Raw genomic sequence first — 89,122 nt, 5'->3', positions numbered from 1 at the left:
CAATCAGTTCCTAAATACTTGCTTGCCGGCGTTGCTGGCAGCCGAGGTGTCTCAGGCGGGCGCTGGTCCGGGCGTTAATCCACAGAGTTATGCACAGCGGGTGGACAATGGGCTACTGAGCCACTCTAGGGGATGAAATCGCCAGAAGATAGCTGGGAAGTTGCCTGTGGATAATTACACTGTTGTGGTTCTGCAAAACGCTCTGTGAGCCACTTCATCCACAGGCTTGAAGCCGCTGTTGAACACAACTGTGGATAGATGCGCGGCAGGCTCCCGGTTTGACTGTGGGTGCCTTTTTGCCCTAACGTTGTGAAGTCCTTTGTGTCCGCTTTTGAGATCAGTTGTAACCCCGTACGTTCATCGTTCGGAAGGCAACGGCGGCAGGCACATACAAAACTTAGCGTCGGCCAGTTCTTCCCCTTTTTTGATCGGGTGGGCGCACCTTTGATCCACTGGAGTAACTAACGTGAGCAAGCGGACTTTTCAGCCGAATAACCGCCGTCGGGCCAAGAAGCACGGCTTCCGCCTTCGTATGCGCACCCGTGCCGGCCGCGCCATCCTGGCTGCCCGTCGCGGCAAGGGCCGCGTCGAACTGTCGGCGTAAATAACTGACTTGTCGGTCAGGGTCTATTTGCGGGTTCGACGGTGCTAGCCACCCCTAACCGTCTGCGGACGTCTACCGACTTTTCAACAACTGTACGTTCCGGCGTCCGCAATGGACGCCGGAACTTAGTGTTATATACGGCTCCTATCGGAGCCGGGGAGCCGAGTCGAATCGGCTTCATTGTCTCCAAAGCCGTCGGGAACGCCGTGACCAGGAACCTCGTTAAGAGGAGACTGAGAGAAGCAGGCGCACTTTCCTTGCATACGCATGGAACGGGCCTGGCGGTCGTGGTCCGGGCACTGCCCGCAGCTGCAAATGCGAGCTGGGAGCAGTTGCTTTCGGACTACAACGCCGCACTGGCAGTGACGACGAAGCGATTGAGTGGCTCAGTTCCACGCAATGCTTCGACCGAACACAACGGCACCACAACGGAAGGGACACCGCGTGCATGACATAAGCACCGCCGTCGTTCCTTCCTCAAGCGACCCCTCCGGGAAGGTTCCCCGGCGGAGCCTCTCGGCGGCGGTGGGCACATTCCTCTGGGAGCTGCCCCGCAACATCCTGATCATCCTGCTGAAGACATACCGCAAGGTGATCTCACCCCTGTACGGCCAGGTTTGCCGCTTCTTTCCCTCCTGCTCGGCATATGCCTTGGAAGCAGTGACGGTGCATGGCGCCGTGAAGGGCAGCTGGCTGGCAGCCAGGAGGCTCGCCAAATGCCACCCCTGGAACGCCGGTGGAGTGGACCATGTCCCCGCCGGCCATCGTCATTGGCCCGAAGGCCGGACGCCCACAATTGTTGTACTGAACAATCCGGACCAGTTCCTGGCTGCTCAGGCTGATGAAGAAGGCCGCACTGCGGCCTAACGAATAGGGATATCGTATGGACTTCTTTGGAACGATCATGTTTCCGTTCAAGTGGCTGGTGTCAATCATCATGGTTGCCTTCCACGACGGACTGAGCTTCATCGGCTTGCCCGCCGCCAACGGCTGGACGTGGACCTTGTCGATTATCGGCCTTGTGCTGGTGATCCGTGCTGCCCTGATTCCTGTGTTCGTGAAGCAGATCAAGGCGCAGCGCGGCATGCAGCTGCTGCAGCCGGACTTGAAGAAGCTGCAGACCAAGTACAAGGGCAAGACTGATCAGCTCTCCCGCCAGGCCATGGCCCAGGAGCAGATGGCGCTGTACAAGAAGCACGGCACCAACCCGTTCTCGGCCTGTCTGCCGATGCTGATCCAGATGCCGTTCTTCTTCGCGTTGTTCCAGGTGTTGTCGGGTATCTCCACCAACGCCAAGGAGGGCCAAGGCGTCGGTGCCATGAGCCACGAACAAGTGGTGCAGTTCGATCAGTCCAGCATCTTCGGCGCGCCTCTGTCAGCATCCTTGCTGCACGGCGGGGCTGGCGGCAATGACGTTACGGTCTGGGTACTTTCGATCGTGATGATCGTCGCCATGACCGCTTCGCAGTTCATCACCCAGAAGCAGATCATGGCCAAGAACATGTCCGAAGAAGCTATGGCCAGCCCGTTCATGCGCCAGCAGAAGATGATGCTCTACATCCTGCCGCTCGTCTTCGGTATCGGTGGCATCAACTTCCCGATCGGTGTCCTCATCTACTGGACCACCACTAACCTCTGGACCATGGGACAGCAGTTCTTCGTCATTCGCCGTATGCCTACCCCGGGCTCACCGGCCGCGAAGGCACTTGAAGAGCGCCGCGCTGCCAAGGGCCTGCCCCCGCTGCTGGGTGGCAAGAAAGCCGCGGACGCCGCTGCCGAAGCCGAAGCTGCTGCAGCCGCCGCTGCCGAAGCCCGTGCCCAGCGCGTCCAGCCACAACGTAAGAACAGGAAGAAGAAGTAATGTCTGCCGAGAGCACTGAAGAAGTTATCGCCGCCGTGACTGAAGAGCAGGATGACTCCCAGGAAGAGACGCAATCCAAGACGGCAAGCCGCTTGGAAGAGGAAGGCGACATCGCCGCCGACTACCTCGAAGAACTTCTTGATATAGCCGACATCGACGGCGACATCGACATTGAGGTCCGGAACGGACGTACTTACATCTCCATCGGTACGGACGAAGAGTCTGAGGCCCTGGACAGCCTGGTGGGGCGCGACGGTGAGGTCCTCGAGGCCCTGCAGGAACTCGCCCGCCTCTCCGTTCTCTCCGCTACCGAGACCCGCTCACGCCTGGTGCTGGACATCAACGGCTACCGCAAGGAGCGCGCAGGCGTTCTCCAGCAGATCGCCGAAGACGCAGTGGCCAAGGTTAAGGCAGACGGCGGGACTGTGGCCCTCGAACCGATGAGCGCTTACGAGCGCAAGATTGTCCATGATGCCGTGGCTGATCTTGGATTCGTCTCCGAGTCCGAAGGCGAAGGCGCTGGCCGTCACATCGTCGTTTCGGCTGACTAGAGCCCATGGTCGAAATCACCGCAGCAGAACTGGCAGCTGCAGAGAAGATCTTTGGGGAGCGCCTGGATCTTGCCAAGCGCTACGTTGAGCACCTGGCCACGTCAGGAACAGAACGTGGGCTGATTGGCCCGCGCGAGGTTCCCCGTTTGTGGAGCAGGCATGTTCTCAACTGTGCAGTGATCGAGTCCGCCATCGCAAGGAACAGCCACGTTGCCGACGTCGGTTCCGGCGCCGGGCTACCTGGTCTCTGCCTTGCCATAGCCCGCCCGGATCTCGAGTTGACCTTGATTGAACCCTTGGAACGTCGAGTCATCTGGCTTCAGGAAGTGGTGGATGACCTGGGACTGGACAACGTCACCATCATGCGGACACGTGCCGAGTTGGCCGTAGGCATGGTGGACGCTGACGTCGTCACAGCCAGGGCTGTATCAGCGCTGACCAATCTGGCCGGGCTGACCATCCCGTTGCTTAACGGCAGCGGAGAGGTAGTGGCCATCAAGGGTCGCAGTGCTTCTGAAGAGATAGAGAAGGCCGGCAAAGTCATCCGCAAGCTCGGGGGCGTGGAAACGTCTGTCGTGGTTTGCGGGCAGGAGCTGCTGGAAGAACCCACCACTGTGGTGAGGATTATCGTCAAGAAGCACGGAAAGACGGCGTAGATACCGCTTGGTTTCCCGCGTGTCGGCGGCTGAGCGGTTAGGCTAGAGAACGGCAGCAAGCGCCGAATGAGAGTGAGAGTGTGACCAGTGGGCAGTAGTGAAACTTCCACGCAACGGATACCCCCCTTTATGTCCTTGGGGTCCGCGCGGGCCATGGCTACACCCTCTTCGTCTCTCCAGTCCGCGATTGTGCGCACTGATTCAGTTGCAAACGCTGCAGTTTCACGTGAAACCGTCTCAGATGGAGTGCAGAACGTCATGGATTCCATCGATGATTCCAGCCCAATAGCGCGGCAGCTCGCGAATGAAACGCGGCGCCGAGAGCGCTTGATCGGCCGTGAACTTCCCAAGCCGGAAGGGACACGTATCTTTACGGTTTCCAACCAAAAAGGCGGGGTGGGTAAGACCACTACCACTGTGAACATTGCAGCAGCCCTGGCCTCGGCAGGCCTCAACGTGCTCGTGATCGATATCGATCCGCAGGGAAACGCATCTACGGCCCTGGGTATTGAGCACCATGCAGATGTAGACAGCATCTACGACGTCCTCATCAACGATCTTCCGTTGAAGGAGGTCGTGGCCCCATGCCCCGACATTCCCAACCTCATCTGCGCGCCGGCGACCATTCACTTGGCTGGCGCTGAGATTGAACTCGTTTCGCTGGTGGCCCGTGAGCAGAGGCTCCGGCGTGCCATTGATGTCTATGCCAAGGAACGAGAGAAGAACGGTGAGGGCCGTCTGGACTTCATCTTCATCGATTGCCCTCCCAGCCTGGGTCTGCTCACTGTTAACGCTTTCTGCGCAGCCAGTGAGGTTCTCATTCCCATTCAGTGTGAGTACTACGCCCTTGAGGGACTGAGTCAGCTACTCAAGAACATTGAGATGATCCAGAAACACCTCAATGCTGACTTGGTGGTCTCGACCATCCTGCTCACGATGTATGACGGCAGGACGAACCTTGCCGCACAGGTCGCATCAGAGGTACGCCAGCACTTCCCCCAACAGGTCCTGAGTGCGGTGGTTCCGCGCTCGGTGCGTATCTCTGAGGCGCCGAGCTACCAGCAGACCGTCATGACTTACGACCCTTCATCGAGCGGCGCGCTGTCCTATATGGAAGCCGCAGCCGAAATCGCTGAACGTTAGAATTCTTGAAACACAGCAACAGCCAGGGCAGGTCCGTGCTCGGCTATTCCATCGGAGGGATGAATCAATGAGCGAAAAGCGAAGGGGCCTCGGCAGGGGTCTTGGGGCTCTCATTCCTAGCTCGGCCGCGGCCCAGGGAAATGGCTCAGCGCCGTCCCGCCCCGTGGACCTGTTCTTCCCGGAAGCACGTAGGGCCTCGGAACCGACAGTTGAATCTCCGCGTGAGGAGTCGGTGCCTGCCGATTCAGCGCCGGCAGCTGCGAAGTCATCACCCGCGACGTCAAAAACCAAGGCCCCTGCGGCGAAGTCACCGGCCAAGAGCGCGTCAGCCAAGACGCCTGCTGCCAAGTCCAGCGCGAAACGTTCTGCCGACGCTGCGTCCACTGCCGTCGAACAGCCCGTGCCTTCTTCGGATGCAGATGTCCAGGTTCCCTCAGCTCGTGCAAAGGCTCCCTCGGCACCCCAAAGCAACGACGTCGAGTTGGTGGAGGTTCCCGGGGCTCGGTTCGCTGAGATCCCGGTCGGTGATATCCATCCGAACCGTAAACAGCCCCGCTCCGTCTTCGATGAGGACGACATGGCTGAACTGGTTCACTCCGTTCGGGAAATAGGGGTTCTCCAGCCAATTGTTGTACGAACCTCAACCGAAAAGGGTGGAGAACCGTACGAGCTCGTTATGGGCGAGCGTCGGTGGCGGGCAGTACAGGCCGCAGGGCTGGAAACCATTCCTGCGATTGTCCGGGATACCACGGACGACGACCTTCTCCGAGATGCTCTTCTGGAGAACCTGCACCGTAGCCAGCTGAACCCCTTGGAAGAAGCTGCAGCGTATCAGCAGCTCTTGGAGGACTTTGGTACTACGCACGAGCAGCTGGCAGATCGCATCGGCCGCTCACGCCCGCAGGTCTCCAATACACTGCGCCTCCTCAAGCTTCCGCCGTTGGTGCAGCGTCGTGTGGCCGCTGGTGTCCTATCCGCAGGCCATGCACGGGCTTTGCTTGCCCTTCCGGATGCGGCCGCAATGGAACGCCTGGCGCAGCGTATTGTCGCCGAGGGTATGTCTGTGCGTGCCACCGAAGAGGCAGTGACGCTTTACCAGGATCCCACCACGCCCGCGAAGAGCAGCATTCCCAAGCCAAATGCTCGGCATGAGCGGCTCGATTACCTCGCTTCCTCACTTTCGGACCGTTTGGACACGAATGTGAAGATCACTTTGGGCGCCCGTAAGGGACGAGTAAGCATCGAGTTCGCCAGCGTTGAGGACCTCAACCGCATTATGGATGTTCTGGGTCCGGGTTCTGAAGACTAAGCTAACGCGCAATTACTGAAGGGCTCCACTCATTGAGTGGGGCCCTTCCTCTCTTTCCAGATCGATGTGCCCTTTTTGGGGGTTTCTGGCCTTGCACCGTGAGGCACCGTTTCATTCCCGGCGGGCGCGCGGAACGGTTCTCTCGATCCGCGCCGGCGCTGGGTGTTGGTGCATCGCAGAGTGGGGCTGACTAACTGATTTGACTAGGACTGGCGTGTTTCACGTGAAACACGCAGTGCCGGGGTCTAGAAATCTCCGGCAATCTACTCATACAGATGCCGTCTCAGTAGCGTCTCGCGCTGTGGTTAGGCCCTCTCTTTGGGTGTCTGAGCTGTCAGCTCTCTTAGCAGTTGGTCGAAATCATGATTTAGTGCCGGGACGTCTACCTAAGATCTTGATATTGGAATAACTCGGGATTCCATGTGCTGGGAGCACAGGTTTGTTCCGCCGGTATCTGAAACCACGCCAGATGTTCACGGTGTTTCACGTGAAACCTGCGGCCGCCCTATTCTCCGTGTCGAAATCAGCGCAATGCGCCGTGCAGCGCCAAAAGCACTCTTCCGGCCATAGGCGATCCCCTTCAAGTCGCCCTGGACACAACTGAGGAACGAACCTTACAGCAGCCAGCGGCGACAGAGAATGCCCGAGAGGTCCATGCGTACCTGTTTACGGAGATGCGGTGCCTGCAGTGATACATCTTGTACTTTGACATTGCTGGTTTCACGTGAAACACCCAGACTGACCGTAGGGCTATGGTCCGCTGGTTTGCCTCCTTGGCTGAGTCGTATCACTGCCTTTGGACTAGGCATAGGATCCTTCTGATTCGGGTCAGGATCAGTCTCCTCCCACGCTTCTACATTCGATATCCCAAGCCGTGGGGGCTCAGTTTCCCGTCTGTTTCACGTGAAACATTGCCATACAAATCTACTAAAACGGAATAGGGTTCACATTGTCCTCTAAGGAGGTTGCTCCGCATACTCTGGGCCAGAGGAATGTTGCTGGCGTCTGGGCCTAGCGGTCTGCATAGACCGTCTTAGCTGCAACCGGACTTTGCCTGAGGGTGCCTGCAGAGCTGGCGACTGCGGACCCGGACTTCGCTGGCCTCGTTGTCTTGGAGTCATGAGACACTGCTGCAGGGTGCAGGATGATAAGAAGCACGGATGGCCGACCCGTCGCACATAGTCCGGCAGGTCCGGAGAACCAGATAGGTCGCGTCGCACCAAGTGCGAAGCAGCCGCCGTAACTGGTTGGGCTGGATGCTCGCATAGTTCCCTGGCTCGCAGCCAACCAGAGTGTCCTCGGAAGGGCCATTGGCATATGCCGGTGCCATCGTCGGAACAGCAGCAACGCGGCTAAGGTGTGGCAGTGAACGTTCGATTGCCCAAATGGCTAGGCGTAGTCCTCAATTGAATGGTTGTCACAGCGCTGTTCGAGCTGTGGAGTCGAGCATCTGGGTAGTTACGGTGTACAGCACCGTGGGTGTGTGGAGTCCTATAGTGATCCAGCGTCTCGGTGATGGCTCAGCCGCGGCCACTCATCTAGCGATGTTGACTACTCCCCCAAAGCTTGGGCTAGCGAGGTCTCGGAGCGTCCATGGGTGTCGGGAGTGTCGAAGGCCCTATGAGCCATGAGCCAGCCCAGGTTGGCACCTTCAGAGGTGAATAACGGGCCTAGGTGGTCTTGGACAACCTATACTTCGTTCCGTCCGTAGGCGTTCTGCTCTGTGCAATCTCATCGTCTCCGCCGTGGGGATTCTGGCTAGGCCGGCAGTATCCGGCATCCGTCCCTACACTCCCCCGTACTACGCACCCTGGATCGCGTACGCTGAGTACGGGGTCGAGGCTTGAATTGGTCGGATGTTGATGACGAATATTGAGCCCGCATGCACACACTATTGTTCTGGCGATTCGACGACTGGCTTTTTAGGAGGCTGAGTAGACGGCTGCCCTACTACGACGCCATCAGCCGGCGCACCTGCAGTCGCTGCATAGGAGCCGTCGTCCCCGACTTGTTTCACGTGAACGAAGAGAGGACCATTACCTCGTAGTGGTTTAAACCGTCCGTTACAACTGTGCATATCGCAGTGGATAAGCCTGTGGATATCTTTGGGGATAACGTTCGGCCGATGCGGGTCGAGTGAGTGAGCGAATATGACTCGGCGGCCTCCTCAGAGCCCGCCCGCCGGATGGTCTGAAGTGATGCGGCAAGGCCTGTTCTCGGGGTGATCCCGACTGGAGGAAATTGACCTTCAACAGGGGTTTATGACACGTAAAAGCGCTGTATTCTTGCGCAATTTCGGAACTTTCGAGCCCAATCAGTTTGGGCCCTGTGCATTGGAAGCAACTTCACGAAAAGATGCCACAGATGTCCCACTGTCTTGGCTATCCTAGTGGGATGGTGAGATTGAACACCCGCAGTGGATAAGCCTGTGGATAACTATGTGCATAAGAAGAGGGCTCTCCTGCGGATAACTTGGGAATGACGGCTAGGATCGATCCTGATCCATCCGAGAGCACGACAGAGTTGAGGCCTTCGCCTAGGCCGGCGATTGGCGCGGACGGTAGGGTGATCCCCTCCCGGTCTCAGCTTGGGATGACAGAACTGGAATGACGGCCGACACCTGTGGCTGCTGACGGAGCATTGCGCCGAACGTGCCTAAGATGCCGAGCACCTAGGTGCGTGAATCATCGGATGTTCTGTCACGGATAGCCATAGCGACTGAGATACGAGCTGCCTCATGTTGACGCACATGCATTCTCCTAGCTCCGCATAAACAGTGCGCCACCTGGAGACACTGAACCGTGGCCGCAGTCAGTGTGGTGTAGGGGCCGAGTAGCTGACAGAGTTCCCCTGCCTCAGCAACCAGAAGCCGGGTTCAGCATGGGCAAGTATCTCGTGATCCTATTCGGCCGTCGTAGTAGGCATCGTCGCAGTACGCCTCACACCACGGGTTCAGTGAGGAGCCGCTCAGAGTCTACTGAGAGAATAGGTGCCCTCCGTAGTCGCTGGCTAGAGAGCGTTCTGTGGTTCGGTTTCACGTGAAACGACCCAAAGGCGGGCATGCCGTTGACGTTCCCTCGCGAAGAGTTGTCGCCTTTAGCCCACAGGGCAATGTGCGGAATCTGGACACGCTGACGGCGTACCCGCCAATCCGACAGCTGAATACCTGAAATCACAAGGCGTCTTGTAGACCTGCTGCGATCGTCGACATGGGCTTGGGCCGTCAGGCTGAACACTCTTGCGGTCGGGTGACACGATCATCCTCAGAGAAGAGGCAATCCCGCCCTTGAGCTACTTCTCGGTGGCTTCGATTCAAAAGGCAAAGCAGCAAGCCCCATGGGCGTTCCGGTCACGCGCCGTGCTCCTCACGAGATGCCCGCTCCACAGCAGCAAGCAGCAAGAGTCCTAACGGCGGCAGTCATGGGATGTCTTGCTTGTGATCAGATTCGAGTGTGCTTCCCGGGACACTGGTCGTCGTGAAATTAAGGATACGTTTCACGTGAAACAGACAATCCGTGTCTCTGTGGGGTTACCGCGGAGAGGTCTCCTCGGAACGAGTCTGCTTGGAGGTGGAACGTTCTGATGCTTTCGCGAATGGGCCTGGTTCAGAGTCTTGAACCTTCAGTTCGCGGAAGTCGTCTAAAGGGATACTCCGGGTCATACGAGCGCTTCTACACTAGCCTAGAGGCTGTTGGTCGCAACTCTGCCACTTCATGCCACTTCAGGGCTCTGGCAGCCATGGAAGCACGCCTAGAGCGGACAGCATGCCGCTGCTTCGGAATCTGGTTCGGGAAAGGCCGCGATCGCCTTACAAGGCCCGCTGAGCATCCGGAGAGGCCTCCCTGAGGGCATACGTCCCGGTAGGGACCGTTGAAAGGACTTCCGAGGCCGCCGATAGCGCTGAAGGCGCATACGCGTTTGCTGTGCAGCCGGTGGTACGGCTGCTCGCCGACCGCAGCGCATACTTCATCGTTGGAACCTGAGACATCCATTCCGTTGCATTTCCGGATGAGACCGTGAATGAATCCAATTGTCGGGATCGGATTCAGTCGCCGTTGGCCTACCCCGTAGTGCTGCCGTAGTGCTATCACCGTGGTGTCGAACGGATCCGATTGGTCCTGTTTCACGTGAAACTCCGAGCAGAGGGTGCCGGCCATTTCAGTGCCTGGAGGTCGTTTCACGTGAAACAGGAGGCCCCTCCTACCGAATTCCGAATAGGAACTTCGATCGCCCTCTTGCTCTGTTAGAAACGCTAGATGTCATTGTGACGCAGGAAGTGGGCTGATCCACTCGTCACTACATCTGAACTTGGGCTTTGAAGGCCGCGCTCTTGCCGCGAAAGCTCTGATTCTCGACTCCATCAGCGTCGTCTCCGTAATGGTGCGGCGAGGTACACATCCCAAATGGGAACACCGGCCTCTACCAAAGACGAAGCTGTCACTCTTCTTAGCTGAGCCCAGGTGCTGGGTCATCCCATAGCCCTCCCAGGCCGCAACTTGCCCCTCTTCGGCCAGAACGTGAGAATACTTGCGGCCCCTTGATCTATGGAGGAGCCATGACCACACCATTCGGGTTGTCTCAGGACTTAGCTCGCGGTCGAATCGGCATCAACTCTGAGCTTCGCGTGCATCACGTTACGCGCACTGTCGGGCGGCGGGGCTATTCGCGCTTACAGACAGAAGAAGTGATGTGGAGGAGGGTCGGGTGGGAAGGGGCCGGTTTGTGGAGGAGGGTCGGGTGGGAAGGGGCTGGGGTGTGGAGGAGGGTCGGATATGAGGGAGGTTTGTGCGATTTCCCCCTACCCCAGGTAGGGAAAGGCGCTAATTCGCCGTCGCATGCAACAGAACGCTTCCAGCCGATGCACTGGCAGGTATGAGACTGGTAGAGGCTGATCTTTACTAACAACAAAAAACCGGCGGTCCCGCGCCCCTTGGGGAGCGGAACCGCCGGCTGCAGACTATCCGGTTGCGGCGTAAGCCTTAGGACAGGACGTCCGCGAATTCCTTTTCGAAGAACTGCTTCGGCTTGGCGCCGATCACGGTGCTCTTCACTTCTCCCCCGCTGAACAGGTACACAGCAGGGATGGAAGTGATGCCGTACTCGGCAGCGATTGCCGGGTTGTCATCGACGTTCAGCTTTACGACGTCAACCTTCTCGCTGTACTCAACGGAGATCTCGTCGAGGATGGGACCGAGTTTGCGGCAGGGGCCGCACCACTCTGCCCAGAAGTCCACGATGACCGGCTTCTCAGAAGCCAGGACATCCGTGCTGAAGCTTGCGTCAGTTACGTCTTTTGCGTTGCTCATAACTTTTCCCTTCGTATGGTTGCTTGGATGCAGCTTAGGAGTGCAGGTCTGCGAGGTAGTGTTCGACGTCGAGGGCTGCGACACAACCGGAACCGGAAGCCGTGATGGCCTGGCGGTAAGTCGGATCGATGACGTCGCCCGCAGCAAACACACCCTTGATGTTGGTCCGCGAACTACGACCCTCAACGGCGATGGTTCCCTCGGGAGTCAGTTCGACTTTGCCCTTGACCAGATCCGTACGTGGATCGTTGCCGATAGCCACGAAAACACCCGTAACTGCGAGCTCGGACTCGGTTCCGTCCACCAGGTTCTTCAGCTTCAGGCCAGTGACCTTATCCTCACCGAGGACGTCTTCAACAGCCGTGTTCCAGACGAACTTGATCTTCTCGTGAGCCTGGGCGCGGTCACCCATGATCTTGGAAGCCTTCAGGGTGTCGCGGCGGTGGACAACGGTGACCGACTTGGCGAACTTGGTGAGGAAGAGTGCTTCTTCCATCGCGGAGTCGCCACCACCGATCACTGCGATGTCCTGATCCTTGAAGAAGAAACCGTCGCAGGTTGCACACCAGCTAACGCCGTGGCCTGAGAGTCGCTTCTCGTTGGGCAGACCGAGTTCGCGGTACGCCGAACCGGTGGACAGGATAATGGCCTTCGCCTGGAAGGTCTCCCCCGTGCCGATGGTGACGGTCTTGATGTCGCCGTCGAGATCCAGCTCGGTGACGTCCTCGAACTGAATTTCAGTGCCGAATCGGGCAGCCTGCTTCTCGAAGTTCTCCATAAGGTCCGGGCCCATGATGCCATCAGGGAATCCCGGGTAGTTCTCAACGTCCGTGGTGTTCATCAGTTCGCCACCGGCAGTGACGGAACCGGCAATGAGCAGAGGCTTCATGTTGGCACGGGCGGTGTAAACAGCGGCTGTGTAGCCGGCGGGGCCTGAACCTACGATGATGACGTCACGCACCTGCGATGCGCTGTTTTCTGCAATGCTCACGTGGCGTGAACCTCTTCCTTAGTCGATGCTGCGGCTTTCGGGGCAGCCACCTGACTCAACCCCTTATGTGTTCCAAATATTCCGTTGGAGTTGGGGACCCTAAAAGCCACCAACATTCAGGGTACCGTCTGGACACCTGCCTTATCGAAGCGGTGACGCTGGCACAGACAGCAGTAAGGGCCGCCCCGACGAATCGAAACGGCCCCTCTGATAACTCCCCGGATGTGACTACTGAACGGAAACTTCAGCGAGCCGGAGCCCGAAGTTGTACTGCGTCTTGGGTGCGGCCAGCTTGGGCAGCGCCTTGATGACAACAATGACGTACTGGGCCTTTGTGGGGCTTGCCAGCGGAATGGTCAGTTCCGGGGATGTGAAGCTGTTGGTGCCTACGAGCTTGGCGCCATCCATGGCCGGCCGATCGTTGGTGAACACGCTGATGTTTCCACCGGAACCGCCCAGCTGGTTGAGGACCACGGACTTGATATCCGCCGGTTCCTTCAGCTTGATCATGAGCGGCACCTCTTCTGACAGGCCGCCCCAGTTGGCCGAGGCAAACTCCATGTCAGACCAGTAGCTGGCTGCGTTGCCATCGAAAGCCTTGCCGAGGTCCTTATCGAACGTCGCTGCGAACGGGAAGTTGCCGAGGCGGGTGATCTCCTCGATGGCCGGCGGAGCCGCAGGCGGAGCAGTCTCCGTGGGCGGGGGCTCCTCGCTGGTGGACTCCGAGGGCTGCGGCGTGGAGCTGCTCTGCGTGGCAGCAGGCTGGCCGCTGGGCAGGAGACTTCCCAAATTGGTGACCGCGAGGACAAGACCCACGATCAAGACGGCGGCAAGGAGGCCGCCCACGAGCCAGCGCAGCGACCGAGGCTCCTTTTCGGGAGCCTCTTCCTCATAAACGTCGTCTTCGTCTGAGTAATCCTCTGTGACAGCCGACGACGCCGGGAAGCTGCTTGCCGCCCGGTCGTAGCCTGATTCGCCGCTTCGGTTGGAAGCCGCGGTGCCCGCAGCAGACGCGCCACCGGCCGCGGCGCCACTCTCCGCGTAGCCGTAGTCTTCCTCTGACCAGAGGGACACCTTGGGTTCGCGGGCCTGTTCGCGGCCGGGAGCTGCCTGCGACGAAACAGCCTCCGACGAAACAGCCTGCGTGGGCGTCTCAGCGGCCGGACCGGGTGTGGCAGCTGCCGACGAGCCGGCGGCAGCACCGGCGTCGTTGTTGTTCTTTGAACCGGCGTTCTTCTTCAGCGCGGACGCGGCGGCAACACCTGCTGCACCGGCCCCGGCGGCGGCAGCTGCGAGCTTTCCCGCGATGCCGCTCTTGGCGGACGACGGATTGGACGCCGGCATGGGCGGCACGTGGGGTGCGCTGCGTGTGGGTGCGGCAGGCTCAGGTTCATCATCCGACTCGGGGGTGATGGCATAGCCGTTTTCGTCGTACTGGATGTACTCGGCCTCGTGCTCGTCGTCCTCGTAAAGGCCGTCGTAGGTTTCCGGCTCATAGGTGCGCGCCTGGCCGAAGATCTCACTGCCCAGGGTCTCTGTGAAGAACGGTTCGATGTAGGGCGGGTTGGTAGCCACCACCAGGTCCAGCAGATCCGGTGCGGTGCTGTGGTTGGTGATCAGGTACGTGGTGTTTTCGCTGATGCCGAGGTCCAGGATCTGGACGTGCCCGGGGCGCTCCCCTGTGGCCACTTCGCGGGCGCTCTGCGCAACCTGTTCGGCGTTTCCGGGACCGGCAACAAGGATGCTCACGGGACGGTTGAGGACCTGGTCCACGCCGTCGAGCACCTGATCTTGGTCATGCGAGGTCAACACATTGGCCGTGACCTTGTAGCGGCCGCCAAGTACTGATCCGACGTCGATCGGGTGGGACACGTGTTCCTCCTAGGCTGTCCGGGAGCTGCGGGTCCTGCATACGGCCGGCCCGGCTAGCCGGTTCCACCGCTTTTGCAACTACCTATATTCGTTTCTAGCCTAGCGGATTCAGTGCCGCCGCCCATGTTGGCGGCACCGGCTCACTTCCTGCGGTTTCGCGGAACAGGGAAGTACGGATTGCGTCCGGCCTCGCCTTGGTATGTCCGGCGGCCCGGAAGCGGTACCGATGGGCGGAACCTGCCACCCTGCGCTGTGCTCGGTTCGTCTTCCTCCGGAAGATACACCTTGGGTGCATCCGGCTGGTCCGGTGCAGGTTCGGCGGCGCGCTGGGGAGCCACTGCGGGTCCGGCGCGGAAGGACGCGGCGTCGAACTCGCCGGAGATACGCGGGATCAAGCCGGTATCATCCGAGACCGTGGCGCGCGCCGCCGTCGTGGGTTCTGCGGGGGCGCCAGCAGGCGCGGGCGTGCCGCGTCCCAACCGGCTCATCAGCGGACGCAGGAGGTCACGAAGTTCGGTGACGTGGAAGACGCGAAGCAGGACAAGATAGGCCAGCAGCATGACGGGTCCGACGACGGCCACCGTCACCAAGGCGGCCGGGCGGCTGCTCCACGCGAAACCGTCAGAACGGTAACTGCCAAGCAGCCACAGTGCGAGGGCGCCGGCCAGGGCGGAGCCCAGCCCCGCGTAGCCCATGCGGATGTATGAATTGGCGATCCGGGGACCGTCCAGGTGCCCCAGCAGGCGGCGCAGGAACACCACGCTGATCACGACGGACAGGATGTTGCCCAGCATGTACAGGATGGCGATCGCGTAGATGATCTGGCCGACGGGGAGGAACTGGATGAAGAAGGCACCCACAACGTAGATGACGGCCAGCCACAACTGGACATACAGGGGCGTACGGGCGTCCTCGTTGGCGTAGAACACGCGGGACATCATGAAGTTTGCGCTCAGGAACGGGGTGCTCAGGGCAAGGATGGTGAGTGTCTGCGCCAGCATCACGCCGTCTTGCCTTTCACCACCGGAGAAGAACATGCCCAGCGGCCCCGCCAATGCGAACAGCGCCAGGGCGCCGAAGACCGTGGCAACAGCCATGGTGCGGAGACCATGCGAGAGGGCGTCGCGAAGCTCGGCTTTGTTGCCGTCCTGCGAAGCGCGTGTCATGCGGTTGAAGAGGACCGTGGCCAAGGACAAAGCGATGATCGAGTGCGGCAGCAGGTACAGCTGGCTGGCCACCTCCAGGACGGCGTTGCCTGGCAGGACAGCGGCAGCCGCCCGGTCTCCGGCGTTGTCCAGGCGGAGGCGCTCGGCGCCGGGGATCGTGGCGATCCTCATGACGTACAGGAACGCCAGCTGCCCGACGGCGGCAGTCGCCAGTGTCCAAACGCTCAGCTTGGCTGCCTGGCCGAGTCCAACGCCGCGCCATCCAAAGCGGGGACGCAGGCCAAGGCGCAGCTTGAAGACGGGGATCAGCAGGATGGCGGTTTGGGCCACCACGCCGAAGGTGGAGAAGCCGGCGAGGAGGAACGTTTGGGTTGGCCCCCAGTTGTCCAGAGTGTGGGGGTTATCGATGTTGGCGCCGAGGATCCAAATGAACAGTCCCAGGCCGGCGATGGCCACGAGGTTGTTGAGGATGGGGGCCCACATGGCGGGCCCAAAAGCCCCGTGGGCGTTGAGGACCTGCGTGAGTAGGGCATACAGCCCGTAGAAGAAGATCTGGGGCAGGCACCAGAGGGCGAAGGTGACCGCCAGGGCCTTCTGCTGCTCGGAGTATCCCTGGGTGGTGAGGTCAATGACGAGCGGCGCCGCGAGGGTCACCAAGGCCGTGAGTGCCAGTAGCACCAGCACAGCCAGCGTCAGGAGCCTGCTGATGTAATCCGCGCCCCTGTCCGGAGCCTTGCTGGCCTTGATGATCTGCGGAACCAGGACGGCGTTGAACACGCCGCCTGCCACCAGCAGGAAGATCAGGTTTGGCAGGTTGTTCGCGTTAATGAACGTGTCATTGACCGTGGAACCCAGGCCGAGGGCGGCACCGAGCATCCAGGTTTTGGCGAAACCAAGGAACCGGGAAACGAGCGTCCCTGCGGCCATGATGGCGCTGGAACGTGCTTCTCCGGATTGAACGGACTGGGTTGTTTTGGCTTCAGACATCGCCCTTATCGTCCCATGTACCCGGGTCAGAGGTGTTCGGGCAGCACTTCCCGTGCCAGGTCGGCGATGCGGCGTTCGTTCGGGAAGGACAACTTTCGGGCCAATTCCTGGATGGGAACCCACGCAGCATCCACGGCTTCCTGGTCCGGATCATTCTCGATGGTCAGCTCGCCACCGGTTGCCCTGAGCAGGAAGTGGTGCACCGTTTTGTGGACGCGGTGGCCGCTCACAGTGAACCAGTAGTCGATGCTGCCAAGCGGTGCCAGGATGCTGCCTTCGATCCCGGTTTCCTCGGCGATCTCGCGTACAGCAGCTTCCTCGTTGTTCTCCCGGCCTTCCGGATGGCCCTTCGGCAGGCACCACTCGAGACGGCCACCCCTATTAAGGCGGGCGATGATCGCAACCCGGAGTTCGCCGTCGGACGTGTCAACTACGACACCACCGGCGGACACTTCCTCAACCGTCGGAAGCGAGGCCTGCACCGGGTGCTGCGGGGCAGGCGCGACGTGGGCACCGATTGCCGACGGCAACGGTGCGTTTGTCCTCCTGCCAGGAGCGCTCGGAATCGGGTTGGCCATGTGGTCCACTCTAACGACTCTTGCCCCGGAGTGATGACCGGGACATGGCCACAAGATGGACTGCAGGAGATGCCCGGCGGACGCATGCCTGATTTCGCATGGAACAGTGGCCCAATGCAGCGCAAAAATCTGCCAAGCTTAAGGAACTATGGCGCACGTATTGGACAGCTCTTCTGTTAACTTCACCATCGATCCGGTGGTGCTCGACCTCGGGCAGCGCTTTGTCGACGCCGGATTCGAGCTGTCCTTGGTGGGTGGCCCCGTGCGTGACCTCTTTCTGGGCCGGACCTCTCCGGACCTCGATTTCACCACCGACGCCACGCCGGACCAGACCATCACCGTCATCAAGAAGTGGGCGGACAACTTCTGGGAAATCGGGCGCGCCTTCGGCACCATCGGGATGCGGAAGAGCGGCTTCCAGATTGAAATCACCACCTACCGGGCCGAGGCGTACGATCCCGATTCCCGCAAGCCGGTGGTCGCGTTCGGCAACTCCCTGACCGACGACCTGCTGCGCCGGGACTTCACCATCAACGCCATGGCACTGCGCCTGCCGAGCCTGGAGCTGGTAGACCCCTTCGGCGGCGTCCGCGATCTGCACGCTTCCGAGCTCGCCACACCCGGCGCACCTGAGTCGTCCTTCTCGGACGACCCCCTGCGCATGATGCGCGCTGCCCGTTTCGCATCCCAGCTGGGCGTGTCGGTCCATGACGACGTGCGCCTGGCCATGTCCAACATGGCCGATCGCATCAAGATCATCTCGGCAGAGCGCGTCCGCGAAGAGCTGGTCAAGCTGATTAACGGTGCGCACCCGCGCGTAGGCATCGACCTGCTGGTGGACACTGGGCTCGCCGAATTCGTACTGCCCGAGGTCTCCGCCCTGCGCCTGGAATCCGACGAGCACCACCGGCACAAGGATGTGTACCAGCACTCGCTGCAGGTCCTGGAACAGGCTGCTGCGCTGGAAACCGGTCCTGACGGTCCGGTTCCCGGCCCCGACTTCGTGTTGAGGTTCGCTGCGTTGATGCACGACGTCGGCAAGCCGGCGACGCGCCGATTCGAACCGGGCGGTGCGGTGAGCTTCCGCCACCACGACGTCGTGGGCGCCAAACTGACGGCCAAGCGGATGAAGGCACTGCGGTTCGACAACGAGTCCATCAAAGCTGTTTCCCGCCTGGTTGAACTGCACATGCGGTTCTACGGCTACGGTGACGCCGGCTGGAGCGACTCCGCGGTCCGCCGTTACGTGACCGACGCCGGCCCCCTGCTGGAACGCCTGCACCGGCTCACACGTTCAGATGTCACCACGCGTAACCAGCGCAAGGCCGACCGTTTGTCCTTCGCTTACGATGACCTTGAGCACCGCATCACGGCGCTCTTGGAGCAGGAGTCGCTGGCAGCTGTCCGGCCCGACCTGGACGGAGCGCAGATCATGGCACTGCTGGGACTGAAGCCCGGACCCGTGGTGGGACGCGCCTACAAGTTCCTCCTCGAAGAGCGGATGGAACACGGGCCGCTCTCACCGGAGGAAGCTGAGCAGAAGCTCCTGGCATGGTGGGAAGAACAACCCGAGTCCGCCGCCGTCGTCGAGCCTTCGACCGAAACTGAGGAGCCCTCATGAACGCTGTGACTTCCCCGCGTCCGCAACTTTGGATCCTTCGCCACGGTGAAACGGAGTGGTCCAAGAGCGGTCAATACACGGGACTGACGGATCTCCCCCTCACTGTCGAAGGCGAGCAGCAGGCCGTGGAGGCGCGGAAGGTGCTGGAAGGCATCGACTTCGACCTCGTCCTGACCTCGCCGCTGCGACGTGCCCGGAGGACAGCGGAACTCGCCGGCTATCCGGACGCCGTTCACGAGCCACTCGCCGTGGAATGGAACTACGGCGACTACGAAGGCATCAGCTCCGATCTCATCCGCAAGGACAACCCGGAGTACCTCATCTGGACCGACGGAGTGCCCAACGGAGAGACGCTGGATGAAGTAGCTGCCCGGGCCGACAAGATCATTGGGCGTGTCCTGGAATCGGGCATGGACAATGTCCTGGTTGTGGCACACGGACATTTCTCCCGGATCCTCACAGCGCGTTGGCTCGAAATGGACGCCCGCGAAGGCCGGCACTTCATTCTCGGAACCGCGAAGGTGTGCACGCTTGGTTGGGATAAGCGGACGCCCGCAATTGTCCGCTGGGGCCTCTAAACCATTAAATTTGAAAACTTTTGGCAAATTAGCCAATTGTGCTGGTCAAACTCCGTGTTCATGGGGTACGTTATATCTTGTTCCCAGAGCGACCCGCCGGGAACCAGGCGCGCATTCACCGGTTAGTCAGCCGCGACAATGCCACAGCAGGCTGTTACGGCCAGAAAAGGAGGTTGGGAAAATGATTACTTTGACTAGCGGACGGAAGTTGACCGTCACTGCTACCCCGGCCTCTGCTGATGACGCGCGCCGTTTTTGCTCTCTGACCCACTCCTGATTCACCGGACCGGCCTGACGCCGGCGGTGTTCATGGCCACCACTCTCCGTGGTTGGCGTTCTGAGTAGTCAGTTGTAGGCGCGGACCCACGCAGCATGCCGCGGGTGCGCAGTTTCCCCAAAGTTCGGAACCAGCTTCTTGTTGGGTCGACTGCAGGAAGCACGCGCTTTTATGCACGACGATTCGGGTTCTCCTGATTCGGTCCGCAAAATCCCCTTATTGGCTTCGGCTATTTATGTCCTTTTGGCTGTTATTTTCTTCGAAATAAATAGCTCTAGTTGTTGTGCCTAAATGCCGGGTAATTCTTTGTGAAAGGAGGTGAACCATGCAAAAACACCCCGAAGAGATGCGTTTCTACAAGAGCAGCGATGCTCCCAAGGACCGCACACTGTTTAACGGCCAGCTGCTCGACCAGCGCCGTGAAGACGTTTTCGTTGTCCTGCACCAGATGGGACTCATCCGTTGATTCCCCTGAGCCGGCCACGAAGGAGTTCAGATGCCGGATATCCATGCTGAACCTCAAGGAGCCCACGCGGCTACGCGTGGGCTCCCCCCTTTTAACTGGGTCTGGTCCGGCTTAACTGGGTCGGGTTAGGCCATGACTGTAAGCTCGATTCATGCAGGAGACGAAGCCGCACCGGCAACGAAAACGTGCCCGCTTTGTTGTTCCCAGCCGCAGTGACTCCCTGCTTCGAAACTTCACGGAGCTGGTGGGCGGTCCATTGGGCAAACGCTCGTCTCCCGGAGAGGTTTCAGCGCGCCCGTTCACTGTTGAACGGGTACTCATCGTCCTCACTGTGATCGCGGCTCTTTTGGCCGTGCTCGCAAAGGACTACTGCCGGGTCAATGGCTGGGAAACGCCCGGCCAGTTCTACGCCACCTGCTACTCAGACTTCCCCGAGCTCTTCAAAAACCGCGGCCTGGGCGATGGCGTTTTTCCGTTCTTCACCCAGGGCAGCCTGTTTGAGTACCCGGTGCTCATGGGGATCATTGCCGGGGTCACCGCGCTCATGGTTCCCGGCCAGGGGGTGGGAAGTGAGCGGATCCTGGGGTATTTCGACGTCAATGCGACGCTGATTGTGGCGGTCTGGATGGTCACAGTCATCCTCACTGCCCGGATCAACAAGCGTCGCCCGTGGGATGCCGCCATGGTAGCCGTTGCACCCGGGATCATTCTTGCCGGCTTTATTAACTGGGACATGTGGGCCGTAGGGTTGCTGGCCTTGGGCATGTACTTCTTCGCCCGGGACAAGTTGATCCTTGCCGGCGTGTTCATAGGCCTTGGCACAGCCACCAAGCTCTATCCATTGTTGATCCTCGGTGCCGTTCTGGTCCTTTCGCTGCGCAGTGGAAAGTTCCGGGCCTTCTTCGTCACTGCCGGAGCCGCCTTGGCGTCCTGGCTCGCTGTGAACCTGCCCCTCGCGGCACTGAATCCAGCCGGATGGCGCTACTTCTTCGAGTTCACGCAATCCCGGCCAGCCGGCTACAGCTCGCCCTGGTTCGCTTACAACCTGGTGGCGGACCGCCTGCAATGGATGCAGATGAACGCTGCAACCATCAACACGCTGGCCCTCTACCTGTTTATTGCGGCGTGTGCCCTGATTGGAATCCTGGCTTTGTGCGCGCCACAGCGTCCGCGCATCGCCCAGCTGGCCTTCCTGATCGTGGCCGCCTTCATCCTCACCAACAAGGTCTACTCCCCGCAATTCGTCATCTGGCTTATCCCCCTGCTGGCCCTGGCACGGCCGCGTTGGCGCGACTTCCTCATCTGGCAGGCAGCAGAGGGGCTCCACTGGGCGGCGATCTGGATGTACCTTGGACAGGCCACCAGCGGAGGGTCCGTCCAGCACAACCTGGACATGTCCTATTACGTCCTGGCGGTGGGCCTGCACATGGTGGTTACCGCATACCTGATGGCGCGGATCATCATGGATATCTGGGATCCTGCCCAGGATCCCCTGCGGATCGACGGCGAAGACGATCCCCATGGCGGGCCCTTCGACGGAGCCCGGGATTGGTTGCGCGTCGACCTCTTCCGGCCGTCGCGATCTGTGTTCCCGTGGAGTCCTCGGCGCGACAGCAGTTCCACAGCAGCCCAGCAATCGGAGGTAAGCAGCGATGGTTGATGTCGCCGTCGTCGGGGCCGGTCCGAATGGTCTGGCCGCTGCCGTGGTCATGGCCCGCGCGGGACTGGACGTGACGTTGTACGAGGCCGCCGATGACATTGGAGGTGGCTCGCGCACCACCGAGCTGATCGAACCCGGCTTCCTGCATGACGTCTGTTCGGCGGTGCATCCGATGGCCTTGGCCTCGCCGTTCTTCCGGGAGTTCGAATTATCCCGTCGCGTGGATCTGCGCATTCCCGAGGTCCAGCACGGTACACCGCTGGACACAGGCGGGGCGGCGGTGGCGTACCAGTCCCTGGAACGGACCGTCGCAGAGTTGGGCGTGGATGGTCCGGCCTACGGGCGACTTCTCGGTCCCCTGCTGGCACGGGTTGATGGCGTCGTGGAATTCACGTCGAACCAGTTGCTCCGCCTGCCGAAAGACCCCCTTGCGGCGCTGCTGTTCGGACTGGCAACCCTCGACCAAGGCACCCCGCTGTGGGGCCGGCGTTTCCGGGAGGAAGCAGCTCCGGCGCTCCTGACGGGGGTCATGTCGCATGCCCTCGGATCCCAGCCGGCACTCAGTTCCACGGGCGCTGGATTGTTGCTAAGTGTCCTGGCCCATGCCGGCGGCTGGGCGGTGCCGGTTGGTGGTTCCATGTCCATCGCCAGGGCCATGGCAGATGACCTGACCTCCCATGGCGGAACCATCCGCGTGGGTGAGCGCGTGGATTCCCTGGACCAAGTGCGGCCCGCGAAAGCCATCCTGCTGGACGTTGCGCCACCGACGCTGGCGCGCCTAGGTGGATCTGAAGTGCCCGACCGCTACCGACGCGCCCTGGAAGCATTCCGCTTTGGGAATGCTGCCTGCAAGGTGGACTTCATCCTTTCGGGTCCCGTTCCCTGGCGCTCTCCGGAATTGGCCAAGGCCGGAACAGTGCATGTGGGCGGTTCGCGGCGGGCCATGGCCGAATCCGAAAACCTCGTGGACATGGGCAAACACCCCGCTGAGCCCTATGTGCTGGTCTCCCAACCGTCACTGGTGGATGCTTCGCGTGCCCCTAAAGGGCGTCAGATTCTGTGGACTTACTGCCATGTCCCCAAGAACTCCACGGTGGACATGGCAGAAGCCGTTATCGCCCGCATAGAGCGGTACGCGCCCGGGTTCCGTGACGTGGTGGTGGCATCGAAAACCACGACGGCGGCGGAACTGTCCGCGTACAACGAGAACTATGTGGGTGGGGACTTCAGCGCCGGAATGCTGGACTTGCGTGGCTTGGTGCAGAGGCCCGTGGTCTCTCCTGTGCCCTGGAGAACCCCCATGCCCGGTGTGTACCTGTGTTCGTCCTCCACGCCTCCCGGCCCCGGAGTTACAGGTATGCCCGGGTACCACGCCGCAAAACATGCCCTCAAGGACATATTCAATGCACGGGTACCCGGGCTGGGCCTGGGGCTCTAGGCGGGTTAGTTGGCGGCCGTGAAACGGGCGCGGCGGTGTGCCGGGCTTTCGATCTCGTCCAGCATGGCCACGGCGTAGTCCTGGGTGGAGATGGTGTTGCCGGCCGGGGAGTCCTTGGCCACGGTGTATTCGCCCGTACGCTCGCCCGGCTGGATAACTGGTGCCGGTGCCAGAACGGTCCAGTCGAGGGATTCAGGGGACTGCTTCACGGCTTCGAGGGCCTTGGCTGCGGTGGTGGCTTCAGCCTTGTAGGCTTCCGGGAAATCCGGGGAGTCGAGGAGGCGGACGCCATCGACTTCCAGGGTGCCGGCGCCGCCCACGATCATCAAACGGGTGCCTTCGGCATTGCTGTAAGCAGTAGCCATGGCGTCCAACCATTCTGCATGGTCGCCGCCGGTGCGGCTGGGGCCCGTCGCCAGCACAACGACGTCGTGGTCCTTCGCGATGGACGCGAACGTCTGGCCGTCGGCCTGGTCTGCGGCCCGGGCGGAAGCGCCGGGAACCTCTGAGCCCTTGCGGGAGATAGCGGTGACCTCGTGGCCACGGGTGATGGATTCGTTGACGATCTGGCTGCCGACCATGCCCGTTGCGCCGTAGACTGCGATTTTCATAGCTCTCCTTGAGGTTGGTATCCTTGCAATAAGACAAAGGTATCTATTGGATACCGATAGCTTCAAAGGAACTCAGTTACCTCATGGATACCAAAGACCTCCCCGCGAACATCCTGGATCCCAATTGCCCGTCGCGCGTGATCTTTCAGCGCATCGGAGACAAATGGGCCTCACTGGTGATTCAGGTGCTCGGCGACGGTCCCGTGCGTTTTTCGGAACTGCGCAAGATGGTGAATGTGGTGACGCCCAAGGTACTGACCCAAACGCTGCGCGCCTTGGAACGCGACGGCCTCATCACGAGGACGGTTTACGCTCAGGTGCCGCCGCGCGTGGACTACCAGCTCACGCCCATGGGTGAGTCCCTCCTGCAGCCGTTGTCGCTCCTGCGTGAGTGGGCCGAGAGCCATGTCCCCACCATCATGGAAGCCCGGGAGGCATACGACGACGCACAGGACCAGGCCCTCCTCGGCTCCCCCAACTAGGGGACGGCACTTGATCCAATGAGGCCCTGTTGGGACGTTTGTTGTCCCTAGTTGGGTTGGGTCGACGGAACCGATGCGCGGCTGATCCGGCCGTCCCGCATGGTGGCAACTGCGTCGGTCAGGGGCAGGAACTCGGTGTCGTGAGTGACCATGACCGTCGCCGTCCGGAAATCGTCAGTGACACGGCGCAGGAGCCGGACGATTGACTCGCTCCGTTCGTGGTCAAGCGCAGCCGTGGGCTCATCTACCAGCAGCACCGTGGGACTCCCCATCAGCGCCCGTGCGATATTCACCCGTTGACGCTGGCCGCCGGACAACTGGTGCGGCCTCTTATGCATCGCTGCAGACAGGCCCACCACATCCAGCAGCTCCTCCGCCGCGCGGCGGGCCTCCTTCACGGCGTTGCCGCGCAGATGCTCGCGGATGAGCAACTGCTCGACGGCGGTCAGCGCCGGCAGCAGGTTGGGTTGCTGGAAGATGATGCCCACTTTGTCCCGGCGGAGTTCTGTGCGCTCCGAATCCTTCAAGCCGGAGACATCCTGCCCATCGATGACCACCAGGCCGGCGGTGGGCTTGACCAATGTTGCGGCAACAGCCAGGAGTGAGGACTTGCCCGAGCCGGACGGCCCCACCAGGGACAGGAATTCGCCCCTGCCGACGCCCAAATCCACGCTATCCAGCGCTTTGAGGGTGGAGCCGCCGTCCGGGTATTCGAGCGAAACGTTCACGAGGGTCAGTGCGGAATTCATGATGTATGCCTTTCGAAGAATGTGTTAGTTGCCGCCGAGGGCCAGCAAAGGGTCCACGGTGGTGACTTTGCGGACAGCCAGGACGGCACCGGCGAGCCCAAGGACGACTATCCCTGCCACCGGCAGCAACGTGGTGAGCGGGGTGACAAGGAAAGGTGCTGCTTGGGCGGCCAGGATTCCACCGGCCAGGCCAACTGAGCCTCCGACAGCTGCCCCTGCCAGCAACACGAGCGCTGCCTGCGCCAGGGCATCCCTCAGGACGTATCCGGAGGATGCACCCAAGGCCTTGAGCACGGCAATGTCCCTGGTGCGCTGCACTGTCCACACCGTCAGAAAGGCCACGATCACGAGGGCGGAAATGCCGTAGAGGAACGCCTGCATGAGGAGCAGCGAGCCGTTTTCGCTCTTGTAGGATGCCAAGGCCTGGAAGGAAGCCGTGGGGTCGGAGCTGACCGTACCGGCGGCCGCATTGGCGGCATCGACGCTGACGGAAGCGTCGTCGTCGTACGTCACGGTGAGGACAGTTGCCGTCCCAGGTGCGGCGTGGGCGACAGCGCGCCAGGTATCGAGCGTGGTCCAGACGACGCCGGTGTGTGAGTACCACTGGTCCTCCACAATGTCGGAGACCGTCAGGTCGGTGCCTCCCACACGGAGCCGGCTGCCCTTCGTCAGGTTGAGCTCCTTCGCCAATGTCTTGCCCACGACTACGGTCCCGTCCTCCACAGCGGATGGAGCTTCCGAACCACCGAAGACGGCCACGTTCGCAGTGCCACTGGGGCTGCCGCCGTTGGCCAGGGATTGGACCCGCGACTGGCTGATGCCCAGCGCCTGTGCGGATTTCACGCCCTGCTGGTCACGCCAGGTCTGAAGCTGGGCGGTGGAAACTTCCGATTCCGTGTAAGACGCTTTCGGTTCGCCGCCTGCCGGTGCGCCGAAAACGATCTGCTGTGCGGGTAAGGCCGCTATGGCTGACGTGGACTGGTTGCCCAATCCCGCGGTCAGACCGGACAGCATGACGAGCAGCAGCGTGATGAGGGCAACCACGCTGCCCATGAGGGCGAACCGGCCTTTGGCGAAACGAATGTCGCGGATGGCGAGAAACATCGGATTCCTTCTGTTGTTGCGGGCTTGTTCCGTTGCCTTCAACTCTTCCGGCGATGGGCCCCGCGGACATCGTGAGCCGGATGGATTGGCTGGCGCCGGGAGGTTGAAACGGGAGTCAACCGAAAGGTTGATTTGTATGTCCTGGACGGAATATCGGGCTGGCCGGGCGAGGGGCGGGGATACGCTGGAAGGCATGCAGTCCCCCACCGGCGCCACCACGATCCTCCGGGTCCTGCGCGTGTGCCTTCACGTTGGTTTCGCCGTGCTCTTGCTCGTGGCAATCGTCCGGCTGCTGGGCGGCCTGGGCTCTACCGGTGCGCCATCACCCCTCGCAGTGACCGCCGGTTTGGGGCTTTCGGCTTTGCTGGCCGTGGTGTACCTCGCGGGGACAGTGCTGGAGAAACGGCACGCCAGTGACCCCTCCAGGTTCAACCCAACGCCCTACGCTCTCTGGTGGCTGGCCGCCGTCATGATGCTGTGGCTGCTCTTGCTGCTGGTCAGTGCGGACTTCGCCTGGGTGGCCTTCCCGCTGTTCTTCCTGCAGCTCCACCTGCTTCCGCGGCGCCTGGCACTGCCCGCGATCGGGCTGAGCACCGCGCTGTTGGTGGGTGCTTTGTGGTTCCACGGCAGGGGCTCCGCGGACGGCGGCCTGCAGCTGGCCATGGTGCTGGGTCCCGTGTTCGGTGCGGCTTTCGCCGTCGTGACCGGCCTGGCGTACCGGGCATTGTTCCTGGAGGCGGAAAACCAGCGTCTAGTCGCCGAGGAACTGCGCCGGACCCGCGACGCACTGGCACAAACACAGCACGACGCCGGCATGCTGGCCGAGCGCGAACGACTGGCCCGCGAAATCCACGACACCCTGGCGCAGGGCTTCTCCAGCATCGTCCTCATGGGGCGGTCCGCCGAGAAGGCCCTGGACGGCGGAAATACCGAGACGGCGAAGGAACAGTTGAGGATTGTCCAGGAGACAGCTTCGGCCAACCTGGCGGAGGCGCGCAGTTTCGTGCGGGGGCTGCGGTCGCCGGACCTGGAGCACTCAGGCTTGGTGGACACCCTGCGCCGCCTCTGCGAAAAGACCGAAACCGAGGCGGCGGCAAGGGGAACAGCCTTGCGCTGCCGCTTCGAACTGGTGGGCACGCCCGTCGAGCTTCCCAACACCTACCAGACCACCCTGCTTCGGGCCGCCCAGGCCTCCCTCGCGAACGTCTGGGCGCATGCGAAGGCGCGTGCCGCCGTCGTCACTCTCTCCTTCCCGGGTTCCGAAGTGACGCTGGACATCTTCGACGACGGCGTCGGTTTCGAACCCACGACGGCGACCGGCACCGCGCGCGGCGACGGTACCGGCGTCGGGTTTCTGAGCCTGCGCGAACGGCTGGCGGCGCTCGATGGCAGGCTGGACCTGGAGTCGGCCCCGGGTGAAGGCACGGTGGTGGCCATCCGCGTACCTTTGCCAACCGGGGAGGGGGCGGCGTGACCGGAATCCGGGTGTTGTTGGTAGATGACCACCCAGTGGTCAGGGCCGGACTTCGGGCCATGCTGAGCGACTTCCCAGGGGTGAGCGTGGTGGCGGAGGCCGCTGACGGTGACGCCGCACTGGCGGAGTTGAGCAAGCTCCACACCCTCGGCGAGCCGGTGGACCTGGTGCTCATGGACCTGCAAATGGGCAGTGGCATGGACGGCGTGACGGCCACGGAAAAGATCAAAGCCGGTGAAGCCGGGACTCCCCCGCCACCCGTGCTGATTTTGACCACTTACGACACCGACGCCGACATCCTCGCCGCTGTGGAGGCAGGCGCCAGTGGTTACATGTTGAAGGATGCGCCGCCGGAACAGATCCGGCAGGCCGTGCTTTCGGCCGCTGCCGGCCAGACCGCACTGGCACCGGAAGTGGCGGCGCGATTGATGGGGCGGATCAGGAATCCCTCACCCGTGCTGAGCGGCAGGGAAGTCCAACTGTTGGAATTGCTCGCCACCGGCATGAGCAACAGGGCCATCGCCAAGCAACTCTTTATTTCCGAGGCCACTGTGAAGACACACTTGGTCCACATCTATTCCAAGTTGGGTGTGGACAACCGGACGGCGGCCATCGCGACGGCAACGCAGCGCCGGATCATCCGCGGGCACTGACTTCCGGCGCCAGGCACGCGCCCCGCAGTCCCCTGGTGAGGTAAGCAGTTTTGGTGAAACGGTTGACCTTTCGCCTTTCAACAGTGACGATTAGTGCACGTTTCGCTATGAGTTAGATCACAAACTGTCACTCGTCGAAAGTTGGCTCACATGTCCGCACCCTCCTTGGGTCTGTCCGGAGCTGCCCCCAACAGCTCTGGACGCATCAGAAAAGGCTCATTCGCCAGGAAGGCCGCGTCCCTCGGTCTCGCCTCACTCCTCCTCGCAGGAACCATCCCGGCCCTCACCTTCGCCGCCGCTGCCAATGCCGCTCCCGGCGACCCCGCGGTCATCAAGACCGTCACCCCGGAAGTACCCGTCGACGCAGCTGGAGTACCCCTCGGGGCGGTGACCGGCTTTACCCAGTCCGGTAACGTCGTCGACCTTTCCACCGAAAAGGGCGCCATCCGCGTCACCTTCCTGGACGACGGCAACTTCCGCCTGGAAGCCGATCCCAGCGGAAAGTTCACCGACCCTGCGAACACCGACCAGGGCGACCCGGCCAGGTCAGCCAACATCGTGGTGGGCAAGGATAAGTTCCCCGGCACCACGCCCACGGTCATCGACGGCGACTGGCTGGTCCTGAAAACTGCCAAAATCAGCGTCGAGATCAACAAAGCGACCACCCTGCTCCGTGTTGCCAGCGCCGACGGCTCGCTGGTCCTGGAAGAGTCCGCACCCATCACGTTCGGTGCGAATTCGGCCACCCAGCACCTCGCCCAGCACGACGGTGAGCAATTCATCGGCGGCGGCATGCAGAACGGCCGCTCAGTCCACACCGGCGCACTGATCAACATCGCCAAGAACTTCGACTGGGACGACGACGGCTACCCCAACGCCGTCCCGTACTACATGTCCTCCATGGGCTACGGCGTCCTGCGTGACACGTTCGCCCGCGGCTCCTACAATTTCGCGGGCGAACCGACCACTACGCATGAGGAAAAGCGTTTTGATGCCTACTACTTCGTGGGCGATTACAAGCAGTCGCTGGGCGCGTACACCACGCTGACCGGCAAGCCGATGATGCCCCCGGTGTACGCCCTGGAATACGGCGACGCTGACTGCTACAACCGCTCAAACCCGGGCTATTCGTCCTCCGGATACGGCGATCCCGACGGCGCCAAGCAGAAAACTCCCGACGCCATCAAGACCGCACGGAAGTTCGTTGAGAACGACATGCCCGCCGGCTGGATGCTGGTCAACGACGGCTACGGCTGCGAGTACCAGCAACTCCCGGAAACCGTGAGCAACATCGAGGACGAAACCGACCTCAAGGTCGGCCTCTGGACGCAACGCTCCCTCACCAACCAGGAATACGAAGTAGGCGAGGCCGGCGTCCGGCTCCGCAAGCTGGACGTCGCATGGGTTGGCCAAGGCTACCGCCAGGCCCTGACGGGCTGCGAAGCTGCCCACGGCGGCATCGAGCAGTACTCGAATGCCCGCGGCACCTCGCTGATGGTGGAAGGCTGGGCCGGCTCCCAGCGCTGCGGCATGCAGTGGACGGGTGACCATTCAGGAAACCTCGACGCCGTCCGCTGGCAGGTCTCGGCCCTCACCGGCGCCGGCAACTCTGGCCTGGCATTCACCACCGGCGACGTTGACGGCATCTTTGGCGGGTCCGCCGAGTCCTACGTCCGCGACCTCCAGTGGAAAGCCTTCGCTCCGGCGCTGTACTCCATGTCCGGCTGGGCCGCGACGGATAAGCGTCCGTGGCTCTACGGCGACGAGGCAACAGCCATCAACCGCCAATACCTGCAGCTCCGCCAGCAGCTCATGCCCTTCATCTACTCGCTCGCGCAGGAATCCTCCACCACCGGCGTCTCCATGATGCGCTCCATGGCCCTCGAATTCCCTGACCAGCAGTGGTCCTACGGTGCCGAAGCGAACAACCAGTTCCTGCTGGGCTCCGACTTCCTGGTAGCACCCGTCTTTACGCAGACCGACGTCCGCAACGGCATCTTCCTCCCGGCCGGCCAGCAGTGGGTGGACTACTGGACCGGCAAGCTCTACCAGGGTGGCCAGATCCTCAACGGCTACAACGCACCCCTGGATAAGCTGCCGGTGTTCGTTCGTGCCGGAGCGGTGATCCCGCAAGGCATCGTGGCCCGCAACGCGTCCTTGGTCCCGGAAGACTCCATGATCACCCTGGATGTCTATGCCAAGGGCCAGGACACCTTCACGCTCTATGAGGATGACAAGGTCACCCGCGAATTCAAGAACGGCAAGTCCTCCAGCCAGCTCTTCTCCGTGGATGCTCCCGGTACCGGCAACAGCAGCGTCAAGGTGTCCATCGGTGAACGCCAGGGCGAATACACCGGCAAGGCCGCAGCCCGCCCCTACGAGCTCAAAGTCCATGCAGGCGCGGCACCCAAAGACGTCAAAATCGGTGGAACCAAACTCACCCAACACACCACCCAGGCTGCTTACGCAGCTGCGGCAACCGGCTGGTACTTCGATGAAGCCAACAACGGCACCATCTGGGTAAAGACCGGGTCCATCGCTTCCAACCAGTCCGCAACGGTTCAACTCCAGCAGGCCGGCCCGCTGGGCGGCAAGAGCCAGGAAGACACCGCAGCGGAAGTCCGCGTGACCACCGGCCAGCAGGTCTTCCAGGACCAGGAAACCACTGTCACCGCGGCATTCGTGAACACCGGAACCAAGGCCAAGACCAATGTGGTCCTCACCCCGGTTCTTCCCGAGGGTTGGACTGTTGTCTCGTCCTCCGGCGCGACGGCGGCCAAGGTTGAAGGCGGCGCTACAAGCACGGCCACTTTCGTCATCAAACCCGGCCCCAGCGCGAAGGCGGGGCAACAGACTGTGCGGGTAACGGCGTCGTACGCTGCTTCCGGCTCAACCCAATCGGTGACCGGCGGCAACCAGATCTACGTCGCCTACGGGTCCTTGGCCGCGGCCTACAACACCGTCTCCGTCACCACGGTGGCCGGCAAGGCACTCGGAAACTTCGACGGCGGAGGGGCCACCTTCGCTGCCGAGCAGCTGGCTGCCGCTACGGTTCCGGCAGGCGGAGTCCGGCCGGGCAGCACCGTGACGGTGGATGCCGGGAAGCCGACCCAGGTGGACTACACCTGGCCGGCCGTGGGACCCGATGTTCCCAACTCGGTGGCGCTGTCCGCGCAGACCATCGCCCTGAAGGGCAAGGGAACGCACTTGGCTGTCCTCGGATCGGCTGCGGTGGGCAATGGCACCAGCCCCACGTTGACCTTGACGTACGCTGACGGATCCACGGAGAAACAGTCCATCTTCTTCCCGAACTGGCTGCAGCCCTCAGTACTGAACGGCGCCCTGCTCGCGGTATCCGAACAAGGCCGCAACAACGCCAACGGTCCGTCGCCGGAGTACACGCAATACAAGTACCAGGCATTCTCCAACACGGTCCGGCTCAACCCCACCAAGGAACTGGCCTCCGTCACCCTGCCCACCGACACCCGGGTGAAGTTCTTCGACTGGAAAGTCACCTCGCAGCCGTTGCCGGACGTACCGCATGGAGCGGTGTACGCCTCGGAAACGCCGTGGGTCCAGGCACTCAACGGCTACGGGGTGATCGGCAAGAACGTGGCCAACAAGGACTCCGCGTCGTCCCCGGACAAGCCGTTGGCCATCAACTACACCGATCCCGCCACCGGTCAGCAACCCGTTTTCTCCAAGGGACTGGGCGTCCACGCTGCCTCCAGGATCACCTATTACCTGGGTGGCAAGTGCACTTCATTTACGTCCCAAGTGGGCCTTGAAAGCGGCTTCGGCGGCAACATCATCTTCAAGGTCAACGCCGACGGGGTGAACAAGTACCAGTCGCGCACCTATACGCCGGGATTCGCTCCGGAATCGGTGTCCGTTGACCTGACGGGGGCGGCTTACGTGGAGCTGGTCGTTGACCCGTCCGGTTCCATCAATGGAGCACATGGTGTCTGGGGTGATGCAAAGTTCACCTGCGCTCCCTAGCCTGACGTTGCAAACAGACGGCCGTCGCTTGCCGCACCTCCCCGGGGTGGCAGGCGGCGGCCGTCCGGCTGCCGGCCATGACAAGAAAGTGTCGGGGGAACCGGGCATAATGTGGCAAATGGGGAAAACACGTACTTTGATTCTTGGTCTGGCCACGATTGTGCTGGCAGGCTCGCTGACCGCTTGCGACGACGGCCGTTCGGGCGCTGAGGGAGCCGCCAAGCAGCTCGCCTCCTCGCTGTCGGCGCTCGACGTCGGCCAGCTCGCCGTTGAGGGCAAGGATGCCGCCGCGGCCAACGACCAGCTCAAGGCAGTTTTCGAAGGACTCGACGCCACGCCGTCGGTGCAGTCCGGTGACGTCAAGCTCGACGGCGACACCGCCACTTTCCCTCTTAAATACAGCTGGAACATCGGCTCGGCCAAGTGGGAGTACAGTTCCGATGCCACCTTGAAGAAGTCCGGTGACAAGTGGGCGGTTCAATGGAGCCCCGCCCTGCTGGCACCGGAGCTTTCCGATGGCGAAACTCTTTCCGTCAAGACCGTTCCTGCCCAGCGCGGCCAGATCCTGGGCGCCGGGGATGCCCCTATTGTGGAGGACCGGCCCGTCTTCCGGGTCGGCATCGACAAGACCAAGATTCCAGCGGAACAAGCGGATGCTTCAGCGCGTGCGATGGCTGCCCTGCTGGGCTTGGACGTTGAGGAATACGCCAAGCAGGTTGCTGCGTCCGGCCCGCAGGCATTTGTGGAAGGACTGGTTCTCAGGGCTTACACGACGGATATCACGGAGGCCAAGATCAAGGCCATTCCCGGTGGTGCCAGCATCCTGGATTCGATGGCCCTCGCACCAACGCGGACCTTTGCACGTGCACTGCTCGGAAGCGTTGGCCAGGCCAGTGCGGAACAAATTGAAAAGTCCAACGGCGCCTTGCGTGCCGGTGACACCACGGGAACCGGCGGCCTGCAGCAGAAGTACGACACCCTGCTCCGCGGCAAGGACGGTGTTGAGGTCATTGCGAGCACCGAGGCCAAAGCTGAAGGGGAAACGCCCGGCACCAAGGTGTTCTTTTCCTCCCTCCCCGCTCCCGGCACCACCCTCAAGACAACCCTTGACCTGAAACTGCAGCAACTGGCCGAGGAAACCCTTGCGGGCGTTGGCCCGGCGTCGGCCATAGTTGCCCTCCGACCCTCCACGGGCGCCGTGCTCGCCGCCGCCTCCGGGCCGGGGAGCAACGGCTACAACACTGCAATGCTGGGCCAGTACGCGCCAGGATCCACCTTCAAGATTGTTGACTCCCTGGCGATGTTCCGGAACGGCGCAACCCCCGATTCCAAGGTCGAGTGCCCGCCGACGCTGACTGTTGACGGTCGGACCTTCAAGAACGCGGAGGGGTACCCCGAAAGCTCGCTGGGTTCAGTTGCTTTGCGGGATGCGTTTGCCCACTCCTGCAACACTGCCTTCATCAACGCCCGTGACACCGTCAGCCAGGACCAGTTGGAATCCGCGGCCCAGGCTCTTGGTGTGGCTGTTGAAGCCCCCAAACTCGGTGCTGACGCGTTCCTGGGTTCCGTTCCCGGTGCTGCTGAGGGTACGGAGCACGCCGCTTCCATGATTGGCCAGGGCAAGGTGCTCTTCTCGCCCCTCTCGGCCGCTGTCATGGCAGCTTCGGTGGCCAACGGTGCCCCCGTCTCACCGCAACTGGTGCTCAATGCCGACGCCGTGCCGGCCACCACCTCCACGGCCGCTCCCACGGAAAGCAGCTCCGCCACGCCGTCGCCGGACTCCGCGACGGCCAGCGCGCTGCCTGCCTCGCCGGCATCCACCAAGCCGATCACCAAGGAGGAATCGGCTGCCCTGTCCGACATGATGCGGGCGGTAGTAACCTCGGGCCACGCCGGTTTCCTTGCCGCAGTGCCGGGTGCACCGGTCGGGGCAAAGACGGGCACCGCCGAATTCGGTAATGACAACCCGCCCAAGACCCACGCGTGGATTGTTGCCACCCACGGGGACCTGGCGGTTGCCGTGTTTGTTGAAGACGGCGGACTGGGTGCCACCACCAGTGGGCCGTTGCTGAAAACGTTCCTGACCGCGGCGGGCTGATCCGGAGGAGAACCCATGACAGGCAGTACCCAGTGTGTGGTGGTCGGCGGAGGTCCGGCCGGGATAATGCTGGGGCTGCTGCTTGCCCGGGCCGGTGTGCAGGTCACTGTCTTGGAAAAACACGCCGACTTCCTCCGGGATTTCAGGGGCGACACGGTCCATGCGTCCACCGTCCGGCTCCTGGACGAGTTGGGTTTGGGAGAAGGCTTCAGGGCCCTGCCGCAGAGCCGGCTGGAGAACTTCCGGTTGCCTGTTGCCGGGGGTCGCTCGGTGGTGCTGGCCGATTTCGGACTCCTTAAAGAGCCCTACAACTATGTGGCGATGGTTCCCCAGTGGGACCTGCTTAATTTCCTGGTGGCAGCTGCCGGGCAGGAACCCACCTTTACGCTGCGGATGAATACCGAGGTCACGGACCTGCTGCGGGACTCTTCGGGGGCAGTGACGGGTGTGGCGTACCGGACCAGGGACCCGCTGACCGGCTCCCCGCTGGACAGCGGCGAACTGATGGCCACCCTGACTGTGGCGTGCGATGGCCGGGGTTCGGTGCTGCGGCAGCGGGCCGGACTGGCTCCCCACGAATACCCGGTGCCGTTCGACACCTGGTGGTTCCGGCTCCCCCGCACGGCCGACGAGGATGAGCCAGTGGCATCCATAGCGCCGCGTTTCGGCAGCTCCGACGTCCTGCTGAGCCTCACCCGCAAGGACTACCACCAGATCGCCTATCTGGCTGCGAAGGGCTTGGATCCCCAGCTCCGGGCTGAGGGCGTGGAAGCCTTCCGGGCCAGGGTTGCGCGGCTGCGGCCGGATCTAGCCGACCGCGTAGACACCATCAGGTCTGTCGACGAGCTTCACTTGCTGGATGTGAAGCTCAACCGCTTGGCCCGCTGGCATCAGCCGGGCCTGCTCTTGATTGGCGACGCCGCGCATGCCATGTCCCCGGCCGGAGGCGTGGGAATCAACCTCGCGGTGCAGGACGCCGTGGCGGCAGCGCGCTTTATTGCCTCACCGCTGCTCAGTGGAACACTCGACGACGGCCACCTCGCCGCCGTCCAGAAGCGGCGTTGGCTGCCCACCGTGATTGTCCAGACGTTCCAGCGGGTGCTGCATCGCGCCATCTTTGCCCGGGTGATGGCCGGCAAACAGCCCAAGCCACCCAGGATCCTGGTCCTGATGGCCCGGCACCTGCGCGGTTTTCCCAAGCTTCCCGCCCGCATGATCGCCTTTGGACCGCGCCCCGAGCATGCTCCGGACTTTGCCAGGCGAAAGCCGTAGCGCTGCGTCGACGCCTAAGCCAATTGCCGCCGTCGGGCGTTAATACCCCGGCGTGGGAGGATTGAAACGTGGCCCATATTGACGTTTCCGGCATCGACTACTTCCTCTCCGACGGCACCCAGCTGCTCAACGGTGTGACCTTCAAGGTTCCCGACGGCACCAAAACGGCGCTGATCGGACCCAACGGAACAGGCAAGACCACACTGTTCAAGATCATCGCCGGAGACCTCACTCCTGATGAAGGTGCCGTGGGCCGCTCGGGCAACATGGGCATCATGCGGCAGTTCGTGGGCCAGGTCCGCGACGAATCCACCGTCCGCGACCTCCTGGTTTCCACTGCGCAGGCCGGGCTCGCAGCAGCAGCCAAGGCGGTGGAAGAAGCCGAATTGGCCATGATGGAGCACGACGACGAACCCACGCAGATGAAGTACGCGCAGGCGATCGTGGACTGGGGCGATGCCGGCGGATACGACGTCGAGACAGTCTGGGACGAAGTGTGCATGGCCGCTTTGGGGATTTCCTTCGACAAAGCCCAGTTCCGCCGTGCTTCCACGCTGTCGGGCGGCGAGCAAAAGCGCCTGGTGTTGGAAGCGCTCTTCGCCGGGCCGGACGAGCTCCTGCTCCTGGACGAACCGGACAACTACCTTGACGTGCCTGGGAAGCGATGGCTGGAAGGCAAGCTCAACGAGTCCAAGAAGACCGTGCTCTTCATCAGCCACGACCGCGAGCTTCTCAACAACGCCGCCGGCCGTATCGTGACACTGGAGCCGGGCATCAACGGTGCCGGCGCTTGGATCCACGGTGGAGGTTTCGGCTCCTACGTCGAAGCACGCGCAGACCGTAACGCCCGGTTCGAGGAACTCCGCAAACGCTGGGACGAGGAGCACATCAAGCTCAAGGAACTCGTCAACATGTACAAGAACAAGGCGGCATTCCGCTCCGACATGGCCAACAGGTACCAGGCAGCGCAGACCCGCCTTGCGAAGTTCCTGGAGGCCGGGCCGCCGGAGGCCCTGCCCATCGAGCAGAACGTGAAGATGCGGCTCAAGGGTGGCCGCACCGCCAAGCGGGCCGTCGTTGCAGAGAAGCTGGAACTGACCGGGCTCATGAAGCCGTTCTCCACGGAGATCTGGTTCGGGGACCGGGTGGGCGTCCTGGGATCCAACGGTTCGGGCAAGAGCCACTTCCTGCGTCTTCTCGCGACCGGCGGTACCGACCCGGAGCGCGAGCACCTGCCGGTGTCCGACGTCGTCATCGCGGAAGTCCCGCACGAAGGGTCGGTGAAACTGGGGGCACGCATCCGGCCCGGGTTCTTCGCCCAGACGCATGTCCGTCCGGATCTGCTGGGCCGGACGTTGCTGGAAATTCTGCACCGCGGCGACGAACACCGTTCGGGCCTTCCGCGTGAGGCTGCAGCGGGAGCCTTGGATTCCTATGGCCTGGCGGGTCAGTCGGAGCAGAAATACGAGTCCTTGTCCGGTGGCCAGCAGGCACGTTTCCAGATCCTGCTGCTCCAGCTGTCCGGTGCCACGCTCCTCCTGCTGGATGAGCCCACGGACAACCTGGACCTCCACTCAGGCGAAGCCCTGGAGCGTGCCATCGACGCGTTCGAGGGAACCGTCCTGGCCGTCACGCACGACCGTTGGTTCGCCAAGTCCTTCGACCGCTTCCTGATCTTCGGGTCCGACGGCAAGGTGTACGAATCCGAAGAGCCCGTGTGGGACGAAAAGCGGGTAGAGCGCGCCCGCTGACACCGGACGCTTCCTCACGTTCCGCGCCTTTCGGGTGGATGCTTGCTCACGTAACAGGCCTTTCGGGCGGACGCTTGCTCACGTAACAGGCCTTTCGGGCGGACGCTTGTTCACGTTCCGCGCCTTTCGGGTGGATGCTTGCTCACGTTCCGCGCCTTTCGGGCGGATGCTTGCTCACGTTCCGCGCCTTTCGGGTGGACGCTTGCTCACGTAACGAGCCCTTCGGGTGGACGCTTGCTCACGTCCCGGCGCGAGAGCTTGAGCTGGCTTCCTAGTTGGCCGCTACCCGATCACCAACGGGTGGTCACTGAGCGAGGGTTGGGTTGAAGGCAGTGGGGTGTGGGTGAGGGTTGGGTTGAAGGGTGTGGGATGTGAGGGAGGATTGGGTTGAAGGGCGTGGGATGTGAGCGAGGGTTTGTGCTCAAATGATCACATCACATGATTAAGTGAGCACACCCCTGCTACCGTGGAGGCATGGGAACCACTGACCGCCACAGGCTCATCGCCGAACTGCTGCGCGGACAAGAAGAAGTAACCGTCGACGAACTGGTCTCAACCACCGGAGCTTCCGGGGCGACCATCCGCCGCGACCTCGAGATCCTGGCAGCCAACGGTGTGCTCAAGCGAGTGCACGGGGGTGCCCGCAGCCTCCTGGCCCGTGGAGAGAACCCCGGCTACGGGCAGCGCGAACTCGAGGACCACGAGGCCAAAGCCCGCATAGCCAAAGCCGTGGATGGACTCATCAGGGATCGCGAACACGTGTGGCTGGACAGCGGATCCACTGCCACGGAAATCGCACGCCGGCTCAGCACACGAGAGCTCACGGTCATGCCGATGTCCTTGCACGGCGTCCAAGCCCTCACGCAATCCTCGGAGGGCCGGGCTCCTGAACTCATCCTCCCAGGTGGCCGGTTCACCCCGGGTGAGCAGTCTTTCAGGGGACCCATGGCGGAAGCCAACGTCCGCTCGCTTAGGTTCGACACCGCCGTCGTAACCCCTTGCGCGCTCAACCTCAAAGACGGCCTGCTGGCTCACGACCTCGATGACGCCGCCGTGAAGCGTGCCGGTCTGGAGTCGGCGTCGCGCGTGATCGTCGCGGCCGCGGGAAGCAAATGGAATGCCGGCGCCAGGGCCCTGGTTGCCGCGATGGACAGCGTGGACGTCATCGTGACGGACCTGGAACCATCCCCCGAAGACCTTGCCCAGCTCAACAAACTCTCCGTGGAAGTTGTGATTGCATGACCACCAACACCAGAAGCACCACCAACGTCAGGGCCGCGGCAGTGGCGACGTTCCTGATCTTCGGCATGAACGGTCTGGTCTTCGCCAGTTGGGCAGCCCGCATTCCGGCTGTGACCGAAGCGCTCAACCTCACGTCCGGCCAGATGGGCACGCTCTTGCTCTGCACCGCGGTTGGCTCGTTGCTGGCGCTGCCGTCTGCGGGTTGGGTGGTGGGCCGGATCGGCACGGCGAACACGGTTCGGTTGGCCGGCATCGTGGCAGGAGCCGCGGGTGCGGCAATTGCGTTCTCCCTGATGGCCGCGTCCGTGCCGGCCACAGCCGTAGCGCTCTTCTTCTTCGGCATCGGCATTGGCCTGTGGGACGTAGCCCAGAACATTGAAGGCGCCGACGTCGAACACCGGCTAGAGCGGACCATCATGCCGCAGTTCCACGCGGCATTCAGCGGCGGGGCCTTCCTCGGCGCGCTGATCGGTGCGGGGTTGTCCCAACTGGGAGTCGGCCTGCCCGAGCACTTGCTGGTCATCGCCGCCGTCGCTGTCGCGTTGGCCCTGACCGTCCCCAAGTACTTTTTGCCGCATGAAGCGGTGGAAATTCACGACGGCGGCGGGCCGGCCGCCAAGGGTCCCACGGCTTGGCGGGATGGCAGGACGCTGCTGATCGGCGTCGTGGTCCTGGGTGCCACGCTCACCGAGGGTGCGGGCAATGACTGGATCGCCAAGGCAGCGGTGGACGGGCTGGGTGCTTCAGAGTCCACCGGCGCTTTGCTGTTCGCCCTGTTTGTCCTGGCCATGACCATCATGCGGTTCCTTGGCGGTAAGGCGATCGACAAGTTTGGCCGGGTAGCCGTTCTCCGCGCCAGCATGGCCGCAGCCGCCTTGGGCCTGGCCCTGTTCGTATTCGCGGGCAACGTGGTTTTGGCCGGAGTCGGCGCGGCTCTCTGGGGCATTGGGGCGGCGCTGGCCTTCCCCATGGGTATGTCTGCGGCTGCCGATGATCCCAAACACGCCGCTGCCAGGGTCTCCGTAGTTTCCACCATCGGCTACATTGCCTTCCTGGCAGGACCGCCGCTGCTGGGCTACTTGGGAGACCAAACAGGAATCCACCTGGCCTTGCTGGCCATTGGGGCGCCTATTCTGCTGGCTCTCCTGCTTGCCGGCGTCGCGAAGCCCTTGCCGCCCAAATAGTCCTGCCATCCAACGAAGCATTCTCCCGAATGCATACGTCCTGGAATCGCCACCAAGCCAAGAGCACCAAGCCGGCGGCCAGGCAGGCACCGCCCAGGACATCGCTCAGCCAGTGCGCGGAGAGGTACGTCCGGCTGATCATCATGGCGATGATGCCCAATGCGGCCAATGTCGTCATCCACCAGCGGCCGGCGAGGACAGCCAGAACCACCAGGAAGGCGGTGGTGGCGGATACATGCCCGGAAGGGTATGAACCGGTATCGGTGAGGACCTTGGCCCCCACAGGCCTTTCCCGGCCTACTACGACTTTGGCCAGCTGGGTGAGCGCCAGTGTGGCTATTCCGGAGCCCGCAACGAATAACGCCGTCACCGGACGTTTCCAAGCCACCAAGGCGAGGGCCAGCACTCCCTGGGCCGACAGCATCCCCACGTAGCCCACCCAGTTGAGGATCCCGTTGACGCCATCCCAGAAGGGAGAGTGCAACGTAAAGGAGAAGGCCTGCCACCAGGTGTCTACGCTGTTGAAGGCAGGTTGGCCCTGTCCTGCCAGGATCATGACTCCCGGAACCACAAACGCACACAGCAGCAATATTCCAGGGGCAAGCAGCTTCCAGTCCGGTTGCCTTCGGGGAGTCAGGACGCGAATCATCAACTCATCGTAGCCATGGCGGCCCTGCAGTACCGGCAGGCGATACTGTGAAGGGATGCGAGGCTTCGTGGGCAAAGGTCCCAAACGTGTTGTCAAACTCGACCACTTCCTGGTGCGGGCTGTTTCCCGGCAACCGCAGGGCGACCATGACGTCTTCTTCCGGCGGCTTTCGTCCGCGGCGACGAAAGGCAAGCTGTGGTTCGGCATTGCCGGGATCATGGCGACGGTTCCAGGGAAACCCCGCAGGGCGGCGCTCCATGGCTTGCTCGCACTGGGTGTTGCTTCCGGCGTTACCAACGTCATTTTCAAGCGGGCTTTGCCCCGCAGGCGGCCGCTTCCTGAACATCTGCCGTTGTTCCGGTTCGTGAATCCGCAGCCCACAAGCTCTTCGATGCCATCCGGCCACTCTGCGTCCGCTGTGGCCTTCGCGGTGGGCGCAGGAATCGTCTCGCCTGCGATAGGGGTTGCATTGGCGCCCATCGCCGTGGGGGTGGCCTACTCGCGGGTGCACACGGGTGCCCACTGGCCATCCGACGTCGTCTTTGGCTCGGCTTTGGGTGCCGGCGCCGCATTTCTCACGCGTAAGTGGTGGCCTGCCCGCCCGGCGGAGCCGACTCCCCGCCGCACCCCCGCTGAGGTTCCGGCAATTCACGACGGCGAGGGGCTGAGTATCGCGGTCAACGTCCTGGGCGGGTCCTACTCCCCCGAAACCGGAGAACTGCTGCGACGAGTATTCCCCAAGGCTTATATACGAGAGATTTCCGAAGGGGAGGATGTCGCCGAAGAGGTCAAGGCCGCAGCAACCCGGCCCGGAACCGTAGCGCTGGGCGTATGGGGCGGCGACGGAACGGTGGGAGCGGCGGCTGCTGCCGCCGTCGAACATTCACTGCCTCTGGCGGTTCTGCCGGGAGGGACGCTGAATCACTTCGCGCGCGATCTCGGCGCCCGCTCGATCGAGGACGTCCTGGACGCCTTGGCCAATGGTTTCGCAGCGTCCGTGGACCTGGGCCATGTTGTTGTCCAGCGCGGCCTCGTTGAGAAGCCGGAGACCTCGGAGCTGGCCATGCTGAATACGGCGAGTGTGGGCGTGTACCCCAATCTGGTCAGGCGGCGTGAGCGCCTGCAGCCGGCCATGGGCAAGCCGCTCGCAAGTGTGGTGGCATCGCTCCGGACCTTCGGCGTGAATTCCCCCACCACGCTCACGGTGAACGGACAAAAGCACAAGCTCTGGATTCTCTACATGGGCAGGGGAAGGTTCTATCCCAGCGACCATGCGCCCATCCGCCGTCCTGTGCTGGATGATGGTGTGTTCGACCTCCGCATGATCACGGCGGACGAACCATTCGCACGTGCGCGTTTGCTGTGGGCCGTCGTTACCGGCACCGTGTCGGCCTCGAAGGTCACCCACCTTGCCGAGGCTACAGAGATTACCGTCGAAGCCATTGGGCAGCCGTTGGTGCTGGCCGTCGACGGTGAACCTACGCCTGGAGTCCGCTCGGCTACCTTCACGGTGAAGCCTCGCGTCCTGCGCGTGTACTCGTCGCTTCCGGTGGCTGACTGAAGCGGACTGACCGGGGTCATCCGGTAGGACTACCCTGACTGAACCCTGAATCATCCCTGAGACAGGCGATTTGGGCGGCCTCCCTGAGTAGCGTGGTGAGTACATTCAAAACTCACCTGCACATTTATGTGCTCCGAGGAGGGGAACGCTTCCATGATCGAAGCAAAGGGCCTGACTAAGGTCTACGGCCAGAAAACTGCCGTCGGCGGTGTCAGTTTCACTGTCCAGGCTGGACGGGTGACGGGCTTCCTGGGCCCGAACGGTGCCGGCAAGTCCACCACGATGCGCATGATCATGGGGCTTGACTCTCCCACATCGGGCGACGTCACGGTCAACGGCCTGCACTATGCGCAGCACAAGGCTCCCCTGCACCAGGTAGGTGCCTTGCTGGATGCCAAGGCTGTCCACACCAGCCGCAGTGCCTACAACCACCTGCTGGCCATGGCTGCAACGCACAGCATTCCTACCGCCCGCGTTCACGAGGTCATTGAGATGACCGGGCTCGGCGCCGTGGCGAAGAAGAAGGCTGGGGGATTCTCGCTGGGTATGGGCCAGCGCCTTGGCATTGCAGCCGCACTCCTCGGTGACCCTCAGACCCTCATCCTCGACGAGCCCGTCAACGGACTCGATCCTGAAGGCGTGCTGTGGGTGCGCAATCTGGTCAAGTACCTGGCCAGCCAGGGCAAGACCGTTTTCCTTTCGTCGCACTTGATGAGCGAAATGGCGCAGACCGCCGACCACCTGATTGTGATCGGCCGGGGCAGGATCATCGCGGATGCTCCTGTGCAGGACATCATCGCCGGAGCCCAGCAGGCCAAAACGTTGGTCCGTACCTCAGCTGCCAGCCAGCTGTCGGCCTTGCTGGTGGGAGACGGTGTCCGGGTGGACCAGAGCCAGACGGAGACCCTGGAAGTGGTGGGTCTGCAACCGCGTGAGATCGCCCAGGTTGCCTTGGACAACAACGTACTGGTCTACGAACTGACGCCGCAGGTTTCCTCGCTGGAAGATGCCTACTTCAATCTCACCAAGGACGAAGTGGAGTACCAATCCCATATGTCCGGTGAGCCTGTCTCTGCCGCCCCGGAAGGAAAGTAAGGACAATGAGCACCATGACTGAAAACCGCACCAAAGCACCGGCCCACGCATCGGCCGGGGTCCGCGGCGTTACTTTTGGGGGAGTAGTCAAGTCGGAGTGGATCAAGCTCCGCTCACTGACGTCCACCGTGATCCTGCTCGCTGTGACTCTTATTGCCACAGTGGGCGTGGGTGCCCTTGCCGTTTTGATCCGCTTCACCTTCCTTGATCAGATGATCAAGCAGGCCAAGGATGCCGGCCAGCCCGTCACCGGCGAGATGCTGACGAAATCCTTCCCGCCGGGGTCCGGATTCGACCTCTACAACCTGCCCAATGCCGGCATCCAGATCGGCACCTTGGTCCTTGGCTCGCTGGCCGTGCTCTTCATTTCGTCCGAGTACGCCACCGGCATGATCCGTTCAACCATGAACGCAGTTCCCAAGCGCATTCCGGCCTTCGCGGCCAAGGCGCTGCTTCTGGTGGTCCTCTCCTACGTCATCACCACCATTGCCGCCGTATTGACATTCCTCATCGCCATGCCCGTCTTCCAGGGCCTGGATATTGATCTGACGTGGTCCACTGACGGTGTCCTGTACAGCATCTTCACCGGTGGCCTGTATGTTGCCGGCGTAGCTTTGATCGGTCTTTCGTTGGGAACCCTCCTGCGCAACTCGGCCGGTGGCGTGACCGTACTTGTCGCACTGTTCTTCGTACTGTCGATCGCATCCGGCTTCCTCTCACTGGTGCCGGGCGACTTCTGGAAGTACGTGCCGCAGTACATTCCCAGCGAGGCTGGTGGCAGGTTCCTTTCCATCGGTCACACCGACGGCGTCATCGACCCGTGGCAGGGTGGGTTGATCTTCCTGGGCTACGTGCTGGTCTTCCTGATTCCGGCCATCATCGTGATCAAGAAGCGCGACGTCTAGGCCGACGTGCCCTCTAGGCTCAATTCATGACTGAAGCTCCACAGATGAAGGACGCGCCGGCCGCCGTGGCCGACGCGTCCTTCGCTGAAATTGCCCAACGCCGCCGGGGCAGGATCCGGCGGTACTTCTTCACGCGTCCCCGTGCCATGGACGCCGTGGTGGTGCTTTGCTACGTGTTGTTGGCGTTGCCCACCATCGTCGCCTCGATCGGTGAGGGCAAATGGCTCGTGGTGGCCATACTGCTCCTTATTGCCTTGGCATTGGTCTTCAGGAGGCAGTTCCCGCTCCAGGTGGTCCTGGCCGTGGCCCTGCTGGAAATCTCGGCGACCATCCTGAACCCCTGGGGCTCCAACGTTTCGGCAGGCCTGTGGTTCGCCCTTTATGCGGTGGCTTCCCTCCGGAAGCGCGGGATCACGTTTGCGGTCTTTATCGCCGCAAGCCTGCCCCTGAGCCTGCTTTACCTGTTCATGTGGACTAGCCCGGCCCAGATGGACACGCTTCAGGACGTTCCGGAGAATTTCCACCTCATCAACAACATCGCCACGGCGGTCACCATCATGTTGTCGAACCTGCTGGCCACGGGCATTGGCATTTCGGTTCGCCAGCGACGGGAACACGAAGCGGAGATCGCTGCCTGGGCCGCCCGGACCACGCGGCTGGGCAAGGTCACCGAACGCAACCGCATCGCCCGCGAAATGCACGACGTCGTCGCCCACTCTTTGACGGTCATGATCAGTCTTTCGGATGGTGCGGCAGTTGTGGTCAAGAAGGATCCGGAACGTGCCGGCGAGGTGCTTGGCGAACTCTCGCGGACCGGACGCACCGCCCTGGCGGATATGCGGCGTGTTCTGGGGGTTCTACGTGATGATTCAGGCCGGCCGGCCCCGCTCACGCCGCTTGAGTCCGGGTACAACCTGGCCAAGCTCCTGGAGGGCTTCCGCACGGCCGGCCTGCCATTGCATTATGCGCACACCGGGCCGGCGTTGCCGGCCGACCCGGCGTTCGAGCTCACCGTCTACAGGATCGTGCAGGAATCCCTGACCAACGTGTTGCGTTACGGACGCTCGTTGAGCCGGGTGGACGTCCAGGTGGCCCGCGACGGCGATGTGGTCACCATTGATGTCCTCGACGACGGACGCGGAACCAGGGACGGTGGCAGCGAATCGATTGGCAGCCTGGGCACAGGGCTGGGCATTGCCGGAATGAATGAACGCGCTGGAATCTATGCTGGAATCGTTACTGCCGGTCCAGGCAAAAGAGGCGGTTGGGCGGTCCACGCCGACCTCCACTGGAACGGCGACAAGGGGGAATCATGACCAATGACATCAAAGTGCTGCTCGTGGACGACCAGCCGCTGCTCAGGATGGGCTTCCGACTCATTCTGGAAGGCGAAGAAGACTTCCATGTAGTGGGCGAGGCGTCCGATGGCGCTGAAGCCGTCCGCCAGGTCGAAGCCTTGCAACCTGACGTGGTGCTGATGGACGTCCGAATGCCCACCATGGACGGGATCGAGGCAACGCGGCGTATCTCCGATTCAGGTTCGGAAGCGCGGGTCATCATCCTGACCACGTTCGACCTCGATGAGTACGCCTTCACCGGTTTGCAGGCCGGAGCCTCTGCCTTCCTCCTCAAGGACGTTGCCCCGGTAGAGCTCGTCCATGCGGTGCGGCTCGTGGCGAGCGGTGACGCCGTCGTCGCCCCGCGTGTAACGCAGCGGCTCCTAGAGACGTATGTCCGGGGCGGTGCAGTGCCGGGCCATTCGCCCGCACCCCACCGGGATCCCTTGCTTGGCGAACTCACGCCGCGCGAAACCGAAATCCTCACGACCATCGCCGAGGGTCTGTCCAATGCGGAGATCGCCCATAAGTTCTTCCTCTCCGAGGCCACTGTGAAGACGCACGTCCGCCGGATCCTGAGCAAGCTGCAGCTGCGGGATCGCGTGCAGGTGGTTGTCTACGCCTACGAGACCGGACTGGTGGTGCCGAGCAACCCGGACTACTGATGCAGCGGGCCCGGTCCGGGCCCACTTTCCTCACAAGATGTGCGTTATAGACATTCATAAATGTTTTTAATGACTATTTGAGCTGATTCTGTGTTACCTTCGTCACTACAAGCGCGCCTCCGGCTCCCCCGCGCAGGAAGTCCCAGGCGTCCCGATCGCATCTTTCACTTATCGGAGACGAGTCATGGAATCATCAACCCCCCTGAAACTGGACCACCCGGCTGACGCCCCTCCGGCGCCTTTGGAAACAGGCCTTCGCCGTTCCATGGGTCCGCGTCACCTGATCATGATCGCCATGGGAGGTGTCATCGGCTCAGGCTTGTTCCTCAGCTCGGGCTACACCATCTCCCAGGCAGGCCCCTTGGGCGCAGTCATCGCCTACCTGGTGGGGGCCTTCGTGGTCTACCTGGTGATGGCCTGCCTTGGCGAGCTCGCCATTGCCTACCCGGTCTCGGGTGCCTTCCACATCTACGCTTCCCGTTCAATTGGTCCGGCTACCGGCTTCACCACCGCCTGGCTCTACTGGCTGTGCTGGGCGGTGGCGATCGGTTCGGAGTTCACGGCCTCGGGCCTGCTCATGCAGCGGTGGTTCCCGGGTGTCGAGGTATGGGTGTGGTGCCTGGTGTTCGCTGCCATGCTCTTCGGCTTCAATGCGCTCTCGTCCAAGTTCTTTGGCGAATCTGAATTCTGGTTCTCCATCATCAAAGTCGGAGCGATCATCGCACTGATCGTGTTCGGCGGGGCGGCACTGTTCGGATTCCATCCACTCTCGGACAACGACCACCACCCGTTCCTGTTCGAGAACTTCAATACCTCAGGCGGCCTGTTTCCCAACGGCTTCTCCGGCGTCCTGGTGACAGCCCTGGCCGTCTTCTACGCTTTCTCCGGCTCGGAATTGATTGGCGTGGCGGCAGGCGAAACCAAGGATCCGGCACGGAACATCCCCAAGGCCATGCGCAGCACGGTCATCCGCCTCCTGATCTTCTTCGTGGGGGCAATCGCCGTCATCGCCGCAACCGTTCCTTATGACCAGGTGGGACTGGATGAGAGCCCGTTCGTCACTGTTTTCTCGTCCGTAGGCCTTCCCTTCGCGGCGGACATCATGAACTTCGTCATCATCACCGCCCTCCTGTCCGCCGGAAACAGCGGCCTGTTCTCCTGTGCCCGCATGCTCTACTCCCTTGCAGACGAAGGGCACGCTCCCAAGGCGCTCAAGCGCCTCACCCGCCGGGGCATCCCACTCCTTGCCCTGTCCGTCAGCATGGTGGGAGGGCTGGCGTCCCTGATCAGCAGCGTGGCTGCTCCGGAGACCGTGTACCTGGCCCTCGTCTCCGTAGCCGGCTTCGCCGTCGTCGGGGTATGGATGTCCATCACCGCCTCGCATTTCTTCCATCGCCGGGCCTTTGTCCGCAACGGGGGACGGGTGGCTGACCTTGCCTACAAGGCACCGTTCTTCCCTGTAGTTCCGATCCTGGCCTTCGGACTGTGCCTGCTCTCACTGGTGGGCATTGCGTCCGATCCCGCGCAGGTCGCTGCCCTCTACTTCGGTATCCCCTTTGTGGCTGCCTGCTACCTGTATTTCCACTTCCGATACGGCCGGACTGTGAAAGTAAAGCAGTCGGTCTGATCCAGGTTGCCACGTCAGGCGGCAGGGCAATATTGCCCCGCCGCCTGACTGTCTTGAAAGGGGGAGGGCAGGATGGCCCAAACAACCCAGTCCACGGAACCGGCCGGGAAGTTTTCCAGTTGGTTGGAAGTTGACGGTGACGCCTTTGATGGCAACGTCCGATCCATGAGGCAACTCCTGGAAGGCCGGGCCTTGCTGTGTGCCGTGATCAAATCCGACGCCTACGGCCACGGGGCTGACATGTTGCTGCCGTTCCTGGTTCGTCAGGACGTTCCCTACATAGGGGTGGGGTCGAATCACGAAGCAGAGCTGGCGCGGGGACATGGTTTTCAGGGAAAACTGCTCCGCGTTCGAGCAGCGGCCCCGCAGGAAGTCTGGGCGGGCATGGACTTCTCCATCGAAGAACTCGTCTCTGATCCGCAGAGTGCCTTGGCCATGAGCGGGATCGCCGAGGAAACGGGCCGGAAATTGCGGGTGCACCTGGACATTAACTCGTCGGGTATCAGCCGCCACAGCCTTGACGTGTCTTCTTCCCGCGGCAGGGCCTGCGCAGTTGGGATACTGAGCCAGCCCTGGCTTCAACCCGCCGGCATCATGACGCATTTTCCCTGCGATGACGTGAAGAATATAGAAGAATCGCTGCGGCGTTTCAGGGCCGAGTCCGAAGCTATCCTCCAAGCCGCGCAAGTGCCCCGCAGTGAAGTGCTCCTCCACGCGGCGAACTCATTTTCAACCCTGAACGTCCGGGCGTCGTGGATGGACATGGTACGGACCGGGGCCGTCCTCTACGGTGACACGGAACCCGCGCAGCCCGGATTCAGCCGCTGCCTGACCTTCAAGGCACGCATCGGCTCGGTGAACACCTATCCCGCCGGAAGCAAGGTGGGCTATGGGCTGACCCATACTCTGGCGACAGAGTCCCGTTTGGCAACAGTCACTGTGGGCTATGGCGATGGGTATCGACGCGCACTCGGCCGTCGAAGCGCCGACCATCGCGGCGATGTCCTGGTCCGCGGGCGACGCGTGCCCATCGTCGACGTGATTTCCATGAACTCCATGGTGGTTGATGTGACATCCGTTCCGGAGGTCCTGCCCGGGGATGAAGTGGTCCTGTTCGGGCGCCAGGACCGGTCCGAAATCACTTCGGGAGAGCTTGAAGCAGCCAACGCCGGAATTCTCGCAGATTTGTACACGGTGTGGGCCAAGGACGCCAGGATCCTCAGGGTCTGCGCCAACGTGTGAGAATGGCGTGAGCGCTTGGTGGAAGGAGCCTGATTCGTGGATGTGTCAACAGAGGCTTCGTCGTTGGCGCAGGGCCTTCGCCTGATCCGGCTGGTCACGGACCGCGAAAAGCAGGGACGCCAACTTTTGGGAGTCTCGCAGTTGGCTGCGGAGCTGGACATGGAACAAAGCCGGGTCTCACGGTTGGCGCAGGAACTGTGCGATCTTGGGCTGCTGGAACGCGTGGATCGGGGTCCCTTCCGCACAGGGCCGCGGTTCTTCACCCTGGCAGCCTCCCTGAACGGAGGCTGGGTCCAGCAATCCGGACCCGAGCTTGAGGAGCTGGTGTCCTCTTATGGATTGCGCTCCAGGCTCTCAGTGCGCGACGGGGTCCGGGTGCTCCTGCTGCGTTCTTCCGCCAACAACTCTGTCCTTGGCGGCTTCGCCAAGCCCGGCATGGTGACCCCTGTGTGGTGCACGGGCGCCGGCCGGGCCTTGCTGTGGGACCATTCGGCAAAGGAGCTTGAGGGTCTGCTCCGCGAGGCCAACTTCATTGGCGTTGGCGGCCCCGCCGCGGCGCATTCCGCAGCGGAGGTGGCCACCCTCATGGACAAGGACAAGCCACAGGGGTATGTCTTGGCTGCGGAGGAATTCGAGCACGGCGTCTGGGAGCTGGCAGTACCGGTCCGGGCAGGCGGAGCCCGCATTGTTGCCGCACTCAGTGTCCTGGGAAGCCGCGCCGATCTGGAGAAAGCGGCTCCACACATTGCCGCGGCGCTTCAGTCCGCTTCCAACCGGCTCGGCAGCGCGGCCCAACCTCAGGATTGACCCGTCAGCCTGACTGTCCTCCAACTGAAGACTCAAGCCAGTCCCGCCACGAACCAAGAGCCATGGCGAAGGCTTCGCGCTGGGGTTCCAGACGTGATTTCGGGCCGACAATCTGCAATGCAGCAGCGACTTCGCCTTTGAAGTCCCGGACGGGCGCGGACAGGGAGTAGAGGCCCGGTTCGGCTTCCTCGTCCACGATCGAGTAGCCGCGTTCCCTTGCCTTGGCCAACCGCTCCAGGAAATCGTCAACGGACACAGGCGTATTGGGCCCGTGCTTCACGAACTCGACTCCGTCAAAGATCTTCCGGACGTCTGAGTCCGGCGCATCCCACAAGAGCGCCTGGCCGGCGTCGCTGCAGTAGGCGGGGTAGGGCCGGCCAAGCCAGGAACCCACCAGATTGGCGCTTTCAGGCACCTGCTCGCCAATGGTGACAGTACTGTTTCCGCTCAGTACACCCAGGAAGCAGGCTTCGTTGGTTTCGGATGCCAGACCCTCCAATGCGGTCAAGCCGTCAGTCTTCAGCCGCTGTTCGGTGACCAGCTGCGCGTCCGTCAGGAAGGACCAGTCCAGGCAATACTCACGCTGTTCGGTCCTTGTGAGGAAACCTTCCAGCTGTGCACCTTTGAGGCTGCGTGAGACCTGGCTGCGGTCCTTGTCCAGGCGGGCTGCAATGTCAGCCACCGTACCGCCGTCGAATCCTTCCGCGTGACGCGCCCCAACGGTGAGTAAGGCCATCATGCCGCGGCCCATGCTGGAGGTCTTTGACATGGATTGATTCTAGTCAGCCCCGGGGGCCGGATCGGTACGGCGTCAGTGAATGGCGAACACCCGTGCCGGAAAACCGCTGCCCTCCAAGGGCTTTGCCCACGTGGCGATCAGCATGGCGCCGGATTCCGGTAGTTCATCCAGGTTGGCCAGCAGCTCGATCTGCCAGCGGTCCTGGGCCAGGACGTATGTTTCCAGGCTGAAGTCCTGCCGTGAGGTAGCCATGCCGGGATCCGTGTCGGTCTGCTCGTGGCCTACGGCAGCAACGGAGCGCTCCTCGACCAGATACCGAAGCACCTCCTGGGACCACCCGGGTGTGTGGCTGATGCCGTCGTCATCCCTGTTGGCCATTGCCGATGCGTCCGGCCAGTGTTTGCTCCAGCCGGTCCGAAGGGCAACGAACGCCCCGTTTGGGACGGCCCCGTTGCGTGCTTCCCATTGCCGGACATCGTCAAGGGTGGGGGTTGCGTCCGCATCGTTTCTGACACGGTGGCTGATGTCCAGGACAACCAGGGGAAGCATCATGTCCTCCACAGGTATCTGGTCCAGCGTCCGGCCTCCCCGGACAAAATGCGACGGCGGATCCACGTGCGTGCCCCACTGGCCCACAATCGAATACCTGTGGGCGGTGAATCCGTCGCCCTTTTCCATATCGAAAAGGGCTTCCCGTGTCTCGTCGGGAAAGGCCGAAAAGTGCGGTTGGCCGGGGTGGAAGGCGTGGGTGAGATCCGTGAAGGTCCTGTTGCGGAGGAGTGGTGCAACCTCTTCCCAGACTGAGGCGCTCATGATGCCACCCGCATTTCGGTGCGGGAGTCCATAACACTGCTTGAGACGCTGAGGGGTCCCGAAACCTCGATCACGGGAACCTCCCATGGGTGAATGTCGACGATCGTCTGGACGAGCTGTTGGACGGCGGTGTCGTCCAGGGAGTCGTCAAAGTACGTCGTGAAGACAAAAGTGGGTGAGATGGTCCGCTGGCCTACCCTGCCCAGGGTGGGATTGGCTCCTTCTGCCACTGTGAATCCCTCAAAGCCGGCCGAGGATTCGAAGACATGGTGGTAGTTCCCGAACCCGCCCAGCTCCGGGGTTGATGTCAGCGCGTCCAGCAACGAGGCGATACCGGCGTCGGACTCAAGGGCCTGAAGCTGACCGTCGGCGAGCTGGGTCATCGTCTCTACCGAAATGGGCCAGTGGATGCGAAGCTTCCGCACCGGTTTCAGTTCGATGTTCATGGCAGTGGACCTTCCGTCAGTTGCTGTTGCAAGCCATCGTGCCATGACGTGACGAGCATTACAAGCATATCGAAATGCTTATTATGCACGCCGGTCACAATTCCGGAGTCTTCACCGGTCACAGTCCTGCCACAGATTCCCCATGTACAACTCACAGTGACTGCAGCTTTGATGGAGGCATGACATCTCCTCAACAGCCGCACCCGAACCACGACAAGGGACTGGAGTTCGACCTCTCCACGCTCCTGAGCCGGCGGCGGACCTTGGGCGTTCTTCTCGGGACGGGAACCGTTGCCGCCCTCGCCGCCTGCACGCCGGGGACGCAAGGCGGCGGTGCGACGCCGTCGGGAACCTCCGCCGGTACCGTCACCCCATTGCAAGGCACGACGGCGGCCACCTCACCGTCGGCGGAGGCCACCAGTACGGTGACCCGTGCCTTGGCCGAATGCGGAGCGGAAATCCCGGAGGAAACGCTGGGGCCCTACCCGGGCGACGGCTCAAACGGACCCAACGTCCTGGAGGCTTCGGGAGTTGTGCGACGCGACATCAGATCCAGTTTCGGAGCGTCCAATACGAAGGCCGCAGGAGTGCCGCTCACTGTCACCTTGACGCTGTTGGATAACGCCAACGGGTGTTCTCCCCTGGCGGGCGCGGCTGTGTATGTTTGGCATTGCGACCAAAACGGCAAGTATTCGCTCTACGATTCCGGCCTGGAAGACGAGAACTACCTGCGCGGCGTCCAGGAATCGGATGAAAATGGCCAACTCACTTTCAGCACGATCTTTCCCGGCGCCTACATGGGCCGCTGGCCTCATATTCACTTTGAGGTATTTGAGTCGATGAGCAACGCCACCAACGCGGGCCAGGTGCTGGCGGTGTCGCAGATAGCCTTGACTGAGAGCGCCTGCAAGACCGTGTATGCAACCACCGGTTACGAAAACAGTGCCCGAAGCTTCCCGAAAACCACCCTGTCCTCTGACAACGTCTTTGGTGACGATGGGGGCATATACCAGTTGGCGACTATTTCCGGCTCGGTTGCCGGCGGCTATGCGGCCGCCCTGAACGTCACCATCTGACCCCGTAGCTGTCCGGGGCAGGGTGCAAGGCGGTCCGGACAGGCGGTTGAATCCATGCGGCTAGACTCGGGAGCATGCCTTCAAACGCTTCCGCAGCAGTTGACCATATCCAGGATCTCGGCGCGTACGTCTCGGCGTCGCCGTCGAGTTTCCACGCAGTGCACGAGGCCGCGCGCCGCCTTGACGAGGCCGGTTTCACTGGATTGGACGAGCGGCAGCCGTGGGACGGTGGAGCGGGAAAGTTCTATGTCATTCGTGACGGCGCGTTGATCGCCTGGGTTACCCCCACCAATGCCGGACCCACCACCGGCTTCAACATCCTGGGTGCCCACACAGATTCACCGTCCTTCAAATTGAAGCCCAAACCCACCACCGGCAAGTTCGGCTGGCTCCAGGCGGGAGTCGAGGTCTACGGTGGCCCGCTCCTCAACTCGTGGCTGGACCGCGAACTGCAGCTCGCCGGCCGGCTGGTCATGCGCGACGGCACCGAGCACCTCACCTCAACAGGGCCGCTGCTGCGTTTTCCCCAGTTGGCCATCCACCTTGACCGGGGCGTCAATGACAACGGTCTGCACCTGTCAAAGCAGCAGCACATGAACCCGATCTTTGGCCAGGGCGATCCCGTGGGCGAGGACCTTCTGGGACTGCTGGCCGCCGGCGTCGAGGGCGCCTCGGTGGATGCCTCCGAAATCGGCGGATACGACGTCGTGGTGGCGGACACGCAGGCTCCTGCGGTTTTCGGGGCGAAGGGCGAGTTCTTCGCCTCCGGGCGCATGGACAACCTTTCCTCCACTCACGCGGGGTTGGTGGCCTTGATTGCCCATGCTTCCTCGTCCCCGGAGGACGGCCCGATCGCTGTTCTTGCAGCGTTCGATCACGAGGAGATCGGCTCCAATTCGCGCTCGGGCGCTTGCGGTCCCATCCTTGAGGACATGCTGGTGCGCATCTCTGACGGATTGGGAGCCTCGGTGACCCAGCGGCGGCAGGCCGTAGCGGCGTCGTTCTGTGTTTCCGCGGACGCCGGCCACGCTGTCCATCCGAACTACGCCGAGAAGCATGACCCGGCGAACAAGCCGGTTCTCAACGGTGGTCCCCTCCTGAAGATCAATGCCAACCAGCGCTACGCCACCGATGCCGCGGGAGCTGCGCTGTGGGCCAGGATGTGCGCCGAGGCGAACGTGCCCTACCAGGAGTACGTCTCCAACAACGATCTTCCCTGCGGATCGACCATCGGCCCGTTGACTGCCACGCGCCTGGGGATCCGCACCGTGGACGTCGGCATCCCGCTGCTGTCGATGCACTCGGCGCGTGAGCTGTGCGGTGTGCAGGATCCGCATCATCTTGCGGCGGTGACGGAACTGTTCTTCCGGACGTCGGTCTAGACGAAAGCCTCAAACACTCGTTTCGCGCATATTTCGAATGTTTTCATAAGGAAACTTGTGTTGACTGTGACAATACATTTTGTGCAGTCTCCCTTTTTTGGAGGTGTCAAAATGTCCAATTGCACAGCAATCCGCCCTCTGGTGCTGGCTAGTGTGGGAAAGTCGTGTGGCCCGTGGCACACCACTCATGGCCCAACTCAAACCCAAAGGACGGCGCCGATCCATGCACGCTGACCAACAGCTTTCAAAGTCACTGAAACCCCGCCACCTCTCCATGATCGCCATTGCGGGCGTCATCGGAGCAGGTCTGTTTGTTGGCTCCGGTGCTGCTATCCAGCAGGCCGGACCCGGCATCCTGGTGGCCTATCTGGCCGCCGGCCTGGTTGTCATCCTCGTCATGCGCATGCTTGGTGAGATGGCGGCCGCCAACCCGGAGACGGGTTCGTTTTCCACATACGCAGACAAGGCCCTTGGCCGCTGGGCAGGGTTCAGTATTGGCTGGCTTTATGCCTGGTTTTGGATCATCGTCCTCGGCATCGAGGCAACGGCGGGTGCCGCCATCATGCACCGCTGGGTTCCCGGCGTCGATCAGTGGATCTGGGCGTTGGTTCTCATGGTTCTCCTGACGCTGACCAACCTCGGATCAGTCAAGTCCTACGGCGAGTTCGAATTCTGGTTCGCTTCGATCAAGGTTGCGGCGATCGTGATCTTCCTCCTTGCAGGCATCGCAGCAATTCTCGGTCTCATGCCCGGTGTATCCGCCCCGGGTGTCGCCAACCTGCTGGACCAGGGCGGCTTCATGCCCAACGGTCCCGGCGCAGTGCTGGCGGGCATCCTCGTCGTGGTCTTCTCCTTCTTCGGTGCCGAAATCGCGACCATCGCTGCGGGTGAATCCGAGAACCCCGTAGACGCCGTCAAGAAGGCCGTGAAGTCCACAGTGTGGCGCATCCTGATCTTCTACATCGGCTCCATCGCCATTGTTGTCACGCTCCTGCCGTGGAACGACGCGTCCGTCGCCAAGAGCCCCTACGTCGCCGTCATCGAGCTCTACGGCATCCCGGGCGCCGGCACCATCATGGACATCGTGGTCCTCACCTCGGTGCTGTCCTGCCTGAATTCAGGGCTCTACACCGCCAGCCGCATGCTCTTCTCGCTCTCCCGGCGCGGCGATGCTCCCAAGTCGTGGATGAAGATTTCCAAGCGCGGTGTCCCCGCAGCAGCCGTCCTTGCTTCCACGGTGGTTGGTTTCATCACGGTTGGCTTGAACTACATCGCGCCGGACACGGTGTTCCTGTTCCTGGTGAACACCTCGGGCGCGATCGCCCTGTTCGTGTGGCTGGTCATTGCGACTTCCCAGCTCATCCTGCGCAGGCGCATGGGTGCTGCAGCGCAGCAGCTCGAGCTCAAAATGTGGTTCTTCCCGTACCTCACCTGGATCGCCATCGGCAGCATCGTGGCGCTCATCATCGGCATGGTCATCCTCGAGTCCACCCGCGAGTCGCTGTTCCTGTCGCTGGGCCTCGCCGCTGTGGTGGTGGGCATCGGAGTGTTCCGCTACCGCAGGAACGGTGGCAGCCCGCACCAGGATGCCGCTTCAGCCGAACCTTCCGCGGTCGGTTCCGGCCCGGCGTCGTAAGTTTCTTTCTGATGCGGGGCAGTTGCCGTCGGTGTTCGACGGCGGCTGCCCCGTTTCGTTTTGGCCCGGCATGATGAGCGGCTGCTTGGGCTACGCGGCTGCGTGGGCTACTGGGCCAGGCCGATCACCAGGTTGATGGTGACGGCAAGGATCACCGTGCCAAACAGGTAGGAGAGCAGGCTGTGTTTCAAGGCTTCCGCCCGGATCCGGTGGTTGCCGAGGTTGGTGTCGGACACCTGGTAGGTCATGCCCAGGCTCGTGGCCAGGTAAGCAAAGTCCGTGTACTGGGGTGGCCGTTCCTGGTTGAAGCTGATTCCGCCCACCTCACCTCCGGCATCTTCTGCAGGGCTGTAATAGAGCTCCGCGTAGCGAAGCGTGAAGAGGGTCTGCACCAGCATCCAGGACAGCGCGACGCAGGCAAGTGCCAGAGCCCCCGAAGACAGGCGTGATCCGGTGCCTTCCGTGTGGGAGTTGACGATCACCGCCACGGCCGCGGCAATACTGGCAAGGTTCGCGATGAGAATCAGGAGATCGGTGACTCCGCGGGAAGGGTCCTCGGACGTGGCATGCTGCTCCGTTTGGTCGGGGTCCATCCGCGCGATCACCAGCCAGACCCACGCTACATAGACCAGTGCTGCCGTCGCCCAGCCCACGGCGGGCGCGTCCACCCAGCTCCCTGCCAGCCCCGTTGCGAGGAACGTCGACGCGCCGGCAACCATCATGGCGACGAAGCGCAATCTGCTGCGTCGGACCCTGACGCTTTTCGCTTGCCCGCCGCTGGTCACGGTTGTTCCCGTGAGGTGGAGTCCTGGGAGATCTTCTTCGCCTGGAGGATGCCGTCCCTCACTCCAGCGCGGACCACGAAGTACAGGGCGTAGAGGGCTATCGCGGCAAAAACAACGGTCAGGACCAGGTTGTTCAACGGTGTGGCATCCATGGCGCCACTCTAACGGGACGTCCTCAAGGTGCCAGGAATCCACGAATCGGACATGTTCGTGTTACTGTCTTTGTCGCTGTCAAGGAGAAAAACGAAAGTTGCTTTCTCCTGATCACCTTGCGCGGGTGGCGGAATGGCAGACGCGCTAGCTTGAGGTGCTAGTCCTCGAAAGGGGGTGGGGGTTCAAGTCCCCCTCCGCGCACAGAGAAACCCCTGGAAGATCCACGATCTTCCAGGGGTTTTGTCGTTGGGCCATGCGGCATGACGCCGACCCAGGCGGATTTATCCACATACGCCAAGTGCCCCGTTCCGGGCCGGGATCCGCCCGAATAGCTTTGAGTGCAGGAGATGCACTAAGATATTGAAGTCTGTGTTACGCCCTCCTTCCGAATCTTCGGCGGGGGAGCGGTGCACAGCATCGCAAATGAACCTCCTGTTACGGAAATACCGTAACCGCTTAGCCCAAAGGAGGTGGGTTCACATATGCGTCCTTACGAATTGATGGTAATCATCGACCCCGAGGTCGAAGAGCGTACCGTAGAGTCGTCGCTTCAGAAGTTCCTTAATGTCATCACCACCGATGGTGGAACCATCGAAAAGGTTGACATCTGGGGCCGTCGCCGTCTGGCATACGACATCAAGAAGAAGTCCGAAGGTATCTACGCCGTGGTGAACTTCACCGCTGCACCGGCTACCGCCAAGGAACTTGATCGCCAGCTGTCTCTCAACGAGACGATCATGCGCACCAAGATCATCCGCCCCGAAGACCAGAAGGTCGTTGCTGAGTAATCAGCCCCTTCAAAATCTTTACACCGCAGGAACGAACAAGGAGGCAGTAGATGGCAGGCGAAACCACTATTACGGTCATTGGTAATCTCACCAATGACCCGGAGCTGCGGTTCACCCCGTCTGGCTCAGCAGTAGCGAACTTCACCATCGCTTCTACTCCCCGGACCTTTGACCGCCAGTCCAATGAATGGAAGGACGGGGAAACCCTGTTCCTCCGTGCATCGGTATGGCGCGAAGCAGCCGAGAACGTAGCCGAGTCCCTCACCAAGGGCATGCGCGTGATCGTTTCCGGCCGCTTGAAGAGCCGTTCCTACGAAACAAAAGAAGGCGAAAAGCGCACCGTTATCGAGCTTGAGGTCGACGAAATCGGCCCCAGCCTGCGTTACGCAAATGCCAAGGTCAACCGTACCCAGCGCTCCGGCGGTGGACAGGGTGGCTTCGGCGGCGGTAACTCCGGTGGCTTTGGAGGTGGCGCTCCTGGTGGAAACCAGGGCGGCGGCAACTCCGGTGGAAGCTGGGGCGGCAACCAGCCCGCACAACAGCAGGATGACCCCTGGGCTACGCCCGGTGTCAGCAACGCTGGCGGCTGGGGCAACGGCCCGGATTCCGAACCTCCCTTCTAAACACCAAATAAAAGTCCGACGCCGGACACCCGCCGGGACTGCCGCAAGGCACCTTGGCGATCACCGCCGTCGAACACCACCATCCCGTGGATCAATATCCACGGGCTCCATAGAAAAGGAGCTCCACGATGGCTAAGGCTGAACTCCGTAAGCCCAAACCAAAGTCCAACCCCTTGAAGGCCGCTGACATCACTGTCATCGACTACAAGGACGTAGCACTGCTGCGCAAGTTCATCTCCGACCGCGGAAAGATCCGCGCTCGTCGCGTTACTGGCGTTACCGTTCAGGAACAGCGCAAGATCGCCCAGGCAATCAAGAACGCCCGCGAAGTTGCTCTGCTGCCTTACTCCGGCGCTGGCCGCGGCTAAGGGAAGGGATTAACTAACATGGCAAAGCTCATTCTGACCCACGAAGTAACCGGTCTCGGTGCTGCTGGCGACGTTGTCGAGGTCAAGGACGGTTACGCACGTAACTTCCTGCTGCCCCGCGGTTTCGCCCTGACCTGGTCGAAGGGTGGCGAGAAGCAGGTTGAGTCCATCAAGGCTGCCCGCGCTGCTCGTGCCCACGCTTCCGTTGAAGCTGCACAGGCACAGGCCCAGGCTCTGTCCTCCAAGAAGGTCAAGCTCGAGGTGAAGGCCGGCGAGTCCGGTCGTCTCTTCGGTACCGTCAAGCCGGCCGACGTCGCTGCTGCTGTTGAGGCTGCCGGCCTCGGCGCCATCGACAAGCGCAACGTTGAACTGCCGAACCACATCAAGTCTGTCGGTTCGTACCAGGCCAACGTTCGCCTGCACGAGGACGTTTCCGCTGTCATCGACCTCGAGGTCGTTGCAAGCAAGTAGTCTCTGACTGCAAGGAAGGCCCCCGCTACCGGATTCCGGTGGCGGGGGTTTTTCTGTGCACCGAAGTGACACTTAATGCCAATGTTGATGCGGCGTCTTCAGGTGGCTAGTGCAACACCCCTGGAGTTGGAGGGGTGTCATGGTCAAGAAGTTGCCGTGGTCGGTTCGTGCGTGTGCGTATGAGCACTTGCTGGCGGGTGAGGACACGGGACGAAGTGCTGCCGCGGCTGGGGTGTCCCGGCAAGCGGTGTCGCATTGGGCGAAACTAGCGGGCATGGAACTTATCTCCGGCCCTGGTGGTGGCGTGCGTCTTCCGATGGCTTCGGAGGGGCTTTCGCGGGATAAGGAGCGAAGGTACCGGCGGCTGACTTTGGAGGACCGGGCTTATATCAAGGCCTGTCTGGGCTTGCCGGAGCCGCGTTCCATGCGACAGATCGCCAAGGAGTTGGGCGTGCATCCATCAACGGTGTCCCGGGAGATCCGCCGACACAGTATCGAGCATTGGGCCCGGCGCTATTACGACGCCGGGGTTGCCCAACACCGGGCACTGGTCCGCCGTAGACGGAACCGGCCCGTGAAGCTCTCTGCGGGAACGGCGGTGTGGAAGGAGGTCGTGGCACGCTTGAACCAGCGTTTCTCACCTCAACAGAGCGCTGCGGACCTGAAGAAGACGTTCCCCGAGCAGCCGGAGATGCACGTGTCCCACGAGTCAATTTACCAAGCCCTTTACGTGCAGGGCCGGGGTGCCTTGCGGCATGAACTTGCCGTGGAGAAGGCCCTACGTTCGGGCCGGACCGGTCGTAAGCCCCAATCAAAGCTGCCTGCCAGGAACGTAAGGCCCTGGCTTGAAGGGGCCCGGCTGAGCGACCGGCCCGCCGAAGTCCAGGACCGGGCCGTGCCCGGCCATTGGGAAGGTGATTTGGTCGTGGGTCCCGGTAACTCCGGGATCGTCACCTTGGTCGAGCGCTCCTCACGGTTCACTTTGCTGGGCCGGCTGCCGGGAGCCAGGGACAGCGCGACGGTCATCGAGGTCATGCAGAAAATGATCCACACCCTGCCCCAGGCGATCCTTAAAACGATCACCTGGGACCAAGGCACGGAAATGGCTCAACACGCCAAGTTCACAGTAGCGACCGGCTGCCAGCTGTTCTTCTGTGACCCGCACTCACCCTGGCAACGCGGCACGAACGAGAACACCAACGGACTGGTCCGCGATATCCACCCCAAAGGCACGAACTTCAACCAGGTCAGCGACGAAGAACTCGCCCACACCCAGCACCTGCTCAACATCCGACCGCGTCAAACACTCCAATGGGACACCCCAACTGAAAGACTGACCAAAATAATCGATGGTGTTGCACTAGCAAGCTGAAACCGCCTGCCTGGAACTGTCATTAACTGCCACCTCGGGGAGCGGCTAAGGCGTGTGGTGCTCCGTCATCACGTGCTGGTAGCCGGCGCGGATCATCTCTGCCAGCACATCCCGATCCACGTCGTCCAGCTTGTTGAGGTACAGGCAGGCCGTGCTCGTCTTGTGCTTGCCGAGCTCAGGGAGGAGCCTGTCGGCGTCGGGCCCTTCTGTGACGCCGTACAACACCAGGTTCGCTTTTCGCGGCGAGAACCCGACGGCGGGGGCGTCGCCTTCGCGGCCGGTCTGGTACTTGTAGTGGTAGCTGCCGAACCCGACAATCGTGGGACCCCACATGACAGCTTCATGGCCGGTGGCTTCGCGCATCATCTCCAGCAGCTCAACGCCGTCCGCACGCCGGGTAGGGTGCTCGACGGCCGCCAGGAATTCCTCGACCGACACGTCCGTGGGCTGGGTCTTGTTCTCTGCCATGATCGTAGTTTTGCAGACGCAGGTCATGGCCGCCAGCACCCCGGTGATAGCCTTCCTGGGTGACTTCAGAAGCTTTGCGCACCCGTCCGTTCCATCAAGTGGACGTCTTCTCCGACCAGCCGTACCGGGGAAACCCCCTCGCCGTCGTGGTGGACGCCGAGGGCCTCAGCACGGAGGCAATGCAGCATTTCGCCAACTGGACCAATCTCTCCGAGACCACGTTCCTCCTTCCGCCGACGGATCCCGCAGCGGACTACAGGGTGCGGATTTTTACCAGCAGCGAGGAGTTCCCGTTCGCGGGGCATCCCACCTTGGGGTCCGCGCACACCTGGCTGCAGTCCGGGGGAGTGCCAAAGGCGGATGGCGTTGTGGTTCAGGAATGCGGCGCCGGCCTGGTCCGGGTGAAGCACGACGCCGGACGGCTGGCTTTCGCCGCTCCGCCGCTGACGCGTTTCGGTCCGGTAAGCGAGACTGAACGCGCCCAACTGGCTGCAGGGCTGAGCCTTCCCGAGGCTTCGCTTCTGGATGTGTCGTGGCTGGTCAACGGCCCGGAATGGATCGGCGTGCTCCTTGAATCAGCCGAACAGGTGCTGGCCCTTGAACCTGATTTTGCCGAGATGGGCGACCTCAAGGTTGGCGTGATCGGCCCGCATGAGCCAGGTGCAGCTGCCGATTTCGAAGTCCGCACGTTCGTTCCGGGTGACGCCATGGTGGAAGACCCCGTAACGGGCAGCTTCAACGCGGGAGCGGCCCAGTGGCTGATCGGTACCGGGCGTGCACCAGCGGAGTATGTCGCGGCCCAAGGAACGGTCCTTGGCAGGGCCGGACGCATCCATGTCTCTGCCGAGGATGACGTGATCTGGATCGGTGGGGAATCGACCACCTGCATCGAAGGCAGTGTGCTGCTCTGACGTCACGGTTTCCCTGTCGTCACGCCTTCCTGGGCTTGGAGAGTACCGAGAGCATGACGATGCCCGCACTGAACAGGGCCTGGACCATCCCCACGGCCCACGGAGTGTAGCCAAGATAGAGCCCTACCAGCAGCGGAACCATGGCCAGGATGGTCACGTCGAGTCCGCGCATCAGGGAACCCAGCTGGGCGCGTGGAACGGGGCCGAAGGGCGTGTCCACCGGGGGAGCCGAACAGTCCGGCGCGGCCTTGGTGGCGGAACGGAGCGATCCCGCTCCCATCCCGATTCCTGCCAGGGCACCTACCGCAATCAGGGCAGGATCGGAAGCGCCCAAAAGAACCAGGAGTCCACTGAGGGCGGCCATCCACACGGCCATGGCCAGGCACGGCATGAGGGCACGGCTGCTGCGGACCAGCGCCGGGTGGAGGGGGAGCAACGCATCGAGTTCGGGCACCAGTGCCGCCTTGCGGGCCACGCCGCCCATGCCGGAAGCCGTAGCGCAGCCGGCGATGACGATGATGCCCAACTGCGCGAATTCGGGCAGGCCGCCTTCGACCAACAGCATGGCGACGCAGGCCACCAGCCACAGCAATGAAGGTAGCAGGGGCGGATTCAGCCTGAGGAAAGCCACAACATCCGCCCGGATCAGCGCCCGAAGCGGACCTCCGGCCGGGCGGGAGAAGAAGCCCGCCGCCCTGCCGCCGTCGACCGTTTTCCGACCGGCGCCCAGCGCACGCAGTACCTCGTTGGAATCCATCATGAACAGGGAAGCTCCGGCATGCCCGGCCACCGCCCCGCCGCGGATCAGCTCCTCGCTGCGCACCTCACCCGTGCGCGGACCCGCAAGGACCAGAAGTACGACGGCGGTGGCTCCGGCCAGCGCTGCCGGCCAGGGAGTTTCAGGGAGCGCAGGAAGGACCGCGCAGGCAAGGAGCACGACCATGGTCATCGCGCGGCCAAGCCGGGGTCGGACCATGCCGAGCTGCTGGAAGGCCGCTAACGCCACGGCGATGACCCCGGCCGCAGCAAAGGTGACTGATGCAAGAAGATGCCCAATGGGCGTGCGGTCAACAGCGGTGACCATGCTGAACGGCAGGAAAACAATGGCCAGGCCGGCCGAAGTGAGAACCACTTTGCGCAGGAATGGGGGCAGGACCATGGGGCGGCGGTCGATGGGGAGGGACAGCCACCAGGTGCTCTCAGGTCCACCCACCGTGACAGGACCGAGCTTCCGGGCGAGGTTGGCCACGATCAGCAGGAAGGCGTACGTCACGGTCGTCCACAGCACGGACTCGGGGAGGACAAGCCACTGTTCCCCGATGATGCTGCTGCCCGCGGAACTGCGGTCGGCGATCTCGTTGCGGAGGGCCAGTACGAACGAGGCCGCGATGGTCAGCGAAACGGCAATGCCAAGTCCCCAGCTGTACGCGTCGACGAAGCGTTCACTCAACGAAATCCGGCTGCGCTTGTAACGCCGGGTGGTGCTGCGGGTTAACCGGACGATCTCCGCGGCGAGGTGACGGTCCGCCGTCGAACCATCAACTGTCAGTAACTCAGGACCCGGCAATGATCGACGCTCCCCGCTCGGGCTCCAACTCGCGGACTTCATGGTCGATGACCAGGCAGGAAGAGGCCGTGGCGAGCAACAGCTCCGGATCGTGGGTCACCAGCACCACGGCACCGCCGTTCCGGGCGTGTTCAGCGATGCGCTCCCCGAGTGCCACCCGCATCATCGGATCGAGGCGCTGTTCCGGCTCGTCAAGGATCAGCAGCGAGGATGGACGGATCAGGCCTGCTGCGAGGAGGAGCCTGCGTCGTTGCCCGGAAGATAGGGCATCCGGGATCGCGTCGGCTCTGCCAAGGAGTCCGAAGAACCCGAGTTCTTCTTCCACCCGCCCTTCAGGGTCGGCTACGGAATGGCCGCGGGCAACGAGGAGCAGGTGCTCCCTGACCGTGAGCGAGGGGAAGAACAGGTCGTCGTCGAAAACGGCCGCTACCTGCCGACGGAACGGCACCGCGTCGGGATCGATGAGGAGGCCGTGGACTCTCACGTCTCCGGCCAGGGGAGCCTGGCGACCTGCGATGGTCCTGGCTACCGTCGACTTCCCGGCACCGTTCACCCCCACGATTCCGAGGACTTCGCCGGCAGCCACCGAAGCGGATACCTCTCCACACACTGGAGCTCCGGCATATCCCACAAGCAAGCCTTCGGCTTCCAGTACTGACCCCATGGTGCAACCCTACCGGCGGAACGGGCGCCGGCTCCCGGTAGCGTTGGGCATGGGGCCCGCGGAACCCGGGCGAAATGGACGAATGCGGGAGTGCCGGCTTGCCGGCGGAGTTGGAGAAATGATGAGGGACTTCGAAACCCTGATTGCGGAGGCCACGGAAGCCGACGTGGATGGCTGGGGGTTCGGATGGCTGGATAAGCGCGCCACTGAAGAGCGCCCGCCCTGGGGGTTCGTCGCGTTGCAGGCAGACCGCCTGGCCCAGGTCCGAAGCGCCCTGGACCTGGACACCGGTGGCGGAGAAGTGTTGTCAGAGGCCCGCAGCTTTCCCGAAAGGATGACAGCCACAGAGGCATGGCCACCCAACGCCGCCCGCGCCCGGGCCTTGTTGGGACCGCGGGGCGTGCAGATCGTGGAGCCAACCGCCGGCGATGCGCTGCCTTTCCCTGACGGGTCGTTCGAACTGGTCACTGCCCGGCACCCCGTCAGCCCGGACTGGAATGAAATCCACCGCGTCCTGGTCCCCGGCGGCCACTATTTCGCCCAGCACGTTGGGCCGGCGTCGGCCTTTGAACTCATCGAATATTTCCTGGGACCGCTGCCCGAGCAGCGGAAGGGCCGCGACCCGCAGGCCGAGGTTGCAGCAGCAGAAGCCGCCGGGCTTACCGTGACGGACCTCAGAACGGCCCGGTGCCGCATGGAGTTCTTTGACGTGGGTGCGGTGGTGTGGATCCTGCGCAAATGCGTGTGGTGGATCCCCGGGTTCACGCCGGAACGGTACCTCGACCAGCTCAAGGAACTGGATGGCCGGATGAGATCCGGACATCCCTTTGTTGCGCACTCCACCCGGCACCTGATCGAAGCGCAGCGGAAAGCGGGAGCAACACAGTCTGAGGACAGTTAGAGGAGTGATCGGGCCTCCAGGTCTTCCATGGCCCAGCTGAGGATTCTGAGGTCGAAGGGATCGCGTTCCAGGATCCCGAAAAGGTAGGCGTCAAAGTCCCAAAGCATGGCATTCCCGCCATTTGCCCAGTACCAAGCCCATAAATCATCAAGGGTGATCTCATGCTCAAGGACGAGTAGTCGTGCTGTCTGGCGTGAGTCCATGGGATTTCCCCGCTGCTGCCGCAGCACCACGCCGCATCCAGCTGATCGACAAAGGTTCACATCTGGGAACCCATTTTCATGGTTTCACGTTCGCTGTATATCCGAAACCCCCACGGGTTGCGAATACTATGGGAACCTCCGAGGGATACAACCGCCTGAATAAGGGACCTCGCAATGAATCAGGAGTACATCGTGGATTCTGCCCGGACCTTTGAGTCGATCGTTATCATTTTCAATCCCAACAGCACGGGGGATGCGCCTGAGCTCGCGCAGCAGTTGCAGCAGAAGCTGAAGGAACTCCTCACCTATCAGCCCGAGATCACCCTCCAGCCGACGGAGCACGCCGGCCACGCCGTGGATCTGGCGCGGGAAGCGGCAGCCAAGGGCGGGGACGTCCTTGTGGTCTCGGTGAGCGGCGACGGCGGCTACAACGAGGTCGTCAATGGCGTCATGCAGGCTGGTAACCCCAAGGCAGTATGTGCTGTCCGGGCGGCAGGCAACGCGAATGACCACAGCCGGATCATGGCCACCAAGCCCTTGGAAGAGGCCATTGCCGAGGGGCATGTCCACAACATCGACCTTCTCCGCATCCACACAGGGCAAAAAGGTGACGAACCGCTTGAATATGCGCATTCGTACATCGGCTTCGGTTTGACCCCGGTGGTTGCCACGGAACTGGAAAAGGGCAGCAAAGGCGCACTCAAGGAAATGGTCACTGTCATACAGACCTTCTCCAAATTCGAGCCGTTCGCCATCCGTTTGGCCGACGGAAAACGCCGCAAGTTCGACAGCCTGGTCTTTGCGAACATCCACGAGATGGCCAAATACGCCACGTTGAGTGAAGCCGACGGGCACCCGTCGGACGGCAAGTTCGAGGTCATCACCTTCCCGCACATGGCCAAGTGGCGCGTGCTCCTGACTGCCTTGAAGGCCACCACCCAGGGCCTGGGGGACCAGCCCAGCGTGAGCAACTACGAATTCACCACCCTCAAGCCGCTTCCTTACCAAATGGATGGCGAGGTGAAGAGCGTGGAGGCCAACGTCAAGGTCACGGTGGAGTGCGCTCCCCGCGCCCTCGCAACACTCGGATAAGGCTCTTAGCCTGCAGGTGCGCAGGCGGCGGTGACAAAGTCGTAGATGCGACCACGCAGGTCATTTGATGCCGGGACCTTTATCAGGCCTTGCCGTCCTCCGAGCCTGATCCTGAGTGGCAGGAGCGTGCCTACTTTGTCTTCGGCGACGGCATGGGGGTCGCAGCGTGCCGGGCGGATGGTCAGGGCCAGTTCCTGTTTGTCCGTGCCCACGGTGACGTTCGTGGGCCAGGGGTTACCAGGGGACTGCGCCAGCAACGTAGTCTCGTCGATCGATTCGATGGTGAGGCTTTGCGGCCCCCCGTCACGCGCGGTTGGAGTGATGATGAGTCGCACGACGGCGGTCCGTCCGTCCGTTGCCACCTTCAGCTCGGGGTCCAGCACCATGGTGGCGACGGCGGCAGCTTCAGTTGCGATGCAGAGTTCGGTTGCGTTTCTGGTCAGCACCCCGAAGGGGTCGGTGGCCTCAGTGGTTTCCTTCGTGGCTTCCTTGCCGGGTTCGGAGTACTCCAAGGTTGCTCCGGTCGGCGGCTCGGAGGTGTCTTGTGCTGCTCCGCAGGCCGCCGCAGGCAGTGCTGTGGGTACAGCTTTGGGCTGTCCCGGGGGCAGTTCGAGGCCGCTTTCGGGTCGCTGCCAGAGAATCTCTTCCTCATAGAGGGGCGAACGAAGCCGGGCAGAGGTCACTGTCAGGGGCGTGGCCGTGGTGTTGGTGAACTGGATCTGGATGGCTTGCTTGCCGTATTGGTCACGGGACTGGTTGACTTCCACGGCGATGGCTCCGGCGCTGGTGCTCGCCGAGGGCTGCGGGGAGGCGGCACCGGAGTCGCAGGCGGACAGGGCAGGCATCATCGCCGCCAGGACCAGAAACCCGGCAAGGACACGACCTTTTCGGCACACCATGCGATCAGTGTAGGTGTCGCTGGGGGCGCGGGTACGATGTCGCTGACGCACAGCTTTCAACTCCGCCCAAGGAGTTGCCATGAAAGGCGGTATCCATGTCATTCCAGGCTTACCTCGACGCCATTGAGGACAAAACAGGCCTCACGCCGCGGCAATTGGTCGAGATCGCGGAAACCAAAGGCTTCAGCGACCCCTCGGTGAAGGCGGGCACCATCCTTGAATGGCTTAAGGCGGACTACGGCCTAGGCCGCGGCCACGGAATGGCCTTGGTGCATGTCATCAAGAAGGGAGCGCAGATCGACAGCCGGCACGTGGGATCCGAGGGAAGCCACCGGGACGAGTCGGACATGCTCTGGTTGGACGGCAAGGCCAGCAAGCCGTCATCGTGACCGCTGGAGGTCACTGGCCATGAAACACTAAGCATGCTTAGCTTAGTGTCCACTGCACCATCCGTACGCGCGCAGAAAGGTTCACATGTCTACCGTGACGCAGCTGTTCAAAACCCCTGCCGCAGATGTTTGGAAGGTTGTCCAGGAGGGCTGGCTGTATTCCGGGTGGGTGGTTGGCGCCTCAAGAATCCGTTCCGTTGACGACCATTGGCCGGAGAAGGGGTCCGGGCTTCGTCACTCCGTGGGCTCCTGGCCGTTCCTCATCGACGACAGCACCCGCGTGACCGCCGTCGAACCCGGGCGGATGCTGGAGCTTCTCGCGAGGGGCTGGCCCCTGGGCGAAGCCACAGTGCGCATCACTTTGGAAGACGTTGGAGACTCGCAGTGCAGGGTTTCCATTGCTGAGGATGCCGTGCGTGGACCGGGCAAGATGGTGCCCAAGAAGCTGCGTGATCCCGTTATTGCAGTCCGGAACCGCGAAACCCTCAGGCGGCTGGAACTCATGGCCTTGGGCGGGGCCGGGCGGCACAGCTAGGAGCGCACCACCCAGTCGAAAGCGTCGGCCTTGGATCGTGCGCCCTGCGCTGACTTGGAGCGGTTCGGCTCATCAAGCTCCGCCAGCAACGTCTCCGACAACACCACGAGTTCGCCAAAAACTCCCGGGGTCAGCCAGTCCGGGCGGGTCGCGAACAGGATGTCCTCGCTGGAAGTGTTGCCGCTGGCACCCGGGGCAAAGGGGCAGCCGCCAAGACCCCCCAAAGCGCCGTCCACCATGGCAGCTCCTGCCTGGATGGCTGCGAGGGTATTTGCCACGCCCAAACCCCAGGTGTCGTGGCCGTGATAGACGATCCGGCGGGCAGGGGATTCGTCCCGCACACGTGCCACCAGTCCGGCAACCTGGGCAGGAACCGCCTGGCCCAAGGTATCGCAGATGACAATGTCCGTGGTGCCCTCGGCGCGGGGATCATTGGCAATCGAGAGTATGCGTTCTTCGGAAATGTTGCCCTCAAACGGGCAGGTAAAAGATGTTGCAATGCACAGCTGGATCTGCCCGTTCACGGCGCGTGCGTATTCGACGGCCTCGGGCAGGGCCGCCAGGCTCTGATCCGTGGTGCGGCCGATGTTCGCCTTGTTGTGGGAATCTGAGGCGGACAGGCAGTACTGGAAGTTCCGCGCCCCCGCAGCCGCTGCCTTCGCCACGTGGCCGGGGGTGGCTACCCAGATCCAGCACTTCTCCAGTTCCTCCGGCGTAAGCGCCTGGACGACTTCCAAGGTGTTGGCCATGGTGGGAACCAGGTCGGCGCGGGCCATGGAGCCGAGTTCAATGGCGGGCACGCCCAGGCGCAGCAGCTCCCGGACGGTTTCGATCTTCTGCTCAGCCGTCAGGAGCTTGCCCGTGAGTTGCAGGCCGTCGCGCAGAGTGACGTCCCGAAGGATGGCTTGGCCCAGTGTTCCGGCCAGGGGGTTCTCAACGTGGTTCATGAGCGGACTGCTTCCTCACGGCCGGCCGCGGCATCGATTTCGTCGGCACTCATCCCCAGCAGGCCGCCGAGGATCTCCTGGGTGTTCTCACCGAGGTCCGGCCCGAGGTTGCGGATAGGCAGGGATTGGCCGCCGATGACGGGCACAATCCCCGGGAACCCAACGCCGGGGATGGTCTCCTCGCCCGTGGAAACATCGAATTTCTGGATCATGTTCCGTGCCGCGTACTGGCTGTCGTCGCTGATGTCCGCCGCTGTGTAGATGGGTCCCGCGGGGACGCCGGCGGCTTCCAGCACGGCCAGGGCTTCGGCGGCAGGCAGCGTGGCCGTCCATTCGCCAATTGCCTGATCGAGCTCTTCACGCCGGGTCCAGCGCCCGGCATTGCCCTGCAAATCCGGGCGTTCGGCCAGGTCCGGGCGTCCGATGGTCTGCATGTACCGCTGGAAGATCGAATCACCGTTGCCGGCCACCACGATGCTCGCACCGTCCCCGCACACGTACGCGTTGGAAGGGGCAATGCCTTCCATCCGCCCACCCACGCGCTGACGGTCCACGCCGTAGGCCTGGTAATCCGGAATCAGTGATTCCATCATCGAAAACATGGCCTCATGCAGGGCAACGTCAATGACGCGTTCGGTGAGGGGAATGCCGGAACCCGGGTCCCGGCGTCGTGCTTCGCGTTGGAAGAGGCTCATGACGGAGCCGAAGGCGGCGTACAGTCCCGCGATCGAGTCTCCAATGGAGACGCCGACGCGCACCGGTGCGCGGTCCGGGTCGCCCACCAGGTTGCGGAACCCGCCGTAGGCTTCGGCGACGGCGGCAAAACCGGGCCGTCCGGACAGTGGACCCGTCTGCCCGAAGGCGGAGATACGGGTGACGATGAGCTCGGGGTTGGCCTCATTCAGGACTTCCGGGCCGAGGCCCCACTTTTCCAAGGTGCCGGGACGGAAGTTTTCCAACAGGATGTCGCACTTCGCCACAAGCTCCAGGACCGCCTGTTTGCCGGCATCCGTGCGGAGATCGAGGACCACGGACTTCTTGTTCCGGTTCAGCGTCCGGTAGAGCATGGAGGTGGTGCCCTTGTGGAGCCGCCAGTTGCGCAATTCGTCACCGGTTCCCGGACGTTCCACCTTGATGACTTCGGCGCCGAAGTCGGCAAGGAGCCGGCCCGCGGTAGGAGCCGCGATGTAGTTGCCGAGCTCCAGGACCCGGACGCCGTCCAGCGGGGCGATTGTTTGCTCTGTCATGGTCTTCTTTCGTGCGTGGCTGGCGAGGGCAGCAGTAGGGAACCCCTTACACTCTGGCACGGTATGGCCGGCTCCACCATCGTCACGGCCGTTGGCGGGCATTGTCGGTGACGGAAGTAGACTCACGCTATGGGTTTCCTGATCCGGACCGCCACCGAGGTGGACGTTCCCGGCATCGTCGCGGCGGAGCTGGCCGCTGGCCGGACCGCGCCCGCCGCCGCCCGGGCGTTCGGGCTGAGGATCGGCAGCGCCATCGCTGATCCCGGGCGTTTGGTTCTTGTGGCCGGGATGCCTCCGGACGTACCGGCGGGAGGAGGCTCCGCCGTCGTGGGTTGGGCCAAAACGCACCAATGGGATTTCCCGGACGGATCGGCGCCCGCCGGTCATTATCTGGCCGGCATCACCGTCCTGCCGGATTTCCGACGACGAGGGCTGGCCCAGGAGCTTACCGAAGCAAGGCTCCAATGGATTTGGCAGCAGGCCGGCGACGCTTGGTACGTAGTGAACGCCCGCAACCAGGCCTCGTTGGCACTGCACCGGAAATGGGGGTTTCGGGAGGTCGCGCGTGGCCCGGGTTTTCATACGGTGACGTTCGACGGCGGTGAGGGCGTCCTGCTCTCGGCGGCACGGCCGCTGTCCTGATCCCATCCAACGGCTCCCCGCCTTAGCATGGGTCCAGGGATGCGCCGACTGGGGGAGTGTGTGATGGGGCCTTTGGATTCGATTCAAGCCAGTGCAGGGAAAGCCGAAACGGCTCAAGTGCCACCGCGACCGAAGGTTCCACGACGTCGTACCTCACGGCTGCGGAAGCTCGAGCTGGCCATCCTGGTGGTGTTGGTCCTGGCCTTGGCTCTTTCCGCTACGCCCTGGCCCTCGGCCTTGCTCATCCGCAGTGTTTTTGAACGGGGTGCCCAAGCCACCATCGACGAGATGACGCCTTACGTTCCCGACACGCCCCTGGAAACCCAGGCCGGCGTTGTCTACAAGCCAGGCTCCACGTTTGACGTTTTCAGCCCGCAAGGCACGGCGGCTCCCCTTCCTACGGTCGTGTGGATTCATGGGGGCGCCTGGATTTCCGGGGCACAACGCGACGTCAATCCCTATCTGCAGATTCTGGCGGCCAAGGGCTACACCACGATTGGGATGAGCTATCCGATTGCGCCCGAGGCCACGTACCCGACCGCTGTGCGGGACATCAATGAAGCCCTGGCGTATATCAAGGCGCACGCCGCCGAGCTCAATGTGGACACCAACCGCATCGTCCTCGCAGGGGACTCCGCCGGCGCCCAGCTGGCCAGCCAGATGACCACGCTCACGGTGAACCCGGAGTATGCCAATCTCATGGGAATCCAGCCGGCCCTCCGGAAATCGGAGCTTGCTGCCACCATCCTGCATTGCGGTGTCTACGATCTTCGCGCCATGGCGGACCTGAACGGCATCGTGGCGTGGGGTTTCAAGACTTCCCTTTGGGCCTACACCGGCACCAAGGATTGGTCTGCCACGTATGCCGGGGCCACCATGTCCACCATCGACTTTGTTACCCCCGGTTTCCCGCCGACGTTCATCAGCGGCGGCAACGGCGACGGCCTTACCTGGCTCCAATCCGTTCCGTACAGCAACCGACTGAAGGACGCCGGGGTGCCGGTGACGGAGCTGTTCTGGCCGGCCAATCATGAGCCCGAGCTGCCGCACGAATACCAGTTCCACTTGAATTTCAGCGAGGCACAGGAGGCCCGGGACAGGACGTTCGATTTCCTGGCGCGGTATACCGCCAAAGTATCTCCATGATGGAACTATTATGGGGGAATGGCTGATTCCCCTGAACGTCGGATAACCCGCACTCCCCTCCTCTTCTGGGCTTCTGTTGTCTGTGCCGCGGTACTGGTCCTGGTGCCGGCATGGATGCTTGCGGGGAACCCGGCCGTACTGCGGGGCCACCCCTTGCTTCCGTCGCTTTTGGTGACTGCCGCCGTCGTCGGGCTCTTGTGGGGCTTGCTGCTGTGGCGGCGTCGACGCGCACTACGGCCGCGTTCTGTCGTGCGGACGGTCGGGGCCTGGCTTGGGCGCGTGGCGGTGCTGGCGCTTGTGGCAATGCTCTTCTGGCTCAATCCATTCGCGTACCAGCCACCTGCTGACCAGGCCTCAGGCCCGGCGTCCAGCTTTTCGATCACCGAGGATCCGACGTCGATCGTGCTGACTCCCGAGGCGAGTGAGGTCAGTACAGGCTTGGTGTTCTATCCGGGCGCCCGGGTTGAAGCCCGCGCCTACGTGGACCTGCTCAAGCCCGCCGCCGATGCCGGGTTCCTGGTGGTCATTCTGAAAGAGCCCCTGAACCTCAGCTTGCTGGACGGAGACCAGGCCCGCAGCGCCATGGCCGCCCACCCCGCCATCACCACGTGGGCAGTGGGAGGCCACTCGCTCGGCGGGGTGAGTGCCAGTTCCTTCGCGCTTGGCAACGCCGATGTGGACGGGCTGCTTCTGTACGCCTCCTACCCTTTGGAATCCCTCCGGGAGCGTGCGGGGCTGATGGTCGAGTCCATTTCCGGAACAGAAGATGGCCTCAGCACTCCGGCGAAGATCGAGGCCTCCCGCGACTTGCTGCCGGGTGACACCAGGTTTGTCGCGGTCCAAGGCGGGAACCATGCCTTCTTTGGAAATTACGGAGCGCAGCCCGGAGACGGTCAGCCGGGCGTGGACAGGTCCGTGGCGCAGGCGCAGATCGCCGCGGCTACTGTGGAGTTCCTGCAGCAACTCAAGACTCCGTAGGCCAGGAGGGAATACTTCCGGAAGGGCCCCTGTTCTTAGATTTAGATGCAAATGCATGTAAGCTGGATGAACAAGCAACAGGAGAATGCCATGGAAACCCGCCGCATCACCGTACTTTCCGCCGGACTCGGCGTCCCGTCGTCGAGCCGCTTGCTGGCGGACCAGCTGGCAGCTTCTGCCGAGCGGCAGCTGCGCGGAGCCGGCTATGAGGCGAAGATCGACATCGTCGAGCTGCGCGACCTCGCGGTGGACATCGCCAACAACTTCGTTACCGGCTACGCCGCACCGCGCCTCGCGGAGGTGATTGCCGGCGTCGAGGATTCCGATGCCATCATCGCCGTCAGCCCCGTCTTCAGCGCCTCTTACAGCGGTCTGTTCAAGTCGTTCATCGACGTCCTCGATCCCAAGTCGCTGGACGGCAAGGCCGTACTGCTGGGCGCGACGGGCGGCACCGACCGCCACCAGATGGTCCTCGACTACGCCATGCGGCCCCTGTTCAGCTACCTGCGCACCAGGATCGCGGCTACGGGCGTCTTCGCGGGGCCGCAGGACTGGGGAAACACCGACGACGGCGCCTCGCCACTTTCGTCGCGGGTGGACCGGGCCGCGGGTGAACTCGTGCAACTGCTCAGCGGCCCGCAGCCGCACCGCAAGGACAACGCCCTCGAGTCGTTACCGTTCGAGCAGCTGCTGGCCGGAATCTCAGCCGGCAGGTAGGCCGAACTTTTAGCGCGTGCCGGTCGTTGGGGCAAGCATGAAGTGTCCTGTGGATTCCATTGACCTGGTGATGAGCGAACGAAGCGGCGTGGAGATCGACTGCTGCCCACAATGCAGGGGAGTGTGGCTGGACCGCGGTGAGCTGGACAAGATTATTGACCGCGTAGCAGCTGAGACCGGCCCGGCCGTCAGCCGGCAGGCGCCACCACAACCGCCGATCGCCCCGCCGCCCCTCTACAACCCGTTTGAATCCCGTCCGCAGGAACCGCGGTACGACGACAGGGACCGCCGCGACCGGCACGATCATGACCGCGACCATCATGACCGTGACCGTCGGGACTACGACCGGCGGGATGGTGGCCGCGACCAGTACGGCCGCAAACGGAAGAAGAAGGAAGGCTTCCTGGGCGACCTCTTTGACTTCTAGCTAGTCGTCCAGAAGCTCGATGAATTCACGGGCCTGCTTGATGTTGATGTCCGAATGGCGGGTCAGGGCCAAGGCCGCGCCTTCCACGTCACCGCTCTTGGCCAACGTGCGGATCCGTCCGTAGATTTCGTCGTTGAGCATATTGCTGCTGACTTCGCGGGTGACGTCACCCTTGCTGACGATTGCCCTGTAGCGGTAGGGAAAACGCTCCGGTTCATCGTCGTCATCCGCGAGCAGGTCTTTGGCCGGGGCTTCCGGCGTGAATGGTTGCGGGTGTGCCGCCAAAGCGCCCACGGCGTTGCGCGAGGCCCGCAGCCCCTCACCCGTGGCCTGCAGATACAGCTTGATCGCCGCCATGCCCTGGCCCTGGGCTATGAGCGAGTACAGCTGGCGGTGCTGTTCCTGGTTGAGCTTGGCCGCAGACTCCTTGGCCAGATCCACGGGGTCCATTGGCGCATTTGCTGCGTCGTTGCCCGTCTTTGTTTCAGCAGAGCGCTTGGTGAAGGAATGAATGAGCAGGAGCACTCCCGCCACCACCGCAATGAGGATCAGGAGCGGAATGAGGATGGAATCCATGGCGTTGTCAGAGCCGATCTACGTAGTTCTTGGCGGTAAGCAAATCTGAGTGGGTGGCTTGGCGAAGAACTTTGATGGCTTCAATCTTTTTGCCGCTTCGGACCAGGTTCTGCAGCTCGAAGGCGAGCTGGGGGTTGAGCTGGCCGTTGGGAAGCACAGCGGGTTGGTGGCCCTGCTGGCCGGCGGCCTGCGAACGGGCGGCCTGCGCCTGGACTGCCGTGCGGTTCTGCTCGGTCTGCTGGCTGTGTTGGGCTTCGTTTTGGCTCGGCTTGGTGGTGGCCTCGATGCGGGCTCGAAGGGCCAGCGCCTCTTGGACCTGGGAAGCCTGGTGCGCGGCGGAGCGGGCTGCCAGTTCCCGCTGGTATCTCTCAGCATCCGACACCCCGGTGTCCCGTGGTTTGAAGGCCGCAGTCAAGGCCCACAACAGGCCCAGGAGGACAAGAAGCGGAAGGGCAATCGTCAACACGTCACCAAAGTTCATCCCCATGCTTAGAGCTTATGCCAGAACTGCGTTATCCACAGCACATTCCACGGTGGGCATAGGCTTCTGAGAGGATAGTGTCAAATTCAGCCACGAAAAGTAAGATGCATCACATTTGGGGCATGTTTATGGTGCTTTTAGCCACTCCGGGCCTCCTTGGAACCCTTGGGGCTGTGGATGATTTTCCGCTGAATCTTTCTTTAGTCCACAGCTTGTGAGAAGCGTTTCCGCAGGTCAGAGGGTTGATTCCGTCAAAAGAATTTCTCTATCCACAGAGTAGTGCACAGTCTGTGCACAACGTGGAGGTGGTATTCCACAGCTTATCCACAGGGGCCTTCGGGTACCTGCTGTAACGTGTCTGAAGTGTCCATTTTGGGCACGGATATCCCCGAGTCGAGTTTCCTTGGTCGCAAAAAGCCGCTTACGGTGACGATCTCAGGGAAGCGGCTGTGGATAACTTGTGGATACCGCTATTTTGTCGGAGCTGCCTGACATTCTCGGAGCAACCCCGGCGGACGGTTTAGCCACACACTGCGCTTTACAGGCCGCCAGGGAGTTCAGCCCTGCAGCGGTACAAAAATGGAGGACGGCTTTGTCAGTTACGCACTTGGACTCAATCGAGGGCACTCGCGCTTCGGACTCGAGCCGGAAGCCTCCCCAGGACATTCCTGCCGAACAGTCAGTACTGGGCGGCATGATGCTGTCCAAGGATGCGATCGCCGACGTCGTCGAAATCGTCCGCGGACATGACTTCTACCGGCCGGCGCACGAGACCATCTATGAATCCATCATTGACCTCTACGGCCGTGGTGAACCTGCTGATGCCGTGACAGTATCGGACGAGCTGACCAAGCGCGGCGAGATCAACCGGATCGGCGGCCCCGCCTACCTCCACGAGCTCATCCAGACTGTTCCCACCGCCGCAAACGCCGGGTACTACGCGGAGATCGTGGCCGAACGAGCGGTCCTCCGCCGCTTGGTCAATGCCGGCACCAAGATTGTGCAGATGGGCTACGGCCAGGACGGCGAGGTGGAGGACCTCGTCAACCAAGCACAGGCCGAGGTCTACGCGGTGGCTGAAAAACGCACCGCCGAGGACTACGTGGCGTTGAAGGACGTCATGGAGTCCACTGTGGACGAGATCGAAGCTTCGGGCCACCGCGGCGAAGGCATGACCGGTGTTCCCACAGGATTCTACGAGCTCGATGAACTGACGCACGGCCTCCACCCGGGCCAGATGATCGTTATCGCAGCCCGACCGGCTGTTGGTAAGTCCACTTTCGCGTTGGACTTCGCCCGCTCGGCTGCCATCAAGAACAACCTGGCCACGGTCATGTTCTCCTTGGAAATGGGCCGGAATGAGATCGCCATGCGTCTGCTCTCCGCAGAAGCCACCATTGGCCTCCAGGATCTCCGCAAGGGAACCATCAAGGACGAGCAATGGTCCAAGATTGCCACCACCATGGGCCGCATGAACGATGCTCCCCTGTTCATTGATGACAGCCCCAACATGTCCCTCATGGAGATCCGGGCGAAATGCCGCCGCCTGAAGCAGCAGCATGACCTCAAGCTCGTGATCCTTGACTACCTCCAGCTCATGAGCTCGGGCAAGAAAGTTGAGTCCCGACAGCAGGAAGTCTCCGAGTTCTCGCGTGCACTCAAGCTGCTCGCCAAGGAGCTCCAGGTTCCCGTCATCGCGCTGTCACAGCTGAACCGTGGTTCCGAGCAGCGACAAGACAAGCGCCCGATGGTTTCCGACCTCCGTGAATCAGGCTCGATCGAGCAGGACGCCGACATGGTCATCCTGCTTCACCGTGAAGACGTTTACGACAAGGAATCGCCGCGTGCGGGTGAAGCGGACATCCTGATCGCCAAGCACCGTAACGGCCCCACCAAGGACATCGTGGTCGCCTTCCAAGGCCACTACTCGCGCTTTGCCAACATGGCCGGCGACACCGGCGGTGGCGGCGGGTTCTAATCTTCTTGTGGCCCTCCCCGGACAACGTGACCGGGCCAGTAGTGTTGACTCGGTCCGCGTCCGCGGGTTTATCAATGACTTATTGGGGAATCATATGAAGAAGAACTTGCTGCTCGGACTTGGGGCATCAGCAATCGTTGCGATGACTCTTACGGCATGCGGCGGCACTACGCCGGCATCGCAGGACTCGACGGCGGCTGCGGCCAGCGAAACTGCCTCCAGCACACCGTCCCCGGCAAAGCAGTACACCGACGAAGAACTCGTCGTTTTGGTCGGGCAAATCAAGGCCTCTGATGGCAGCAGTCCCGCCGTACTTTCCGGTGAGGAGCTCTTGGGCCAGTACGCCTCACTGCTGGACGGCTTCGGCAAGGCCACCATTGAACCGGAAAGCTGCAAGGACCTGCGCACTCTTGGAGTTCCGCACGATATCTCCGGTTCGAGCATCGCGGGGACGGCCCGGGCCAAGGTGGGCGATTTCATCAGCAACGTATCGCTGACGTCCGGAGTCGACTCTGCCGTGCTGCAGGAGAGCGTGGAGTCAAGCAAGTCCCTGGCAGAAACGTGCCGGAAAATGACGTTCTCCGCGGAGGGAGAGGCAATAACAACCTCCACCGAAAAGATCGAAGGTGTTGGCGGCGTGCCCGGCACGGTGGCGCTGAAGACGCTCATGGTGATGCCTGACGGGAAAACGGGAGCGATCTACACGGCGCACGCCGTCAAGGACGGTGTCCTGATCTCGGCCACGGCCTCAGGTACCGAAGCTGCGGCCGGTGGGCCGGAAGCAGCAGGCGCGCTCATGGACCAGGCCGCCGCGCTCATCAAATAGTTCCGTGAAGGCCGTGCGGGCGGGTTCGTCCGCACGTACGGCCTTCATCGGCTTAAGGCTGCCCTGAGCAGGGTCAGTACTCGCCCTTGATCACGAAGTAGGACCCGCGGATGGTGCCGGCCAATTTGGATTTCTGGCGGGCAAACTTGAACTTTGATTCCAGTTCTTCAGGGACTTCCATGCCGTCGGAGAGCTTGAACCCGACGGCCCTTTTTCCCTCGCCAACGCTGTACATGACGTTGATGGACAGCCCGGACTCGTAGAAAACGTAGGCCATCTGAAGGTCCTCCACCTGGAAAGACGTGGCTTCCAGTGGCCGCGACTTGATCACGATGTCGCGTTCTTCCTTGAGGATCCGGCTCACCCTGTCCACCACGTCGGGGAGCTCGTCGGCGGGGCTGACCGTGAATTCATGGTCGTACTTGTTCTTGTAGTAGCGGGCTTCGTTGGCCCGTAGTCCTGCGGCGGCTTCCGCTACGGGGGAGGACTCGAGTCCCACAGTGGAAACGTTCTTGAAGTCAACGATGTAGGGCATCAGCTCTCCTGCTCGGGCCTGTTTGGACCAATGCTACTGGTGAGGCGGGCAGGAATGACTGTGCAGCCGTTGTGAAGGCTTAGCAGCCCTCGAAGTCGCTCAGCACCTTCACCTTCGCGGCTGAGCCGGAGGATGGATCGAACGCGTAGCCGATCCACTCCTTGGCCAGGCGACGGGCAAGCTCCACGCCCACGACGCGCTGACCCATGGTGAGGACCTGGCAGTCGTTGGACAGGACTGAGCGTTCGACGGAGAACGAATCGTGTGCTGCCGTGGCCCGGATGCCGGGTACTTTGTTGGCCGCGATGGCCACGCCGATTCCCGTGCCGCAGAACAGGATGGCCCGGTCGGCCTTGCCGTCGCGGATCATCTCTCCGGCAGTGATTCCAACGTATGGGTAGGGGCGGGTAAAGTCTTCATCCGCGTGGTTGACTCCGATGTCGATCACTTCAGTAATCCGGGAGTCGGCCTTGAGGTCGGCCATGATCCGGTCTTTGTAATCAACGCCGGCTTCGTCGGCGCCCACGATAATGCGCATGGAATTCTCCTAGTTGGTAACGGCAGCTACGGGAACTGCGGTGAAATGCGGTCCGACGGCGGTGAACACCATGGCGAGCGACGTCGCCCCGGGATCCGGCGTACCGAGGCTCTTCTCGGCCAGCGGCCTGGCTCGGCCTTTGAGGGGGCGGAGGTCAGCGGTGGACGCGGCAGCGGCCGAAGCGTCAGTCGCAGCAACTGCCCAAGCCTCTTCGACAGGGATGCCGGAAGCGATGCGTTCCTCCAGCGACGCAGCGAACGGAAGCAGGGCATCCATCATGGTCTTGTCGCCCATCTCGGCCTTCCCAAGGCCCGCGATGCGGTCCGCGAAGGCGCGAACAGACTCGGCGAGGACGTCCGGCGTCGGGGTCTCTGCATCACCCAACCGCTCGCCGAAGGCGCGGAGCCCGGCACCCCAAAGAACGCCCAAGGTACCTCCAGCCTTGTCTGCCCAGGCGTCGCCCGCCGCGATCAGGACCGAACCGGCTCCCGCACCCCGCTCGAACGCGGTTGCTGCGGCCTCGTTGGCAGCTGCGGATCCGCGCACCATGCCGCGGCCGTGGTCGCCGTCGCCTGCTATCGCGTCCATGTCCCCCAGCATCGATTCGGAAGCCCGCAGCAGCGATGCGGTAGTGTCCAGGGCCGAGAGGCACTGTGCTGCGTAAGCGCGGGACTCAGCTGTGGAGGAGTAGTCGGCAGTTTCGGTCGCGGAATCCTCGTGGACGACCTCGGAAACACCGGCATCGAAGCCAACAGAGCCACGGCGATAGGCCGGAGTCAGGGCAGGTGCGGTCCAGTACTGCTCCAGCTCATCGTCCAACCAGGTCAGCGTCAGCGACGCACCGGCCATATCCAGCGAGGTCACCAGTTCACCCACCTCCGGCATCACCAGCGTGTAACCGGCTTCGCGCAGCAGGGGAGCGACGGTGCGCCAGAGGACGAAAAGCTCCTCATGCTTGGTGGAACCCAGGCCGTTGAGGATCACGGCGAGTCTCCGGGAAGCGCCCGCCGGAGTTTCGGCCAGGACCCGGCGCACCAGTTCGCGGCCAAGTTCGACGGCGGATGGCAGCTCGGTATCGAACAGTCCCGGCTCGCCGTGGATACCCAGCCCAAGGCCCATCTGTCCCTCGGGAAGGCGGAACAACGGTTGGTCGGCTCCCGGGAAGGTGCAACCGCCAAACGCGGTGCCAATGGTTCGTGTCAACCCATTCGCCTTGCGTCCCAGACGAACCACTGCGTCGAGGTCAAGTCCTGCTTCGGCAGCAGCACCCATGACCTTGAAGACCACGAAATCCCCGGCAATGCCGCGCCGCTTCCCGATCTCCCCGGGTGAGGCGCTGGCAATGTCATCGGTGACCAGAACGTTCTCTGCCCGGATGCCCTCGGCGTTCAGGCGTTCGCTGGCCATGCCGAAGTTCATGACATCGCCGGCGTAGTTGCCGTACGTGAAGACGACTCCGGCACCGGAGTCGGCTGCCTTGGCCACGGAGTAGGCCTGCTGAGATGACGGGGAGGTGAAGATGTTTCCCACCACTGCACCGTCAGCAAAGCCCGGCCCGATGATGCCGGCGAAGGCCGGGTAGTGTCCTGAACCGCCGCCGGTGATGACAGCGACCTTCGGCGAGGCCGGGCGGTTGCGACGGACGGCGCCGCCATCCACCTGCCGGACGAGGTCCGAGTGGGCGTCACAGAAACCGGCAAGGGCTTCATCGGCGAAGTCGGCGGGGTCGTTGAAGATTTTGGTCATGGTGGGTCCTGGGTTTCCTTCGAGCGGCCCGAATCAGTGGATGTGGCTGCCGCCGTTGATGTCGATGGTGGTGCCGGTGAGGTACGCGGAGTCCTCGGAGGAGAGGAACGTGATCACAGCGGCGACTTCCTCCGTGGTGGCGTTGCGGCCCAAGGGGATCCCTGCGTTGATGGCGGCTTCCTGCTCTTCGGTGCTGCCGACCCGGATGTTGGTGTCCACAGCGCCGGGGGTGATGGCATTGACGGTCACTCCGGTGTCGCCGATTTCGCGGGCGAGTGCCTTGGTGAAGCCGAGGATGGCGGCCTTGGCTGCGGAGTAGGGAACCTTGCCAAAGACGCCGCCGCCGCGCTGTGCGGAGACCGAGGACATGTTGACGATGCGGCCCCAACCGTTGGCGATCATGTCCGGCAGGAACGCCTTGGTGACCAGGTAGGTGCCGGTGGCGTTGACGTCCATGACCTTGTGCCACAGCTCGAGCGTGGTTTCCAGGAACGGGACGGGTGAGGTGATGCCGGCGATGTTCGCCAGGGCTCCGACGGGCGGGAGGTTTCCGGCGGTGACTTCTGCAGCGACGGCGGCCTGCGCTGCGGTGACTGAAGCTTCATTGGCAACGTCGATTTCGTAGCCGAAGGCGGGAACGTTGAATTCATTGGCGATCTCGGCGGCAACCTTGGCGGACTTCTCGCCGTCGAGGTCCAGGATCACAATGCCCCAGCCCTGGCTGGCATAACGACGGGCAGTGGTGAGGCCGATGCCGCGGTCGGAAGTAGCTCCGGTGAGGACGGCGGTGCGCTGGATGGTGGTCATGGTGCTCCTTGAATATGAGGTAACGCGGTTTAGATGAGGTCTGAGATGTAGCTGGCCGCTTTGGCTGCAGCCGCGGGCCGTTCGTCGTGGGTGACGTCCCGGGTTTCGAGTTCCAGGGAGAAGTGGCCGGTATAGCCAACGTCCCGTAACGCGGAAAGGCCGGCAGCGAAGTCTGCTTGTCCGTTGCCGATGCTGAGGTTGATGTTCCCGGGCTCGTTTGCGGTCGCTGGAACCGCGTCACGCAGGTGGACGTGCTTTATCCGTGCGGAGAAGCGGTCCACGAAATCCGCGGGGTCGCCTCCGGACGCGACGATGTGGCTGAAGTCCATGACGATCCCGACGTCGGAACCGGCAAGGCGATCGGCGAGCAGCTGCGCGCGTTCGGTGTTCCAGCACAGCCGGTAGTAGTGCAGGGATTCGGTCCACAGCTCGACGCCGAACTCCTTGGCGCGGGCAGAGGCGTGAATAAGTTGAGCTGCGACAGCGTCGATGTCTTCTTCCAGGCCCCGCAAAGGATCGTGGTCGATCGCACCGCACGGCAGGACAAGTGCTTTCGCGCCGGTCTTGGCCGCCAGGGTGAGCAGCATCCCGAGGTGTCGTTCGCGCGCTTCCCGGGTGCCGGCGTCGAGCGTTGCGTTCAGGTCGCCGACGTCGCCGTTGACCGAGCGGACGCGCAGTCCCGAGCTGTTGACGACGGCGGCAACCGCCTCCACTGCCTCGGCATCCAGTACGTAAGGCACATGGTCACAGACGCCGGGGAGCGCGCCGAGGTCGATTTCCTCGAAGCCGAGGCCACGCATGGTGTGCAGGGCTGTGGCCAGGTCCTGGTGGCGGAAGCTGATCGATGAACAGCCAAGTCGTTGATGAAACATCGTCGTTTGATCCTCGTGTCGAGCCCCTCGACGGAGAGGGGCCTTAGTGATGGAGACCACGTTAGCTAGGTTGACTGTCAACAGTCAACCTCCTAAGTTGACTGTTGACATTGCTGGTGGTGTCGGTCACAGTTGACGTATTATGTTGACTGTCGACAGTGGGGTTGCCGAAGACGCACCGCACTCTTGAAAGGGAAAGACACACATGAGCAATGAAGCTCTGACCATGCGTGGTCCGGTTCATGGAACCAAGGAAGCAAAGCGCGTCGCCGTCGGTTCCGGCGTTGGCGCAGTCATCGAAACCTACGACTTCATCGGTTTCGGCACAGCCGCAGCACTGTACTTCGGTACGGCGTTCTTCCCGGGCGCTGACCCGGTAACCGGCACCCTGGCCTCCTTCGCGACCCTCGGCGTCGGCTTCGCTGCCCGTCCACTGGGTGGCATCATCGGCGGCCATCTCGGCGACAAGCTCGGCCGCAAGCCGGTGCTGGTGGCCTCCCTCATCCTTATGGGTCTGGCGACGTTCGCGATCGGCCTCCTGCCCACCTACCAGCAGGTTGGCCTGCTGGCTCCGGCTCTCCTGGTCCTCGTCCGCGTCATCCAAGGCCTGGCCTTCGGCGCTGAATGGGGCGGCGCCATCCTGATGAGCTACGAGCACGCACCCTGGCGGAAGAAGGGCCAGTTCACGGGAATCGTGCAGGCCGGCTTCCCCGTCGGCCTGCTCCTCGCCAACCTGGTGTTCCTGAGCAGCGTGGGCCTGGGATCCGAGTGGGCATGGCGTGTACCGTTCCTGGCCAGCATCGTGCTGGTTGCCGTCGGTCTCATCATCCGTTCAAAGGTTCCCGAGTCCCCGGTCTTCGAAGACGTCAAGAAGTCGGGCGACATCGTGAAGTCCCCCATTGTCGAGGTCATCAAGACCGATTGGCGCAACATCGTGCGGGGCATCGGCCTCCGCATCGCTGAGACAGCCGGCTACGCCGTGTCGGTGACCTACATGATTTCCTACCTGCACACCAACAAGCTGGCTGACAAGACCGAAACCCTGGTGGCGCTCTGTGTCGCCGCAGGAATCGGAATTTTCGCCACGTACTTCTGGGGCAAACTGACAGACAAGGTTGGCCGCCGCCCCGTCTACGTGTGGTCCACGGCCTTCGCAGTGGTGTTCGGTATCCCCATGTTCATGCTGGTCAACACTGGCCTGTTCTTCCTGATCATCGCCACTATCGTGGTGGCCTACGCGGTTTGCCAGAACTCCCTCGCCGGCGCCCAGGGTGCATGGTTCCCCGAGTTGTTCCAGGCCAAGACCCGCTCCTCCGGGGCGTCGCTGTCCTACCAGATCTCGGCCATGGTCTCCGGGTTCACCCCCTTTATCACCACCCTGCTGTTCGTCAGCATGGGATGGATGGGGCCGGCGCTTCTCTTCAGCGTCTATGGAGCCATCGGTCTCTGGGCAGCCCTGATCACCAAGGAAACCTGGGGCAAGCGTGAGCGTCAGCTCGCCGAAGAAGCCGCCAGCAAAACTCCCCAGACGGTAAACGCCTAAGCAACCATCGACGTCGGGCACGTTCTCTCCATTGGTACGCGCCCGACTCCGGAAGGAATCCAGTGACTATCTCATCCGTCGAAACGGCCGCCGTTTCCGCCCCCACGCCGGAGCGCATAGAGCGCATCCGCGCCGCCGCATTCCGTATCCGACACCACGCACTCAACATGGGCGAGGTCCAAGGCCAGGGCTATGTGGGCCAGGCGCTCGGTGCGGCAGACATGTTTGCCGCTGTCTACGCAGACCAGCTCAACTACCGCGCCGAGGACCCCCATTGGGCAGACCGGGACCGGTTCCTGCTCTCCACCGGGCACTACGCAATCGGCCACTACGCCGCCCTGGCCGAGGCCGGAATCGTCCCGGTGTCCGAACTTGAAACCTACGGCTCGGACGATTCCCGGCTACCTATGTCCGGCATGTCCACCTACACGCCGGGCATGGAAATCTCCGGCGGTTCGCTCGGACACGGACTCACGATCGCGGTCGGCATGGCGCTGGGCCTGCGGGCGCAGAACTCGACCAACCGTGTCATCAACTTCCTCTCCGACGGCGAACTCGACGAAGGTTCCACCTGGGAGGCCGCCATGGGCGCCCACCACCACCAACTTGGCAACCTCATCGCCATGGTGGACATCAATGCGCTCCAGGCCGACGGTGCCACCAACACGGTGCTCCGCACCGAACCGGTCACCGAAAAGTGGGAATCGTTCGGCTGGTACACCCAACGGGTGGACGGGAACGACGTCGGCGCGCTGCTGGCCGCGTTCGACAACATCGCCACCCGCAGGGCGGCTGCGGGATCCTCTGCATCCGGACAGCCGTCGGTGATTCTCTGCGACACCAAAGTTGGCCGCGGCGTTCCACTGCTGGAGACCCGCGAGAAGGCGCACTTCATGCGCATTGAAGAAAACGAATGGCAGATCTGCCGCGATCAATTGACTGCAGGATACGAAGGGGCGGCTTCAGCATGAGCACCACCACAACAGCAAAGCCGAAGCTCAAGACCTCGGCGATGATCGCGTCCTTCGCTGATCCCGGCCAGAAGACCACGTCAGCTCCGTTCGGGCACGCGCTGGTTAAGGCCGCTGAGGCGGACTCCCGGATTGTCGGGCTCACCGCTGACCTGGGCAAGTACACGGACATGCACATTTTCGCCAAGGCGTTTCCTGAGCGCTTCTTCCAGATGGGCATGGCTGAGCAGCTCCTCTTCGGCGCGGCCGCGGGCATGGCCGAAACGGGACTGGTCCCGTTCGCATCCACCTACTCGGTGTTCGCTGCCCGGCGTGCATATGACTTCCTGTGCCTGGACATCGCGGAACCAAACCTGAACGTAAACATTGTGGGCGGCCTCCCCGGCCTGACCACCGGCTACGGACCCAGCCACCAGGCCACCGAGGACATGGCGATCTTCCGCGGCATGCCCAACCTGACCATCGTGGACCCCTGCGACTCCGTTGACATCGAACAGGCGGTTCCGCAGCTCGCTGCCTCGGACGGGCCCACGTACCTGCGGCTCCTGCGCGGCAATGTGCCCACCGTCCTGGACGAGTACGACTATAAGTTTGAGCTCGGTAAAGCCAAGGTTTTGCGCGGCGGGAACGACGTCGTCTTCGTGTCTTCCGGTCTGATGACCATGCGTGCCCTGCAGGCGGCGGACGCGTTGGCGAAGCACAACGTGGACGTGGCCGTAGTGCACACGCCCACCATCAAGCCCTTCGATTCCGCCACCGTGCTGGCTGAGCTGAACACGGACCGGCTGGCCGTCACCCTGGAGAACCACACGGTTGTTGGCGGTTTGTTCGAAACCGTTGCCTCCGCCGTCGTCACCGCCGGGCTCGGCAAGCGCGTGGTTCCCATCGCGCTGCCCGACCAATTCCTCGACGCCGGTGCGCTGCCCACACTGCACGAACGCTACGGTCTGTCCGTGGACCGGATCGTGGCCAAGGTCCTGTCCGAACTCGGCTGAGTTTCCCGGCAGTGCGGGACGGATATGACTGCCCGTCCCGCACTTCTGCCCGTAGTATCGACAGTTAACACCTGACTGTCAGCAGTTGCCCATAGAACCGAGGACACACCATGGCCGCCACAGCCTCCCTGCTGGGACTGGAGAAGAAGAGCCTCCGCGAACAGGCGCTCGCAGCCCTGCGGACCGCGATCACCAGTGGCGAGCTTGAGCCCGGACGGCACCTTGTGGAAACCGAACTGTCCGAAATGCTGCAGATCAGCCGCGGTACCCTCCGCGAAGCGCTGCGGCAACTGGAACAGGAAGGTCTCATCTCCGCCGGACCACGCGGCCGGATGTCCGTCAGGCACCTGGACGTCAAGGAAATCCGTGACATCTTCGCGGTCCGGGGTGTGCTGGAATCCTTGGCAGCCCGGACGCTTAGCGACATGCCCGATAAGGAGGGTGCGCTCGCAGAGTTACGTGCCGCCGTCGACAATATGGAGAAGGCCGCGAAATCCTCATTGGAGGAACGGATCGAATCCGACCTCGAGTTCCACCGCACCCTCTGCCGCTTGTCCGGAAACGAGACACTGCTGCACTCCTGGGAATCCCTGGAAGGCTCCATCCGGATGTCCATCATGTTCGCCGGGCTGGAACGCGCAACCCGAAACATGAGCGTCGGCCGGCACCACGACATTGTTGCCGCCATTGAGACCGGAAATGCCGCCAAGGCACGGGAAACGATCATTGAACACATGAATGGTGCGGCGGAGAATCTGGTGGGTTAGGCAAATAACCGGGCCGTGTTGGCTATCGGGCAGGTTGCCGGGCTCCAGCCGGGCATAGCATTGTGAACCATGGCACTGCGACTGGTTCAAGTGAATTTCAAGGCCGGGGACGACTCAGCCCTCGGGCAGTTTTGGGCGGATGCTCTCGGCTGGGGTGTTTCCAGCGAAGGACCGGGGGTCACCAACGTGGAACCCCTTGATTTTACGTGGCCGGACCCTGCGGCTGTATGCGTGGACGTGGTCAGTGTTCCGGACCCCGAGTCAGTGAAGTACCGTGTCCATCTGGACCTTGCCACCACGTCCGCTGATCATCAGAGGGAACTCGTACAGCGGCTCAAGGAGCTTGGTGCTTCGCCTGCGGATATTGGCCAGGGAGAGGTGCCGTGGGTGGTGATGGCTGATCCTGAGGGCAACTTGTTCTGCGTACTCGAACCTCGTGCGATCTATCAGGACACCGGCCCCATAGCCACCGTGGTGGTCAACTGCGAAGATCCCCGGGCCATGGCCGATTTCTGGGGCCGGGCAACGGACTGGACCGTGCATGAGGTGACTGATGAGCATGCGAGGTTGCGCTCGTCCAAGGGGGTTGGTCCCTACCTTGAGCTTCTTCGTACCCCCGAACCGGACGCCCTGCCCAACCGTATTCATCTGGATCTCAAGCCATATCCCGGCGACGATCGAGCCGCTGGGGTCGCCAGGCTCCACAGCCTGGGTGCCCGCGATGCCGACCTCGGCCAAGGCGATGTGTCCTGGAAGTGCCTGACCGACCCCGAGGGAAACGACTTCTGCGTATTGAGTCCAGGGTGATCATCCCTGAACGCGGCTAGTTCTGCGCGGCCTTCAGCAGGTGGTCCGGCAGCCGGTTTCCCGGGGCGCGGCCACGGATTTCGAGAAGTTCGCGCGCGTGCGCATGCAGTTTCTTGTCCTCCTCGGACACTGGGACCCATTGGGGAATCGGCACGGCCGTCCCCGTTTCGTCGCGGGCCACCATCACCGTCAGGCAGTACGTGGTGAGGTTCATTTCCCGGGTCTTGGGATCGCCCGAGCGGACGTGGACCGCGATGTGCATGCCCTTGGCGCCGGTGTAGACCAGCCGGGCTTCGACTTCCACCACATGGCCGATCAGCAGCGGCCGGTAAAAACGGACACCACCGGAGAAGACGGCCACAGTGTCCTTGCCGCAGTAACGGGACGCGCAAACGTACGCAGCCTCATCGATCCACTTCATCACGATGCCACCGTGGACTTTGCCGCCCCAGTTCACATCGGTGGGGGACGCCATGAACCGCAGCGTGACGCGCTCGGCGGTTCCGGCGTCGGTGTATTCCTGTGCGTTCATCGCATTGACGATCTGCTCACGGACTTCGATGCGGGCCAGCGCGTGGTCCCGCTGCTCGATCTCGGCAGGCGTTGAGGGTTGGAACTGGGGAACGGGAATCGGCTTGCCGTCCGGACCCACAGCTACGAAAATCACCATGCATTGGCTGTGCATTGTCTCCGGCCCGCCCTTGGGATCCCGGGAACTGACCACGGTGTGGATGTGCATGGAGGACCGGCCGGTGTAAACGATCGTTGAGGTCACTTCAACCATATCGCCGCTGTTCACGGGGTCGGTGAAGTGGATGTTGCCCACATAGGCGGTGACGCAATAGGACTTGGCCCATCCCACCGCCGCTGCGTAAGCCGCCTTGTCCACCCATTCAAGGACGGTCCCGGCATCAACGGATCCGCTGTGCCCAACGTCCGTGGGGGCTGCCAGGAAGCGGAGGGGCACAGAGTTGTCGGCGTCTTCGCTCATGCTCGAAGTTTACTGGTGCCATGTTTCTGTTACGTGACTAAGACTGCGCCCGTTGGATGCCCAGGGTGGCAATGAGGTCCTCATGGATTTCGAACCAGACGCGGTGGAAAGAGTCGCGGTCTGTACCCGTCAGCCAGGAGGCGTCCTCGGTTGAGAACTTGAGGGCCCGCAGGAGCCGGTCCGAATAGCCGCCGAACCGCGGAAGGCTTCGCATGAGCTGCGCTTCCAGGGGGCGCCACGCCGCCAAGGCTCCAATCAGCACATCCGTGGCTTCCTGATTGGAGGAAATCCCCAGCTGAAGAGTGCCGCAGGCGTTGACGACTCCATCATTGAACTCCGTAAAGTCCTCGTGCACCGCCAGGACCCGGGATCGTGCACCTGCCAGATCCAGCTCCTCGGCGAGCAGCCGTTCGTTCTCCGCCCTGCCGGCCCCGGAGAGCAACCAACCGCTGGTACCTGCGAAGGTGCTGCGCGAAACAAAGCCGTTCACACCGGCGTCGATGAGGGCGGACTCCACCACGCTTGGGTCCTGGGCAAAGCGCGCCGCTACGGCTTCTGTGTCAGCGAATCCCAACAGGCGCACGGCGTGCAAGATGAGGAGGCTCATTGCATGCCCGCCAAGGTGACCGTCCCGGTCGAACCATCAACAGTCACAACGCTGCCGTCAGGCACAAGCTCCAACGCAGCGTGCACACCCAGGACGGCCGGAATGCCGTATTCCCTCGCGACGATC

General features: G+C 62.5%; 86 protein-coding genes and 1 tRNA gene (1 of these 87 running past the window's edge). 56 read left to right on the top strand and 31 right to left on the bottom strand.

Annotated elements, in window-relative coordinates; genetic code table 11:
* The first annotated feature begins 466 nt into the window (after positions 1-466).
* From rpmH to JMY29_RS20105, 8 genes are all read left to right on the top strand, one after another.
* Positions 467-604 (top strand): 50S ribosomal protein L34, encoded by a 138-nt coding sequence (gene rpmH, locus JMY29_RS20140; protein WP_011776797.1) that lies wholly within the window; start codon positions 467-469, stop codon positions 602-604.
* 41 nt (positions 605-645) lie between these two features.
* A complete protein-coding gene (rnpA, locus tag JMY29_RS20135) occupies positions 646-1,056 on the top strand; it encodes a ribonuclease P protein component (protein ID WP_079582047.1) in 411 nt (136 codons plus the stop codon).
* Positions 986-1,471 (top strand): membrane protein insertion efficiency factor YidD, encoded by a 486-nt coding sequence (gene yidD, locus JMY29_RS20130; protein WP_026267272.1) that lies wholly within the window; start codon positions 986-988, stop codon positions 1,469-1,471. Before rnpA ends, yidD begins: the two co-directional genes overlap by 71 nt.
* A gap of 16 nt (positions 1,472-1,487) precedes the next feature.
* A complete protein-coding gene (gene yidC / locus JMY29_RS20125; protein WP_018778484.1) occupies positions 1,488-2,465 on the top strand; it encodes a membrane protein insertase YidC in 978 nt (325 codons plus the stop codon).
* Positions 2,465-3,016: a Jag family protein gene (locus JMY29_RS20120; RefSeq protein WP_189076462.1), complete on the top strand. Its 552-nt coding sequence runs from the start codon at positions 2,465-2,467 to the stop codon at positions 3,014-3,016. Before yidC ends, JMY29_RS20120 begins: the two co-directional genes overlap by 1 nt.
* Before the next feature lie 5 nt (positions 3,017-3,021).
* On the top strand, positions 3,022-3,672 hold the full coding sequence (gene rsmG / locus JMY29_RS20115; protein ID WP_039238988.1) for a 16S rRNA (guanine(527)-N(7))-methyltransferase RsmG: 651 nt from the start codon (positions 3,022-3,024) through the stop codon (positions 3,670-3,672).
* An 87-nt stretch (positions 3,673-3,759) separates the two neighbouring features.
* Positions 3,760-4,815 (top strand): ParA family protein, encoded by a 1,056-nt coding sequence (locus JMY29_RS20110; RefSeq protein ID WP_227453619.1) that lies wholly within the window; start codon positions 3,760-3,762, stop codon positions 4,813-4,815.
* Positions 4,816-4,882: 67 nt separating this feature from the next.
* Complete coding sequence (locus JMY29_RS20105; RefSeq protein ID WP_189076461.1) at positions 4,883-6,124, top strand: ParB/RepB/Spo0J family partition protein; 1,242 nt, start codon at positions 4,883-4,885, stop codon at positions 6,122-6,124.
* A gap of 4,979 nt (positions 6,125-11,103) precedes the next feature.
* Here JMY29_RS20105 and trxA read toward each other — a convergent pair.
* The 5 genes from trxA to JMY29_RS20080 all read right to left on the bottom strand — a co-directional run bounded on the left by trxA (position 11,104) and on the right by JMY29_RS20080 (position 16,976).
* On the bottom strand, positions 11,104-11,430 hold the full coding sequence (gene trxA, locus JMY29_RS20100) for a thioredoxin (RefSeq protein ID WP_014923339.1): 327 nt from the start codon (positions 11,428-11,430) through the stop codon (positions 11,104-11,106).
* Between the two features lie 34 nt (positions 11,431-11,464).
* Complete coding sequence (gene trxB / locus JMY29_RS20095) at positions 11,465-12,421, bottom strand: thioredoxin-disulfide reductase (protein WP_018778491.1); 957 nt, start codon at positions 12,419-12,421, stop codon at positions 11,465-11,467.
* A gap of 228 nt (positions 12,422-12,649) precedes the next feature.
* Entirely contained in the window at positions 12,650-14,293 is a 1,644-nt protein-coding gene (locus JMY29_RS20090) for an ABC transporter substrate-binding protein (RefSeq protein ID WP_189076460.1), read from the bottom strand.
* Positions 14,294-14,433: 140 nt separating this feature from the next.
* Positions 14,434-16,446: a murein biosynthesis integral membrane protein MurJ gene (gene murJ, locus JMY29_RS20085; protein ID WP_039243546.1), complete on the bottom strand. Its 2,013-nt coding sequence runs from the start codon at positions 16,444-16,446 to the stop codon at positions 14,434-14,436.
* 26 nt (positions 16,447-16,472) lie between these two features.
* A complete protein-coding gene (locus tag JMY29_RS20080) occupies positions 16,473-16,976 on the bottom strand; it encodes an NUDIX hydrolase (protein ID WP_018778494.1) in 504 nt (167 codons plus the stop codon).
* A gap of 196 nt (positions 16,977-17,172) precedes the next feature.
* On the opposite strand from JMY29_RS20080, the gene JMY29_RS20075 reads away from it, so the two are divergent.
* The 5 genes from JMY29_RS20075 to JMY29_RS20055 all read left to right on the top strand — a co-directional run bounded on the left by JMY29_RS20075 (position 17,173) and on the right by JMY29_RS20055 (position 23,064).
* Positions 17,173-18,645 (top strand): CCA tRNA nucleotidyltransferase, encoded by a 1,473-nt coding sequence (locus tag JMY29_RS20075; protein ID WP_018778495.1) that lies wholly within the window; start codon positions 17,173-17,175, stop codon positions 18,643-18,645.
* Positions 18,642-19,223, top strand: coding sequence for a histidine phosphatase family protein (locus JMY29_RS20070; RefSeq protein ID WP_018778496.1), 582 nt, complete (start codon positions 18,642-18,644; stop codon positions 19,221-19,223). Before JMY29_RS20075 ends, JMY29_RS20070 begins: the two co-directional genes overlap by 4 nt.
* Before the next feature lie 602 nt (positions 19,224-19,825).
* Entirely contained in the window at positions 19,826-19,966 is a 141-nt protein-coding gene (locus JMY29_RS20065) for a hypothetical protein (protein ID WP_189076459.1), read from the top strand.
* Positions 19,967-20,117: 151 nt separating this feature from the next.
* On the top strand, positions 20,118-21,626 hold the full coding sequence (locus tag JMY29_RS20060) for a glycosyltransferase family 87 protein (RefSeq protein ID WP_018778498.1): 1,509 nt from the start codon (positions 20,118-20,120) through the stop codon (positions 21,624-21,626).
* Complete coding sequence (locus JMY29_RS20055; RefSeq protein ID WP_189076458.1) at positions 21,619-23,064, top strand: phytoene desaturase family protein; 1,446 nt, start codon at positions 21,619-21,621, stop codon at positions 23,062-23,064. Before JMY29_RS20060 ends, JMY29_RS20055 begins: the two co-directional genes overlap by 8 nt.
* Positions 23,065-23,069: 5 nt before the next feature.
* Here JMY29_RS20055 and JMY29_RS20050 read toward each other — a convergent pair whose 3' ends face one another.
* Positions 23,070-23,675: an NAD(P)-dependent oxidoreductase gene (locus tag JMY29_RS20050; RefSeq protein WP_018778500.1), complete on the bottom strand. Its 606-nt coding sequence runs from the start codon at positions 23,673-23,675 to the stop codon at positions 23,070-23,072.
* An 83-nt stretch (positions 23,676-23,758) separates the two neighbouring features.
* Here JMY29_RS20050 and JMY29_RS20045 point away from each other — a divergent pair, with 83 nt between their 5' ends.
* On the top strand, positions 23,759-24,157 hold the full coding sequence (locus JMY29_RS20045) for a winged helix-turn-helix transcriptional regulator (RefSeq protein WP_055976736.1): 399 nt from the start codon (positions 23,759-23,761) through the stop codon (positions 24,155-24,157).
* Positions 24,158-24,204: 47 nt separating this feature from the next.
* Here JMY29_RS20045 and JMY29_RS20040 read toward each other — a convergent pair whose 3' ends face one another.
* Positions 24,205-24,906, bottom strand: a complete 702-nt coding sequence (locus JMY29_RS20040) for an ABC transporter ATP-binding protein (protein ID WP_018778502.1) — start codon at positions 24,904-24,906, stop codon at positions 24,205-24,207.
* A gap of 24 nt (positions 24,907-24,930) precedes the next feature.
* On the bottom strand, positions 24,931-26,010 hold the full coding sequence (locus JMY29_RS20035) for an ABC transporter permease (protein ID WP_189076457.1): 1,080 nt from the start codon (positions 26,008-26,010) through the stop codon (positions 24,931-24,933).
* 193 nt (positions 26,011-26,203) lie between these two features.
* On the opposite strand from JMY29_RS20035, the gene JMY29_RS20030 reads away from it, so the two are divergent.
* From JMY29_RS20030 to JMY29_RS19995, 8 genes are all read left to right on the top strand, one after another.
* Positions 26,204-27,484: a sensor histidine kinase gene (locus tag JMY29_RS20030; protein ID WP_189076456.1), complete on the top strand. Its 1,281-nt coding sequence runs from the start codon at positions 26,204-26,206 to the stop codon at positions 27,482-27,484.
* Positions 27,481-28,137, top strand: coding sequence for a response regulator (locus tag JMY29_RS20025; protein ID WP_018778505.1), 657 nt, complete (start codon positions 27,481-27,483; stop codon positions 28,135-28,137). The genes JMY29_RS20030 and JMY29_RS20025 overlap by 4 nt, the downstream gene beginning before the upstream one ends.
* A gap of 150 nt (positions 28,138-28,287) precedes the next feature.
* Positions 28,288-32,136 carry an NPCBM/NEW2 domain-containing protein gene (locus JMY29_RS20020; RefSeq protein WP_189076455.1) on the top strand — a complete coding sequence of 1,283 codons (3,849 nt, stop codon included), beginning with the start codon at positions 28,288-28,290 and terminating at the stop codon, positions 32,134-32,136.
* A gap of 118 nt (positions 32,137-32,254) precedes the next feature.
* Positions 32,255-34,234, top strand: a complete 1,980-nt coding sequence (locus JMY29_RS20015) for a penicillin-binding transpeptidase domain-containing protein (RefSeq protein ID WP_189076454.1) — start codon at positions 32,255-32,257, stop codon at positions 34,232-34,234.
* Between the two features lie 15 nt (positions 34,235-34,249).
* Positions 34,250-35,506: an FAD-dependent oxidoreductase gene (locus tag JMY29_RS20010; protein ID WP_064722365.1), complete on the top strand. Its 1,257-nt coding sequence runs from the start codon at positions 34,250-34,252 to the stop codon at positions 35,504-35,506.
* Between the two features lie 68 nt (positions 35,507-35,574).
* Complete coding sequence (locus JMY29_RS20005; protein ID WP_055976759.1) at positions 35,575-37,257, top strand: ABC-F family ATP-binding cassette domain-containing protein; 1,683 nt, start codon at positions 35,575-35,577, stop codon at positions 37,255-37,257.
* A 474-nt stretch (positions 37,258-37,731) separates the two neighbouring features.
* On the top strand, positions 37,732-38,499 hold the full coding sequence (locus tag JMY29_RS20000) for a DeoR/GlpR family DNA-binding transcription regulator (protein ID WP_079582545.1): 768 nt from the start codon (positions 37,732-37,734) through the stop codon (positions 38,497-38,499).
* Positions 38,496-39,683, top strand: coding sequence for an MFS transporter (locus JMY29_RS19995; RefSeq protein ID WP_189076453.1), 1,188 nt, complete (start codon positions 38,496-38,498; stop codon positions 39,681-39,683). Before JMY29_RS20000 ends, JMY29_RS19995 begins: the two co-directional genes overlap by 4 nt.
* Here the strand turns inward: JMY29_RS19995 and JMY29_RS19990 are convergent.
* On the bottom strand, positions 39,628-40,332 hold the full coding sequence (locus JMY29_RS19990; protein ID WP_229778657.1) for a phosphatase PAP2 family protein: 705 nt from the start codon (positions 40,330-40,332) through the stop codon (positions 39,628-39,630). The genes JMY29_RS19995 and JMY29_RS19990 overlap by 56 nt on opposite strands.
* A 55-nt stretch (positions 40,333-40,387) precedes the next feature.
* On the opposite strand from JMY29_RS19990, the gene JMY29_RS19985 reads away from it, so the two are divergent.
* From JMY29_RS19985 to JMY29_RS19950, 8 genes are all read left to right on the top strand, one after another.
* Positions 40,388-41,893, top strand: a complete 1,506-nt coding sequence (locus JMY29_RS19985) for a bifunctional phosphatase PAP2/diacylglycerol kinase family protein (RefSeq protein WP_189076451.1) — start codon at positions 40,388-40,390, stop codon at positions 41,891-41,893.
* 153 nt (positions 41,894-42,046) lie between these two features.
* Positions 42,047-42,988, top strand: coding sequence for an ABC transporter ATP-binding protein (locus JMY29_RS19980; RefSeq protein WP_018778515.1), 942 nt, complete (start codon positions 42,047-42,049; stop codon positions 42,986-42,988).
* Positions 42,989-42,993: 5 nt separating this feature from the next.
* The gene (locus JMY29_RS19975) at positions 42,994-43,893 is read left to right on the top strand and encodes an ABC transporter permease (RefSeq protein WP_018778516.1); all 900 of its coding nucleotides are present in this window, start codon (positions 42,994-42,996) and stop codon (positions 43,891-43,893) included.
* 26 nt (positions 43,894-43,919) lie between these two features.
* Positions 43,920-45,209 (top strand): sensor histidine kinase, encoded by a 1,290-nt coding sequence (locus JMY29_RS19970; protein ID WP_039243532.1) that lies wholly within the window; start codon positions 43,920-43,922, stop codon positions 45,207-45,209.
* Positions 45,206-45,895 carry a response regulator gene (locus JMY29_RS19965; protein ID WP_018778518.1) on the top strand — a complete coding sequence of 230 codons (690 nt, stop codon included), beginning with the start codon at positions 45,206-45,208 and terminating at the stop codon, positions 45,893-45,895. The genes JMY29_RS19970 and JMY29_RS19965 overlap by 4 nt, the downstream gene beginning before the upstream one ends.
* 184 nt (positions 45,896-46,079) lie before the next feature.
* A complete protein-coding gene (locus tag JMY29_RS19960) occupies positions 46,080-47,522 on the top strand; it encodes an amino acid permease (RefSeq protein ID WP_189076450.1) in 1,443 nt (480 codons plus the stop codon).
* Positions 47,523-47,594: 72 nt separating this feature from the next.
* Complete coding sequence (alr, locus tag JMY29_RS19955; protein ID WP_189076449.1) at positions 47,595-48,764, top strand: alanine racemase; 1,170 nt, start codon at positions 47,595-47,597, stop codon at positions 48,762-48,764.
* 36 nt (positions 48,765-48,800) lie between these two features.
* Positions 48,801-49,571: an IclR family transcriptional regulator gene (locus JMY29_RS19950; RefSeq protein WP_018778521.1), complete on the top strand. Its 771-nt coding sequence runs from the start codon at positions 48,801-48,803 to the stop codon at positions 49,569-49,571.
* A 4-nt stretch (positions 49,572-49,575) separates the two neighbouring features.
* Here JMY29_RS19950 and JMY29_RS19945 read toward each other — a convergent pair whose 3' ends face one another.
* From JMY29_RS19945 to JMY29_RS19935, 3 genes are read right to left on the bottom strand one after another with little or no spacing between them, the layout of a single operon-like run.
* Positions 49,576-50,340 carry an IclR family transcriptional regulator gene (locus tag JMY29_RS19945; RefSeq protein ID WP_189076448.1) on the bottom strand — a complete coding sequence of 255 codons (765 nt, stop codon included), beginning with the start codon at positions 50,338-50,340 and terminating at the stop codon, positions 49,576-49,578.
* Between the two features lie 42 nt (positions 50,341-50,382).
* Positions 50,383-51,123, bottom strand: coding sequence for a cyclase family protein (locus tag JMY29_RS19940; RefSeq protein WP_189076447.1), 741 nt, complete (start codon positions 51,121-51,123; stop codon positions 50,383-50,385).
* Positions 51,120-51,569, bottom strand: a complete 450-nt coding sequence (locus JMY29_RS19935; RefSeq protein WP_189076446.1) for a hypothetical protein — start codon at positions 51,567-51,569, stop codon at positions 51,120-51,122. The genes JMY29_RS19940 and JMY29_RS19935 overlap by 4 nt, the downstream gene beginning before the upstream one ends.
* Positions 51,570-51,748: 179 nt before the next feature.
* On the opposite strand from JMY29_RS19935, the gene JMY29_RS19930 reads away from it, so the two are divergent.
* From JMY29_RS19930 to JMY29_RS19920, 3 genes are all read left to right on the top strand, one after another.
* A complete protein-coding gene (locus JMY29_RS19930) occupies positions 51,749-52,645 on the top strand; it encodes a dioxygenase family protein (protein WP_189076445.1) in 897 nt (298 codons plus the stop codon).
* A gap of 74 nt (positions 52,646-52,719) precedes the next feature.
* Complete coding sequence (locus tag JMY29_RS19925; RefSeq protein ID WP_110504782.1) at positions 52,720-54,027, top strand: M18 family aminopeptidase; 1,308 nt, start codon at positions 52,720-52,722, stop codon at positions 54,025-54,027.
* Positions 54,028-54,250: 223 nt separating this feature from the next.
* Complete coding sequence (locus JMY29_RS19920) at positions 54,251-55,663, top strand: amino acid permease (RefSeq protein ID WP_189076444.1); 1,413 nt, start codon at positions 54,251-54,253, stop codon at positions 55,661-55,663.
* Positions 55,664-55,770: 107 nt separating this feature from the next.
* On the opposite strand, the gene JMY29_RS19915 is transcribed toward JMY29_RS19920, so the two are convergent.
* Together JMY29_RS19915 and JMY29_RS19910 are read right to left on the bottom strand one after the other, a co-directional pair.
* Positions 55,771-56,448, bottom strand: a complete 678-nt coding sequence (locus JMY29_RS19915; protein ID WP_229778656.1) for a DUF1345 domain-containing protein — start codon at positions 56,446-56,448, stop codon at positions 55,771-55,773.
* Positions 56,445-56,600 (bottom strand): hypothetical protein, encoded by a 156-nt coding sequence (locus JMY29_RS19910; RefSeq protein WP_179128458.1) that lies wholly within the window; start codon positions 56,598-56,600, stop codon positions 56,445-56,447. Before JMY29_RS19910 ends, JMY29_RS19915 begins: the two co-directional genes overlap by 4 nt.
* Before the next feature lie 119 nt (positions 56,601-56,719).
* On the opposite strand from JMY29_RS19910, the gene JMY29_RS19905 reads away from it, so the two are divergent.
* The 6 genes from JMY29_RS19905 (at position 56,720) to JMY29_RS19880 (ending at position 60,223) form a co-directional block, all read left to right on the top strand.
* Positions 56,720-56,802, top strand: a tRNA-Leu gene (locus JMY29_RS19905).
* A 281-nt stretch (positions 56,803-57,083) separates the two neighbouring features.
* On the top strand, positions 57,084-57,389 hold the full coding sequence (gene rpsF, locus JMY29_RS19900; RefSeq protein WP_011776755.1) for a 30S ribosomal protein S6: 306 nt from the start codon (positions 57,084-57,086) through the stop codon (positions 57,387-57,389).
* 50 nt (positions 57,390-57,439) lie between these two features.
* Positions 57,440-58,012, top strand: a complete 573-nt coding sequence (locus JMY29_RS19895; RefSeq protein ID WP_018778530.1) for a single-stranded DNA-binding protein — start codon at positions 57,440-57,442, stop codon at positions 58,010-58,012.
* Positions 58,013-58,140: 128 nt separating this feature from the next.
* A complete protein-coding gene (gene rpsR / locus JMY29_RS19890) occupies positions 58,141-58,380 on the top strand; it encodes a 30S ribosomal protein S18 (protein WP_003800144.1) in 240 nt (79 codons plus the stop codon).
* An 18-nt stretch (positions 58,381-58,398) separates the two neighbouring features.
* Positions 58,399-58,851: a 50S ribosomal protein L9 gene (gene rplI / locus JMY29_RS19885; RefSeq protein ID WP_018778531.1), complete on the top strand. Its 453-nt coding sequence runs from the start codon at positions 58,399-58,401 to the stop codon at positions 58,849-58,851.
* A gap of 139 nt (positions 58,852-58,990) precedes the next feature.
* A complete protein-coding gene (locus JMY29_RS19880) occupies positions 58,991-60,223 on the top strand; it encodes an IS30 family transposase (RefSeq protein WP_307730308.1) in 1,233 nt (410 codons plus the stop codon).
* Positions 60,224-60,268: 45 nt separating this feature from the next.
* On the opposite strand, the gene JMY29_RS19875 is transcribed toward JMY29_RS19880, so the two are convergent.
* Positions 60,269-60,691, bottom strand: coding sequence for a DUF1801 domain-containing protein (locus JMY29_RS19875; RefSeq protein WP_079582314.1), 423 nt, complete (start codon positions 60,689-60,691; stop codon positions 60,269-60,271).
* Positions 60,692-60,750: 59 nt separating this feature from the next.
* On the opposite strand from JMY29_RS19875, the gene JMY29_RS19870 reads away from it, so the two are divergent.
* Positions 60,751-61,602 (top strand): PhzF family phenazine biosynthesis protein, encoded by an 852-nt coding sequence (locus tag JMY29_RS19870; RefSeq protein WP_237567103.1) that lies wholly within the window; start codon positions 60,751-60,753, stop codon positions 61,600-61,602.
* Positions 61,603-61,621: 19 nt separating this feature from the next.
* On the opposite strand, the gene JMY29_RS19865 is transcribed toward JMY29_RS19870, so the two are convergent.
* Together JMY29_RS19865 and JMY29_RS19860 are read right to left on the bottom strand one after the other, a co-directional pair.
* Positions 61,622-63,169, bottom strand: a complete 1,548-nt coding sequence (locus JMY29_RS19865; protein WP_237567102.1) for a DUF6297 family protein — start codon at positions 63,167-63,169, stop codon at positions 61,622-61,624.
* Positions 63,156-63,833: an ABC transporter ATP-binding protein gene (locus tag JMY29_RS19860; protein WP_189076614.1), complete on the bottom strand. Its 678-nt coding sequence runs from the start codon at positions 63,831-63,833 to the stop codon at positions 63,156-63,158. Before JMY29_RS19860 ends, JMY29_RS19865 begins: the two co-directional genes overlap by 14 nt.
* 121 nt (positions 63,834-63,954) lie before the next feature.
* Here JMY29_RS19860 and JMY29_RS19855 point away from each other — a divergent pair, with 121 nt between their 5' ends.
* Positions 63,955-64,734 (top strand): class I SAM-dependent methyltransferase, encoded by a 780-nt coding sequence (locus JMY29_RS19855; protein ID WP_189076622.1) that lies wholly within the window; start codon positions 63,955-63,957, stop codon positions 64,732-64,734.
* Here JMY29_RS19855 and JMY29_RS19850 read toward each other — a convergent pair.
* Complete coding sequence (locus JMY29_RS19850; protein ID WP_035734196.1) at positions 64,731-64,937, bottom strand: hypothetical protein; 207 nt, start codon at positions 64,935-64,937, stop codon at positions 64,731-64,733. The genes JMY29_RS19855 and JMY29_RS19850 overlap by 4 nt on opposite strands.
* A gap of 174 nt (positions 64,938-65,111) precedes the next feature.
* Here JMY29_RS19850 and JMY29_RS19845 point away from each other — a divergent pair, with 174 nt between their 5' ends.
* Positions 65,112-66,029, top strand: a complete 918-nt coding sequence (locus JMY29_RS19845) for a diacylglycerol/lipid kinase family protein (protein ID WP_229778691.1) — start codon at positions 65,112-65,114, stop codon at positions 66,027-66,029.
* Between the two features lie 5 nt (positions 66,030-66,034).
* On the opposite strand, the gene JMY29_RS19840 is transcribed toward JMY29_RS19845, so the two are convergent.
* Complete coding sequence (locus tag JMY29_RS19840; protein WP_189076613.1) at positions 66,035-66,928, bottom strand: hypothetical protein; 894 nt, start codon at positions 66,926-66,928, stop codon at positions 66,035-66,037.
* Positions 66,929-67,023: 95 nt separating this feature from the next.
* Between JMY29_RS19840 and JMY29_RS19835 the strand changes: the two genes are divergently transcribed.
* Both JMY29_RS19835 and JMY29_RS19830 read left to right on the top strand, forming a co-directional pair.
* Entirely contained in the window at positions 67,024-67,317 is a 294-nt protein-coding gene (locus JMY29_RS19835) for a DUF4287 domain-containing protein (RefSeq protein WP_018779434.1), read from the top strand.
* An 85-nt stretch (positions 67,318-67,402) separates the two neighbouring features.
* The gene (locus JMY29_RS19830; protein ID WP_055974117.1) at positions 67,403-67,852 is read left to right on the top strand and encodes an SRPBCC family protein; all 450 of its coding nucleotides are present in this window, start codon (positions 67,403-67,405) and stop codon (positions 67,850-67,852) included.
* On the opposite strand, the gene JMY29_RS19825 is transcribed toward JMY29_RS19830, so the two are convergent.
* Together JMY29_RS19825 and JMY29_RS19820 are read right to left on the bottom strand one after the other, a co-directional pair.
* Entirely contained in the window at positions 67,849-68,799 is a 951-nt protein-coding gene (locus JMY29_RS19825) for a beta/alpha barrel domain-containing protein (RefSeq protein WP_189076612.1), read from the bottom strand. The genes JMY29_RS19830 and JMY29_RS19825 overlap by 4 nt on opposite strands.
* Positions 68,796-70,046 (bottom strand): CaiB/BaiF CoA transferase family protein, encoded by a 1,251-nt coding sequence (locus JMY29_RS19820; RefSeq protein ID WP_189076611.1) that lies wholly within the window; start codon positions 70,044-70,046, stop codon positions 68,796-68,798. Before JMY29_RS19820 ends, JMY29_RS19825 begins: the two co-directional genes overlap by 4 nt.
* A gap of 129 nt (positions 70,047-70,175) precedes the next feature.
* On the opposite strand from JMY29_RS19820, the gene JMY29_RS19815 reads away from it, so the two are divergent.
* The 5 genes from JMY29_RS19815 (at position 70,176) to JMY29_RS19795 (ending at position 73,956) form a co-directional block, all read left to right on the top strand.
* A complete protein-coding gene (locus tag JMY29_RS19815) occupies positions 70,176-70,688 on the top strand; it encodes a GNAT family N-acetyltransferase (protein WP_189076610.1) in 513 nt (170 codons plus the stop codon).
* 117 nt (positions 70,689-70,805) lie between these two features.
* Positions 70,806-71,834 (top strand): alpha/beta hydrolase, encoded by a 1,029-nt coding sequence (locus JMY29_RS19810; RefSeq protein ID WP_229778690.1) that lies wholly within the window; start codon positions 70,806-70,808, stop codon positions 71,832-71,834.
* An 18-nt stretch (positions 71,835-71,852) separates the two neighbouring features.
* Positions 71,853-72,812, top strand: coding sequence for an alpha/beta hydrolase (locus JMY29_RS19805; RefSeq protein ID WP_189076608.1), 960 nt, complete (start codon positions 71,853-71,855; stop codon positions 72,810-72,812).
* A 90-nt stretch (positions 72,813-72,902) separates the two neighbouring features.
* Positions 72,903-73,529, top strand: a complete 627-nt coding sequence (locus JMY29_RS19800) for an FMN reductase (protein ID WP_039243524.1) — start codon at positions 72,903-72,905, stop codon at positions 73,527-73,529.
* A gap of 49 nt (positions 73,530-73,578) precedes the next feature.
* Complete coding sequence (locus JMY29_RS19795; RefSeq protein WP_229778689.1) at positions 73,579-73,956, top strand: TFIIB-type zinc ribbon-containing protein; 378 nt, start codon at positions 73,579-73,581, stop codon at positions 73,954-73,956.
* Here the strand turns inward: JMY29_RS19795 and JMY29_RS19790 are convergent, their stop codons facing one another.
* Positions 73,957-74,532 carry a hypothetical protein gene (locus JMY29_RS19790; protein WP_189076606.1) on the bottom strand — a complete coding sequence of 192 codons (576 nt, stop codon included), beginning with the start codon at positions 74,530-74,532 and terminating at the stop codon, positions 73,957-73,959.
* Positions 74,533-74,539: 7 nt separating this feature from the next.
* Positions 74,540-75,013, bottom strand: a complete 474-nt coding sequence (locus JMY29_RS19785) for a hypothetical protein (RefSeq protein ID WP_039243490.1) — start codon at positions 75,011-75,013, stop codon at positions 74,540-74,542.
* Positions 75,014-75,605: 592 nt separating this feature from the next.
* On the opposite strand from JMY29_RS19785, the gene dnaB reads away from it, so the two are divergent.
* On the top strand, positions 75,606-76,991 hold the full coding sequence (gene dnaB, locus JMY29_RS19780; RefSeq protein WP_018779423.1) for a replicative DNA helicase: 1,386 nt from the start codon (positions 75,606-75,608) through the stop codon (positions 76,989-76,991).
* A gap of 94 nt (positions 76,992-77,085) precedes the next feature.
* The gene (locus JMY29_RS19775; protein ID WP_189076605.1) at positions 77,086-77,817 is read left to right on the top strand and encodes a hypothetical protein; all 732 of its coding nucleotides are present in this window, start codon (positions 77,086-77,088) and stop codon (positions 77,815-77,817) included.
* 73 nt (positions 77,818-77,890) lie between these two features.
* Here the strand turns inward: JMY29_RS19775 and JMY29_RS19770 are convergent, their stop codons facing one another.
* The 5 genes from JMY29_RS19770 to JMY29_RS19750 all read right to left on the bottom strand — a co-directional run bounded on the left by JMY29_RS19770 (position 77,891) and on the right by JMY29_RS19750 (position 82,315).
* Complete coding sequence (locus JMY29_RS19770; RefSeq protein WP_018779421.1) at positions 77,891-78,352, bottom strand: hypothetical protein; 462 nt, start codon at positions 78,350-78,352, stop codon at positions 77,891-77,893.
* Positions 78,353-78,431: 79 nt separating this feature from the next.
* Positions 78,432-78,890: a ribose-5-phosphate isomerase gene (locus JMY29_RS19765; protein ID WP_055974099.1), complete on the bottom strand. Its 459-nt coding sequence runs from the start codon at positions 78,888-78,890 to the stop codon at positions 78,432-78,434.
* Between the two features lie 9 nt (positions 78,891-78,899).
* Entirely contained in the window at positions 78,900-80,636 is a 1,737-nt protein-coding gene (locus JMY29_RS19760; protein WP_189076604.1) for a dihydroxyacetone kinase family protein, read from the bottom strand.
* Positions 80,637-80,669: 33 nt separating this feature from the next.
* Positions 80,670-81,443: an SDR family NAD(P)-dependent oxidoreductase gene (locus JMY29_RS19755; protein WP_055974092.1), complete on the bottom strand. Its 774-nt coding sequence runs from the start codon at positions 81,441-81,443 to the stop codon at positions 80,670-80,672.
* 29 nt (positions 81,444-81,472) lie between these two features.
* The gene (locus JMY29_RS19750; protein ID WP_189076603.1) at positions 81,473-82,315 is read right to left on the bottom strand and encodes a sugar phosphate isomerase/epimerase family protein; all 843 of its coding nucleotides are present in this window, start codon (positions 82,313-82,315) and stop codon (positions 81,473-81,475) included.
* Positions 82,316-82,520: 205 nt separating this feature from the next.
* On the opposite strand from JMY29_RS19750, the gene JMY29_RS19745 reads away from it, so the two are divergent.
* The 5 genes from JMY29_RS19745 (at position 82,521) to JMY29_RS19725 (ending at position 87,398) form a co-directional block, all read left to right on the top strand.
* Complete coding sequence (locus tag JMY29_RS19745; RefSeq protein WP_018779416.1) at positions 82,521-83,858, top strand: MFS transporter; 1,338 nt, start codon at positions 82,521-82,523, stop codon at positions 83,856-83,858.
* 62 nt (positions 83,859-83,920) lie between these two features.
* Positions 83,921-84,829, top strand: coding sequence for a transketolase (locus JMY29_RS19740; RefSeq protein ID WP_039243483.1), 909 nt, complete (start codon positions 83,921-83,923; stop codon positions 84,827-84,829).
* Positions 84,826-85,824, top strand: a complete 999-nt coding sequence (locus tag JMY29_RS19735) for a transketolase family protein (RefSeq protein WP_018779414.1) — start codon at positions 84,826-84,828, stop codon at positions 85,822-85,824. Before JMY29_RS19740 ends, JMY29_RS19735 begins: the two co-directional genes overlap by 4 nt.
* 110 nt (positions 85,825-85,934) lie before the next feature.
* A complete protein-coding gene (locus tag JMY29_RS19730; RefSeq protein ID WP_018779413.1) occupies positions 85,935-86,591 on the top strand; it encodes a GntR family transcriptional regulator in 657 nt (218 codons plus the stop codon).
* Between the two features lie 69 nt (positions 86,592-86,660).
* Positions 86,661-87,398 (top strand): VOC family protein, encoded by a 738-nt coding sequence (locus JMY29_RS19725; RefSeq protein ID WP_189076602.1) that lies wholly within the window; start codon positions 86,661-86,663, stop codon positions 87,396-87,398.
* 16 nt (positions 87,399-87,414) lie between these two features.
* Here JMY29_RS19725 and JMY29_RS19720 read toward each other — a convergent pair whose 3' ends face one another.
* The 3 genes in view from JMY29_RS19720 to JMY29_RS19710 are tightly spaced (at most 37 nt apart) and all read right to left on the bottom strand, a layout consistent with a single transcriptional unit that may run on beyond the window.
* Entirely contained in the window at positions 87,415-88,389 is a 975-nt protein-coding gene (locus tag JMY29_RS19720; RefSeq protein ID WP_237567101.1) for an acyl-CoA thioesterase, read from the bottom strand.
* A gap of 37 nt (positions 88,390-88,426) precedes the next feature.
* The gene (locus tag JMY29_RS19715) at positions 88,427-88,996 is read right to left on the bottom strand and encodes a hypothetical protein (protein ID WP_039243478.1); all 570 of its coding nucleotides are present in this window, start codon (positions 88,994-88,996) and stop codon (positions 88,427-88,429) included.
* Positions 88,993-89,122, bottom strand: the final stretch of a protein-coding gene (locus JMY29_RS19710; RefSeq protein WP_189076600.1) for a PEP-utilizing enzyme. 209 nt of this gene lie beyond the right edge of the window; 130 of the gene's 339 nt are visible here — the last part of the coding sequence; its start codon lies beyond the right edge, outside the window; it ends in the stop codon at positions 88,993-88,995. The genes JMY29_RS19715 and JMY29_RS19710 overlap by 4 nt, the downstream gene beginning before the upstream one ends.

The organism is Paenarthrobacter nicotinovorans, assembly GCF_021919345.1.
Lineage (GTDB): Bacteria > Actinomycetota > Actinomycetes > Actinomycetales > Micrococcaceae > Arthrobacter > Arthrobacter nicotinovorans.
The sequence above is the reverse complement of the archived record's forward strand: the minus strand, read 5'-3'. Positions and strand labels throughout refer to the sequence as shown.

What these genes read in the sequence shown, in the direction of transcription:
- JMY29_RS20010 (WP_064722365.1), top strand. Translation starts at nt 34,250, where the DNA reads ATGACAGGCAGTACCCAGTGTGTGGTGGTCGGCGGAGGTCCGGCCGGG.
- JMY29_RS19975 (WP_018778516.1), top strand. Translation starts at nt 42,994, where the DNA reads ATGAGCACCATGACTGAAAACCGCACCAAAGCACCGGCCCACGCATCG.
- JMY29_RS19820 (WP_189076611.1), bottom strand. Translation starts at nt 70,046, where the DNA reads ATGACAGAGCAAACAATCGCCCCGCTGGACGGCGTCCGGGTCCTGGAG.
- JMY29_RS19835 (WP_018779434.1), top strand. Translation starts at nt 67,024, where the DNA reads ATGTCATTCCAGGCTTACCTCGACGCCATTGAGGACAAAACAGGCCTC.
- JMY29_RS19990 (WP_229778657.1), bottom strand. Translation starts at nt 40,332, where the DNA reads ATGATTCGCGTCCTGACTCCCCGAAGGCAACCGGACTGGAAGCTGCTT.
- JMY29_RS20000 (WP_079582545.1), top strand. Translation starts at nt 37,732, where the DNA reads ATGGGAACCACTGACCGCCACAGGCTCATCGCCGAACTGCTGCGCGGA.
- JMY29_RS20050 (WP_018778500.1), bottom strand. Translation starts at nt 23,675, where the DNA reads ATGAAAATCGCAGTCTACGGCGCAACGGGCATGGTCGGCAGCCAGATC.
- JMY29_RS19960 (WP_189076450.1), top strand. Translation starts at nt 46,080, where the DNA reads ATGGAATCATCAACCCCCCTGAAACTGGACCACCCGGCTGACGCCCCT.
- JMY29_RS20045 (WP_055976736.1), top strand. Translation starts at nt 23,759, where the DNA reads ATGGATACCAAAGACCTCCCCGCGAACATCCTGGATCCCAATTGCCCG.
- JMY29_RS19930 (WP_189076445.1), top strand. Translation starts at nt 51,749, where the DNA reads ATGACATCTCCTCAACAGCCGCACCCGAACCACGACAAGGGACTGGAG.
- JMY29_RS20070 (WP_018778496.1), top strand. Translation starts at nt 18,642, where the DNA reads ATGAACGCTGTGACTTCCCCGCGTCCGCAACTTTGGATCCTTCGCCAC.
- JMY29_RS19725 (WP_189076602.1), top strand. Translation starts at nt 86,661, where the DNA reads ATGGCACTGCGACTGGTTCAAGTGAATTTCAAGGCCGGGGACGACTCA.
- alr (WP_189076449.1), top strand. Translation starts at nt 47,595, where the DNA reads ATGGCCCAAACAACCCAGTCCACGGAACCGGCCGGGAAGTTTTCCAGT.
- JMY29_RS19875 (WP_079582314.1), bottom strand. Translation starts at nt 60,691, where the DNA reads ATGGCAGAGAACAAGACCCAGCCCACGGACGTGTCGGTCGAGGAATTC.
- JMY29_RS20120 (WP_189076462.1), top strand. Translation starts at nt 2,465, where the DNA reads ATGTCTGCCGAGAGCACTGAAGAAGTTATCGCCGCCGTGACTGAAGAG.
- JMY29_RS19840 (WP_189076613.1), bottom strand. Translation starts at nt 66,928, where the DNA reads ATGGTGTGCCGAAAAGGTCGTGTCCTTGCCGGGTTTCTGGTCCTGGCG.
- JMY29_RS19830 (WP_055974117.1), top strand. Translation starts at nt 67,403, where the DNA reads ATGTCTACCGTGACGCAGCTGTTCAAAACCCCTGCCGCAGATGTTTGG.
- JMY29_RS19860 (WP_189076614.1), bottom strand. Translation starts at nt 63,833, where the DNA reads ATGGGGTCAGTACTGGAAGCCGAAGGCTTGCTTGTGGGATATGCCGGA.
- JMY29_RS19910 (WP_179128458.1), bottom strand. Translation starts at nt 56,600, where the DNA reads ATGGATGCCACACCGTTGAACAACCTGGTCCTGACCGTTGTTTTTGCC.
- JMY29_RS19790 (WP_189076606.1), bottom strand. Translation starts at nt 74,532, where the DNA reads ATGGATTCCATCCTCATTCCGCTCCTGATCCTCATTGCGGTGGTGGCG.
- JMY29_RS19720 (WP_237567101.1), bottom strand. Translation starts at nt 88,389, where the DNA reads ATGAGCGAAGACGCCGACAACTCTGTGCCCCTCCGCTTCCTGGCAGCC.
- yidC (WP_018778484.1), top strand. Translation starts at nt 1,488, where the DNA reads ATGGACTTCTTTGGAACGATCATGTTTCCGTTCAAGTGGCTGGTGTCA.
- JMY29_RS19945 (WP_189076448.1), bottom strand. Translation starts at nt 50,340, where the DNA reads ATGTCAAAGACCTCCAGCATGGGCCGCGGCATGATGGCCTTACTCACC.
- rpsF (WP_011776755.1), top strand. Translation starts at nt 57,084, where the DNA reads ATGCGTCCTTACGAATTGATGGTAATCATCGACCCCGAGGTCGAAGAG.
- JMY29_RS19785 (WP_039243490.1), bottom strand. Translation starts at nt 75,013, where the DNA reads ATGAACTTTGGTGACGTGTTGACGATTGCCCTTCCGCTTCTTGTCCTC.
- JMY29_RS19925 (WP_110504782.1), top strand. Translation starts at nt 52,720, where the DNA reads ATGCCTTCAAACGCTTCCGCAGCAGTTGACCATATCCAGGATCTCGGC.
- murJ (WP_039243546.1), bottom strand. Translation starts at nt 16,446, where the DNA reads ATGTCTGAAGCCAAAACAACCCAGTCCGTTCAATCCGGAGAAGCACGT.
- JMY29_RS20035 (WP_189076457.1), bottom strand. Translation starts at nt 26,010, where the DNA reads ATGTTTCTCGCCATCCGCGACATTCGTTTCGCCAAAGGCCGGTTCGCC.
- trxA (WP_014923339.1), bottom strand. Translation starts at nt 11,430, where the DNA reads ATGAGCAACGCAAAAGACGTAACTGACGCAAGCTTCAGCACGGATGTC.
- JMY29_RS20075 (WP_018778495.1), top strand. Translation starts at nt 17,173, where the DNA reads ATGGCGCACGTATTGGACAGCTCTTCTGTTAACTTCACCATCGATCCG.
- JMY29_RS19770 (WP_018779421.1), bottom strand. Translation starts at nt 78,352, where the DNA reads ATGCCCTACATCGTTGACTTCAAGAACGTTTCCACTGTGGGACTCGAG.
- JMY29_RS19765 (WP_055974099.1), bottom strand. Translation starts at nt 78,890, where the DNA reads ATGCGCATTATCGTGGGCGCCGACGAAGCCGGCGTTGATTACAAAGAC.
- JMY29_RS19730 (WP_018779413.1), top strand. Translation starts at nt 85,935, where the DNA reads ATGGCCGCCACAGCCTCCCTGCTGGGACTGGAGAAGAAGAGCCTCCGC.
- JMY29_RS19735 (WP_018779414.1), top strand. Translation starts at nt 84,826, where the DNA reads ATGAGCACCACCACAACAGCAAAGCCGAAGCTCAAGACCTCGGCGATG.
- JMY29_RS19745 (WP_018779416.1), top strand. Translation starts at nt 82,521, where the DNA reads ATGAGCAATGAAGCTCTGACCATGCGTGGTCCGGTTCATGGAACCAAG.
- JMY29_RS19965 (WP_018778518.1), top strand. Translation starts at nt 45,206, where the DNA reads ATGACCAATGACATCAAAGTGCTGCTCGTGGACGACCAGCCGCTGCTC.
- JMY29_RS19805 (WP_189076608.1), top strand. Translation starts at nt 71,853, where the DNA reads ATGGCTGATTCCCCTGAACGTCGGATAACCCGCACTCCCCTCCTCTTC.
- rpsR (WP_003800144.1), top strand. Translation starts at nt 58,141, where the DNA reads ATGGCTAAGGCTGAACTCCGTAAGCCCAAACCAAAGTCCAACCCCTTG.
- JMY29_RS20105 (WP_189076461.1), top strand. Translation starts at nt 4,883, where the DNA reads ATGAGCGAAAAGCGAAGGGGCCTCGGCAGGGGTCTTGGGGCTCTCATT.
- JMY29_RS20020 (WP_189076455.1), top strand. Translation starts at nt 28,288, where the DNA reads ATGTCCGCACCCTCCTTGGGTCTGTCCGGAGCTGCCCCCAACAGCTCT.
- JMY29_RS19895 (WP_018778530.1), top strand. Translation starts at nt 57,440, where the DNA reads ATGGCAGGCGAAACCACTATTACGGTCATTGGTAATCTCACCAATGAC.
- rsmG (WP_039238988.1), top strand. Translation starts at nt 3,022, where the DNA reads ATGGTCGAAATCACCGCAGCAGAACTGGCAGCTGCAGAGAAGATCTTT.
- JMY29_RS19845 (WP_229778691.1), top strand. Translation starts at nt 65,112, where the DNA reads ATGAATCAGGAGTACATCGTGGATTCTGCCCGGACCTTTGAGTCGATC.
- JMY29_RS19825 (WP_189076612.1), bottom strand. Translation starts at nt 68,799, where the DNA reads ATGAACCACGTTGAGAACCCCCTGGCCGGAACACTGGGCCAAGCCATC.
- JMY29_RS19855 (WP_189076622.1), top strand. Translation starts at nt 63,955, where the DNA reads ATGAGGGACTTCGAAACCCTGATTGCGGAGGCCACGGAAGCCGACGTG.
- JMY29_RS19940 (WP_189076447.1), bottom strand. Translation starts at nt 51,123, where the DNA reads ATGAGCGCCTCAGTCTGGGAAGAGGTTGCACCACTCCTCCGCAACAGG.
- JMY29_RS19750 (WP_189076603.1), bottom strand. Translation starts at nt 82,315, where the DNA reads ATGTTTCATCAACGACTTGGCTGTTCATCGATCAGCTTCCGCCACCAG.
- JMY29_RS19935 (WP_189076446.1), bottom strand. Translation starts at nt 51,569, where the DNA reads ATGAACATCGAACTGAAACCGGTGCGGAAGCTTCGCATCCACTGGCCC.
- JMY29_RS19755 (WP_055974092.1), bottom strand. Translation starts at nt 81,443, where the DNA reads ATGACCACCATCCAGCGCACCGCCGTCCTCACCGGAGCTACTTCCGAC.
- JMY29_RS19970 (WP_039243532.1), top strand. Translation starts at nt 43,920, where the DNA reads ATGACTGAAGCTCCACAGATGAAGGACGCGCCGGCCGCCGTGGCCGAC.
- JMY29_RS20030 (WP_189076456.1), top strand. Translation starts at nt 26,204, where the DNA reads ATGCAGTCCCCCACCGGCGCCACCACGATCCTCCGGGTCCTGCGCGTG.
- JMY29_RS19980 (WP_018778515.1), top strand. Translation starts at nt 42,047, where the DNA reads ATGATCGAAGCAAAGGGCCTGACTAAGGTCTACGGCCAGAAAACTGCC.
- JMY29_RS20060 (WP_018778498.1), top strand. Translation starts at nt 20,118, where the DNA reads ATGCAGGAGACGAAGCCGCACCGGCAACGAAAACGTGCCCGCTTTGTT.
- JMY29_RS19850 (WP_035734196.1), bottom strand. Translation starts at nt 64,937, where the DNA reads ATGGACTCACGCCAGACAGCACGACTACTCGTCCTTGAGCATGAGATC.
- JMY29_RS19715 (WP_039243478.1), bottom strand. Translation starts at nt 88,996, where the DNA reads ATGAGCCTCCTCATCTTGCACGCCGTGCGCCTGTTGGGATTCGCTGAC.
- JMY29_RS20055 (WP_189076458.1), top strand. Translation starts at nt 21,619, where the DNA reads ATGGTTGATGTCGCCGTCGTCGGGGCCGGTCCGAATGGTCTGGCCGCT.
- JMY29_RS19760 (WP_189076604.1), bottom strand. Translation starts at nt 80,636, where the DNA reads ATGACCAAAATCTTCAACGACCCCGCCGACTTCGCCGATGAAGCCCTT.
- JMY29_RS20015 (WP_189076454.1), top strand. Translation starts at nt 32,255, where the DNA reads ATGGGGAAAACACGTACTTTGATTCTTGGTCTGGCCACGATTGTGCTG.
- rplI (WP_018778531.1), top strand. Translation starts at nt 58,399, where the DNA reads ATGGCAAAGCTCATTCTGACCCACGAAGTAACCGGTCTCGGTGCTGCT.
- JMY29_RS19800 (WP_039243524.1), top strand. Translation starts at nt 72,903, where the DNA reads ATGGAAACCCGCCGCATCACCGTACTTTCCGCCGGACTCGGCGTCCCG.
- JMY29_RS20040 (WP_018778502.1), bottom strand. Translation starts at nt 24,906, where the DNA reads ATGAATTCCGCACTGACCCTCGTGAACGTTTCGCTCGAATACCCGGAC.
- JMY29_RS19985 (WP_189076451.1), top strand. Translation starts at nt 40,388, where the DNA reads ATGCGAGGCTTCGTGGGCAAAGGTCCCAAACGTGTTGTCAAACTCGAC.
- JMY29_RS19920 (WP_189076444.1), top strand. Translation starts at nt 54,251, where the DNA reads ATGCACGCTGACCAACAGCTTTCAAAGTCACTGAAACCCCGCCACCTC.
- JMY29_RS20065 (WP_189076459.1), top strand. Translation starts at nt 19,826, where the DNA reads ATGCAAAAACACCCCGAAGAGATGCGTTTCTACAAGAGCAGCGATGCT.
- JMY29_RS19880 (WP_307730308.1), top strand. Translation starts at nt 58,991, where the DNA reads ATGGTCAAGAAGTTGCCGTGGTCGGTTCGTGCGTGTGCGTATGAGCAC.
- JMY29_RS19775 (WP_189076605.1), top strand. Translation starts at nt 77,086, where the DNA reads ATGAAGAAGAACTTGCTGCTCGGACTTGGGGCATCAGCAATCGTTGCG.
- JMY29_RS19815 (WP_189076610.1), top strand. Translation starts at nt 70,176, where the DNA reads ATGGGTTTCCTGATCCGGACCGCCACCGAGGTGGACGTTCCCGGCATC.
- JMY29_RS19995 (WP_189076453.1), top strand. Translation starts at nt 38,496, where the DNA reads ATGACCACCAACACCAGAAGCACCACCAACGTCAGGGCCGCGGCAGTG.